General features: G+C 38.7%; 89 protein-coding genes and 1 pseudogene (2 of these 90 running past the window's edge). 52 read left to right on the forward strand and 38 right to left on the reverse strand.

Going from position 1 to position 115343, the window contains the following annotated elements; genetic code table 11:
* The 4 genes in view from hisB to hisG are tightly spaced (at most 16 nt apart) and all read right to left on the reverse strand, a layout consistent with a single transcriptional unit that may run on beyond the window.
* Positions 1 to 622, reverse strand: partial view of a bifunctional histidinol-phosphatase/imidazoleglycerol-phosphate dehydratase HisB gene (gene hisB / locus ACH784_RS19390; protein ID WP_404396821.1) — the 5' portion only. It extends 440 nt beyond the left edge of the window; the window shows 622 of its 1062 coding nt (coding positions 1-622); its start codon is at positions 620 to 622; its stop codon lies off the left edge, out of view.
* Between the two features lie 16 nt (positions 623 to 638).
* Positions 639 to 1694 (reverse strand): histidinol-phosphate transaminase, encoded by a 1056-nt coding sequence (hisC, locus tag ACH784_RS19395; protein WP_404396824.1) that lies wholly within the window; start codon positions 1692 to 1694, stop codon positions 639 to 641.
* Positions 1695 to 2984 (reverse strand): histidinol dehydrogenase, encoded by a 1290-nt coding sequence (gene hisD / locus ACH784_RS19400; protein ID WP_404396826.1) that lies wholly within the window; start codon positions 2982 to 2984, stop codon positions 1695 to 1697. It lies immediately after the preceding gene.
* A gap of 5 nt (positions 2985 to 2989) precedes the next feature.
* On the reverse strand, positions 2990 to 3889 hold the full coding sequence (hisG, locus tag ACH784_RS19405; RefSeq protein ID WP_058032502.1) for an ATP phosphoribosyltransferase: 900 nt from the start codon (positions 3887 to 3889) through the stop codon (positions 2990 to 2992).
* A 314-nt stretch (positions 3890 to 4203) separates the two neighbouring features.
* On the opposite strand from hisG, the gene ACH784_RS19410 reads away from it, so the two are divergent.
* The 3 genes from ACH784_RS19410 (at position 4204) to tsaB (ending at position 7120) form a co-directional block, all read left to right on the forward strand.
* A complete protein-coding gene (locus ACH784_RS19410) occupies positions 4204 to 4431 on the forward strand; it encodes a hypothetical protein (RefSeq protein WP_404396830.1) in 228 nt (75 codons plus the stop codon).
* 84 nt (positions 4432 to 4515) lie between these two features.
* Positions 4516 to 6426, forward strand: coding sequence for an ATP-dependent DNA helicase (locus ACH784_RS19415; RefSeq protein ID WP_404396833.1), 1911 nt, complete (start codon positions 4516 to 4518; stop codon positions 6424 to 6426).
* A 1-nt stretch (position 6427) separates the two neighbouring features.
* On the forward strand, positions 6428 to 7120 hold the full coding sequence (tsaB, locus tag ACH784_RS19420; RefSeq protein WP_404396836.1) for a tRNA (adenosine(37)-N6)-threonylcarbamoyltransferase complex dimerization subunit type 1 TsaB: 693 nt from the start codon (positions 6428 to 6430) through the stop codon (positions 7118 to 7120).
* Between the two features lie 92 nt (positions 7121 to 7212).
* Here the strand turns inward: tsaB and ACH784_RS19425 are convergent, their stop codons facing one another.
* Positions 7213 to 8511 (reverse strand): alkaline phosphatase, encoded by a 1299-nt coding sequence (locus ACH784_RS19425; RefSeq protein WP_404396838.1) that lies wholly within the window; start codon positions 8509 to 8511, stop codon positions 7213 to 7215.
* Between the two features lie 205 nt (positions 8512 to 8716).
* Between ACH784_RS19425 and ACH784_RS19430 the strand changes: the two genes are divergently transcribed.
* From ACH784_RS19430 to rnd, 3 genes are all read left to right on the forward strand, one after another.
* Positions 8717 to 9541 (forward strand): alpha/beta hydrolase, encoded by an 825-nt coding sequence (locus ACH784_RS19430; RefSeq protein WP_404396841.1) that lies wholly within the window; start codon positions 8717 to 8719, stop codon positions 9539 to 9541.
* A 118-nt stretch (positions 9542 to 9659) separates the two neighbouring features.
* Entirely contained in the window at positions 9660 to 11312 is a 1653-nt protein-coding gene (gene fadD, locus ACH784_RS19435; RefSeq protein ID WP_404396843.1) for a long-chain-fatty-acid--CoA ligase FadD, read from the forward strand.
* 53 nt (positions 11313 to 11365) lie between these two features.
* The gene (gene rnd, locus ACH784_RS19440; protein WP_404396846.1) at positions 11366 to 12493 is read left to right on the forward strand and encodes a ribonuclease D; all 1128 of its coding nucleotides are present in this window, start codon (positions 11366 to 11368) and stop codon (positions 12491 to 12493) included.
* A 56-nt stretch (positions 12494 to 12549) separates the two neighbouring features.
* On the opposite strand, the gene minE is transcribed toward rnd, so the two are convergent.
* Genes minE through minC form a run of 3 tightly spaced genes read right to left on the reverse strand, consistent with a single transcriptional unit; the run spans position 12550 to position 14325 of the window.
* The gene (gene minE, locus ACH784_RS19445; protein WP_058032510.1) at positions 12550 to 12813 is read right to left on the reverse strand and encodes a cell division topological specificity factor MinE; all 264 of its coding nucleotides are present in this window, start codon (positions 12811 to 12813) and stop codon (positions 12550 to 12552) included.
* Between the two features lies 1 nt (position 12814).
* Complete coding sequence (gene minD, locus ACH784_RS19450) at positions 12815 to 13624, reverse strand: septum site-determining protein MinD (RefSeq protein WP_404396849.1); 810 nt, start codon at positions 13622 to 13624, stop codon at positions 12815 to 12817.
* A gap of 5 nt (positions 13625 to 13629) precedes the next feature.
* Entirely contained in the window at positions 13630 to 14325 is a 696-nt protein-coding gene (minC, locus tag ACH784_RS19455; protein ID WP_404396850.1) for a septum site-determining protein MinC, read from the reverse strand.
* Between the two features lie 173 nt (positions 14326 to 14498).
* On the opposite strand from minC, the gene ACH784_RS19460 reads away from it, so the two are divergent.
* Both ACH784_RS19460 and ACH784_RS19465 read left to right on the forward strand, forming a co-directional pair.
* Positions 14499 to 14780 carry a YcgL domain-containing protein gene (locus tag ACH784_RS19460; RefSeq protein ID WP_404396853.1) on the forward strand — a complete coding sequence of 94 codons (282 nt, stop codon included), beginning with the start codon at positions 14499 to 14501 and terminating at the stop codon, positions 14778 to 14780.
* On the forward strand, positions 14773 to 15789 hold the full coding sequence (locus ACH784_RS19465) for a lytic transglycosylase domain-containing protein (RefSeq protein ID WP_404396856.1): 1017 nt from the start codon (positions 14773 to 14775) through the stop codon (positions 15787 to 15789). Before ACH784_RS19460 ends, ACH784_RS19465 begins: the two co-directional genes overlap by 8 nt.
* A gap of 70 nt (positions 15790 to 15859) precedes the next feature.
* Here ACH784_RS19465 and ACH784_RS19470 read toward each other — a convergent pair whose 3' ends face one another.
* Positions 15860 to 16402: a GbsR/MarR family transcriptional regulator gene (locus tag ACH784_RS19470; protein WP_404396859.1), complete on the reverse strand. Its 543-nt coding sequence runs from the start codon at positions 16400 to 16402 to the stop codon at positions 15860 to 15862.
* Between the two features lie 140 nt (positions 16403 to 16542).
* On the reverse strand, positions 16543 to 17682 hold the full coding sequence (locus ACH784_RS19475) for a Na/Pi symporter (RefSeq protein WP_404396861.1): 1140 nt from the start codon (positions 17680 to 17682) through the stop codon (positions 16543 to 16545).
* Positions 17683 to 17972: 290 nt separating this feature from the next.
* On the opposite strand from ACH784_RS19475, the gene ACH784_RS19480 reads away from it, so the two are divergent.
* The 3 genes from ACH784_RS19480 to ACH784_RS19490 all read left to right on the forward strand — a co-directional run bounded on the left by ACH784_RS19480 (position 17973) and on the right by ACH784_RS19490 (position 22411).
* Positions 17973 to 19922 (forward strand): 7TM diverse intracellular signaling domain-containing protein, encoded by a 1950-nt coding sequence (locus ACH784_RS19480; protein WP_404396864.1) that lies wholly within the window; start codon positions 17973 to 17975, stop codon positions 19920 to 19922.
* 81 nt (positions 19923 to 20003) lie between these two features.
* Positions 20004 to 21806 (forward strand): DUF885 domain-containing protein, encoded by a 1803-nt coding sequence (locus ACH784_RS19485; protein ID WP_404396866.1) that lies wholly within the window; start codon positions 20004 to 20006, stop codon positions 21804 to 21806.
* Positions 21807 to 21910: 104 nt separating this feature from the next.
* Positions 21911 to 22411, forward strand: coding sequence for a YcgN family cysteine cluster protein (locus ACH784_RS19490; RefSeq protein WP_404396869.1), 501 nt, complete (start codon positions 21911 to 21913; stop codon positions 22409 to 22411).
* Positions 22412 to 22465: 54 nt separating this feature from the next.
* On the opposite strand, the gene ACH784_RS19495 is transcribed toward ACH784_RS19490, so the two are convergent.
* Complete coding sequence (locus ACH784_RS19495) at positions 22466 to 24589, reverse strand: ATP-binding protein (RefSeq protein WP_404396872.1); 2124 nt, start codon at positions 24587 to 24589, stop codon at positions 22466 to 22468.
* A 227-nt stretch (positions 24590 to 24816) separates the two neighbouring features.
* Between ACH784_RS19495 and ACH784_RS19500 the strand changes: the two genes are divergently transcribed.
* From ACH784_RS19500 to asd, 10 genes are all read left to right on the forward strand, one after another.
* Complete coding sequence (locus ACH784_RS19500; protein ID WP_404396874.1) at positions 24817 to 26706, forward strand: methyl-accepting chemotaxis protein; 1890 nt, start codon at positions 24817 to 24819, stop codon at positions 26704 to 26706.
* A gap of 236 nt (positions 26707 to 26942) precedes the next feature.
* Positions 26943 to 27695 carry a DUF3450 domain-containing protein gene (locus ACH784_RS19505; RefSeq protein WP_404396876.1) on the forward strand — a complete coding sequence of 251 codons (753 nt, stop codon included), beginning with the start codon at positions 26943 to 26945 and terminating at the stop codon, positions 27693 to 27695.
* A gap of 11 nt (positions 27696 to 27706) precedes the next feature.
* On the forward strand, positions 27707 to 29071 hold the full coding sequence (locus tag ACH784_RS19510) for a MotA/TolQ/ExbB proton channel family protein (protein ID WP_404396879.1): 1365 nt from the start codon (positions 27707 to 27709) through the stop codon (positions 29069 to 29071).
* Positions 29072 to 29073: 2 nt separating this feature from the next.
* Positions 29074 to 29601, forward strand: a complete 528-nt coding sequence (locus ACH784_RS19515) for a MotA/TolQ/ExbB proton channel family protein (RefSeq protein WP_404396882.1) — start codon at positions 29074 to 29076, stop codon at positions 29599 to 29601.
* 18 nt (positions 29602 to 29619) lie between these two features.
* Positions 29620 to 30030, forward strand: a complete 411-nt coding sequence (locus ACH784_RS19520; protein WP_404396884.1) for an ExbD/TolR family protein — start codon at positions 29620 to 29622, stop codon at positions 30028 to 30030.
* A gap of 8 nt (positions 30031 to 30038) precedes the next feature.
* A complete protein-coding gene (locus tag ACH784_RS19525; RefSeq protein WP_404396886.1) occupies positions 30039 to 30644 on the forward strand; it encodes an energy transducer TonB in 606 nt (201 codons plus the stop codon).
* A gap of 28 nt (positions 30645 to 30672) precedes the next feature.
* Entirely contained in the window at positions 30673 to 31974 is a 1302-nt protein-coding gene (locus ACH784_RS19530) for a hypothetical protein (RefSeq protein ID WP_404396887.1), read from the forward strand.
* A 220-nt stretch (positions 31975 to 32194) separates the two neighbouring features.
* The gene (locus ACH784_RS19535) at positions 32195 to 33847 is read left to right on the forward strand and encodes a hypothetical protein (protein ID WP_404396889.1); all 1653 of its coding nucleotides are present in this window, start codon (positions 32195 to 32197) and stop codon (positions 33845 to 33847) included.
* Between the two features lie 75 nt (positions 33848 to 33922).
* Positions 33923 to 36637 carry a TonB-dependent receptor plug domain-containing protein gene (locus ACH784_RS19540; RefSeq protein ID WP_404396892.1) on the forward strand — a complete coding sequence of 905 codons (2715 nt, stop codon included), beginning with the start codon at positions 33923 to 33925 and terminating at the stop codon, positions 36635 to 36637.
* 215 nt (positions 36638 to 36852) lie between these two features.
* Entirely contained in the window at positions 36853 to 37962 is a 1110-nt protein-coding gene (gene asd / locus ACH784_RS19545) for an aspartate-semialdehyde dehydrogenase (RefSeq protein ID WP_404396894.1), read from the forward strand.
* On the opposite strand, the gene ACH784_RS19550 is transcribed toward asd, so the two are convergent.
* The gene (locus ACH784_RS19550) at positions 37959 to 38495 is read right to left on the reverse strand and encodes a DUF4240 domain-containing protein (protein ID WP_404396896.1); all 537 of its coding nucleotides are present in this window, start codon (positions 38493 to 38495) and stop codon (positions 37959 to 37961) included. The genes asd and ACH784_RS19550 overlap by 4 nt on opposite strands.
* Before the next feature lie 164 nt (positions 38496 to 38659).
* Between ACH784_RS19550 and ACH784_RS19555 the strand changes: the two genes are divergently transcribed.
* The gene (locus ACH784_RS19555) at positions 38660 to 39871 is read left to right on the forward strand and encodes a tyrosine-type recombinase/integrase (RefSeq protein ID WP_404396897.1); all 1212 of its coding nucleotides are present in this window, start codon (positions 38660 to 38662) and stop codon (positions 39869 to 39871) included.
* Between the two features lie 51 nt (positions 39872 to 39922).
* On the opposite strand, the gene ACH784_RS19560 is transcribed toward ACH784_RS19555, so the two are convergent.
* A complete protein-coding gene (locus ACH784_RS19560) occupies positions 39923 to 42958 on the reverse strand; it encodes an FAD-binding and (Fe-S)-binding domain-containing protein (RefSeq protein ID WP_404396899.1) in 3036 nt (1011 codons plus the stop codon).
* 135 nt (positions 42959 to 43093) lie between these two features.
* On the opposite strand from ACH784_RS19560, the gene ACH784_RS19565 reads away from it, so the two are divergent.
* Both ACH784_RS19565 and ACH784_RS19570 read left to right on the forward strand, forming a co-directional pair.
* The gene (locus ACH784_RS19565; protein ID WP_404396900.1) at positions 43094 to 43297 is read left to right on the forward strand and encodes a hypothetical protein; all 204 of its coding nucleotides are present in this window, start codon (positions 43094 to 43096) and stop codon (positions 43295 to 43297) included.
* Between the two features lie 110 nt (positions 43298 to 43407).
* Positions 43408 to 44739, forward strand: coding sequence for an IS4 family transposase (locus ACH784_RS19570; RefSeq protein ID WP_404396902.1), 1332 nt, complete (start codon positions 43408 to 43410; stop codon positions 44737 to 44739).
* A gap of 41 nt (positions 44740 to 44780) precedes the next feature.
* Here the strand turns inward: ACH784_RS19570 and ppsA are convergent, their stop codons facing one another.
* A complete protein-coding gene (gene ppsA / locus ACH784_RS19575) occupies positions 44781 to 47162 on the reverse strand; it encodes a phosphoenolpyruvate synthase (protein ID WP_404396904.1) in 2382 nt (793 codons plus the stop codon).
* 138 nt (positions 47163 to 47300) lie between these two features.
* On the opposite strand from ppsA, the gene ACH784_RS19580 reads away from it, so the two are divergent.
* Positions 47301 to 48110: a pyruvate, water dikinase regulatory protein gene (locus ACH784_RS19580; RefSeq protein ID WP_404396906.1), complete on the forward strand. Its 810-nt coding sequence runs from the start codon at positions 47301 to 47303 to the stop codon at positions 48108 to 48110.
* Positions 48111 to 48219: 109 nt separating this feature from the next.
* Here the strand turns inward: ACH784_RS19580 and ACH784_RS19585 are convergent, their stop codons facing one another.
* Positions 48220 to 49569 carry a class II 3-deoxy-7-phosphoheptulonate synthase gene (locus ACH784_RS19585; protein ID WP_404396909.1) on the reverse strand — a complete coding sequence of 450 codons (1350 nt, stop codon included), beginning with the start codon at positions 49567 to 49569 and terminating at the stop codon, positions 48220 to 48222.
* 825 nt (positions 49570 to 50394) lie between these two features.
* Positions 50395 to 50506: pseudogene (locus ACH784_RS19590) on the reverse strand (integrase core domain-containing protein); the annotation flags it as partial.
* A gap of 1711 nt (positions 50507 to 52217) precedes the next feature.
* On the opposite strand from ACH784_RS19590, the gene ACH784_RS19595 reads away from it, so the two are divergent.
* On the forward strand, positions 52218 to 53087 hold the full coding sequence (locus tag ACH784_RS19595; RefSeq protein ID WP_404396912.1) for a DNA replication terminus site-binding protein: 870 nt from the start codon (positions 52218 to 52220) through the stop codon (positions 53085 to 53087).
* A gap of 9 nt (positions 53088 to 53096) precedes the next feature.
* On the opposite strand, the gene ACH784_RS19600 is transcribed toward ACH784_RS19595, so the two are convergent.
* On the reverse strand, positions 53097 to 54311 hold the full coding sequence (locus ACH784_RS19600) for a replication protein A (RefSeq protein ID WP_130254783.1): 1215 nt from the start codon (positions 54309 to 54311) through the stop codon (positions 53097 to 53099).
* Between the two features lie 675 nt (positions 54312 to 54986).
* Between ACH784_RS19600 and ACH784_RS19605 the strand changes: the two genes are divergently transcribed.
* The 6 genes from ACH784_RS19605 (at position 54987) to rmuC (ending at position 63123) form a co-directional block, all read left to right on the forward strand.
* Complete coding sequence (locus ACH784_RS19605) at positions 54987 to 56225, forward strand: AAA family ATPase (protein WP_404396915.1); 1239 nt, start codon at positions 54987 to 54989, stop codon at positions 56223 to 56225.
* Between the two features lie 10 nt (positions 56226 to 56235).
* Positions 56236 to 57198 carry a transcriptional regulator gene (locus ACH784_RS19610; RefSeq protein WP_404396917.1) on the forward strand — a complete coding sequence of 321 codons (963 nt, stop codon included), beginning with the start codon at positions 56236 to 56238 and terminating at the stop codon, positions 57196 to 57198.
* Positions 57199 to 57355: 157 nt separating this feature from the next.
* On the forward strand, positions 57356 to 60460 hold the full coding sequence (locus tag ACH784_RS19615; RefSeq protein ID WP_404396918.1) for an SNF2-related protein: 3105 nt from the start codon (positions 57356 to 57358) through the stop codon (positions 60458 to 60460).
* A gap of 227 nt (positions 60461 to 60687) precedes the next feature.
* The gene (locus ACH784_RS19620) at positions 60688 to 60888 is read left to right on the forward strand and encodes a hypothetical protein (RefSeq protein WP_404396920.1); all 201 of its coding nucleotides are present in this window, start codon (positions 60688 to 60690) and stop codon (positions 60886 to 60888) included.
* Positions 60889 to 60910: 22 nt separating this feature from the next.
* Positions 60911 to 61594: a response regulator gene (locus tag ACH784_RS19625; RefSeq protein WP_404396922.1), complete on the forward strand. Its 684-nt coding sequence runs from the start codon at positions 60911 to 60913 to the stop codon at positions 61592 to 61594.
* A gap of 65 nt (positions 61595 to 61659) precedes the next feature.
* The gene (gene rmuC, locus ACH784_RS19630) at positions 61660 to 63123 is read left to right on the forward strand and encodes a DNA recombination protein RmuC (protein WP_404396924.1); all 1464 of its coding nucleotides are present in this window, start codon (positions 61660 to 61662) and stop codon (positions 63121 to 63123) included.
* Positions 63124 to 63176: 53 nt separating this feature from the next.
* Here the strand turns inward: rmuC and ACH784_RS19635 are convergent, their stop codons facing one another.
* From ACH784_RS19635 to ACH784_RS19645, 3 genes are all read right to left on the reverse strand, one after another.
* Positions 63177 to 63668 (reverse strand): hypothetical protein, encoded by a 492-nt coding sequence (locus ACH784_RS19635; RefSeq protein ID WP_404396926.1) that lies wholly within the window; start codon positions 63666 to 63668, stop codon positions 63177 to 63179.
* Between the two features lie 276 nt (positions 63669 to 63944).
* Entirely contained in the window at positions 63945 to 65978 is a 2034-nt protein-coding gene (locus tag ACH784_RS19640) for an ATP-binding protein (protein ID WP_404396928.1), read from the reverse strand.
* 158 nt (positions 65979 to 66136) lie between these two features.
* Complete coding sequence (locus tag ACH784_RS19645) at positions 66137 to 67741, reverse strand: isocitrate lyase (protein ID WP_404396929.1); 1605 nt, start codon at positions 67739 to 67741, stop codon at positions 66137 to 66139.
* A gap of 249 nt (positions 67742 to 67990) precedes the next feature.
* Here ACH784_RS19645 and ACH784_RS19650 point away from each other — a divergent pair, with 249 nt between their 5' ends.
* Positions 67991 to 70168, forward strand: a complete 2178-nt coding sequence (locus ACH784_RS19650; protein WP_404396931.1) for a malate synthase G — start codon at positions 67991 to 67993, stop codon at positions 70166 to 70168.
* A 402-nt stretch (positions 70169 to 70570) separates the two neighbouring features.
* On the opposite strand, the gene ACH784_RS19655 is transcribed toward ACH784_RS19650, so the two are convergent.
* Positions 70571 to 72637, reverse strand: a complete 2067-nt coding sequence (locus tag ACH784_RS19655) for a beta-propeller domain-containing protein (RefSeq protein WP_404396933.1) — start codon at positions 72635 to 72637, stop codon at positions 70571 to 70573.
* A 175-nt stretch (positions 72638 to 72812) separates the two neighbouring features.
* Here ACH784_RS19655 and ACH784_RS19660 point away from each other — a divergent pair, with 175 nt between their 5' ends.
* Genes ACH784_RS19660 through ACH784_RS19675 form a run of 4 tightly spaced genes read left to right on the forward strand, consistent with a single transcriptional unit; the run spans position 72813 to position 76067 of the window.
* Positions 72813 to 73751 (forward strand): MipA/OmpV family protein, encoded by a 939-nt coding sequence (locus ACH784_RS19660; RefSeq protein WP_404396935.1) that lies wholly within the window; start codon positions 72813 to 72815, stop codon positions 73749 to 73751.
* Positions 73741 to 74151 (forward strand): DUF3019 domain-containing protein, encoded by a 411-nt coding sequence (locus tag ACH784_RS19665; protein ID WP_404396937.1) that lies wholly within the window; start codon positions 73741 to 73743, stop codon positions 74149 to 74151. The genes ACH784_RS19660 and ACH784_RS19665 overlap by 11 nt, the downstream gene beginning before the upstream one ends.
* Positions 74151 to 74840: a response regulator gene (locus ACH784_RS19670; RefSeq protein WP_404396940.1), complete on the forward strand. Its 690-nt coding sequence runs from the start codon at positions 74151 to 74153 to the stop codon at positions 74838 to 74840. Before ACH784_RS19665 ends, ACH784_RS19670 begins: the two co-directional genes overlap by 1 nt.
* 33 nt (positions 74841 to 74873) lie before the next feature.
* On the forward strand, positions 74874 to 76067 hold the full coding sequence (locus ACH784_RS19675; protein WP_404396942.1) for an ATP-binding protein: 1194 nt from the start codon (positions 74874 to 74876) through the stop codon (positions 76065 to 76067).
* Between the two features lie 86 nt (positions 76068 to 76153).
* Here ACH784_RS19675 and ACH784_RS19680 read toward each other — a convergent pair whose 3' ends face one another.
* The 3 genes from ACH784_RS19680 to ACH784_RS19690 all read right to left on the reverse strand — a co-directional run bounded on the left by ACH784_RS19680 (position 76154) and on the right by ACH784_RS19690 (position 77835).
* Positions 76154 to 76693, reverse strand: a complete 540-nt coding sequence (locus ACH784_RS19680) for a hypothetical protein (protein ID WP_404396944.1) — start codon at positions 76691 to 76693, stop codon at positions 76154 to 76156.
* A gap of 287 nt (positions 76694 to 76980) precedes the next feature.
* Positions 76981 to 77394 carry an alternative ribosome rescue aminoacyl-tRNA hydrolase ArfB gene (arfB, locus tag ACH784_RS19685; protein ID WP_138479322.1) on the reverse strand — a complete coding sequence of 138 codons (414 nt, stop codon included), beginning with the start codon at positions 77392 to 77394 and terminating at the stop codon, positions 76981 to 76983.
* Between the two features lie 138 nt (positions 77395 to 77532).
* Positions 77533 to 77835 (reverse strand): hypothetical protein, encoded by a 303-nt coding sequence (locus ACH784_RS19690; protein ID WP_404396946.1) that lies wholly within the window; start codon positions 77833 to 77835, stop codon positions 77533 to 77535.
* A 123-nt stretch (positions 77836 to 77958) separates the two neighbouring features.
* Between ACH784_RS19690 and nhaR the strand changes: the two genes are divergently transcribed.
* The 4 genes from nhaR to ACH784_RS19710 all read left to right on the forward strand — a co-directional run bounded on the left by nhaR (position 77959) and on the right by ACH784_RS19710 (position 81308).
* Complete coding sequence (nhaR, locus tag ACH784_RS19695) at positions 77959 to 78852, forward strand: transcriptional activator NhaR (protein WP_404396948.1); 894 nt, start codon at positions 77959 to 77961, stop codon at positions 78850 to 78852.
* An 83-nt stretch (positions 78853 to 78935) separates the two neighbouring features.
* A complete protein-coding gene (locus ACH784_RS19700) occupies positions 78936 to 79883 on the forward strand; it encodes a class I SAM-dependent methyltransferase (protein WP_404396949.1) in 948 nt (315 codons plus the stop codon).
* Positions 79884 to 80351: 468 nt separating this feature from the next.
* The gene (locus tag ACH784_RS19705) at positions 80352 to 80816 is read left to right on the forward strand and encodes a GNAT family N-acetyltransferase (protein WP_404396951.1); all 465 of its coding nucleotides are present in this window, start codon (positions 80352 to 80354) and stop codon (positions 80814 to 80816) included.
* 123 nt (positions 80817 to 80939) lie between these two features.
* Complete coding sequence (locus ACH784_RS19710) at positions 80940 to 81308, forward strand: response regulator (RefSeq protein WP_404396953.1); 369 nt, start codon at positions 80940 to 80942, stop codon at positions 81306 to 81308.
* Between the two features lie 231 nt (positions 81309 to 81539).
* Here ACH784_RS19710 and ACH784_RS19715 read toward each other — a convergent pair whose 3' ends face one another.
* Together ACH784_RS19715 and ACH784_RS19720 are read right to left on the reverse strand one after the other, a co-directional pair.
* Positions 81540 to 83687: a prolyl oligopeptidase family protein gene (locus ACH784_RS19715; RefSeq protein WP_404396955.1), complete on the reverse strand. Its 2148-nt coding sequence runs from the start codon at positions 83685 to 83687 to the stop codon at positions 81540 to 81542.
* A gap of 307 nt (positions 83688 to 83994) precedes the next feature.
* Positions 83995 to 86271, reverse strand: a complete 2277-nt coding sequence (locus ACH784_RS19720; protein WP_404396957.1) for an aminotransferase class V-fold PLP-dependent enzyme — start codon at positions 86269 to 86271, stop codon at positions 83995 to 83997.
* A 382-nt stretch (positions 86272 to 86653) separates the two neighbouring features.
* Between ACH784_RS19720 and ACH784_RS19725 the strand changes: the two genes are divergently transcribed.
* Positions 86654 to 89008 carry a right-handed parallel beta-helix repeat-containing protein gene (locus tag ACH784_RS19725; RefSeq protein ID WP_404396959.1) on the forward strand — a complete coding sequence of 785 codons (2355 nt, stop codon included), beginning with the start codon at positions 86654 to 86656 and terminating at the stop codon, positions 89006 to 89008.
* 9 nt (positions 89009 to 89017) lie between these two features.
* A complete protein-coding gene (locus ACH784_RS19730) occupies positions 89018 to 90193 on the forward strand; it encodes a hypothetical protein (protein WP_404396961.1) in 1176 nt (391 codons plus the stop codon).
* Between the two features lie 243 nt (positions 90194 to 90436).
* On the opposite strand, the gene ACH784_RS19735 is transcribed toward ACH784_RS19730, so the two are convergent.
* The 10 genes from ACH784_RS19735 to ACH784_RS19780 form a co-directional block, all read right to left on the reverse strand.
* A complete protein-coding gene (locus ACH784_RS19735) occupies positions 90437 to 91207 on the reverse strand; it encodes a transporter substrate-binding domain-containing protein (RefSeq protein ID WP_404396962.1) in 771 nt (256 codons plus the stop codon).
* A gap of 138 nt (positions 91208 to 91345) precedes the next feature.
* Positions 91346 to 93604 (reverse strand): catalase/peroxidase HPI, encoded by a 2259-nt coding sequence (katG, locus tag ACH784_RS19740; RefSeq protein ID WP_404396994.1) that lies wholly within the window; start codon positions 93602 to 93604, stop codon positions 91346 to 91348.
* Between the two features lie 358 nt (positions 93605 to 93962).
* Positions 93963 to 95873: an EAL domain-containing protein gene (locus ACH784_RS19745; protein WP_404396965.1), complete on the reverse strand. Its 1911-nt coding sequence runs from the start codon at positions 95871 to 95873 to the stop codon at positions 93963 to 93965.
* On the reverse strand, positions 95866 to 97461 hold the full coding sequence (locus ACH784_RS19750; protein WP_404395324.1) for a diguanylate cyclase domain-containing protein: 1596 nt from the start codon (positions 97459 to 97461) through the stop codon (positions 95866 to 95868). Before ACH784_RS19750 ends, ACH784_RS19745 begins: the two co-directional genes overlap by 8 nt.
* Positions 97454 to 97897 carry a hypothetical protein gene (locus tag ACH784_RS19755; protein WP_404395326.1) on the reverse strand — a complete coding sequence of 148 codons (444 nt, stop codon included), beginning with the start codon at positions 97895 to 97897 and terminating at the stop codon, positions 97454 to 97456. The genes ACH784_RS19750 and ACH784_RS19755 overlap by 8 nt, the downstream gene beginning before the upstream one ends.
* 2 nt (positions 97898 to 97899) lie before the next feature.
* Positions 97900 to 99135 (reverse strand): hypothetical protein, encoded by a 1236-nt coding sequence (locus ACH784_RS19760; RefSeq protein WP_404395328.1) that lies wholly within the window; start codon positions 99133 to 99135, stop codon positions 97900 to 97902.
* 164 nt (positions 99136 to 99299) lie between these two features.
* Positions 99300 to 100025, reverse strand: a complete 726-nt coding sequence (locus tag ACH784_RS19765) for a YebC/PmpR family DNA-binding transcriptional regulator (protein ID WP_404395330.1) — start codon at positions 100023 to 100025, stop codon at positions 99300 to 99302.
* Between the two features lie 110 nt (positions 100026 to 100135).
* Positions 100136 to 100732 (reverse strand): HAD family hydrolase, encoded by a 597-nt coding sequence (locus ACH784_RS19770; protein ID WP_404395332.1) that lies wholly within the window; start codon positions 100730 to 100732, stop codon positions 100136 to 100138.
* Positions 100733 to 100914: 182 nt separating this feature from the next.
* On the reverse strand, positions 100915 to 101409 hold the full coding sequence (locus ACH784_RS19775; RefSeq protein ID WP_404395334.1) for a DUF6702 family protein: 495 nt from the start codon (positions 101407 to 101409) through the stop codon (positions 100915 to 100917).
* 3 nt (positions 101410 to 101412) lie between these two features.
* Positions 101413 to 103845 (reverse strand): M1 family metallopeptidase, encoded by a 2433-nt coding sequence (locus tag ACH784_RS19780; RefSeq protein ID WP_404395335.1) that lies wholly within the window; start codon positions 103843 to 103845, stop codon positions 101413 to 101415.
* A 454-nt stretch (positions 103846 to 104299) separates the two neighbouring features.
* Between ACH784_RS19780 and ACH784_RS19785 the strand changes: the two genes are divergently transcribed.
* From ACH784_RS19785 to ACH784_RS19800, 4 genes are read left to right on the forward strand one after another with little or no spacing between them, the layout of a single operon-like run.
* Positions 104300 to 104539 carry a hypothetical protein gene (locus ACH784_RS19785; RefSeq protein ID WP_404395337.1) on the forward strand — a complete coding sequence of 80 codons (240 nt, stop codon included), beginning with the start codon at positions 104300 to 104302 and terminating at the stop codon, positions 104537 to 104539.
* Between the two features lie 54 nt (positions 104540 to 104593).
* Positions 104594 to 105811 (forward strand): exonuclease subunit SbcD, encoded by a 1218-nt coding sequence (sbcD, locus tag ACH784_RS19790; RefSeq protein ID WP_404395339.1) that lies wholly within the window; start codon positions 104594 to 104596, stop codon positions 105809 to 105811.
* The gene (locus ACH784_RS19795; protein ID WP_404395341.1) at positions 105808 to 109464 is read left to right on the forward strand and encodes an AAA family ATPase; all 3657 of its coding nucleotides are present in this window, start codon (positions 105808 to 105810) and stop codon (positions 109462 to 109464) included. Before sbcD ends, ACH784_RS19795 begins: the two co-directional genes overlap by 4 nt.
* Position 109465: 1 nt before the next feature.
* Entirely contained in the window at positions 109466 to 110143 is a 678-nt protein-coding gene (locus ACH784_RS19800) for a class I SAM-dependent methyltransferase (RefSeq protein WP_404395342.1), read from the forward strand.
* Here the strand turns inward: ACH784_RS19800 and ACH784_RS19805 are convergent.
* Together ACH784_RS19805 and ACH784_RS19810 are read right to left on the reverse strand one after the other, a co-directional pair.
* Entirely contained in the window at positions 110135 to 110662 is a 528-nt protein-coding gene (locus ACH784_RS19805) for a DUF6942 family protein (protein WP_404395344.1), read from the reverse strand. The two genes, ACH784_RS19800 and ACH784_RS19805, sit on opposite strands and share 9 nt — an antisense overlap.
* On the reverse strand, positions 110659 to 111111 hold the full coding sequence (locus ACH784_RS19810) for a YaiI/YqxD family protein (RefSeq protein WP_404395346.1): 453 nt from the start codon (positions 111109 to 111111) through the stop codon (positions 110659 to 110661). Before ACH784_RS19810 ends, ACH784_RS19805 begins: the two co-directional genes overlap by 4 nt.
* A 601-nt stretch (positions 111112 to 111712) precedes the next feature.
* On the opposite strand from ACH784_RS19810, the gene ACH784_RS19815 reads away from it, so the two are divergent.
* The 5 genes from ACH784_RS19815 to ACH784_RS19835 all read left to right on the forward strand — a co-directional run.
* The gene (locus tag ACH784_RS19815; protein ID WP_404395347.1) at positions 111713 to 112288 is read left to right on the forward strand and encodes a uracil-DNA glycosylase family protein; all 576 of its coding nucleotides are present in this window, start codon (positions 111713 to 111715) and stop codon (positions 112286 to 112288) included.
* A gap of 106 nt (positions 112289 to 112394) precedes the next feature.
* Positions 112395 to 112748, forward strand: coding sequence for a hypothetical protein (locus ACH784_RS19820; protein WP_404395349.1), 354 nt, complete (start codon positions 112395 to 112397; stop codon positions 112746 to 112748).
* A gap of 136 nt (positions 112749 to 112884) precedes the next feature.
* Positions 112885 to 113457 (forward strand): elongation factor P-like protein YeiP, encoded by a 573-nt coding sequence (yeiP, locus tag ACH784_RS19825; RefSeq protein ID WP_404395350.1) that lies wholly within the window; start codon positions 112885 to 112887, stop codon positions 113455 to 113457.
* Between the two features lie 215 nt (positions 113458 to 113672).
* Positions 113673 to 114950 carry an efflux RND transporter periplasmic adaptor subunit gene (locus tag ACH784_RS19830; RefSeq protein ID WP_404395352.1) on the forward strand — a complete coding sequence of 426 codons (1278 nt, stop codon included), beginning with the start codon at positions 113673 to 113675 and terminating at the stop codon, positions 114948 to 114950.
* Between the two features lie 81 nt (positions 114951 to 115031).
* Positions 115032 to 115343, forward strand: partial view of an ABC transporter ATP-binding protein gene (locus tag ACH784_RS19835; RefSeq protein ID WP_404395354.1) — the beginning only. 381 nt of this gene lie beyond the right edge of the window; the window shows 312 of its 693 coding nt (coding positions 1-312); the start codon lies at positions 115032 to 115034; its stop codon lies off the right edge, out of view.

The raw sequence follows: 115343 nt of genomic DNA on the forward strand, positions 1-115343 counted from the left end.
GAGTTCTAATTTGATCCAACATGTGATCAAAGAAACCTAACCCTGTTGAGATTTCTCCGCTTACGCCTCGGTCAAGATTAACTGCAACATCAATTTGTGTTTCTTTGGTGTTGCGAGTCACAGACGCTTCACGATTCTGAGTGGTTAATTGAGTAACAATTTGTGGCCAATCACCTTCATAAAGAATACCTTGAATACATAAGTTATCAGCAAGGCCTAAATCAGTTTGACGGTCACCAATGACAAAAGACTTAGCAAGGTCGACTTTTCCTGAGCGCATTAATTCCGTAAGTAATCCCGTTTTAGGTTTTCGACAATTACAGTTATCTTCATCGAAGTGCGGGCAGATCAAAACGTCATCGAACTTGATCCCTTGTGATGAAAAAATTTCCATCATCTTGTCTTGTGCAATATCGAAGTCAGCGGTTGGGAAGCTATCAGTGCCTAAGCCATCTTGGTTAGATACCATGACTAAACGGTAACCTGCGGCTTGAAGTTGTAAAAGCGCAGGAATAACATTTGGCAGTAGTACCAGCTTTTCAAGGCTGTCTACTTGTTTATCCGTGATTGGTTCATCAATTAATGTGCCGTCTCGGTCGATAAATAGATATGGTTGACTCATTTTTATTCCTTACTACTTAGAGGCCATTAAGCCAGTCGGTGACTTGTTGTAATTCTTGCTCTGTGCCGATTGAAATTCTGATCCAATCATCTTGGTCGAATAATACAAATGGGCGCATGATCAAACCTGATTGCATGGCTACATCAATGACTGCTTTGTCTTTTAAACGGATAGTGACAAAGTTTGCATAGCTGTCTAAAACAGTGACTACTTGCTTGTTGTTTTTGAGTGCTAACGAAAGCTCAGCTTTCGCTGCATTTAAAATTTGCACTTGGCGTTTTACTTGAGTGATTGCATCTTTACTTAATGCTTGGGCAGCAATGGCAGCAACCACTGTCGAAACAGGATAAGGTGCGATGACCTTTCTGACTACGTTCAATAATTCGCTGTTCGAAAGCATGAAGCCCGTTCTTAAACCCGCTAAGGCAAACGCTTTAGAAAGAGTTCTCAAGACAACCACATTTTTGAAGTCCCGTAACAGACTGACAGAAGAATATGCTTCACAAAATTCAATATAGGCTTCATCTACAACAACAATGGCCTTACCAGACAATTCATCAGCGATTTCAGCAATTTTCTCTACAGGTAAAATTGCGCCAGTTGGATTATTTGGATTACAGATAAAGACCAGTTTTGATTGCGCACACGCTTCGCAAATTGCAGTTTTATCGTCGTTAATAAGTTGCTCTTGGCTCAATATATTTAGTGCAATATTGTGTGTATCAGCCGTAACTTTATACATGCCGTAAGTTGGTGCAAAAATGCTGATTGAATCTTTGCCCGGCTCGCAGAATGTTCTAACTAACAGCTCTATTCCTTCGTCAGCGCCGCGCGTCATTAATACGTTTTCTTCGCTTACGCCTGCATAATCAGCGTATGCATCAATCACTGCTTGTGGTTGTGGATCAGGATAACGATTCAAGTTATCTAGACTTACGTCAAAAGTTTTAGCATACGGGCTTTCATTGGCATTTAACCAAGTTGAACCTGATAGTTTCATACTTTTAGCTGAGCTATACGCTTTTAGCTCATTGATGTTCTTTGGTAACAGCGTGGTGATCACATCACTCATTTACAAATTCTCCAAACGCACTTTAACGGCATTAGCGTGTGCGTCTAATCCTTCTGCATCAGCAAGCGGTAAAATCGCTTTGCTTAAATTTTCTAAACCCGAAGGGGTAATACTTTGCACAGTATATGTTCTATAGAAGTCCATTAAATTAAGACTTGAGTAGACTTTACTGTATCCATAAGTTGGTAGTACGTGATTTGTGCCAGAGGCATAGTCCCCTGCAGATTCAGGCGTATAATCACCAACAAACACTGAGCCTGCATTTTTAACTAACCCGACATATTGGTCGGCTTGGTCAATTTGTAGAATAAGGTGCTCAGGACCATATTTGGCAGAAACGTCAAACGCTTGTGCCATGTCATCGACTAATATCAAGGCACTGTTATCTAGCGCTGCACGTGCGATATCAGCACGAGATAAGCTTTCTAGCTGTAGCTCAATTTGCTGCTGTGTTAGGGCAATGATTTCTTCACTATTACATACAAGCAGCACTTGAGAGTCTCGACCGTGCTCTGCTTGGGAGAGTAAATCAGCAGCGATAAAAGCCGGGTTTGCGCGCTCATCTGCAATGACCATAACCTCAGAAGGACCTGCTGGCATATCAATCGCAAACCCAGGAACAGACTGGCTAAGTAGTTGTTTTGCCATGGTCACATAACTATTACCAGGGCCGAATACTTTGTTTACCTGAGGGACTGACTCAGTGCCATAGGCCATAGCAGCGATAACACCCGCGCCACCACTTTCGATGATAGTGGTGATCCCGCAAAGTTTAGCTGCATATAAAATGGCAGGGTGGATGCGCTCATTACCATTTACTGGCGTTGCTAATACAACAGTTTTGGCACCCGATAGCTGTGCACACACGCCTTGCATTAAAACAGAGGAAGGTAGTGGCGCACTGCCACCTGGTACATAAAGACCAATTGCATCAATCGCTTCAAATTTTAATTCACACACCACGCCCGGTGCGGTTTCAATCTTTTTAGACACCGGTTGCTGCTGTTGGTGAAACGCTTTGATGTTGCTATAAGCTAAATCAATGGCTTGTTTTAAAGACGGTTCAAGCAAGCCTTCACTCTGCACTATTTCTTCGCTCGGCACACGTAAACGAGGCTGTTCACGTTTGTCGAACTTTTTAGCAAACTCAAGTAATGCGTTGTCACCGTTTGCAATGACATCATCAATAATCGCTTGTGTTTGCTTCTCAATCGACTCACTGGCTGTGACTGCAGGTCTTTCTAAAATTGCAGCCTGTGCTGATTGAGAACCCTCATTCCACTTAAACACAGTTGTTACTCCATCATTTTTTCAATTGGCATAACGAGGATAGAGTTTGCACCAAGTGCTTTTAGCTCTTCCATGGTTTCCCAGAATAGTGTTTCGCTGCTAACCATGTGTAGCGCCACATAATCGTCAGAGCCAGCAAGTGATAGCAGGGTAGGTTGACCAGTACCTGGCAGTAGTTCACACACTTCGGTTAATTTTGCTTTAGGAGCGTGTAGCATGATGTATTTACTTTCTTTGGCTTGCTTAACACCTTTTAAGCGCGGCATTAATTTATTGATTAGTGCCAGCTTATCTTCATCGTTTAGTTTTGGATTTTGAATAAGGCATGCATTTGACTCAAGAATAGTATCACCTTGCATTAAGCCATTTGCTTCAAGTGTTGCACCAGTTGAAACAAGGTCACAAATTGCATCGGCAAGGCCTGCACGAGGAGCGACTTCTACAGAGCCAGTTAGCATCACCGCACTTGCATTGATACCTTCACGCTTTAAGTAGCCTTTCAGGATTTCAGGGTAAGTTGTTGCAATACGCTTGCCTTCAAACCAAGACTTATCTTGTGGACCAAGTTCCTGTGGCCATGCCAGTGCAAGGCGGCAGTAACCAAAATCTAACTTAGACAGTTTTAGTACTTCAGAATATTGGTTTAGACTCTGACGTTCAGCTTGTGTTTCTTCAAGTACGTTTTCACCAACAATACCTAAGTCACATACGCCGTCCATAACAAGACCAGGAATATCATCATCGCGCACACGTAAAACGTCGATTGGCATGTTTGTTGAGTGTGCAATTAGGCGTTGTTCACGCAGGTTTAATTTAACACCTAATTGCTTGAGAAGTTCTTGGCAATCTTTTGAAAGTCTGCCTGATTTTTGAATTGCGATTCTTAAACGGTTGTTTGTACTCATTATTTATATCCTTTGTTCTAAAACGAAAAACCCCGAGGGAACCTCGGGGCGATATAAATTCTGAGTTGAGTCGCCGGGAGGTTCCTTTTAGGAATAACCCACCAGCGAAATACCTGACAGGCTATTCGGGTGTATGATGGTGATGATGAATAGTTGTCAGTGTAATAAACATGTAAATTCTCTTAATCAATTTTGATAACGTAATTAGAAGAACATATTTTACAGATTGAGTGCAACTAAAATTTTGAATTTTTTAAAGTATAAATTATAACTGTCGATAATAAGAAGTAGGTACAAGCTTGTAGGAGGATATAATGGATGTATTTAAGCCCTTGTTAACTAACATAATTAGGCTTGAAGTTTCGCATAAGCCGACTTTTTATGTGGCAGGTGTCATAGATAACAAAGTTGAAAAAGTAAAACTCGATAAGGCCAAAAAAGAAGACGCCAAAAGAAAACTCAGCGAGCAATCACCCAACAAAAAGCAAAAACAAACTGAAAACGACGAGGATGACGGTAAGCATTTAGATGTTTGGGCGTAACATATTAATCATGTTTTCAAACACTCGGTTGCTCATCTAAACACTAAACCGTACAATTGCAAAAAACACTGCTGTAGTCACTTCTTGCAAATTAAATCGCTTTTTTCAGAATCAGGTCCATTAGCTTTAAATATTCCTGGATATAAACCAAGACAGCCTCAAATTGATATGGCTGAGATGGTGCATGCTGCAATAGAAAATAAAACTCAGTGTGTAGTCGAGGCAGGCACTGGTACAGGTAAAACATTCGCGTATTTAATTCCTGTGTTACTCAGCGATAAAAAATCGATCATTACCACCGGCTCTAAAGCACTACAAGAACAGCTTTATCATCGAGACTTGCCACAACTTGCTAAAATATTGAATAAGGGTAGAAAAGTTGCTCTGTTAAAAGGGCGTGCAAATTACCTGTGTACCTATCGGCTTGAGCAGCATGTAGCCCATGTTCCTACCGACGACCCTGATGTGATGCACCAACTTGCCATGGTTGCAAAGTTTGCCTCTCAAACTAATACGGGTGATTTAGCAGATTGTGTTGGTATTGAAGAAGATGCCAAAGTATTACCTTATGTAAACTCAACGGCGGATAACTGTTTAGGCAAGGAGTGTCCTGATTACGCTGAATGCTATATAAGAAAAGCACGTATCAAAGCAATGGAAGCAGATATTGTGGTGATCAATCATCACTTATTCTTCGCTGATATGGCGGTGAAAGACTCTGGCTTTGCTGAACTTATGCCTGACGCTGATAATTATATTTTTGATGAAGCGCACCAAATTCCCGAAATTGCCAGTGATTACTTTGGTGACAGTATAAGTACCAAACAGCTGGTGGCTTTGATCAACGATCTGCGTTTAATCTACCGCTCTGATATTCCAGACATGTTGCAATTGGGTAATACACTCAATAAGTTAGAAACGGCAGTTGCCGATCTGCGACTCGCTTTTGCAGGTGAAAGTTCTCGGGGAGATTGGCGAGAATCTCTAACCAGCAAAACCATTTGTGATGCGTTGCACCGTGTTATTTCAGATTTAGATTTCTTGTATAAAGTCTTAAAGCTATGTCTTGATAGAAGCGACAAAATTGAGCACCCATTCGAAAAGGTATTGCAGTTTAAAAACCAATTAGAGCGCGCATTTGACACCACACAAACGGGTTACAGCTATTGGTATGAGACAACGCGACGTTTCTTAACAATCAATATCACACCTCTAAACGTCGCAAATAAATTCAAAGAAATTATAGAGCGTACCCAAGCCAGTTTTACTTTTGCATCTGCGACCTTATCAGTAAATGATTCGTTAGATCATTTTAATAAGAGCTTGGGCTTAAAACCTAAGCATCAATTATTGGTCGAAAGTCCGTTTGATTATGAAAATCAGGCGGTGTTATGTATGCCTAGGTATTTGCCGGAAACCAGTGACGATATGATGCCACATAGCCTGGTAAAACTCGCCAAAGAGCTTATAAAGGCAGCAAAAGGGCGGACATTTTTACTTTTCACAAGTTATCGAGTCATGCACTTAGTTTACGAGGGGTTAAGTACTGCTACTGAATATCCCGTGTTTATGCAGGGTCAATCGTCCAAGCGGATCATTTTAGAACAGTTTATTCGCCACGGAAACGCGGTATTAATGGGCACAGCTTCTTTTTGGGAAGGGGTTGATGTTCGTGGCGATGCGCTTAGTTGTGTGTTAATTGATAAATTGCCTTTTACATCACCTGACGATCCTTTATTACAAGCTAGAATGAAAGATTGCGAATTGACCGGTGGTGAGCCTTTTGAAGACATCCAATTACCTCAAGCAATCATTAACCTTAAGCAAGGTGTCGGTCGCTTAATACGAGATCACAGTGATAAAGGTGTACTTGTCATTTGCGATAACCGTCTAGTTACGCGAAAATATGGGCAGACATTTTTACAAAGCTTACCTAATATGCGCCGCACAAGAGATTTTCAAAGCGCATTACAGTTTTTAGAGAACATAGAATAATATGACTTATAACCTTTTAGCGTTAGATGCTTCAACTGAAGCGCTAAGCATTGCCATTCAATTTAATGGTCAAACAGTTAAACATTTTGAAGTTTGTCCTCAGCAACATAGCCAAAAAGTGTTGCCTTTAGTTTCTGAGTTATTAGACAAAGCAGGCTGTAAGTTACAAGATTTAGATGGCATTGTATTTGGTCGTGGACCGGGCAGTTTTACTGGTGTCCGTATTAGTGTTGCAATCGCGCAGGGGCTGGCTTACGGTGCAAACCTTCCGCTGGTGGGTGTTTCAACACTACAGGCAATGGCACAGCAAGCCATTGACGAAAAGCAGGTGGAGTCTGTTGTTACGGGTATCGATGCACGAATGGGTGAGATTTATTTCGCACATTATCGTAAATCTGAAAAAGGGCTCGCTGAATTAAGCATTGATGAAAATGAAGTGGTGTGTGCGCCAACTGATTTACCTGAGTCGATTAAAAGCTTAACTGCGGTAGGAAGCGCGTGGGAAACTTATGCTGAGCAAGCGGCCGATTTAAATTTAGATGTCATCTCTGAAATTACCTTACCTGATGCAGCATACATGCTAAAAATTGCAGAAGTTGAGTTTGAAAAAGGTAACACTGTACAAGCAGCCGATGCGCAGCCGCACTATGTTAGAGATACGGTAACTTGGAAAAAGCTGCCCGGTAGAGAGTAATACCCGCTATCACGCTTATATATTTAAAAAGCCAGAACAGTGTTCTGGCTTTTTACTGGTTATTATTGCTGTATAAGTTACTGCTCAATAAATTACTTTTCGATAAAGTGAATTAGTTTTTCTGCAATTTGGGTGTTGTTTTGTGACCCGATAAATTGCTCATAGCCTTTGCCATAAGCAAATACTTGTACATCAATTGCAGTATGACCACTTGTCGTCCAGCCAGTATAAGTTGCTGTATTAATGACTTTGTTGATGGCTTTGTAAAGCGCTTCATCACCGTCTTTTTTGGCTTTTGACAGAGAAGCTAAATCGTCTTTACTAAGCGCTAAACTTGTATGTTGAGACCAAGCTGTTTTTAAATCATCAGCTTCAAGTAGAGACTTGGTTATCGTCATAGCAGAAGAATTCACTTTCTTTACTTCATCAGGTAGCCAAGTGTATTTACCATTCGCACCTAGGGTTAAACCGCCAGTAGAATGGTCGGCGGTTACAACTAATAAAGTATCGGGGTTTTGGTCTACATACGCTTTGGCAAGTTCAATTGATTTGGCAAAGTCGTGCATTTCTTTCATGGCACATGCAATATCATTTGCGTGACCGCACCAATCAATTTGGCTACCTTCTAACATGATAAAGAAGCCTTTATCATTGTTTTTAGAAATTAAATCTAAAGACTTAAAAGTCATTTTTTCTAAGCGGTTTGGATTCTCATCTATTGCGTGAGGAAACGCTTTGTCAGCAAATAGCCCCAGCGCTGGTAATTGTTCAATTTGATTTAATTTGTTCCACTCAGAAGTATATTGATAGCCCGCTTTTTCAAACTCTTTAATTAAGTTTCTGTCGCTGCGCTTAAAATATTGCACGCCACCACCAAGCATTAAATCGACAGGTAGCTTTCCTGCAATTTTTACGTCGAAGTAATCATCAGCGATCTCATCATAGTTACGACGAGATTCATTATGCGCTGCAAAACTTGCAGGTGTTGCATGGTTTATTTGTGAAGTCGATACCAAACCAGTACGCATGCCTTTTTCTTTTGCCACTTGAAGCATGGTTTTCAAAGGTTTTTTATGCGTGTCGACTGCAATTGCACCATTATAAGTTTTTGTTGCAGTACTAAGGGCTGTCGCACCTGCTGCACTGTCAGTGACATAAGTGTCATCATCAGGGTAGGTGTGTGCCATACCAACAAGGATTTGGTCAAATATAGTGGGTTCTACTACTTTGGTGTTTGGGTTGTCAGAATAATAACGATATGCAGTGGTAAAAGCTGGGCCCATACCATCACCAATCATGTAAATAATATTCTTTGGTGCTTCGGTAGCAAATGCATGACTACCAAATGCCATTAAGCACGATGCTGTTAATGCGCTCATCGCGTATTTCATATGTGTTCCTTTAAATTCCCGTGTAAAACTTTTCTACAAATTTGATATTAAGAAATCTTTAAAAATAGAAATATCAGGATGTAGATGAATTCTTTTGCTTTTATTTTTAAGTGAAGAGAAGATATTACCAGTTCAAATACGATTAAATAATTAAAATATGACTAGTGACAAAAAAAATACGTTAGATGTGCTAAAAGAAATTGGCTTGTCAGGTCAAATTTATGGACAAGGTGAGCAGATTGTAATTTGTTTACACGGTTGGTTGGACAATAGTGATAGTTTCAAGCCTATGCTTGAATTTATTGATGAGGATAAAAACTTCACTTGGATTGCAATTGATTTACCAGGTCATGGACGTTCTCAATGGAGAAGCCATGATGCGCACTACTATTTTATTGATTACGTTTATGATCTGAAATTTTTATTAGAAAAATTGCGATGTGAGAAAGTTATGCTGGTCGGGCATTCCATGGGGGCAATGATCTGTAATTTATTTGCAGCTTGTTACCCAGGCAACGTTTTAGCAATGGCTTTAATAGATGGTATTGGTATTGTGACCACGAAACCAAGTGAGTCAAAACAGCAATTAATAAACGCTTTTCGACAAAGAAGCAAAGCTCAACAGCAAAGCAATACAAAATTATTTTCAAATTTTGAAGAAGTGGTTGCTGCAAGACTTAAAGTGTCTGATTTAGAGTATGAAAATGCTGCATTACTTATGCGTAGAAATGTTGAAATATTCCCAGAAGGTGTAAAACTTACAACGGACCCAAGACTTAAACAACATTCAGGGTTTAGATTTTCAGCAACACAGGCCTTGGCTTGTTTAGAAAATATCGAAGTGCCAACTCTATTTCTAAAAGCATCTAATGGGTATCCAATGATTGAGCAGCAGCTTAAGGTTTTTGAAAAGTGTTTTACTCAGTTAGAGGTAGTTTTGATCAGTGGTGGTCACCATTGCCATATGGAAAACGCCAGTGAAACTTTACAAAGCATTTCATTTCATTTCGACGCATATAATGAAACTTGATTGTACATTATCGAAAAATATGGGAATATCGATAAATTAGAGCTTTTGCTCAATTGTTAAAGTGCCTTAGATAGATTAAGGTTAAGATTAAAATAAGAACGATAAACGAGGAGTTACTGTGGATAAAATTTGGTTAAAGCGCTACCCAAAAGGTATGCCTGAAACAATTGATCCAGAGCATTACAACTCACTGCTTGAATTATTTGATGAAAGTTTTACTCAGTACGCTTCTTTACCTGCGTACAGCAATATGTCTAAAACTATGACATATCAACAGATTGATATTGCAACAAAAGCGGTTGCGAGTTATCTGCAAAATACTTTAGGTTTGGGCCGAGGTGATAAAGTTGCCGTAATGATGCCTAACTTATTACAAACTCCAATTAGCATTCTCGGTGTATTAAGAGCTGGTTGTACAGTTGTAAATGTAAACCCGCTTTATACTGCTCGAGAGCTTGAACATCAGCTAAATGATTCTGAAACCAAAGCGATTTTCATTTTGGCTAACTTTGCCCATACACTTGAAAGTGTGATTGGTAAAACAAACGTACAACATGTTGTTTTAACTCAAATTGGCGATATGTTAGGTGGAGTTAAAAAGCACTTAGTGAATTTTGTTGTGAAACGTGTAAAGAAAATGGTGCCACCTTTTTCATTACCAAATGCAATTGCATTCAATGATGTTGTAACAGCTGATCATAGAGCTTATAAAAAACCAGAAATTCACAGAGATGACCTTGCATTCTTGCAATACACTGGCGGTACAACAGGTGTATCGAAGGGGGCTATGCTTTCTCATGGAAATATGGTCGGTAACCTTGAGCAAGTGTCAGGTTGTCTAGATAATGTACTAGATAAAGGCAAAGAAGTTGTCATTACGGCACTTCCGCTTTACCACATTTTCGCATTAACGGCGAACTGCTTAACTTTCATGAAGTACGGTGGTCATAATATACTTATAACAAACCCGCGTGATATGCCCGGTTTTGTTAAAGAGCTTTCGAAATATCCTTTTACAGCAATTACTGGTGTAAACACTTTATTTAATGGTTTATTAAATACGCCTTGGTTTGCAGAGTTAGATTTCTCAAATCTTAAAATGTCATTAGGTGGTGGTATGGCGGTTCAGCGACCTGTGGCTGAAAAGTGGCAGGCAGTAACCAAGAGTAAGTTAATGGAAGGCTATGGTCTTACTGAGTGTGCACCGCTTGTAACAATTTGCCCTTACGATCTTGATGGCTACAATGGTTCTATTGGATTACCTGCGCCGAGTACTGAATTGAAAATCGTTCTTGAAAACGGTGAAGAAGCCCCTAAAGGTGAAGCTGGTGAGCTTTGCGTTAAAGGTCCTCAGGTAATGCAAGGTTATTATAACCGTCCTGAAGCAACGGCTGAATGTCTTAAAGATGGTTGGTTCGCAACAGGTGATATTGCAACTTACGATGATGAAGGTTTCTTCTATATCGTAGATCGCAAAAAAGACATGATTTTAGTTTCGGGCTTTAATGTTTTCCCTAATGAGATCGAAGAAATTGTTGCCATGCATGATGGTGTGCTAGAAGTAGCAGCAATTGGTGTTCCTCATGAAGTGAGTGGTGAACAAGTTAAAGTATTTATTGTTAAAAAAGACCCTTCTTTAACAGAAAAAGATATAATCTCGCATTGTCGAGATAATTTAACCAATTATAAAGTGCCTAAACTAGTCGAGTTCCGAGATGAGTTACCTAAAACTAACGTCGGAAAGATTTTGAGACGTGCTTTAAAAGATTGATAGAAACCGGCGAAAGCCGGTTTTTTTTAACCCATTTGTGCTTAGGAGTGAAAGTGCAGTACCAAGTCATTACAGAGCAACAACAATTAGATGAATTTGTAGCAGCAATCGCCGATGCAAAATTATTAGCGCTAGATACAGAGTTTATGCGCCGTCGCACTTTATATCCTGAAGTCGCACTTATCCAAGTTTATGATGGGCAAAGTCTTGCGTTGATCGACCCTCTTGTGGATTTAGATTTTTCATCATTTTGGCAAATTCTAAAATCTGACGATACTCTTAAAGTGTTACATTCGCCCTCGGAAGACATTGAAGTATTTAATAATTTTGCAGGGTTTGTACCAACACCAATGTTCGATACCCAGTTTGCTCTGCAGTTATTAGGTGAAGGAAACTGCGTCGGTTTCGCCAATATGGTTAAGCAAATCCTTGAAATAGACATTGATAAAAGTGAGTCTAGAACAAATTGGTTGCAACGCCCTTTAACTAGTAAGCAACTAGATTATGCTGCCAGTGATGTTTTTCATTTATTACCCTGTTTTCATGAGATTTATAAACAAATATCAGAGAAGAACTTAATCAATATTGTACTAGAAGAAAGTCAGTTAATTATTGAAAAGCGGTCTTACGAGTTACCAGATGAGTTACTTTATCAAGATATTAAAAACGCTTGGCAATTGAAGCCTCGAGATTTAGCGACATTGCAAGTATTAGCACCTTGGCGCCGAAGAAAAGCAAAAAATAAAAATTTGGCATTGAATTTTGTTTTAAAAGAACAAAATATGGTTGAGATTGCAAAACGTAGACCGACTAACTTATCTTCTTTACGGAATGTGCCTGGCGTTGAGCAAATGGAAGTGAACCGTTCAGGTAAAGAGATCCTAAACGCTATAGAGCAGGGGAAGTCTATAGATATTGAAAGCTGTCCTGAGAAGTTGTTGCGTTTAATAGACTATCCTCAATACAAGAAAGCAGCGAAAGAAATTTCAAACCAAATTAAAAAAGTAGCAATGGAAACTGATATTCCAGCAGATGTTTTTGCATCAAAAAAACAAATCAATCAATTGATAAGTTGGAAATGGAAGCACGATGATGAGACAAGAAAGTTATTGCTTAAACCTGACTTATTGAAATCGTGGCGCTGGGAGTATTTACAGGATGTGTTGTCTGAATGGCAGTAAAACTTAGATTCTGTCTACTGTAAAAAAGCCTAGGTTAGAACCTAGGCTTTCTTTATTTAAGATTTTTCGTCGTCTGGTAAAGTGACGTTAAGTTCTAATACAGCTAAATCGTCTTCGTTTTGTTCAAACTGAACATTTACTGCATCAGAATCTACTTTAACGTATTTACGGATCACATCGAGAATATCCTGTTTCAATTGCGGTAAGTAATCAGGTGTACCACGCTTAGAACGTTCATGAGCAACAATAATTTGAAGGCGCTCTTTAGCCAGCGACGCGCTCGATTTCTTTTCTGAGCGAAAATAATCTAAAAGTGACATGCTATCCTCCAAATATGCGCTTTAATAAGCCTTTCTTTTCAACTTCTAAGAATCTGAAATCAACAACTTCACCAAGTAAACGGTTAATTGCATCAGAATAAGCTTGGCCTGCATCTGATTCATTATCAAGGATCACAGGTTGGCCTGAGTTCGAAGCATTAAGTACTGCTTTTGACTCTGGAATTACACCTAATAAGTCAATTGCCAAAATATCTTGAACATCTTCTACAGATAGCATTTCTCCAGCGTTAACACGTTCAGGATTGTATCGTGTTAACAGTAAATGTTCTTTTACTGGCTCCAAACCTTGCTCGGCACGACGAGACTTGCTTTGAAGAATACCTAGGATACGATCTGAATCTCGAACTGAAGAAACTTCAGGGTTCGTTGTTACGATAGCTTCATCTGCAAAGTAAAGTGCCATCATTGCACCTGCTTCAATACCAGCAGGCGAATCGCAAACTATAAAGTCAAATTCTTCTTTTAATTCGTTTAAGACTTTTTCAACACCTTCACGAGTAAGTGCATCTTTATCTCGAGTTTGCGATGCAGGAAGAATATAAAGTTTCTCTACACGCTTATCTTTAATTAAAGCTTGATTTAAATTTGCTTCACCGTTGATCACGTTCACAAAGTCGTATACAACTCGACGTTCACAACCCATGATTAAATCAAGGTTTCTCAGGCCAATATCAAAGTCAATAATGGCTGTTTTGTATCCTTTAAGCGCAAGACCAGTACCAATTGCTGCGCTAGAGGTAGTTTTACCTACACCACCTTTACCTGAAGTTACGACAATAATTTTTGCCATCTGAATTATCCTTTGACCAAAGCTGTTATTTCTAATGATTCGTTGCGTTGTGTAATTTGTGCTGGCTGTTCCCAGAATTCACCTTGTAGTGATTCACTTAACCAATAACTTCCATTGATTGAAACTAACTCAGCTTTTAGTTGCTGACAATATATTGCAGCTTCTTGAGCACCCGAGGCACCAGCAATTGCTCTGCCTCTCAAAGTGCCATAAATGTGTATGTTGCCATCTGCGATGACTTCAGCACCGTGACTAACTGCACCCAGAACAATTAAATCTCTACCTTTTGCATAGATTTGTTGTCCAGAACGAACTGTCGACTGTATGACTTGAGGTGGTAAATAGACTTCTTTTTCAACTACCTCAGTTGATGCTGATTTAGGCTTTTGAACGTCTTGACTGTAATTTAAAACCGACAGTTTAGCTTCTTTCGCGTCTAATTGTTGTTGCTCTGAGCCATTACATATTCCAACAGGGTTTAGCTGAAGTGCACTAAGTGAATCTTTTAAAATCAAGAAATCAATTGACTCTTCTTGCACTTGAGCAAGATTAACGACGATAGGTGCGCCCTGAAAAAATTTAGGTGCTTGAGAGATTTTCTCGTCGAGCTCTTTGCGTAATTGAGCTAGGTCGACAGAAAATAGATGTAATACAGAGAGAGTGAAAAGGTTACCTTTTAACTCAAATGTTTGTTCAGACATATTACGCAGTTCTTATAATTATCCAATTTATAAAATTAGAAAGGCGATTGATAAAAAGCAAAGGGCCATTTAAAGACAAGCCAATGAGAGTCATTGCTCGCTAAACTTTCCAATTATATTTTTAGTCATGTTATAGTGCTGTCAAGATATAAGCAAGAATTTATAGGGTTATAATGCTTACTGCGGTCTACAAGAGCTCAAAAAGAGCCAATACTTATCTATACATTGAAAAACGTGACGATTTTAGCAAAATCCCTGACCCCTTAATGGACACATTCGGTACACCTTTGTACGTGATGATGTTTGATTTATCAAAAAGGGAAAAGCTAGGAATTGCCGATATTAAACTTGTTCAGTCTGAGTTAACTGAGAAAGGGTTTTATTTACAACTTCCACCAAAAGAAGAAAACCTTCTTGAAGAGTTAAAAAAACAAAACGGAGTTGATAGTGTCTAAATTCGTAGTTCCGATTTTAATTGCATCCAGTTTGTCTTTTTCTGTATTTGCAAATACCCAAGAGAAATTTGATCAATATGTAACTAAACTCAAATTAGAAGCATCTGAGAAAGGCTATGAAAAATCTTTAATAGATGAAGCTTTTGCAACAGTAAAATTTAAAAAGAAAGTGATCAAGGCGGATAAAAATCAACCTGAAGTGGTTGAAACGTTAGAAACTTACTTACCGAAGCGTGTACCACAATGGAAAGTTGACAGAGCAAGAGCACTTTATAAAAAGCATAAACCTATTCTAGAAAAAATTGCCAAAGAGTATGGTGTTCAAGCAAGGTTTATAGTCGCTTTATGGGGCTTAGAAAGTAATTTCGGACGAATTCAAGGTGGTTATCCAGTTATTAGCTCACTTGTCACCTTAGCTTTTGATGGACGACGTGAAGCACTTTACAAACGACAGTTATGGGCTGCTCTCGACATATTGAAAGATGGCCATATTAGTTTAGATAAGTTCAAGGGCTCTTGGGCTGGTGCGATGGGGCAGACGCAATTTATGCCTACATCATTCAATTCTTACGCTGTTGATTATAATGGTGATGGCAGAAAAGATATATGGACAACTGAAGTAGACGCTTTTGCTTCAATTGCCAATTATTTAAAGCAAGCTGGTTGGAATGATGATTTAACTTGGGGCCGTCAGATAAAGTTACCTGAGAACTTTGATCATAAATATGTACTTAAGCGTGGCACTAAGACAAGAAAACAGTGGTTAGAGTATTGGCAAGATTCGGAGCGAAGCTTAGCAGATTGGCAAGCCCTCGGTTTGCGTCGTGCTGATGGCAGTGACTTACCTAATGTTAATATTTCAGCCGCTTTAGTTATGCCTGATGATATTAATGGCAGAATGTATTTAGCTTATGATAACTACAAGGCTTTAATGCACTGGAATCGCTCTTACTATTTTGCGACAAGTGTTGGATATTTGTCGGATAGAATTGGATATCCAAAGATTTAAAATAAAAGATATAAAAAAGGCAGCTCATCGCTGCCTTTTTTGATTGGGCATAATGCCTGCAAGTGTGAAACTATTTCTTAAGAAGCTTATCTTTTAAGTCTATTACTTTACTAACCGAAGAGCCTAATTTCATGAGAGTTTGCAATTGCTCTGGTGAGAGTCTTTGTAATTCAGCTGACCATTTAGTCACAGTCTCTAGTAAGTCATGAATTGTCTGCATTTGAGATTGCGCATAGGCTTCTTCATTTGATTGAGCAGGTTCAATAATAGAGTCTCTTAACAAAGATAGTGTCGGGTCAATTTCTCTTTTTCTTCTTTCTTCGAATACTTTGTTTGCTAAATCCCAGATTGAGCCATTTGGTGCGTAGTACTCTTTACGATCGCCAGGCACATGAATGACTTTTACTAGCTGCCATGATTGTAATTCTTTGATCCCCATGCTGACATTACCGCGGCTAATTCTTAATGCTTCGGCGATTTCATTCGCACTTAAAGGTTGCTCACTGATAACCAACAGACCAACCATTTGACCGATCGTTCGGTTGAAACCCCAGCGGCTACCCATTTCTCCGCAATGCAGTACAAAGTTTTCTAGTTTCTGAGATAAAATCATTTTGAAAGTTTCAGTAAAATTTGAAAGTCAATTTAGACTTTGAAGATTTCAATTGCAAGGAAATTATTGAATAAATATGAAGGAGATCAATAAATGCAAAAAAGAGGAGCTGGGCTCCTCTTTTTTGCTACCAAACAGTTTTATCTAACTGCGAACATAATCAAGCCTGGTAGTACAAAGAATGAACCTAACACATACCCTAACGCGGCTGGTTTATTGTTTGCGCCAATTTTAGCAAGCTTATCAGCAAGTTGCAGAGGAATTTCTCTCAATGTTGGAATGCCGTAAATTAATGCAACTGCAAGTACATTAAACATCACATGAACTAAAGCGATAGTCAGTGCAACTTGTGCTGCAGGACCTGTGATTGACGTAGCGGCAAGTAAAGCTGTGATCGTTGTACCAATGTTTGCACCTAAAGTGAAAGGGTAAATTTGGCGAGTTGTAAATACACCACTTCCTGCAAGAGGGATCATTAAGCTAGTTGTTGTAGATGATGATTGAACCATGATAGTAACGGCTGCACCTGAAGTGATACCAGCAATTGGGCCACGACCGATAGCACCGTGAAGTAAATCTTTCGCTTTACCAACTAACGCTTGTTTTAATAGTTTTCCTAATGTTGTTACGGCAAATAAAATCATAAAGATACCGATTACAACCATTGCAATACCAACAGCCTTACCGTCTAAGAAACTAACAGCATCTTTAACTAAACCTACAGCAGGTTTTACAAGTGGTTTGATGAAGTTATAGCTTTTAAGTGATAAATCAGCATCACCAACAAATAAATGTGCAAGGCTTGATGCAATCTTTTCTAAGAAACCAAACATAATCTCTAATGGCAAGAAAATAAGCACTGCTAGCAAATTGAAGAAGTCGTGAACAGTAGATGCTGAGAAGGCTCTTTGGAACTCTTCTTTAGAGCGGATGTGACCGATAGAAACAAGCGTGTTGGTGATTGTAGTACCAATATTTGCTCCCATAACCATTGGAATTGCGATTCCAATTGGTAAACCACCAGCAACTAAACCAACAATAACAGAGGTAACTGTTGAAGATGACTGTACTAAAGCTGTTGCAAGGGCACCAAGTAATAAGGCAACAAATGGGTTGGTTGCGAATGAGAAAATCTCTTTAGCACCTTCACTACCGCCAGAAGCTAACTTAAAACCACCACTGACTGTACCAACGGCAACTAAAACTAAATAAACTAGGAATGCAATTGCTGCCCAGTTTAAGATTTTATTGAAAAGTGTTTGCTGATTAGAAGCACTCATAATGTTCTCGTTTTGTTCATGCCAAATATGGCACTTTCATGAAGTTTTTGTTTCGAGCGGCATTAAAACAAAGAAATATTACAGAAATATTTCACTCTGCTGTTCTATTAACCAAAAGAATGAGACATAGGTTTTAAATTCAAATTAGCCACGTTTTAACAATGAGTTAGCTTTTATCGCTTTTACATTTGTTTACAACAATACTAGTGTATAATTTTATACAATTCACATTTGCTCCATAGTTACCCCATAAATTGTAATGAATTATTATTTCTATTTAATTGGCTTTGATGCGTTTTAATTACTTCATCTTTTTTTGCATAGTGTTGTTTTTAGGATTTTCTGCATTTGCAGCGCCTACTCTTGTGCTTGAAAAGAACCAACCTGTGTATTCATTAAAAGAACATGGTTTGATTTTTTATAACACTGACAACGAATCAGTTTCTTTAGATGAAATAAATAAAGAGAGTATCTGGATAGAGGCAAGCGATATTAAACAAAAGCCAATGATTTCCACTTACAGTAAATGGTTAAAAGTTGAAATTAAGAACAGTTCAGAACGCGCAGACTGGTACCTTTCGTTTGGCTATGCTCGCTTACCCTCACTTAAGATATATGATGTTTCTGATGAACACTTAAAATTAGAGTTTGAACATTCAGCAATAAAATCATTCTACGACCGTCCTGTTTCCGATCCTATTCTATTTATACCCTTAACTTTTCAAAGTGGTAGTAGTAAAACCTTACTTATTGAGTATCAGACATTTGCTAATGCACCTGCTAATGTTCGTTTACATAACTATCAAGATTATTTGGCAACGTCACAACAAAGCACCTTAGTGAATGGTGCGATTGCGGGGGTTGTGATGGCGATACTATTGATTATTTGTGTCAATTTATTTTTTAATACTAACAAGACAAATATCTATTATGCGCTGTGGACCTTTACTTTCTTATTGATTGTAATGGATATGGCCGGATTCACCTCTAAATATATATGGCCAACTTCGATAGGAGAATCCAGTCAATTTTCTATATTATTGATGACGACAGTTCCGATTTTCCATCTTCTCTTTATTGATAGTTTCTTACAGCTACGCAAATTCAATGTCCTTGCCCATAGAATTTATAGTTTAGTGCTTTATATCTATGTGTTGCTTGTGCCTGTGGCCCTGTGGTTTGAAACTGTCTTCTTTAATTTAGTACTAAGTACACTCATAATTCCATTATTTTTATATACATCGTATTGGAGTTGGTTTCAAAAAGCCCCTGGGATCAGAGTATTTTCTTTAAGCTTGTTCAATCATGTACTTTTTCTGAATATTCTAACAATTGTTGGCGCGAGTTTTGGGAATGTTTTTCCTGTATTTGCATTGTCTGATTACATCAAAGTTGGCTATTTGATTGAGGTGAGTTTATTTACCGTGGCCTTAGCGGTTCAGAATAAATCTGTTCAGAATCAATTAGTTTCTTACCTCCAAGAGCAGGTTGATTCATTAAACGAAAACCTGAGTGCTGAAAAACAACTGCAAGCTACCAATATAAAAGCAGTACAGCAAAAAGAAGAAAAGCTATTTGCTGATTTATCTCACGAACTTAGAACACCTTTAACGGTAATGAAAATCCAAGTTGAGTCCTTACAGCATAATATTGTTGATAATGTGCATTCTAGTTATGGCAAGTTAATGAAGAAGATTAACGAGCTAAATGAATTTATAGATGATTTAACGCAAGTAACACCAAGCGGGCAAGTGTATAAAAATTCAAATATCAAGACTCAAAAAGTTAAAGACATTATTAATGCCACTTATGATATAGAAATCGATAAATCTCTTTTGAACATTGAACGTCCTGAATTACTTTCGTATTCGCCATCTAATTTACAAAGGCTAATCGATTATGATTCCGAAGGGTTCAAAATTGTACTTGAAGAATGTTGCCAAAATGCAATTAGTCATGGTGGTAATGATGTTCGTATTAGTGTTCATCTTGATAATGATGAAGACTCATTAATAGTCAGTATTGATAACTCAGGTGATAGCCTAAATGACGATGTGTTTGAGCAAATTTTTAACCCTTTAGTTCGTTTAGATGATGCTAGAAATAGTGAAGGTAATCATAAAGGGGTCGGTCTTAGTTTATGCAAGAGGATCATCGAATCATGTAATGGTGAGATTTTCGCCTCAAATAGTGAGCTAGGTGGCTTAGGGATCCATATTATTTTTCCTCTAAAAGTGTAACAAATAGTTTATTCTAAAACTTACATATGGTTTTTCTAGCAAGCTCTGGCAAACTAACGTAAACACACAAAAGGATAAATTATGCTTAAACACTCTCTCGTCGCTGCAGCAATTGCACTGTCGCTTGTTGGTTGTAATACAACCAACAATGAAAATACTTCAGTAAGTGAACAGCAAATTCAAATTAATCAAAACGAGCTTGTAAATCAAATCAGTGAAGATTTCTTCAATGCTATGGTTGAGTTGAGCCCAACATCAGGTACTTTTATTGGTAAGGAAGGCGTTAATGATAAGTTCGACACAGCGACAACAAAAGAAAGCTTAAAAACTTATAAATCTTTGTTATCACAATTTGAAAATAAACTATCTAAAATTGATAGTAGCCAACTTTCCGGCCAAGCTTTACTGAGCTTTGAAATATTGAAGCGCGACCTTGCTTTTTCAAAGCGCGGCTTTGAATTCCCAAGTTATATGATGCCGATAAACCAAATGTCTGGCTTGCATAATGTGTTTGCAGGGTTAGGTTCTGGTCAAAGTGCTCAGCCATTCAGAACTGTTGAAGACTATAATAACTTTATTGGCAGAGCAGATGGGTTCGTGAATTGGCTAAGTGGCATAGAAAATAACATGCGAGCAGGTATCCGTAATGGTGTAGTTTTACCTAAATCACTGACCACAAAGTTAATTCCACAATTTGAAGCACACATAGTTACTGATGAAACAAAATCTGTTTTTTGGGGGCCGATCAATAACTTTCCAGAGTCTTTTAGCAATGAAGAAAAGGCTGAGTTAACTGCAAAGTATAAGAATATGGTATTGAATACCTTAGTACCCGCTTATAAGAAAATGGCATCATTTCTAAATGAAGAATATTTACCAAATAGCCGTGACTCTGTTGGTTACAGTGCATTACCAAATGGTAAAGCTTGGTATGAGTATCAAATTGCAAACCACACAACTTTAGATATGAGTGCTGATGAGATACATCAAATCGGTTTAAGTGAAGTAGCGCGTATCAGAAAGGAAATGGAATGGGTCAAAGAACAGCTTAACTTCAAAGGGGACTTGCAAGCATTTTTCGAGTTTTTGAGAGAAGATGAACAGTTCTATTTCAAATCTGCAGAAGAATTAATCAATGCTTATGTAGAAGTAAAAAAGAAAATAGATGCACGTGTTCCTTTATTATTTGATATTGCACCAAAAGCAGATTATGAAGTTAAACTTGTTGAAGCATTTAGAGCACAGTCAGCTGCCGGCGCTTCATATGCATCGCCTGCACCTGATGGAAGTAGACCAGGTATTTTCTATATCAATGCGCATAACTTAAAAGCTCAGCCTAAATTCTTAGTTGAAACTTTATCTATTCATGAGGCAGCACCAGGTCACCATTTTCAAATTGCTTTACAGCAAGAAGTAACAGGCTTGCCAAGCTTTAGAAAGTTTGGTGGTTACACTGTTTTTGCTGAAGGCTGGGCACTTTACGCTGAAAGTTTAGGTAAAGACCTCGGTTTATTTACAGATCCATTAATGTGGTATGGTCGATTAGTTGATGAGCAATTAAGAGCCATGCGTTTAGTTGTCGATACTGGTTTGCATGCGAAAGGTTGGAGTCGCGAAAAAGCCATTACATTTATGTTAGATAACTCTTCAATGGCCGAATCTGATGTAACAGCTGAAGTTGAACGATATATTGGTTGGCCAGGCCAAGCAGTGTCATATAAAGTTGGGCAGTTTAAGATCCAAGAATTACGAGATTATTCTGAACAAAAATTAGGTGATAAATTTGATATCAAAGCATTTCATACACAAATTTTGATTGATGGTGCGTTACCGATGCCTATTTTAGAAAAGAAAATTAAAAGCTGGGTTAGTTCTCAGTTATAAAGACTTTCACCGTAAACGAATAAAAGGCCAGCGAATGCTGGCCTTTTGCTTGTTACACTTCCATCAAGTAAAATTAGCATTGTTAGTACTAATTCGAGACGATAATGACGATTGATAATTTTTGGCAAACTAAAACGTTAGCGCAAATGAATGAACAAGAATGGGAAAGTATTTGCGACGGCTGTGGTAAGTGTTGTTTGCACTCATTTATCGATAGTGATCAAGACGATGATGGCGAAGTAATTGCCCAACTGAGAGAGGGTGAATCTCTCATATTTTCGAGTATTGCCTGCCAATACATTGATGATGTGAGCTGTGGTTGTACTCGCTATGCTGAAAGACAAATATTGGTACCTTCTTGCGTTAAATTAACGAAGGAAAATTTGGAGCAGGCTTTCTTTATGCCCAATAGTTGTAGTTATAGACGTTTACACGAAGGTCGAGGTCTGGCAAGTTGGCACCCGCTGCTTAATGGTGGCAGCAAAGCACTGATGAATAAATTGGGGATCAGCATTCAAGGCCGAGTAACTCACGATAATCAAGTAAATGTTGAAGAACAGTTTGAAGATTTCATAGTTGAATGGCCAGACTTTGATTGTGACTAACAGGAAATCTTTATTGTCAAAAGCTAGGGTTAGCCTAGCTCTTGTTAAGATACATTATTTTATAGGTAATTCTACTTCTATCTTCAGCCCACCTAACTCACTCTGTGTCGCCTTAATGACTCCTCTATGTAATGTCACTATTTGCCTTACAATCGATAGACCAATACCGTGACCAGGTATCTCAGTGTTACTCATATTTGGAACACGATATAAGTGGTTAAAAATATTGTTTAGATATTCATTTGGTACTGTTGGTGGACTATCTTGTATTGTTATTTTGAAAGCACTTTCATCAGCAGCAAATTGTAAATCAATCTCTCCATTTGCATGAGTATACTTCTGCGAATTACAATACAAATTAGCGATAACCTGCTTAATTCTTATAGGGTCAAGATAGGCTGTATTCACCTTTAAGTCTTGCAGTGCCATAGTAATTTTCTGTTTAGAAGGCTGAGTTACAATTTCATCCTGTATGCCATCAATGAATTTCTTTAAATCAATTTGCTGAGTATTCAATGTAAAATTTGCTGTCTCTAACTTAGCTAACCCTGCCAAATCAGTTACAAGTTGCTTTAAGTCGGTAAGCTTTTCATTCACTTTGTTTAGGTTTTCGGGTTTACATTCAACGATTTGGTGTTGCATTGCCTCAATATGTAAACTTGCTACTGTAACTGGATTACTTAAATCATGTGCTATCTGTGAGAACAATTTATTTCGTTGTTCAAGTAGGGTATTTAGATGTTTTGTTTCTTGTTCAGATAGCCGCTTTTTTTGTCTAATATTTAAATAAATCAAAAAAATAAAAGTGACAAATACGATAAAGAGTAAGATAAAAACCATCTGTTGGGTTTGATGTTGTGCTAATGCGCTACTTATTTTGAGGTTTTCTTGCTCTTTTTTTGTGAGCATCTGCTCTTTCTCTTTTACTTCGATGGTGTTTTGAAGAAACGCGAGCCTTTGTGCGAAATTGTTATCATGAAAGTCCGTTTGTAATGCGACCATTTGCTTTTGATATTCATAGGCATTTTTATAGTCACTGAGTTGTTCGTACCCTTGATGGATTAATTTTAGACTGATTAACCGCCTATCTTTCAATGTATTGCTATCTCCGAAGTTTAAAGCTTCTTTCGCAAACTCAATTGCTTGCTTCGGTTTACCTAATTTAAATTGTAACTCGGCTAAGTGATTCCATACTGAAGTTTTAATATGGTAGTCACCACTGGTCTTCGCCAAGAAGGTTTTATTTTCTTTTTCAAGTTGCAATGCATGTTTGAGATTGCCTTTTGCTGCAAAGCTTAAAGACATATTATGCTTTGCCCATGCTTGATTACGCTTATGGTTAATAAGCTTGAAGGTATCTATTGCTTCCTTTGCATGTGCAATAGATAAATCGTACTGCTCTAATTTAAAGGCAACATAGGCAAGTTTAGTGAGACTGTGGCCTATGTCCTGTTTGTTGCCATATTTTTTATCAATCTCTAATGTTTGCTTAAATCGTTGATAAGATTCTTGGTTGCGACCTATTTTCTGTAGTGAATCTGCAATTCCATACAGTGTATTTGCTTGCTTTTTATCACTTACTCCAATTTTTTGCTCTATTTCCAGTGCTTTGATTTTATATTCCAGCGCAGTTTGAACATCATTTATATGGTCATACGCTCTGCCGTAAAAATAATAAATTGAAGACAAGTTTGTTTCAGTAAGTTTGCTCGCGTATTCACGCTCGAAAGCTTTAACTAAATTTAACCCTTTTACATAATTACTAGTTCGTAACTCTATGCTTCCTTGTCGAGTAATTGCGTGAGTAAGATATTCTATATTTTTTGCTTTTTTGTAATGCTCAATGGCAAAGCTAATGTTTCTTCGTGCTGAGTCATATTCATTATTATGGTACTGAATATCAGACAACGTTTTATAGAATCGAGCGATGTAACGGGCTGAGTATTTGTGCCGTGGTGCATTTAGTTGTTCTTCCAGTAGTTGCGTTGCGGCTCTGATATTCCCTTGATTGCTTAAAAGCTTACTGTACTCGACATAGTATTGATTTGCAGCAATTGGATCTGAAATAGACTCTGGTTTAATTTCCGAAAGTGCGATTATTTTCTGCTTTTCGTCTTCAATTTTTAAAATTTCATTTATGTCAAATAAAGACGTCGCGTAAGCAGATTTTATGCTCAAAATGCTAAATATTAGTATGATACAAGGTTTAAAGACCATTAAGAGCCTCGCAAAAATGCATAATCTTACCTACAGTAGTTAAATATGCAATTGCAAAAATTACATGTTCTTGCATGATTTTTCTCAAGAAAATGACGAATTTGTCGAATATATAAAGCGTAACACTAAAAAATTTGTTAAAAAAGAGTTGCAAAGGTTGCGTTCATATAAATATAAGTAGGATCCCCATGCTCCAATCATTACGTTTTTCTACCAAAGTTACTGCTGCGGCTTCTTTGGTTTTAGTGATCATACTCGGGCTATTTACCATCAATAACTTCATTGTTATGCGTGCCCAAACCCAAGAACAGTTAACAGCTGTTCTACACGAAATATCTAATTCAGTTTCCCAAAATATAGCTAACTGGTTAAATGACAGGTTGAAAATAGTCGAGTCTGTTGCCAAGGGGCATCAACAGACAGATCCTGAAGCTGTCATTCTAAGAAGGTTAAAAACTGCTGATATCGCAGGAGAATTCAAAAACACTTACATAGGTATGCCTGATGGTAAGTTTGTATTAGATGATCCGAGTATACAGCTTCCTCCAGATTACGATGCGACCTCTCGCCCTTGGTATAAATTAGCTGAGCAGAAAAGGTCGACGGCTTTCACAACGCCTTATATTGATGTGACAACCAATGAACTGACAATTTCAGCGGTAGTACCACTGTTTGAGAATGGTAGATTGAGTGCTGTTGCCGGAGGTGATATAGATATGGCCACGATCACCGACATCATTAACGAAATCGATTTCTTAGGCTTCGGTTATGGTTTCTTACTCGATAGTGAAGGACGTATTTTATCTCACCCAAATACGAATCTGAATGATAAGCCCATGTCCGAACTGTTTGGTAAAAGGCTCTCTTTGCAAAGTGATTTTATTGAACTGGAACTGGACGGTGTAGAAAAGCTTGTTTCATTCGTGCCAATGAAAGGTATTAACAATGTAAATTGGTACTTAGGGGTCGTTATTAATAAAGAGATAGCTTATTCCTCTGTCTCCTCATTTAGAAATATGGCTTTAATCTACCTTGTTATTGGCGTAATTGCGATTGTGGTGATGTTACAGTTGCTGCTTAAATACTTAATGAAGCCAGTCCGAGAATTAAATGATGCAATTAAAGATATCGCTCAAGGAGAGGGGGATTTAACGCAACGTTTAAGCTGTGAAAATGAAGACGAGTTTGGCGAGTTATCAACACAATTCAATATATTTATCGATAAAATTCATGATTCGATCAAACAGGTTAGGGAATCAACCTTAACGCTTCAGCAATCAATTACGAGTATGAATGAACAAGCTAATGATGCTTTGTCTTTATACAATGATCAGACTAAACGTACAGACAGTGTAGCAACTGCAATAAATGAACTGTCATCTAGTGCACAAGAGATTAGCAGTAACGCTCATAACGCTTCTGAGCTTGCATCAGAAGCGAATAAACTAAGTGCAGATAGCCAAGATGTGCTTAATTCTAACATTTCTGGTATTTCATCTTTGAGTGACAAAATGGCTCAAGCTCAGGACACAGTTACAAGTCTTGATCAGCATTCTGCTAGCATTGGCCAAGTGCTAGAAGTTATTAAGGGCGTTAGTGAGCAAACTAACTTACTCGCACTTAACGCCGCGATTGAAGCTGCGCGAGCAGGTGAAGCCGGTCGAGGCTTTGCTGTTGTTGCTGATGAAGTAAGACAACTTGCACAACGAACGCAAGAATCTACTCAAGAAATTGAAAACACCATTTCTGAACTTCAGCTTGGCTCTAGCACTGCAGTCGCAGTTATGGTTGAAGCATTGAAAGACTCATCTGAAAGTGCTGATAAAGCATCTGCAGCTGGGGATAAAATGCAGTCTGTAACTTCTGCGATTGACGCAATTGATGGTGTTAACCACGCTGTTGCAAGTGCGACGCAGCAACAAAATGATGTGATCCATAATCTTGACTCAGATATTCACCATATCAGTGATATCAGTAAGCAAGGAGTAGATAACCTACATCGTACTTTGGAAGAGTGTCGAACCTTACAGGCGCAATTTCGAAGCCTTGAAGATATGCTTCTAAAGTTTAAAGTCTAAATATTTAGAAAGACATATTGATAATAAAGCCCCTTATGGGGCTTTATTAATATGGGTTTTAAATTCCAATTAAAGTTAAAATAAATAAACAAATTTTATTTTAATCATAATTCTTCTCTTATTTTAAACTGAAATGTTACGCCTGTAATAAAATTGTATTTTTTGCGCAACACCACTGTCATTTTACCTCTTTAAACTGCACGCAATTTCATAACAATCAATCTAAGGTGTATGCGATGAAGTGCATTAACCCTCTGCTTCTTGCAGGTGTTTTAGCAACGGCAACTGGCGTTCAGGCCAATTCTTTAAATCCTGTTGTTGAAAAAAGTGCAGCGATTAATGACTCTGCTTTAAAAACTCAGGGAAAAATTGACTCAATTTCAGATTCAATGCAATCAAAATTACAACAATTCAAAACGTTAAATAAAGAAATTGACGGTTTGATGGTTTACAACGGTCAATTAGACAAACAAATCAAAAACCAATTAGCAGAAATGGCTGACATTAATGCATCAATGGACCAAGTATCAGTAATCGAGCGTCAAATAACACCTCTTATGTTACGTATGGTGACGGGTCTTGAGCAATTTGTAGCGTTAGATGTGCCATTTTTACTTGAAGAGCGTAAAGACCGTGTTGCTAAGCTTCGCGCTATGATGGAGCGCGCAGACGTAACTTCAAGCGAAAAGTTTCGTCGTGTTTTAGAGGCTTATCAGGTAGAGGTTGAATATGGCCGTACTATTGAAGCTTACCCTGCATTGTTGACTGTCGCGGGTCAGGAGCGAGAAGTTGACTTCTTACGTATCGGCCGTCTTGAGCTTATGTATGTGACTAAAGACGGAAAAATGGCTGGAATTTGGGAAAAAGAAACAAAGCAATTCACAGATTTACCAGACACAAATATCAGTCAAATTAATAAAGCTTTACGCATTGCACGTAAGCAACTTGCCCCAGATATGCTAACGCTACCAATCAACGCTGCGAAATAAGAGGTACAACAATGAAACTGTTAAAGAAATTTAGTCAAGCTGCGATTCTAGCAACGACATTTGGTTTATCTGGCACGGTGTTAGCTGATGAGCTTAATTTAGATGCGTTACTTAAAACTTTAGAACAAGGTCAGGTTGCACAAACTGCTGAAAATAAAGCGAGAGAGGCAGAGTTTGTTGCAAAACGCAATGAGCAAGATGCGGCACTTCGCAAGCTTACTTCTGACAGAAATGCGCAATTAGCTCGCTCAGAGCGTTTAGAAACTTCATTTGAAGAAAATGAAATCAAGCTTCAAAATTTGTCTGATACGTTAAGTAAACGTATGGGTACGCTTAAAGAGTTATTTGGTGTACTTCAGCAAGTTTCTGGCGATGCAAGCAACAAATTCCAGACATCTGTAGTGTCAGCTGAAATTACTGGGCGCAGTGCATTCATGGATGAAATGGCTGCAAAAATGGGTTCAAGTTCAAAACTTGCATCAATAGAAGATATTGAAAAAGTGTGGTTTGAACTACAGCGAGAAATGACCGAACAAGGTAAAGTTTCTCGTTATAACGCAGAAGTTATTGTTGCTGGTGGCGAAAAAGTTAATAAAGAAGTTTTACGTGTTGGTGCATTTAACTTAGTTGCTGATGGTAAATATTTATCTTTTAACCCTGTTACAAACACAATTTCTGAATTAACACGCCAGCCAGTAGCACGCTACCAATCATCTGCAGCAGAGCTACAAGCTGCAAATAGTGGCGTAGTAGATTTTGCTTTAGACCCAACTGGCGGTTCAATCTTAGGTTTGTTAGTACAAGCGCCTAATACTGAAGAGCAGGTTCATCAAGGTGGCTCTGTAGGCTATGTGATCTTAGCTACCGGTGTGATTGCTCTGCTTATCGCTTTAGAGCGTTTTATCAGCTTAATGCTAATGAGCGCTAAAATTCGCCGTCAACTTAAAGACACAACGCCACGTGAAGATAACCCTCTTGGTCGCGTTATGAAGGTTAAAGAGCAATATCCTGATGTTGCCTACGACACACTAGAGTTAAAACTGAGTGAAGCAATTTTACGTGAAATGCCGAAAATTACACGTAACCTAACATTGATTAAAATAATCTCAGTTGTTGCCCCATTACTAGGTCTACTTGGTACGGTTACGGGTATGATTAATACTTTCCAGGCAATTACTTTATTCGGTACTGGCGACCCTAAATTGATGGCTGGTGGTATTTCTCAGGCATTGGTGACAACCGTACTTGGTCTGGTAGTCGCTATTCCAACTGTATTCCTTTACACATTACTTAATACACGCTCACGTAACTTGTTGTTAATTCTTCAAGAGCAAAGTGCTGGCATCATCGCAGAGCGTAGCGAGAAAGGAGCGTAAACGTGGTTTTATTGCTAGACGCAATTAACGCATTACGCAGCTTTCTAGACACAGGTGGCCAGGTTCTACTGGTCATCGGTGTCCTAATCTTCGCCATGTGGTTATTGATTTTAGAACGCTTTATTTATGTATTTGGTTTATACAAAAAGCAGCGAAAAGATGTAATAACGAATTGGAAAGCGCGTTCAGAGCGTAATAGCTGGAATGCTGAACAAATTAAACAAGCTGAAATTTCACGTATAGGTATTAAGTTAAACAACAACTTGCCTTATATCGGAGTGATGGTTGCATTGTGTCCGCTACTTGGTCTGCTAGGTACAGTAACAGGCATGATTGAAGTATTTAACGTCATGGCAATTACAGGCACAGGGAGTGCTCGTTCAATGGCTGCAGGCGTTTCAAAAGCGACTATCCCAACTATGGCGGGTATGGTCGGTGCACTGTCAGGTGTTTTCGCAGTGACTTTTTTACAACGTAAAGCCAAACGTGAAGTTGAATTATTAGAAGATAAATTGTTGCTAGATCACTAGCCGCAAGAGGTAAAGATTATGAGAGCTCCATTAGCAAAAGTATTCCAAGAAGAAGAAGCTGAAGAGATTAATATGACACCGATGTTAGACGTTGTATTCATCATGCTTATCTTTTTCATCGTAACAGCATCTTTCGTTAAAGAAGCGGGTATTGACGTGAACCGTCCAGAAGCAGCAACAGCCGTTAAAAAGCAACGTGCAAACATATTAGTTGCGATTTCTGATAAAGGAGAGATTTGGATTAATAAACGTCAAATCGATATACGTGCAGTACAAGCAAATATTGAACGATTAAAAGCTGAAAACCCACAAGGTAGTGTGGTAATTCAGGCTGATAAAAAAGCAACCACAGACATTTTGATCAAAGTAATGGATGCTTCACGTGCCGCTGGTGCGTTTGATGTATCGATTGCTGCACAGGAATCATAGGAGTAGCAATGCGTTATTTAGCCGCTTTACTTATTGCAGCGACGATTACTTTTTTCTTGTTTCTTGGTATGCAGGCACTGATCCAAAGCGGGGAAGGTGCGATGACAGATCCTGCTAAAGGTCAGGTTCTAGATTTTGTCATGCTAAAGAAAGAAGAAACAGTTCAAAAGAAAGAGCGTAAACCTCAAAAGCCACCTACACCAAAAGAGCCGCCTCCACCAATGGAGGCACCACAAATGCAGGCTAACAACTTGGACGCAGCTGGCACTGATTTTGATTTTAGCGCAGATGTGCAAGCTGATGTCGAGTTAGGTGGTGGCTTAGCGCTTGAATCGAGTGATGGTGAGTATTTACCGATTGTTAAAGTAGCGCCAGTTTATCCACGTAGAGCGCTATCACGCGGTATCGAAGGATATGTAATTGTTGAATTTATCGTTACTAAGCAAGGTACCGTTCGTGAGCCTAAAGTGATCACGGCTGAACCTGAGAGTATCTTTGACAGAGCAGCGTTAGATGCAGCACTTAAATTCAAATATAAGCCAAGAGTTGTAAACGGCGAAGCGGTTGAAGTAGCTGGTGTTCAAAACAAAATCTCATTCCAAATAAATGGTTAGATTTTGATAGTGTTGCGAGGAATTTTAAATGAATATTAAAAAGTTAACTTTATCAATTAGCTTTGTAATTAGTGCTTCAGTGTTACCAAGTTTATTATCGGTTACGCCATTAACTGATATGAATACGGCGCACGCAGAAACAAAAACTAAGCGAGTACCTGCACTAAGGAATAAAGTGTATAGTCAATTAGCCAGGGCACAAAAGCTTGCTGACGATGGCCAGGTTAAAGAAGGCCTTGAGGCTTTGGACAATATCAAGGCCCGCTCAAGTAGTATGAATGCGTATGAAGTTGCAATGATGTACAACTTCTATGGGTTTATTTATTACAATGAAAATCAACTAGATAAAGCGATAGAATCTTTCGAAAAAGTAATTTCTGAAGAGCAAATCCCTGAGTCGCTTAAACAATCAACAACTTTCAGTCTTGCGCAATTGGCAATGGCAAATAATGACTATGAAAAAGTCATTATTTATTTAGACAAATGGAAGTCTGGTAATACTAAACCAATCACAAACAGCTACTATGTTTTAAGAGCAAATGCCCATTATCTACAAAAGCAGTACCGTGAAGCCATTGAAAGCATTAACGTTGCAATTAATTTAGCTGAAAGTAAAGGCGAGATCCCTAAGGAAAACTGGCTTGTTCTACAAAGGGCATTATATTACTCACTGAACCAGCCAGAGCAAGTTGTTGTTGTACTTGAAAAAATGGTTAAGTTATATAACAAGCCTGAATATTGGGTTCAATTAGGTGGTATGTACGGTGAAGTTGGCGATGCTAAAAAGCAACTTGCAATTTTAGAAGCTGCTAAGCAGCAAGGTTTCATAAAATCTAAAAATGAAATAATGCAACTGGCACAAGTTTATATGTATAACGGTCTAAACTTCAAAGCTGCGGAAGTACTCAAAGAAGGAATTTCAAATGGAAAAATTGAAAATAGTGCTAAAAATCAGGCTTTTATAGCTGAGGCTTTCGTACAAGCTAAAGAAGATGAAAAGTCGATACCGCACTTCAAGAGCGCCACGGAAAAAGTTGATCATGGCAATTATGCTCAGCGACTTGCGGAAGTTTACTTAAACCTTGAACGTTATGAAGATGCCGCAGACTTTGCGCGAGAAGCGTTAAATAAAGGTAATTTAACCTTCGAATCAAATGCATATGTGGCACTGGGTATGGCGCAATATAACTTAGAAAATTTTGATGCGTCCATATTGGCGTTTGAACAAGCTGAAAAGCACAAGAAATCTCAACGATTAGCGAAACAATGGATTAAATTTGTTGAAAAAGAAAAGCTACATTCAGAAAGTTTGAAAAAAGCACTTTTATAACAACAGTAAGAATCGCAACACCAAAGCCGTATCCAGTTTAAATGGAACGGCTTTTTCTTTTTATAATCTATTAAAGCTAAAACTATTCACCTTCATCAATCTGTATTATTACTGTCATTTAACTTTATATTAATTGTAACCCAACAGTAACAAACCTCCTTTAATTTATGCATCAAGCTTTTTGCGCTTATAACGACTTATTATATTTTTGGAGATTAAAATGAAACTTTCTGGGTTTTTTAAAGCTAGCCTAATTACTTCTGCTCTTGTTCTTGCTGGTTGTGGCGGCGGTGACATCAATGTAACACCAACAACAAATGATAACCGTGTTGATAATTCAACAAGTAATGTAACAAATAATACTGGCGGTACTACTAACCCAACTAACCCGACTAATCCAACTCCAGACACAACGGCACTAGAATGTGCATCTTATACAATGGATGGTGTTGAGTTTAAAGGTAAAGCAGATGACGAAAACAAAAACTGCGTATATAGCCAAATATTTGCTTCATACGCTAAAGACATCACATCTTCTTTCTTAATTCCTGCTTTACCAAATGGTGGTGCACATATTTTTGAAGGTGAATTATTCATCGGTAAAGATGTTGATACTTCAAAAGGTGGTGTAATCGATGTTAATGGTCCTACTTTAACAATCGAAGCAGGTGTAAACATCGCTTTTACAAAACCTGAGAGCTTTATTCGTATTGCCCGTGGTGCAAACATCGAAGCAATCGGCGAAATTGATAAACCAATTGTATTTACAAGTATTAGTGATATTGATGGCGATGACACAACTACGCCAGCAATTGGTGACTGGGGTGGTATCCAAATTAACGGTATGGGTCAATCAATCCGTTGTGCAAAAGCAGATGCAGAAGCAGGTCAGTGTAACCATAAAGCAGAAGGTATTGTTTCTTACTATGGTGGTAACGATGCAGCGGATGACAGCGGTACATTAAAGCATGTTGTTATCAAGTATGCAGGTTACGAAGTAACACCTGATAACGAACTAAATGGTCTGACGCTTAACGCAGTTGGTTCAGGTACAGAGATTGACTATATCCATGTACATAATGGTGCGGATGATGGTATTGAACTATTTGGTGGTTCTGTTGATATCAAGCACATTGTTATCACTGAATCAGTAGATGATGGCATTGACTGGGATGAGGGTTGGAAAGGTAACGGCCAATTCATTCTTGTGCACTCAAAAGAGCATGGTAACCACGGTTTCGAAACTGATGGTGCTAAGAAAGCGCCAAGTGCAGACTCAGATTTAGTGACTTCAGTTTCTTTCCCTACAATTGCTAACGCAACTGTAGTCACAAACGGTAAAGTAGATGCTGACACGCGTAAGAATACGGGCGCAGGCATGGAAATGAAAGAGTGGGGTAAAGCGAAACTAGCAAACATGTTATTCGTTAACTCTTCAACTCAATCTGGTGCTGGTTGTTTCGACCTATTCAATGATAAAGACCAATCACATGAAGCGGGTGTGCATGCAAACGCTAAAGCAGGTGATATTTCATTCACAAATTCTATTTTCGCATGTGGTCTTAACTTTGAAGAAATCAACACGCCATTGACAGGAGATTTAGCAGATTTCAACATTGAACAATGGTTCTTAGCTGGTGAAATGAACAAGTTAATTGGTTTTGCTGATTTCTCAAATGTTCTAGCAGAAGATGGCGTAACAACAAAAGGTTCAATTACTGATAAAGACGGCAATACAGTTGCAATTGAATCAGCTAAGTTAAGCTCTGAAAATTCTTTCTTCGAAGACGTTGCATTCATTGGTGCTATCGGTGAAGGTGCAAGCAACGAGTGGGTTGAGTTTGTAAAAGCGTCAATGGCACGTAAAAACTAATCTAAACCACAAAGCAATCTATTAGGGCGCATTTTTGCGCCCTTGTTGAATAAATTTGGTTTAGAGGAATTAAAAATGAAACCAATAAAGCAATTTAAGGCCAATCTTATTACCTTATCTTTACTTTCTTTATTGGCACCAGCATCACAGGTTTTGGCTGCGGAAGAAACTGCACAAGAAATTGAAGAAGTTGTTGCTGTTGGTAGTCGTCTTAAAGGAAGTGCAAGCGCAGTAATTGAAGAGCGTAAAAACCAAGCATTCGTTGCTGACATCATGGGTTCAGAGCAGATCTCAAGAACCGGTGACAGTGATGCCGCTTCAGCGTTACGCCGTGTAACAGGTTTAAGCCTAGTTAACGACAAATTCATCTATGTGCGTGGTCTTGGTGAACGTTATTCTAGCGTGCGTTTAAACGGTGCGATTGTACCGAGTCCAGATCTAACTCGAAACGTTATTCCACTTGATATATTCCCTTCAAGCATTATCGAGTCACTCGCTGTTCAAAAGGCATATTCTCCTGATATGCCAGCTGCTTTTGGTGGTGGTGATGTAAATATTCGCACCAAGAGTATTCCTTCAGATCGCGTATTCAAAATTGAAGTGGGCGGTGCTTACAAAGATACCAATGATAACGGGCTTGTTTATAATGGCAGTGATGATGACTGGCTAGGAAAAGACGACGGTTTGCGTCAGATGCCAGCACAAATCCAAATGGCATTGAATACGTATATTAATGGTCTTTCTGATTTATCTGTTCGAAATATTCGCCAAGTTGAATCAAAAACACAGGGCTCAGATATTGGCCAAGACGCTGCGATCGCAATCAATAAAGGGTTAATAAAAGCACTACCTCGTGATTTTGGTATGGTTGAGAAGAGCATTGATCCTGACTTTGGCGCAAAGGTTGTGTTTGGTGACCGATTTGATGATCTATTTGGTTTCGGTGGTCAATTAGGATTCTTAACATCCGTTTCTTATGATAATGAATGGTCTAATAGCACCGAATTTAATTCGGTTCTAGCCACAAAAGACACAGAAGAATTGGAATGTAGCAAAGCAACATTTACGTGTTATTCGGCTAAAGAAGAAAAGCAGACAACTAAAAATAACGTTAAGTTAAATGCATCACTTAACTTAGGTTATAAACTAGATGGTCATGATGTAAACGCAGGCTATATGATGCTTCGTGATACTGAAAACGAAGCATCATATACTATGTATCAGGAGCCATCAAAATCGCTTAGTATTGAAAGTGGTCAGGTTACTCGCAAAAACCTAACGTCTTTTGAGCAACGTGAATTAGAAATTCTGCAATTACGTGGAACTCACAACTTTACCTGGTCATTATTGGACGGTGTAGGGGTAGACTGGCACTTTACAGACTCTACAGCGACTACTGACATTCCAAGTGAACTCGAAGTTTCAGTTCGAGACCTTTATGTAGATGGCGTTTATTCAGAAACTGTTTATACCGGTAGCTCTGGCGGTAACCCGTATTTATACCGTTATGTAGCTATGGAAGATGAAGTTGAAAACTTTGGTTGGAATGCAAGTAAAGCATTTTACTTTGAAGGTTCTGAACTAGAAGTAAAAGGTGGCGGCTTCTTCGTTGATAAAACTCGTGACTACAGAACAGACTTCCTAAAGTATCGTTTTGGTCAAAATGAAAGTCTTTCATTAGCAGACACGCCGGCTCAAGCATTGGGCGTAGGTTCGTACTTTCGCGATGATGCAACAGTTGATATGACCGATGTTGAATTACTTTTCCAAGAACCTGCAGCAGATGATTATTTAGCAGCACAGAAAATTGATGCATATTTCGGAAGCTTTGATTATATGCTTGGTGAGAATTGGCGTTTTTCTGGTGGTGTTCGCTATGAAGATTTCCGCCAGGTTGCATTGGCTTATTCACGTTCAATTTTTGACCCAGCATTGCTTGCAGATAAATTGAGTGAAGAAGCAATTCAGCAAGCGAGTGTTATGGAAGATGATTATTTTGGTTCGTTTTCTGTTACATATAGTGACAAAGATTACCAATTAAGATTTGGCTATGGACAAACAATTGTTCGCCCGGATTTACGTGAGCTAACACCGGTACAGTATCAAGATCCACTTACAGACTATCGTACATTAGGTAACCCAACACTTGAATCAAGTTATTTGGATAACTTCGATTTCCGTGCTGAGTTTTACATGGAAAATGGTGATAACTACTCAATTGGTGCCTTTTATAAAGATATTGATAAGCCAATTGAAGCCTTATTAACAGAAGCTGATGGGCGTTTCACGCTTGAATTTGATAATGCTGATACTGCTTTTGTTTATGGTATTGAGGCTGAATGGTTATTAGAGTTGTCAGCTGACGCGCTTGGTGGTGCAATTTTCACTTCAGGTAATGTGACGTTAAGTGATTCTGAAGTTGAAATTCTTGAAGCTGATAAAGGTGATTTAACTAACCTTAAACGTCGAATGACTGGTCATTCTAAGTACGTTGCTAATTTCCAGCTAAACTATGATTCTCATAACGGAAATCATCAAGCTTCTGTAATTTACAATGTATTCGGAGATCGTATTCTAGCAGCCGGTGTAAATGATTTTGATGATGCATATGAACAACCAATTAACTCGCTTGATTTGGTTTATAGTTATTATCCAAATTTCAATACTACGGTGACCTTCAAAGTTAAAAACCTTTTAGGACAAAACTTTGAAGTGCAACAAAATAATGTACTTATCCGTGAAAAAGAAATGGCTCAACAAATTAGCTTAGATGTATCAATGGAATTCTAAAGTTTAATAACAGGTATGGCCCGAAGCCCACTAAATGGTAGTGGGCTTTATTATAACTTAATCACGAACACATCTTACTTTTGCTGCGATACTAGCTACGTTGAAAGATTCTAAATTTAACAAGATAAAACTAGTTAATTTTAGTCAAGTTTGATAGTTTTAGACGTCTAGACTCACGCAATGATTCTAAATAATTTGATACAAGGTAAATAACTATGAAGAAAGTAGGACTCGTTGGTTGGCGTGGTATGGTTGGCTCTGTGTTAATGGAGCGAATGCAGCAAGAGCATGATTTCGATAATATAGAAGCGTATTTTTTTACGACTTCGCAAACAGGTCAGTTAGGCCCCGATTTTGCTGGTACACCAAAACCATTGCTAGATGCAAATGATGTATCTGCTTTGTCTGAAATGGACATTATTATTTCTTGTCAAGGCGGAGACTATACAAAATCAGTTTATCCACATTTACGAGGTGCAGACTGGGGTGGTTATTGGATTGACGCCGCATCAGCACTTCGTATGCAAAGCGACAGCATAATTGTATTAGATCCTGTAAACAATGATGTCATTAAACAAGGTCTAGAGCAGGGGGTTAAGACATTTGTCGGCGGTAATTGTACTGTTTCTCTTATGCTATTGGCTTTGGGTGGCTTATTTGAGAGAGACTTAGTTGAATGGGTTTCGCCTATGACTTACCAAGCGGCTTCTGGAGCTGGCGCTCGTAATATGCGTGAACTCATTACTCAAATGGGTGAAATCAATACTGAGGTTAAATCTCTTCTTAATGATCCTAGTTCAGCAATCTTAGAAATTGATAAGCTTGTTGCAGAGAAGATTAAATCTGACTCTTTACCAAAAGATCAATTTGGTGTGCCCTTAGCTGGTAGTTTAATACCTTGGATTGATGTACCTATGGATTCAGGCCAATCTAAAGAAGAGTGGAAAGCGCAAGTTGAAGCCAACAAGATTTTAGGTTCTTCTCGTTCGCCAATTCCTATTGATGGTTTATGTGTGAGAATCGGTGCAATGCGATGCCATTCACAGGCAATGACAATCAAACTTAGAGAAGATCTGAGTGTTGAAGAAATTGAGAATATTCTTGCAGGTCATAATGAATGGGTTCGAGTTATTCCAAATGACCGAGAAATTACATCTGAAGAACTAACACCAGTTAAAGTCACAGGAACTTTAGATATACCTATTGGGCGGATTAGAAAATTAACTATGGGTCCAAAGTATATTAGTGCATTTACTGTTGGTGATCAGCTGCTTTGGGGCGCAGCTGAACCGTTAAGAAGAATGCTAAGAATTATTATAGATTAATTCTTATTCCAAAATTTATTAAATAAATTTGGATAAGATTCTTTAAGGGATTTAGGTTTATTTTTAAACCTTTTTCCCTTAGGTTGATAGTTAACTACTTGATGATAAGGTAGTTCTTGACCTGTAAGTTCTTCATAAAGTAAACCAGGCACTAAATCTAGTTCATCAACATATGGATATGGCAGATTATCTTTTAAAGGAAAGTTATAATCATAAAGTTCGTCTGGTTTATTATAAAGTCGATCATTATATTCTTCGCCTTGAAGTAAACACCAATTACAAAAATCTAAAAAATCATATTCAGTGTTACATCCACATATAATAAAAGCAACAGCCCAATTTTCCCATTGCCATAATAGCTTTAACTTCTCAGTATAAATTGTATCAAACTCTTTAATTTCATTATGACTTAATTTAGATAACAGAGCTTTAAGTGTTTCATTTGCATCTTGTTCTGAAATTTTAACGTTTCTTAAAATTTCCCAAAAGGTAGATTCGTTCATTGTGATATAAGGTGTTACTTTAGAAGGCATGAATAATAGCATCTTTAAAGGATAAACATAACTTCTTATAATTTGTATTATGTTAAATTAATTGTGATGTAATTAGAAGCATGTACTATTCTTTGAATTTTAGTTTTACAGTTTTTTGATAAAGATTTAAACTATGTCCAATACTAACCAATATCGGACTTTTTATGATTTTCCCATTAGTCGATACTGTTAAGCAATTAAGATATATGATTGCACATGTTGAAGATGCCACTCTTAAAAGTGAATACCCTGAATTAGACTCTCAACTTACAGCATTAAACTCTAAACATGACTTTATAAATTCGGATTATGAATTTCTTTTAAAGTTTTTATATGTTTACGGGAGAAAATCTGAAGCCACATTTAATCGTTTTCGAAATGAAATTGAACGCTTTTATCTTTGGTCTTGGCATTTCACAAAGTCTTCAGTTTTTAATCTGAAGCGCGAAGACATAGAAGCCTATGTTGATTTTATGGTTAAACCTGAAAAACCTTGGTCAACAAATTCTGTACAATGGCGTTTTAAAGATAAAGATGGAATCAAATACATAAATGATAAATGGCGACCTTTTATAGAAAAAGAAAACGGTGTCAGTCAACAAACGCTTGCAGCCATGTTCACTGCGCTTAATGTATTTTATAAATTTGCGCAATTGGAAGAAAAGTCAGCCTTTAACTATGTACCTGTGGTTAAGAAAAATTCTCCATACTTGGTGGTTCAATCTCAAATAAATATGCCTGACACACTAAGTGACCTGCAATGGGAATATGTATTTGGAGTAACAAAAGACAGATGTGAAAAAGAACCAAAATATGAAAGAAATTTATTCACATTAGCTTGCTTAAAAGGCTTATACCTTAGAATCTCAGAATTATCAGATAGACCACAATGGTCACCAGTTATGAGTCACTTTTGGCAAGATTCAGATAATTATTGGTTTTTACGTGTGATGGGTAAAGGTAATAAACTCAGAGATGTAACTTTGAGTGAAGATTTTTTAGAGTATTTGAAAAGATATCGAATTCATAGAGGTTTTGAACCATTACCCCGTGCTGATGATCCATCCCCTATCCTTCATAAACTTCGGGGCCAAGGAGGTATGAACGTTAGGCAGATCAGGAGAATTGTCCAAGAAAGTTTTGATCTTGCAATAGATAAATTGGAACAAGATGGTTTTGAAGATGAATCAGAACAACTTAAAGCAGCCACATCACATTGGCTTCGTCATACAGGTGCAACGCATGATGCAAAACATCGACCATTGAAACATCTATCTGAAGATCTTGGACATTCGAAAATTGCCACAACTGACCAGATTTATATTCAAACTAATGTTTCAGATCGAGCAAAATCTGGCTCTAAACGCACATTGTAATTATGTTAAATTATACGTGGTTGAGAATCTTCAACCACGTAGTTCATAAAATTAAAGATTTGATGCAATAAACTCTATTGGGTGCAGCGGTTTTTTCCCTTCAAATCGTTTAACTTGTGAACGACATGAAAAGCCAGTAGACAAAATAGTATCTAATTGCTCATTTTCTATCTTTTTCTTCCATGAAGATTCGTATAATAACTGTGATTTTTCAAAGTTTTGTTTCTCATGCCCATATGTTCCAGCCATACCACAACATCCAGTTGTAGGAGTTTTAAGTTCTAAACCTAATTGAGAAAAAATATTTTTCCATACTTTTGATGCTGAAGGCATCGCAGTAGTCTCAGTACAATGTGATAACAAAGTTAAACTAGAATTACAGTTAAGTTTGATTTTACTGAAATCAAAAGACTCAAATAATTCATGAGCAAGTTTTACTTCAAAGTCTCCTCTTTCCTCTGAGTTTAGAATTGTTCTATATTCATCTCTATACACCATGACCAATGATGCATCTAAACCAATCATAGGAATATTTAGCTTTGAAACTTCGTTTAAGAATTTACTTGCTGATTTAGCGGTAGATTTAAATTCCTTTAGAAAACCCTTAACGTGTTGAGGTTTACCATTTGGAATAAAAGGTAGCACGAAAACATTTTTTCCTAATGCTTCGATTACTTTAATTGTCGCTACAACAAGTTCAGCTTCATAATAACTAGTGAATGGATCTTGAACAATTAAAACTGAATTCTTTCTTTCTGATTCTGAAAGTGAATTTAGTATTTCTAAATCAAATTTATTTTCTGATTTTAAGCTTTTTGAAATAGAGGGGACACTCAAGTTAGGTGTGTCAACGTAGCCTATGACATTATTTATGAATTGTTTACCAGGAAAGTTATTCACAATAAAATTATTTAGTCTTGGAAATTTAGACATTAATGGCGCTGTTAATTCAACATTAGCAACCAGTAAATCTTTCGCTGGTCGTAAATAAATACTGTGATAGAAATTTAAAAAACGAGATCTGAATGTTGGTACATCAACCTTTATTGGACATGCTGAAGAACATGCTTTACATGCCAAGCATTCGTCCATCGCTTCTTTTACTTCGTGATTAAAATCGTAGTCATCTGAACCTGAATTTCGGTAGCGTTCCCACCAGGTTGTGTCGTTTTCTTTATTTATTAATTGTTTTTCAATTTCAAGAAGGTTTACGCCCTGCTCTTCTTGAAGTCTTAACCATTCTCTAAATAATGATGCTCTTCCTTTTGGTGAATGCCTTCTATCTTTTGTCACTTTATAAGAAGGACACATAGGTGTGTCATCATCATAATTAAAACATAGTCCATTACCATTACAGTTCATGGCATTTTCAAAACTGTCTTTAACAGAAACATTTATTTTTCTATCAAACCAACTTCTTTTTTGATCATCAACTGAAACTAGTGAGTCTTTACTTTCAATTGGTGTACATATCTTTCCAGGGTTCAACCTGTTATTTTTATCGAAGACAGACTTTATTTTCCTAAGTTCAGTAAATAGCGTTTCACCAAAAAAGTCAGGTCCATATTCACTTCGATAACCTTTACCATGCTCTCCCCACATTAAGCCGTTGTATTTTGCTGTTAATGAAACCACTTGATCCGAAATTTTTCTCAATAACTTTTCTTGTTCAGGATCGCACATATCGAGTGCTGGTCTAACATGTAATACCCCAGCATCGACATGGCCAAACATGCCATAATGTAAATTGTGACTATCGAGTAAAGTTCTAAATTCAGAAATAAAATCGGCTAAGTTTTCAGGTGGTACAGCTGTATCTTCTGCAAATGCGAGTGGCTTTTGTTTGCCCTTAGTATTGCCTAACAAGCCAACTGCTTTTTTACGCATTGCATAAATTTTAAGAATTTCAGCTTTATCATTCGTTAACTGATAGCCGATCACTCCTGCTTGTTTATTTTCAATAAGTTCGTCTAGTTTTTTACAAAGCTTATCAATTTTGTCATCCATTTCATTTTCAGTTTCCCCATTAAATTCAACCATGTTTAAACCCAACATTTCTTGGTTAGGTACATCTTGAATAAGGTCTGAAACTGAATGCCAAATAATATCTTCTTTAGCTAAATTAAGAACCTTACTGTCAACTGTTTCAACAGATGTGGCGTTTGCTTGAACTAAAAATGGAGAATTTCGAAGTGCTGAATCAAAGCTGTCATATTTTATATTGATCAGGGTTTTAAAAGGTGCGATTGGTGTAATGTTAAGCTTTGCTTCGGTTACAACTGCTAGTGAGCCCTCACTACCAGTAATAACTCTTGTTAAATCGAAAGTAGTGAGATCAATATTAAAAACATTTTCTAAATCGTAACCAGTTAAAAATCGATTTAGTCTCGGAAATTTCTGAAGGATTAATTCTCTTTTACTTTCACATGAAGTGAGTACTTGCTTATAAATATCAGAAGTCTGAGTTTTTTGTTCAGCGAGTAACTCAGCTTGCACTTTAGTTATTTTAGACGTGTTTAATTCGGTACCATCTACAAGATACGATTTGAGTCCTAATACATGATCGCTTGTTTTGCCATAAACTAAAGAACCTTGCCCTGAGGCATCAGTATTTATCATACCCCCAATAGTCGCTCGATTACTGGTAGAGAGATCGGGAGCAAAGAAAAAACCATAAGGTTTTAAAAAGTCATTGAGTTGATCTTTAATTACGCCAGCTTGAACTCTTACCCACTTTTCATCTAGATTTATTTCCAATATTTCTCGCATGTGTCGCGATAAATCCAGAATTATACCTGGAGTCAATGATTGCCCATTTGTTCCAGTGCCACCACCTCTTGGACCAAAAGTTAATGATAAAAAGGGATCTTGATTTGCAGTTTGTAATGCTAATTGAATATCTTTATTTGTTTTTGGGAAGATAACAGCTTGAGGAACTTCTTGATAAATACTGTTATCTGTTGAATTTACAATACGTGTTGCATAACTCGTATCTAAATCTCCGGAAAAGCCAATATTCTTCAATTGTTCTAGATAGTTATTAATTAATTGGTTTGCATTATCTTGTTGAGAAATTTGAGCAATCATGACGGTATTTTTTTATTACTTATGCCCCTATTGTACCATGGTAGCAAGTTAAGAAAATTGAGTTTTATATTCTTTGTTACAGTTAGAAACAGAAAAATATATTTATCTTGATTATATTTAAATAAGGAGGCTGATATGAAGAAATTATTGATACTAAGTTTAGGCGGCTTATTTGTACTACTAGCAATTATATTCTTTGTAGTGCCCGGTCCTTCAATTATTTTTGGCTTGGCTGCTTTAATGTGTTTCTCTATTTACTACCCTAAAGCGAGAGTCTATCTCAAGAAATTACAACGTCTATTTAGAGATGTTTGCTACAAGCTGGATAAAGTAAAATAAAAAGCCGGCAATTGCCCAATGCTGATCAGTTAAGAAGCAAAGAGATCAGTTGACCGATCTTTTAAAGAGTTCAGAATCCGATATTAGGAAACTAATATCGGATTTTTTTTATGCCTCTTTCTAATCACTGTGACGACCTAACTTCGTTTTTAGATGATGTACACACCCTGGATAAACTAAAGAATGTCCTTGATGCCGATATACTTGAACAGGCGTTCGAGTATGCTGGAGTTGCAACCGTGCGCCGAAGAAGGTTGCCGTTAGAAGCTATTATGTGGTCAGTCATTGGCATGAGCCTATTTCGTAACGAAACAGTATGGGATATCGCAAGCCGATTAGATATTACGCTGCCGGGGAAAAATAAACTGGTTGCGCCCAGCGCTTTGGTTCAAGGTCGTCAACGTTTAGGGGTTGATGCAGTGTATCACTCGTTTCGATTGTTGGCCCAAAGTGCATTTTACAAGCATGCCTTTGAGCAGTGGTGTGGACTGAATTTGTTAGCTGTTGATGGAGTGAGCTTTAGAACTCAAGATAACGAAGAAAATCGAAGTGCGTTTGGTAGTGACAGTAATCAATTTGGTGAAAGCAGTTATCCTCAAATCAGGATGTGTAGTTTGATGGAGGTATCAAGCCATCTATTACTGGATAGTAGCTTTGATGCACGCCATGTAGGGGAAATGACACTTGCCAAAAGACTTTTATCGTCTGTCCCAGATGACTCTTTAACGCTATTTGACCGTGGCTATTACTCTTTAGGCCTTTTATATCAGTGGCAAAGACAAGGTAAAAATACACATTGGATGTTACCAGCTCGCAAGGATTTACAATACCAAGTTGAACGTCATATCAGCGATGAAGATAAAATAATCACTTTACATACTAGCCCTCAAGCTAAAAGTAAATTTAAAGATTTACCAGAGCAAATAACCGCTCGACTCACTACGTATAAAGTTGATGGGAAAAGCTACCGTGTACTGAGTTCATTAATCGACCCCATGCGTTATCCATATGATGAATTAACAGAAGTCTATACTCAGCGTTGGGAAATAGAGTTGGGCTTTAGAGAAATGAAACAAGGGTTGCATCAGTCTAAACATGCATTACGAAGTAAAAAGCCTGATATGGTACGTCAAGAGTTATGGGGACTACTGTTAGCTTACAACTTAATCCGCATTGCAATGATTGATGCAACGAAAGCGGAAGAAATCCTGATACCCAGACAACTTAGTTTTAGTTTATGTATGCGCTATATCATCGCATTTTTTATGCTCACTCCTATCCACAGTGCGAGTAAGTTGCCAGTACACTATGAAGAGCTGCTGACAACACTAAGATTGTTTGTATTACCAGACCGGCTTCCTGATAGGAGGTACCCAAGAGAGGTTAGAAAGAAACCAAGGAAATATCCGTATAAAAGAAAATGCCAGTCAATTCTTAACTGACTGGCATTAGGCAATTGCCGGCTTCATTAAAAAACTAATAGTTAGTCCTTGGCTTTTAATTTATCAGCCAGATATAACCAAGTCTCTAATACTGTGTCTGGATTTAAAGATACAGAATCAATACCTTGCTCAACAAGCCAAGCGGCAAAATCTTCATGATCCGAAGGACCTTGACCGCAGATACCTACATATTTACCTTTCGCTTTAGCCGTTTGAATAGCCATAGATAAAAGCTTCTTAATTGCAGGGTTTCTTTCATCGAATAGGTGTGCGATTAAACCTGAATCACGGTCAAGGCCTAATGTTAACTGGGTTAAATCATTAGAGCCAATAGAGAAACCGTCGAAGTATTCTAGGAATTCTTCTGCTAGTAATGCATTTGATGGTAATTCACACATCATGATTACTTTTAAGCCATTTTCACCACGTTTTAAACCATGTTCTTCAAGTAATTCAATTACTTGTGCAGCTTCTTCCAAAGTTCTCACGAATGGGATCATGATTTCAACATTAGTTAAATCCATGCCATTTCTTACACGCTTGATTGCTTCACACTCTAGTGCAAAACACTCGCGGAAATCTTCAGAAATATAACGTGATGCGCCACGGAAACCAATCATTGGGTTTTCTTCTTCTGGCTCATATTGCTGACCGCCAACTAAGTTCGCATATTCATTCGACTTAAAGTCTGACATACGTACAATGACGCGCTCTGGTGCAAATGCTGAACCTAAAGTAGCAATACCTTCAACCAATTTTTCGATATAGAATTCAACTGGAGAAGCATAACCTGCAATCATTTCTTTGATTTCAGCTTGTAAATCAGCTGGTTGAGTATCAAAGTTGATTAAAGCTTTAGGGTGAATACCGATCATGCGGTTGATAATAAACTCTAAACGAGCAAGACCTATACCAGCATGTGGTAATTTAGCAAAGTCGAACGCACGATCAGGGTTACCAACATTCATCATGATTTTCATTGGTAAATCAGGCATAGAATCGATTTGAGAAGTAATTACTTCATAATCCAGTTTGCCTTCGTAAATATAGCCCGTATCACCTTCAGCACAAGAAACAGTTACTTCTTGGTTATTGGTGATTAAGTCTGTTGCGTTACCACAACCAACTACAGCTGGAATACCAAGTTCACGAGCAATGATTGCTGCGTGACATGTACGACCACCACGGTTTGTAACGATCGCAGCTGCACGTTTCATGATTGGTTCCCAATCTGGATCTGTCATATCAGTAACTAATACATCACCAACTTGTACTTTATCCATTTCGTCGATTGAGTTAAGTACTCGTACAACACCTGAACCAATTTTGTGACCAATAGCACGACCTTCCGCAATGACATTTGAGTGTGCTTTTAGCTGGAAGCGTTCCATCACATTCGCATCTTCATTAGAACGAACTGTTTCTGGACGAGCTTGAACAATATAAAGTTTTCCGTCGTTGCCATCTTTAGCCCATTCGATATCCATCGGACGGCCATAATGTTTTTCGATGATCACAGCTTGTTTAGCTAGTTCTTGTACTTCTTCGTCTGTGATTGAAAAACGGTTAGATAATTCAGGTTCCATATCAACAATTTCTACTTGTTTACCATGTGACTCGTCACTTGAATAAACCATTTGAATTGCTTTTGAACCTAAGTTTCTTCTAACTACTGAAGGTTTACCTTTAGCTAATGTTGGTTTATGAACATAAAACTCATCAGGGTTAACTGCACCCTGTACAACCATTTCACCAAGACCATAGCTTGATGTAACAAATACAACGTCTTCGAAACCTGACTCAGTATCGATACTGAACATTACACCTGAGGATGCTTTATCAGAACGTACCATACGTTGAATACCGGCTGAAAGTGCTACACCACGGTGGTCATAACCTTGGTGAACTCGATATGAAATGGCACGGTCATTAAATAATGAAGCAAATACATGTTTAATAGCTACCATTACGGCATCTATACCACGTACGTTTAAGAATGTTTCTTGTTGACCTGCGAATGATGCGTCAGGCATATCTTCTGCAGTTGCAGATGAACGAACTGCGAAAGAAACGTCTGCTGATGCATCACCATGGAGCGTGTTATATGCGTCGCGAATAGCTTTATCTAGTTCTGGTTGGAATGGTGTATCGATGATCCATTGACGAATGTCAGCACCTACTTTTGCGAGGGTGTTAACGTCATCAACGTCTAATGTGTCTAGGATTTTGTGAATTTTTTCGTTTAAGCCTGACTGCTCTAAAAATTCATTGAAGGCTTCGGCGGTTGTAGCGAATCCGCCTGGTACTTGTACACCAGCGTTTGCTAGGTTTGAAATCATTTCCCCAAGTGACGCATTTTTGCCACCCACTCGAGGTACATCTTGCATACCTAACTCTTGATACCAGAGAACGTAGTCTTGCACGGAACTGTCTCCATAAACAAATTGTAATAAATGTGAGAGATTGTTTGACCATTAGTATAGTCGAGTGCATTCTACACTGGCAAAGCTAGTCGCGTAAACCGCGATAAGGAAAATAAACAAATTTCATTAGGCTTATTTATGAGAACTGCTTTTTATATTTCGGATGGAACAGCCATTACCTCTGAAGTTTTTGGTCATGCGACTCTTTCACTTTTTCCTGTTGAATTTCAACATAAAACCATTCCTTTCGTAGAAACAGTGGAAAGAGCAAAAGAAATTAAAGAATTAATCAATAATACAGTTAGTGCTGATGGTGAAACCCCTTTAGTATTTTTCACCTTCGTTAATCCGGAATTGTCCGATATTATTTTATCTAGTAATGCTGTTTGTTATGACTTCTTAACATTAGCCAGCCATGTTCTTAAGAAAGAACTAAAAACAGAACCGGTCCCCCGTATACATAGAACTCACTCAATACATGAATCAAGTTATGACTTTAGGATTGACGCGGTTAATTACGCACTAGCAAACGATGACGGTGCAAACATAAAGAACTACGAAGAAGCAGATATCATTTTGGTTGGTGTGAGTCGTAGTGGTAAAACACCGACAAGTCTTTATTTGGCTTTGCAGTATGGTATTAAAGCTGCGAATTACCCGATGACGGAAGATGATCTAGAAAAAGGCAACTTTCCTAAATGTCTATTGCCATATAAAAATAAACTCTTTGGGTTAACAATCGATCCTGAGAGGCTTTCTTTAATTCGACAAGAACGTATGGCTAATTCAAAATATGCGTCAATACGCCAGTGTCGTATTGAAGTGAGAGAAGTTGAAATGCTCTTCAAAAAGCATAAAACCCCTTTTCTTAATTCAACAAAACATTCAGTAGAAGAAATTTCGGCAAAAATTATTTCTGAAGCTGGATTAGTGAGGCGCAAGTACTAGTCTTTTGTAAACTATTCTTTAACTGGTGCGATTGAGAATACACAAACAAACTAAACCCCACTTATTTCGTGGGGTTTAAAAATATGAATTGCTATATGCTTGGTTTTAGCTATTTTCTTGCATCTTTTAATAAATCTGCAACTAAGAAACCAAGCTCTAAAACTTGATCGGCATTAAGTCTTGGGTCACATTGTGTTCTATATCTTTGCGCTAAATCTTCATCAGATAAACCATAAGCACCACCAGTACATTCAGTTACGTGCTGGCCAGTCATTTCTAAATGTACACCGCCCGCATATGAACCTTCAGATTTATGTACAGCGAAAAATTGACTGATTTCACGTAAAATGTTGTTGAAGCTTCTAGTTTTATAACCCGTAGTCGCTTTTTCAGTATTGCCGTGCATTGGATCTGAAGACCAAATCACTTTACGACCTTCTTCTTGTACCTTTCTTACCAGTGCTGGAAGCTTCTCAGGAAGAATATCTGCGCCCATTCTTGTAATAAGTGTTAAACGACCTGGTATATTATCTGGATTTAATGCGTCTATTAACTCAATAAGCTCGTCTGGTTTCATACCTGGACCTACTTTAACGCCAATTGGGTTTTTAATACCTCTAAAAAACTCAATATGCGCATGGTCTAATTGTCGAGTACGCTCCCCAATCCATACAAAGTGCGATGAACAGTCATACCAGTCACCAGTGAGATGATCCCTTCTCGTAAGGGCTTCTTCATAACCTAATAACAATGCTTCATGTGAAGTATACAGTGATGTTTCTTTTAAACTTGGTGCAACAGTAGAATCAATCCCACACACTTCCATGAATTGAAGCGCGTCTTGTATTCTGTCGGCGAGCTGTTGGAATTTTTCTTTTAATGGATTTGCTGCAACGAAGCTCATATTCCAGCGGTTTACTTGGTGCAAATCTGCCAAACCACCTTGGGCAAAAGCTCGTAATAAATTTAATGTAGCTGCGCTGTGATGATATGCCGTCATAAGTCTGTTCGGGTCTGGAATACGCGCTGATTCAGTGAATTCGAAGCTATTAACTATATCTCCGCGGTATGAAGGTAACGACACACCATTAACTGTTTCATAATCAGACGATCTTGGTTTGGCATATTGACCTGCCATTCTAGCTATTTTTACAACAGGACACTTACCACCATATGTTAATACAACAGCCATTTGAAGTAGTGTTTTGAATGTATCTCGTATGTTCGCTGCACTAAAATCTGAAAATGACTCGGCACAATCACCACCTTGTAACAAGAAGGCTTTGCCTTCACAAACATCAGTTAGACTTTTGTATAAGCTTCTTGTTTCTTCAGCAAATACTAAAGGTGGCGCAGAATTTAGCTGCTTTTCTACTTGTTTTAATTGTGCCTGATCCGGATATTCAGGCTGCTGGACTATTGGGAAGTCTCTCCAGCTATTTGGGTTCCAGTTGTTCATTCCTCATTCCTATATTTTATTTAGAACAGAAACAACTTACCTGATCATGATTATGATCTCAACTAATAGCACACGTTAAAAGAACACAACATACTAAATCAGGTTGTATACGTAAAGCAAGTATTACAGTAGAAGCAGTCAGATTAACGAGCTAAAAAGTACACATCATAAGTTAATTACACACCAATTTAAGAACACATCATACAATAAAGTTTAAATAAGCATTTCAAAGGTATTAAGTATTAATCAAAGGAATAAAGTAGAGCTATTTTTTTGAATGTTATTTAAACTCTTCATCGATCAAGTTTATTTTTGTATGCTTAATTTTAACGATTGATTTTTATCGTTGCTTGCTCGTAATTTTTATATCATCGAAAAATAGTGTTATGAAAATCTCTCTATATTGGGTTTATATTTTGCCGTTGTTTACAAAGGCTATTTGCTACGATTATATAGATTTAGTGAATTACAAAATTTTGGTAATTGTAAGCCTCCTCACTCATTTCTTAATTTTTTCTAACATAAATTAAACTGTTTTTCTTTCCTATCTTCAGCAGAGGCACTTTTCATTAAGCTATATTGATCTCTTTTGTAAAATTCATTTTCTTCGTATTAAAATTTAATGTCTTTTAACTTTTGGTTTTTCAATATCATATATAACCCTTGTATCACACTTTCAGATTGTTAAAGTTTTAAAGCATCTCTTGTTCATTTACACTTTCATAGTTTATGAAAGCTGTAATTTCATTTTTTAAAATTGTAACTCCAGCCAATTTAGTACAGCTCTTTTGTAAAATTTTTTGCAGTCACAAGATAGCTAATTAGTGTGATTTCACGTACTTCTTGCAGTGATTCAAACAAGTATCACTTCTTCACGGTAACTTCGGTTAAATCTTTCAACAAAACCATTTTGATAAGGACTACCAGGCTTTAAAAACTAAAGCTTAATAATGTTGTTTACCATCGTTCATATTTCCAACATAGTCGAAGTAAGCTCAGGGCCATTATCTACTCTAATTTGCCTTGTTTTACCGCGGCAAGCAATGAGGTGTTAGCCGTTTAACATTTTGACCCTCCACCACTATATTTTGTTCGCTGCTTTTAAAAGTTACTTTGGCCAATACCATGTTTACGGCGTTCCTCAGGAACGGGAACACTAGACTTTGCTTCTTTGATCATTTAGACAATTTTACTTTCGGTAGATTTGCTTTTTCTCATCGTAAATTTTCCTTTTTTAGTTTATGGATAACTCTACTTATTAACTGTTTTATATTTGGGGGAGTTACAAAATTGTATGTAGATTTTTTTGTTAGTTATTTCTTTGTCAGTATCTAAACTCGCGGTCAACTAAACAATTTATTGTGGCTTTGAACTTGAAGCATTTTAATTTTTGATGGTTAATCTACAGATATGTATTTCTTATAGGTGTGTATTGTTAAAGTTGAGTTGTAACTAGTTGGATAATTTCACATTTAAATGCTTTTTTCATTGTTTATAGCCTTCTCAATTTTACTACCTTTGATTTTAAAAAAAAATCTTTGTCTAGCCACATGATTTTTTTCTGGCTATTTTGCAAAGTGGTTATAAAAGTTCAATGCTTACAAGTTAGAAATTTTCAAATTTTACGGCTAGGCTCATACTTAATACCTCTTGTTCCCTTCCCTTTTAGACCAAGAAATAGATTGTGTTCTGGGTTTAACCATTTAATTTCATTTTTAGCTTTATTAAATTATCAAATTTCTCTAACTGGCATTGTATTTAGATTTTTCAGAACTTAATGAACGTGCCTGCTGCTTTGAATAACTGTCTAGTAAACAAATTACATTATCAATTGAAGAGAATCCCTTACTATTAAATTCTTTAGTCAATTTAACATAACAATAAACGCACTAAAAATTTATATAGAGGAATAGACAATTAGTCACTTATCGTGCTATATAAAGAACACATCATACTTGATTGATTTAGAATAAAGCTTTAAACATAGCTTCATATGCTATCAGTAAATAGATCTAATTTTGCTGTAATCTGAAATCTTATTTCTCGGTAACTATATCTTCTCTTGATTTGGCTTAGTTTTATAAAACTTTTTAAATACATTTATTGCTCAGTTCCAATTATGTATATTTCTTTTAATTCATGTTTTCAAATGTTCACTATTTCATATACTTCTGCTTAATGCTACAGAGTAATTCCATTGCTTCTAGTCTCAAAAAGTTTTTAATCTTTAAGAACTTTTCTTAATTAAGCCAGCTTTAAATTTTTACACAATTTATTTTTTGAAATTTACACATACACAATGATTTTTATAACTCCTATATTTTACCTTCTTGGTTTATTTGTTAATCATTACATCACTATCTTTTCAATTCACAAGTTTTAGACTAGCACTATGCTTTGTATTGTTTAGCAAGATTAAGAATTTGAGTAGTTTTCCAGCTCTATAGTGGTTCTGATGGAGTTTCGTAATAACTAAATTTATAGTTGCTTTAACGGTACTTGAAGCAAATCATTTTGTAATTATCCAAGCTATATCTTCCTTTTCCATGAAATTCTAAACTCTAAAGCCACTTAAAATTTATTAAAAATTGATAGTATGCTATAATTAAAGAACACATCATACTAAATATATTTAGAATAGCTTTTCAATGAATATTAATTTTCTTATCAAAGCACAATTCGATTTATTACAAAATCATCTAGATCTCTTTTCTAAAGAACTCGAATCTGCAAATTTTATTTCGGCTAATTATTACTCGTTACCAGATTATAATAAAGAGCAAGAACATAACGCTCCTGAACAAATCACTGTAAATGAAATTTCTGGCGATGAGGCCCTAAAAAAAATCATATTTGCATTCAATGATTTATTTCTAGAGTCTGGTAAAAGTGGCAAAGTTTTAACTCGGCACCCAGGAATTGTTTTAGTTGAAGATAAATTTAAACATTTACAGAATAGAATTAATTCAATAAACATTGAAAAAGCAAAGTTTAAGGAGCTAGTTCTTAGCATACCCAATAATGATGCACGTTTTGAAGCCGTTCATTCAGCAATTCCAAATTTAATCACTTTAGCTGCATATCGAAAAATTCATTGTGAATCTGAGTCAGCTTATTCGGTACGGTTTTCCTGGATGAAGAAGCATGCAACGAAAACCTTAACTAAAGATGCAGCACTAGAAATGCTTGAACGCTCTTCTAAATATTCAAACCCAAGAGCAATAGATCAAGAGTCATGGTTAAAGGCGGTTGAAACTGAAAAAATTCGAGTTCTTAGTTTGGATGCTGATTCAAAATTAAGAATTCGAAGACCTACGAGAGTAACACCTGAAGTAAATATTCGATTTACTGCTACCAATAGATACCATGTAAGTGGTGCTTTACCGTTTATTATGTTAAATCCAAGCAAGAAACTAAAGGTTGGTAAGCTTCCTAACTATGATGCAAGTGTGAGCGATCCAAGAAAACGCGAGTATAATTTTTTAGTCGATAGAATTTATTTAGAAAAAAAAGAGTAAATTTATAATTTACTCTTTCACAATCTCTTCAAGTACATCTTCGTCTATTACTTCAACAGCTTCAACTAGACGTTTGCCACCCTGAATTTCGATTCTCTTGTTTTGTTTATTTAAAGTCAGAATTTCATCACAAAATTCTTCTGAAGGATGCATCTCATAAACATAATCGATGATTTTTCCAGTTTTATCATCTTTTACATTGGTTATATCATATTCAGAAATTGCACCTTTTTCGATCAAATCTTTCATTGTCGTTGTCATATCTCGGCGCAATGCTTTCAGTTTGTTTTCGGTTATTTCATCTGTTGAATAAATAGAACCGTATTTTTCCATGATAGAAAGCAGTCTAAAATGGTAGGTTTTTCCTGGTGCTGCATATCGCCATAAATGATACAAACGAAGCATCATCCAACGAGATAAACCGCGCTTTAATTCTTGTGCTCTGTTGAAATAGTAACCTTTATATTCCAGGTTATCGATCATGTTATGAACAAATGCGTTTAAACAAGCGACACATTTTACATTTCCACCCTGTCCTTTTTTGCCACTAAAGTGCAACGATGAAAGAAAATTCATATTAGATTCGTAGAAAGAATCATCAATATCTGTGTTTTTAGTGTCTGTAGCTGAATATTTAAACGATAATTTAGAACCTTGAAGTGCTTCAAGTGATTCTTTAATTTGTGGGTATGGCATAGATTGGCCAACAGCTTTCAATTCCTGCGCCAATTCGTTCATTGAAAATATAACAGCATATTGAATACCGGACTTAAAATTGATTTTTACAATTTTACCTTTAGAGGCAAGTCTAATTAATGCTCTTTCTACTTTTTCTTCACGATCTGATGGCCAAACCAAGCATTCAACTTCTTCGCCTTCAAGTTTAGTACTCACTACTGCAGGCGTAATTTTTATTTCGCCTTCGTAAAGAATTCCATCAACTTTTTCTGATATACGTCGAGTAATTATTGTTTTTTTCGGGGCTTCTTCTAGTGGTAATTTTTTATGACCGGAACGGACAAACCTACCCCAAAGATCATAATGGTTAAAAGTATTTGAATAGGCTCGTAGTTCATGTGCAGCACTATCAAGTGTAATACGAACATCTTTGTTGTCTGTAAATAGTGCTAAATTTTCATTATCGGTTGCACTCTCTACTCCATGAATTTGCCCACGTAATGAATCAGGTAGATTATCTACTGAGATGTTCACCTTTCGGCTCATTGTTTTACTTCCAAATTTCGACGACATGCTATAACAACATATTCCACAGCAAAAGTTAATAATTAAAGTTAGTAAAAAAGTGATCTGAAGCCTATTTTTATTCAGATCATTTTTTTACTAACTGCTTTCGCAAATCAAAATTTTACTAAGTCAAAGTCGTTTTGTCATATCTTTTGACGGTATTATCTGACATCAGGCCCGTTTTCTTTGTGTATAACTTAGTTTCAAATTAATAAAGATCTGATCTGTACCAAGAACAGATCAGATCTTTATTAACTTAAAGCAATTATTAGCTTAATGATCAGTGCATAACTCACTGATATAACTTAGTAAAAAAGTGATCTACAAGGCATTTCTGTACATAAGTTTGGTTATAAACTGTGAATAAGTATCCAGTTGAAAATTTAGTTAGTAAAATCAAGATCTATTAGTTAATAAAGATCAGATCTTTACTTCGTTATTAAGTGATCTGGTTTTTTTCTTATTATTACATAAAATCAATTAGTTAAGTGTTATTTTTGTAGTCTTAACCTTTATTACCTTATAATTTAACCATACTTAATCTTCTTTTTTATTCTTTATTTGTAAGTAAATAACAAATGTCTTCTTTTTTTGTTGTTTACTATTAAAGTTATGGACATTATAATCTTTAGCATAAAGTTAAGGATATTATGTATGTCAATTAATAATCGCGCACTATCAACCTATAAACTTCTGAAAGCTACAGCTGAAGTTGCAGAGCAATCTTTAGAAGGTAGAATCCAACATTATCGCGCCCATTTAAAAAGCGACGAAAAAGAGCTCCGTACATATACACAAAAAGCTGCTGCTGATTTATTGGGCTGTAATAACAGAACTTTAAAACGCAGACATGATCAAGGTGACTTCGATGAATTAAATATTCAAAAAGGTGCCAATGGTCATTATGCATATACACTTTCTAATATCTTCGCTATGGCTGAAATTATGGGGATCCCACATGATCAGCGTAAAGAGAACGATAAACTCCAAGTTATCGTTATCAACTCTTTAAAAGGTGGTTGTGGTAAAACAACGTCTTTAGTAAACATAGCTGCAGCTTTAGCAACAACTAATATCAAACGTTATCGCATTGGAATTATTGATCTTGATCCTCAGGGTTCTTCTTCAAGCTTTTTTCCTTCTCAAGATCCTGAGCCGATCACCGTAGGCGATCTTATGCGTGATTGTATTGAGCTTGATGAAGGCGAAGTTTGGTCTGATGTTGTTAGTGAAGCTTTTCAAGCGACTCATATTCCAAATATTAGACTTTTACCTTCAGGTATGGACGACTTTTATTTTGAGCATGAAACAGCAACAGAATTAAAAGAATCTTCTAGCTATCAGCAAACTCGCCACTATCATAAATTACTAGAAAAAGTTATTAAGCCTGTCGAAGATCAGTTCGATATAATTCTAATTGACACAGCCCCATCTTTAAACTTTATGTTTTACAATGCTTTGATGGCTTCTACAGCAATGCTTATTCCTGTACACCCTGAAGCTGTCGATTTTGATGCAAATAATAAATATCTAAAACGTCTTGGTGAGATTTATCACACAGTTGCCGCGCTTGGCCATGAAGGTTGGGACTTTATGCAGTTCTTAGTTACCAACTATGTTAAAGGTAACCATTCACAACGTGATATTGTTAAAGACGTTCGTAGTGCTTTTGGACGTCAGGTTATGAGCTACCCTATCAATCATAGCTCTGCTATTACAGCTAGCTCGTCTTCATTTAATACGATCTTTGATCAAAAAACATCTGATAGTCTTGCCAGCAGAGAGTCATTGATAAAATCACAAGAAAATATCAAAGATGTTGTTGATGAACTTGAAATGCTGATCCGATCAAACTGGGTTTCAACCCAATCTTCTTTAGAACAACAAAATTAATAGGTTTTACATGGCTAAAAAACGTAAAAATGACACTCGCTTAGACCCATTTGCTACGCCTGTAAGTACCAGCAGTTTAGATGAGTTATTAGAACAAGCATCAGTGGGAGAAGTACTCACAATGCCTGCACCCAGTGATCCAACTAGAATGATCACTATGACATGCCAAGTGATCTCACATCGAGATATCGAGTCGCAAACTCGAGTTTATGGCCAGAATCGTCGAGAACAAAGTTTACTGTCAGATAAGTCTGTTGCAGACATTTTGCCAGCAATTAAAAACGATAAAAGAAACCTTCATCCGGCACTTTGTTGGCTAAAAGATAATACACAATGGGTTTTATCTGGTTCTAGACGTCGAAAAGCCTGTTTATTAGCAGATGCGGATTATGTTGTACTCTCTTCGTCTGATTTTACTGATGCAGACGCAAAACTTTTAGCGGTATCTTCAGATCAATACATTGCACCTAGCTTGTGGGAGCTTGGACAGGCTTATGCTGATACCAAGCAAGATCTCATTGCTCAAGGCAAAAAAGGCTCTTACAGAGAAATAGCGGAGCTTGAAGGCGTATCTCACACTGCTATTGCTGACTCTTTAAAAGCATTCGAGCAAATTCCAATGCAAGTTTTGCAACATTACCCTACACCTAATCACTTAGGTCGTGAAGCGGCTAAGAAATTGATTGATGCGATTAAAAAAGATAAAGATACGTTTTTCTTATTACTTGAAGGTTTACCTAATCAAGCTTTCATGTCTGAAGAAATGAGTGATGAAAAACGCGCAATCAAAATAACACAATATCTTGTTAACTTTGAGCAACCTATTCGTCGTAACGAGTCTTTATTTAGCAATGAGTTCATTGATTTACAAAGAAGCAATAAGAGTGGTGATATAACCATTAAAATCAATAATCAAGTTATCACTGATAAGCGACTTGAGCAGCTACAAAAGTTGTTATCTTCTTACAATTAAGAAAGGGCCTAGGCCCTTTTTTTGTGCTGTAAATAAATTGATATTAATCTTGGCTGGTCTTACTAGTTATGTTTTTCCCAATATTACGACCATTGGGTTTATTCAGTAGTCATATTTCCATATACTGGGCGGATGATTTGATTTTTACGCGAATTAAATGTCAACGCAGTTATCTAAAGAACAGTTATTTGCTTTATTTGAAGAAATAAAACAAGAACAAGCCACTCAGTTCCCTCTCTCAGAGCGGTTTTTAAAACAGTATTTCAATAGCAGTTTGCTGACAAAAGCAAAAGAATATCTGCATAACTCGCAAATTAGTTTTTTAGAACACAGCGATGACTTTTCCAATATTGAAAGCCAAGTGATGGGTAATTTTGGTAATACTTTTTCTCAACATATAAAAATTACCAAAGTGAACAATAATCCCAGCTTAGATGCACAGTGTACCTGTTCTAATAATGCTAAGTGTCGTCACATTGCTGCGGTGTTACTTAAATTAAAAGTCGAACATTCAGGTGGTTTTGGTGAAGCATTCTTAGTGAACGATTGGTTTAATGAACTTTCGGCATTGCAACACGATGAACGTATAGATACTGATAACGTTCTGCTTTTTACTCTTGAGCCAATCGGGCAAGAGTTATTACTTTACCCTAAAATGTCACCTTATCGCCCTGACGGTCAATACCCGCTTGGTCGATTGTTGACAGAACCTCAATTAAATAGCCCTGTAGCACCTCCAGGCTTACTTGAATCTGACTTTAGACTCTTTAGCTGGGTTCGCTCTCAAAACTCTCCAGGGCATTATGAGCTTTCTGGTAAGTGGGGTTTTGAAGCTGTTCAACAACTTATACAAACAAAAAGATTATTCTTTCAAAACAATCGTGCGCCATTGAAACTCGGTCACCAAGCTAATCTGACATTAAATTGGCATCAGAAAAACGAAAAGTCGCAGTTAGTTGCTACGGTTGATGGTATTGAGAGTTGGCATCTCATAAAAACAGATCCTCCTTTATATTTAGATGCTGATAACAATACCATTGGGCGAATTAATAGTGCGCTCAGTGCATTTGAAATTGCGCATATTAATACAATGCCTGCAGTACCAAATGAACAGTTGACGCAAGTTGTAAAACGTTTTCAAGAAGTGTTTGCTGATAATTTAGTTACTATGCCCAATGGAGCTGAGGCTCAGCTAGAGTCAACTAATGTACCAATTACGCTGCAGTTAGTTGAGTCAAATACCAGCTTCGGTTTTAAAATGTCTTCCTCTTTGAAGTCTGATGCAACAAATACTGAAATGAGTAAGATTTTAAAGCGAACAGAGCAGTATCTACTTGGTTTGGGACTTCGTTTAGAAGATGGACTTTTTGTTTTACCGCAAAACGATGGCGCTTTTATTCATTGGTTTAATCATGAAGTAAGAAGTCACTTACAAAGCAAGGGGTGGATGGTTGATGAAATTACTCAATCAGATCAGGTGGTGGTAGCAAAAGTTTCGCTGCAGCTTAAGCGTGACAAACATCACCATATTACGGGTAAAGTGTTACTCGATTCTAACCCTGTATTACTCGATTGGGACAAACATGCAGAGCTTGAAGTAAATACATTAGCTAACCAGTACCGTTATGTTGACATTGCCAAGCAAACTTACGCAATTGAAAAGCATTGTTACGATAAATTGCTCTCTTTAAAAGAGAGATTTAGTTATTACGCATCGAGTGCACAGTTTAAATTCCCGCTTTCAGTAATAAAACAGCTTTTTGCAATTCAAGAATTGACTATTGATTGTAAGGATAAGAGGTTACTCGATTATTTAAGCGAGCTTGAAAACCCTGAACAAGTTCAACTCAAACCTAGTAATCATAAAAGTAATTTATTCACGCTTCGAGATTATCAAGAATTGGGTGTAAATTGGTTAAAATTTTTACATCGCCATCAGCTAGGTGGAATTTTGGCTGATGATATGGGCTTAGGTAAAACGTTACAGGTGATTGCTTATTTCATTAACCAGCATAACACTTTGGTGACTAGGCCAAGCCTAATTGTCTGTCCAACGAGTTTAGTCGGAAATTGGCAAAGTGAGTTTGCGCGTTTTGCGCCTAATTTACAGCTTACGACTGTACATGGTAGTCACAGAGAAAAGGTATTAACTAACCTTCATGGCGCACGTTTTATTTTAACAACATATCCACTTTTAAAACGCGATCTTGAGTATTACAAAGGGTTAGATTTTGATTCCATAGTGCTTGATGAAGCGCAATATATTAAAAACGAAGCTGCGCAAGTGTCTAAGTGTGTAAAGCAATTGTCTGCACAATTTAAGTTATGTTTGAGTGGTACTCCGGTAGAGAATAACCTATTAGAACTGAAGTCTTTACTCGATTTTGTTATGCCTGAAGTATTGGGGACTAAGCAGCAATTTAAAAGCTACTTTCAACAGCCCATTGAAAAAGAACAAGATCATAGCCGTGTCAGTGAGCTCAAAGAGCTTATTTCGCCATTTATTTTACGTCGTACCAAGCAGCAAGTGGCGACTGAGTTGCCAAGTAAAACCGAGTTGGTAAAAGAGCTACAATTTTCGCCAGTCCAATCACAACTCTATTCTGATATTCAAAAACAACTTGAGAATAAGCTTTTAGAGTTATTTAAAGAGCAAGGCGTTGAGCGCAGCAAATTGGCATTTTTAGATGCCTTGTTGAAGCTGCGACAAATATGCTGCCACCCTAAATTGGTTAATGCTGAAACCACTGAAGTAGGCGCTAAGCTTGCTTGGTTAGGTGAGCATTTGCCTGAAATATTGGCCCAAGGTCGAAAAGTGATCATCTTTAGTCAATTTACATCGGTATTAGACCTCGTTGCTCAGCATTGTGAGGAAATTGGGATCTCTTTTAGTATGCTTACGGGTCAAACACGTCACAGAGACAAGGTTATTGCTAGTTTTACTGAAGGCGAGAGCAATGTGTTCTTGATCAGCCTAAAAGCGGGTGGTACAGGGCTAAATCTAACGCAAGCTGATACGGTGATCCATTTTGATCCATGGTGGAACCCTGCTGTAGAAAATCAAGCCACAGATAGAGCTTACCGCATTGGTCAAGATAAGCCTGTTTTTGTTTATAAGTTGATTATGGCTGATTCTATTGAGCAAAAAGTGTTTACCATGCAACAACAAAAGCAAGCTTTAGTCGATGCGTTATTTGATGATAAACACATGACCTTTAATAGCTTTGATGAAGAGCAAATGCTAGCACTCTTACAAAGTTAAAAATTTTAAAATAATTTTGAACTAAATCAGATAAGGCCGGTCTATAAGTACAGTGATGCAGATTTACTGTTTTATTTCCCCCCTTAACTTACTTGTTTAATGGCCAACTTAAAGTTGGCCATTTTTTTTATTCTTTTTAGCCATTCCACATTTGATCCACATTGTGTTGCTTTAATTACCCTATCGCTTACTTACTTTAGTTAATTGCAGCCGATTTGGAGTCGATTATGCTTTGCCATCAACAATCTGAATTAAGTTTTATTGAACCACTTTCACCTTGTGATCAGGATTTGCTTTCAGAAGTTGCCAGCAGTGAAGATCTTTCAAGTATTTTAACTATGCTTTTATTCGATGAAACTTTATCGTACGAGCTGAAACAGAGTGTTAAAGCCCAGCTTAAACAACTAAAATGTCTAAAATCGCAATAAGTGAAGAAAGTAATTAAAAGCCATGCCACATATCCTGATAGTTGAAGATGAGTATGACATTGCCGAGCAGGTAATGTTGTTTTTTAAAGCTGCTCAATTTGAAATAACCCATATTGCCGATGGCGCAAAAGTTGTTGATTGGGTGGCTGAGCATAAACCCGATGCTATTTTAATGGATATTATGTTGCCCAACCAAGATGGGGTTGAGTGCATGAAGCAGATCAGGCAGTTTTCTATGGTGCCTATTGTCATGATGACCGCGAAAGTCGCTGAGGCTGACAGGCTCAGAGGGCTTGAATTTGGCGCTGATGACTATGTGTGTAAACCATTTAGTGCAGCGGAGCTTGTGATGCGAGTTAGGGCTATTCTTCGCCGTTGCGCACCTGTAGAAGTTAAGCAAGAAAAAATCGTAGTCGATGAAGAGCAACTACTTATAAAGCTAAAAGGGCAAACTTTACCGCTTACTAAAGTTGAATTCGATATTTTTGCTTTATTGTACAAAGCTCCTAGTCGAGTTTTTTCTCGCCAGCAGATCCTAGATTTTATCCAACCAGATAACTTTGATATTTCAGATCGTGTTATCGACAGCCATATTAAAAACATCCGCAAAAAAGTTAAGCTAGTTGGCGTTTCGTCAAAATTACTTGGATCAGTGTACGGTGCAGGATACCGTTTTGATGAGCAGCAAATAGACGCAGCAATTTAATGCAGTAGTGAACCCTAGCTTGGTCTAGGGTATTATCGGCTTAATAATAATATTCAGAGGCTGATATGTTAGAGTCACTTCTCTCGCAATTGAATTGGATACATGGTGCTGCAGCCATATTGGGGATGCTTACTTCCCTGCCTTTTTTTTGGCAACGTCTGTCACACAAACAAACTGTCGTAAATCAACTGCAATCACAACTTGATTTGCACACAGCTCAACTTGAACAGCTTCAACAATCTTATCAGTCGCAACATGAGCTCGTGTTGCAATTACAAAATGAAAAGTTGCAATTGCATGGACAAATGCAACAAGCTCAAGCCCGTTTAAGTGAAAAACAACAACAAGCTCAGCAATTTCATACGCTTTGGCAAAAAGGTGAGCAAAACTTACAAGCACAAAATCAAGAGAAGAGCTTACTTGCTGTTGAACTGGCCGAGTTAAAAGCGGCGTCAAAGCAAAAACAAGCTGCGCTTGAGGCGCAATTGAATCATCTTGAACAAACAAAAACCCAGTTAAAGCAAGAGTTTGAGAATCTTGCAAACCAGATTTTCGAAGAGAAATCACAACGGTTTAGCCAGCAGAGCCAAGAGCGAATTGGTCAGCTGCTGCAGCCTGTTCAAGGTGAATTAAAAGGCTTTCGTGACAAAATGGAAGCCATTCATAGTGAAGAGCTTAAGCAGCGTGCAGCTTTAAAAACAGAGTTGTTGCATCTTCAAGCCAATAATAAATCAATCACCGAGCAAGCTGATAAACTAACGACAGCACTGCAAGGGCAAAAGAAGACCCAAGGTAATTGGGGCGAGTTGATGCTTGAAAATGTGCTTGATAGCGCAGGTTTAAGAGCTGGGTATGATTACAAAAGAGAGGCGTCTTTTACTACTGAAGTCGGCAAGTTTAGACCCGATGTATTGGTTTACTTACCTCAACAACGGCATTTAATTATTGATGCGAAAACCTCATTGAATGCCTATACCCGTTTTGTAAATGCCGAATCAGACTCTGAAGCGCAAACCGCCTTAGCCCAGCATTATCAAGCTGTGGCAGATCGAATTAAGGAATTGGGCGATAAACGCTACGAAAAACTGCCTGGGATCAACTCCCCTGAAGTGGTGATCATGTTTATTCCTATTGAGTCGGCATTTGTTGCTGCTGTAAAGCACAACCCAGCACTGTATCAACATGCTCTTGAAAACAACGTATTGGTGGCAACTCCCACAACCTTATTAACTAGTTTGAATATAGTAAAACAACTTTGGCGTTTTGAAGAGCAATCAAAACACAGTAGAGAGTTGGCTTTACGTGCAGAGCGTTTTTACAATAAACTCAATGGTTTCTTACATAGTATGGAAGGGGTTGGTGCTCAGTTAGATAAAGCGAAAGAAAGCTACGAAAAGGCATTTTCTCAGCTTTATTCAGGTAAAGGTAATTTAATTAAGCAGGCATCAGAGTTTAAGGAGTTGGGCGTGTCGGTCACTAAAGAGCTACCAGAGTCCTTGCAAGAGAAAGCGCGATTAGAATTAGAATAAAGAGAATAAAAAAGGAGCCTTACGGCTCCTTATAGTACTCTCAGTTTAATGGGTTAACTGGTTTGTGGTGCATTGGGGTTGTCGCACTGCGCCTTTTGCCCTTTTCGCTGCAAAGACACAAATAAATTCATAGTGAGTGGATGGGTTTTTATGTCTCGCCAAATCACGCTGCTGGCAGGTGGACACAAAGAATGTCTCACATAGTTACTTAACACATCGCCTTCCATATTTAATTTTTTAGGTACGCGTATATGCGTTATTATTCCATATTCACTAAACTTCACTTCATCTAACTGCCACGTTCCCATCATAAATTGTTTAGAAAAATAGCGCGCTATTCTAGTCTGTGATTCTCCAGGTAATGGCGTTTGCGCTTGAGCTGAAGGTAAACTTGTCCAGTAAAAAACCACAAAAACCGTTAAAAATACAAGCCCAAGATATACAAACTTAAGCCAAGGTGTATGTGTTTTTTTATGACTGTTTTGCTTTTGGCGTGACTCAATGATTTTCGCCCAGTCACCGTGTTTCAAAGTTGGTTGAGACATATTCTTCTCCCGTATTAATGGCTGTATTTAAACAAACCAATGTGGAAGAAAAATGGAGTGAATGTGGAGTAAAACCAATCCTCAATAATACATAATCATTTTGAGGGACTAAAACTGACGCTAGCTGTGTTGAAAATTTCTTATTTAGAACAACCAAATCACAAAATTTTCGTCTTGCTATCGACAAGTTTTCTTTGCCTCAAAATTGCTTACTTTATCAAGAGGATTGGTTTAATTTGTAGGCTTAAACAAGCCTACAAATTGAGTTGTTAGGCTTTATGCATTGTTCTTAAGTGGCAAAGTGATCTGAACACACAACCCACCGGATTTACCATGCTTAGTAACTATATCGCCCTGTAATGCATGAACTAAACTTTGGCAAATCGACAGTCCTAAGCCTGAGCCACCCAGTGCTCGAGAACGTGATTTGTCGACTCGATATAAACGATCAAATAGCTTTGGTAAATCATCGTCACTGACCCCCGGGCTTGTATCGTCTAGCTGAATAAAGGCATGTGTGTCGTCGGCTCTTACTTTCAGTCTGACATGCCCTGGCGCATCGGTATATAAACAAGAATTTTTGGCAAGATTTAAGATCACTTGTTCAAGTTTTGATTGATCAGTGACTAACAGTGTGTTTGCTGCCAGATCGATATCACTGATAAACCTGAGCTGATATTGTTCTGTTAAAAGCTTAATATCGGACATAAACTTTTGTGAAAGTTGCTGCAAGTTTACTTCTTGATAATCTAGGTACATAGCCTGATTTTGCAATTGGGATAATTGGTATACATCAGAAATAAGATTATTTAGCTGAGCAATTTTGTCATTGATTTTTCCGTAGGCTAAAAACTTATCATCAATAAGATTATGCTCTAGCGCTTCAATATGAAGCTTTAATACGCTTAGAGGAGTGCGCAACTCATGGGAAATGTCAGCCAACATTTGCTCTTTTTGCGCTAAGTTATGTTGGTACACTTGTGCTTTATATTGACTATTCTTCTGCTTTATATAGTAGATATAAATCACGGCGGCACTGAGCACTGAAATTAATAAGCTAGCTAATAACCAAATGCGTTTTTGCAGTGTTTCGTTTTCAAGCTCGATAGTTGTTAACGCATGTTTCTTTTCTTCTTGCGCAAGCTTTAATGATTTAAGAAGGTTATCTAAGCGCTTTTTAATTGTGACTGCATCACGTTCTTCGATATTTTTAGCGACGGTTTTAAAGTCTGCGGTTGCATTGAGTAAATATGAATAGGCATCTTCATAGTTTGCTTGTTGCGCATAGGCTTTACTTGAATACAAATTAAATTGATGGGTAAAAAAGGCTGACTTAAATTGCACTGCAAGTGGTTTTGATAGCGCAAGATACTCTAGTGCGGTATCAGGTTGCTGCTGCTGAATATAAGCTTGCGCCAAATGAATATAAGACCAAAACTTACGAACTGTAGATTCAGTCTTTTCAGCATACGCGTTTTCTTTTTTAGCATGCCATAAACTTTCAGACAGCATATTTTGTTTTGCATAAATACTGAATAAGGTGCCATGCGCACTAGATAAGCTTTCATTGGCATTAAGCTGTTCTAATAACGAAATAGCTTCATTCAATTGAGGAATGGCGTTTTGATAGTCATCTTCCTTAGCCGATAGTTGTGCGAGCGTTAGGGCTGTCGAAGCTATATTGCGTTTATGGCCGGTTTTTTTATCATAAACAAGGGCTTGCTCAAGGAAAAAACGAGCTTGAGTCCCTTGGCGTAGTACATTGGATAAACCAAATAGATTGTAGTAATTGGCAGCTTTTAGTTCATTGTTATCTGAGCTTTCTAACGCTTTTTGTGCCTTGGTTTGTTGCTCCATCGCTTTATCAAATGCACCTTGAGCTTCATATAAAACCCCAAGGTTGATCATTGACTGTGCTTTAAGATCATTATCATTGAGAGAAAGCGCAACTTGCTTTGCAGCTAAATAATAATATTCCGCTTTATCGGTGTTCATGTTTCGACGGAAGTTAACACCTAACTCTTTATTCACCTCATATCTGAACTCTAAGCTTTGTTCAGGTAGTGTGAGCAGTGGTAATAAAAGCTCTATGGCTTGGTTATATTGCGCTTGCTCACGAGCAATTTTGGCTCTTTGCAAATTAACCTGAGGTTGAAAAATTAACTGTTTTTCTCGTTCGAGCGTTTTCAGTGCAACATCTAGTTTACCTTCCTTGGTGAGCTTTTTGGCTTCAGAAATAACTTCTGATGTTAACGGTGCGGCACTTAAACTAAAGGCCCAAGCCGCTAACAACAAGGTAAAACGTTTCATGTGGTTTTTTAAAAGGGAATTATTTATTTAATACTAAGCGTAAATTGTGATTGAAATGTGGAGTGTAAAGGCCCTTTACATGTTTTTAGAGGGTTACTTAAAACGATAAAAGGGCCCGATTGGGCCCTTTGCTGATAAGGAACTATATGACTCAAAAATTAGAATTGGTTCATGGTGTTGGCTTCACCACCTGCTTTTAGTGCATTGTCACCAGAGAAGTACTCTTTGTGCGTATCACCGATGTTTGAACCTGCTAGGTCTTGGTGTTTCACTGACGCTTGTTCACGGCGGATTTCTTGACGTTGAACATCACGTACATAAGCCAGCATACCTAGGTCACCAAAGTAACCTTCAGCAAGAATATCTGTGCTTAGTGCAGCCGTGTGATAAGTTGGTAGCGTGATTAGGTGGTGGAAAATACCCGCTTCACGAGCGCCATCTTTTTGGAAGTTCTGTACTAATACATCTGCCGCTGCTGCAAGTTCAGAGCTATCAAGTTCAGGTGCCATCAATGCTTTGATATCTTGAGACGGATCTGGGTAAGCAGATAGGTCTTTACCTTGTGCTTGCCATTCTGCGTATACTTGCTCGCGGAACTTAAGTGTCCAGTTGAATGACGGTGAGTTGTTGTATACTAACTTCGCATTTGGTACTTGCTCACGAACGCGATTAACAAGCTCAGCGATTTGTTTTACGTTTGGTTTTTCAGTTTCAATCCATAGTAAGTCAGCACCCGACTGTAGGCTAGTTACACAATCTAGTACTACGCGGTCTTTTTCTGTGCCTTCTTTGAATTGGTATAAACCATTGTCTAGGCGTACCGGTTTACACAGCTCACCGTTAAGTTTAATTGCCATCTCGCCTTCTTCTAGGTCTGCGCCACCTGTGATTGGCGTTGTGTCTAAGAATGCGGTGTACTGGCTAGCTAAGTCGCCCGGTGTTTTAGATACTGGCACTTTTTGTGTCAGGCTTGCACCGAGAGAATCTGTACGCGCTACAATCACACCATCTTCAACACCTAGTTCAAGGAATGCATAACGAACTGCGTTGATTTTTGCTAAGAAGTCTTCGTGAGGCACAGTTACTTTACCCGCTTGGTGACCACACTGTTTTGCATCAGAAACCTGGTTTTCAATTTGAATAGCACATGCGCCCGCTTCAATCATTTTCTTAGCAAGTAGATAAGTTGCTTCTTCGTTACCGAAGCCCGCGTCGATATCAGCAATAATTGGTACTACGTGAGTTTCGAAGTTGTCGATTTTACTCAGAACTGCTTCAACATCACAGCCATTTGCTTTTGCTTCATCTAACTCTTTATATAGGTGATCGAGTTCTCGTGCATCTGCTTGCTTCAAGAAAGTATAGATTTCTTCGATAAGCGCAGGTACTGAGGTTTTCTCATGCATACTTTGGTCAGGTAGTGGACCAAACTCTGAGCGAAGTGCCGCAACCATCCAGCCACTTAGGTAAACGTATGAGCGTTTAGTCGTTTTTTGATGGCGCTTAACAGCCATCATCATTTGCTGTGCCGTGAAGCCGTGCCAACACCCTAGAGACTGGGTGTATTGACTGCTATCTGCGTCATAAGCCGCCATGTCTTCACGCATCACTTTTGCTGTGTACTTTGCGATGTCTAAGCCTGTTTTAAAGCGGTTTTGCAAATTCATACGGCTTGCAAACTCTGGGCTGATTGATTGCCACGTGTTGCCCTGTGTTTGGCAAAGTGTGCTGAAGTGGTCAAGTTTTGATTGATAGCTAGTCATAATAAAAATCCTTCGAACGGGTTGCTGTATAACTTTTTATTCATGTTTATGAGAGTGACACCATAAAGCTGTTGGTTATTTGCTCTGCTTGGCGCTTAATTCAACACTAGGCCGATTTTTATAATTTTTTAAATTTATAGTTGTTATCTTGGGTATTCTTTTTGTGAATGGGTTTGGGGTTAGGTTTTCGCTGTTTTTAAGATATGGTTTGTCTAAACCCGTTCAAATTTTATGCTTAGGAAGATATTCATGAGTGCAACTGTTCAACAAGCTGGCTTAACCATAGATCAGCAACTTTATGACTTCGTTAATCAACAGGCTTTGCCCGGCACCGGTTTGCAAGCAGAGGCTTTTTGGCAAGGTTTTGCAGATTTGGTCAATGAACTTACACCAATCAATAAATCATTACTTACAAAGCGTGATACGCTGCAGTTGCAGATTGATGCTTTCCATAAGCAGCAAGGGCAATGGGATGCAGAGGCTTATAAATCATTTTTGACTGAAATAGGTTATCTAGTGCCTGAGCCTGAAGAAGCTACGATCACCACTGAACACGTTGAACCTGAGATTGCGCTCACAGCAGCCCCACAGCTGGTTGTGCCTGTAAGCAATGCGCGTTTTGCATTGAATGCGGCGAATGCAAGGTGGGGCTCGCTCTATGATGCGCTGTACGGCACGGATTTATTGCCAGAAAAAGATGGCGCTGAAAAACAAAAAGCATATAACCCGGTACGTGGCTTTAAAGTCATGGCTTACGCTAGACAGTTTTTAGATATTGCCCTGCCGCTGCAATCAGGCTCTCATATTGAGAGTACTAATTACTCAGTGCTAGATGAGCAACTAGTTGTCACTTTGAATGACAGCTCGCAAGTCTCGCTTTCGACACCTGCACAATTTGTGGGTTATCAAGGTCAGGCACAGAATCCAACGGCTTTATTGTTTAAGCATCATGATTTACACATCGAAATTCAAATTGACCCACATAACCCTATCGGACAAGCCGACAAAGCGGGGATCAAAGACGTCTTACTCGAAGCCGCGTTAACGACCATCATGGACTGTGAAGACTCTGTGGCCGCTGTTGACGCTGAAGACAAAGTCGGTGTTTACAGCAATTGGTTAGGCTTGATGAAAGGTACCCTGACGGATACGTTTATAAAAGATGGTCAAGAACTGACGCGAAGCCTAGCAACCGATCGTGAATATACCAGTAAGAGTGGTGAGCGTTTGAGCTTGAAAGGTCGAAGTATGATGTTTGTGCGTAATGTCGGACATTTAATGACAAACCCTGCGATCTTAGATCAAAATGGCGAAGAGATCTTTGAAGGGATCATGGATGCGGTGATCACGTCGCTGTGTGCAATGCATGACCTGCAAGGTAATAGCCCATTTAAAAACTCGACGGCGGCGAGCGTTAATATCGTTAAACCTAAGATGCATGGCCCTGAAGAAGTCGCCTTTACCAATACCCTATTCTCTCGTGTTGAAAGTTTACTCGGTTTGCCTGAAAACACTTTAAAAATGGGCATTATGGATGAAGAACGTCGCACTTCCGTGAATCTAATGGCATGTATTAACCAAGCTAAATCTCGCGTGGTATTTATTAACACTGGTTTCTTAGACAGAACCGGTGATGAAATTCACACTTCTATGGTAGCGGGTCCGGTATTGCCAAAAGGTCAGATCAAGGCACAACCTTGGATAGCAGCGTATGAAGATCAGAATGTGGATATTGGTCTAAAATGCGGTTTCAGTGGCAAGGCGCAGATCGGTAAAGGCATGTGGCCGATGCCAGATAAAATGGCAATGATGATGGAACAAAAGTTGGCTCACCCTAAATCGGGTGCCAATACTGCTTGGGTGCCATCACCTACAGCGGCAACTCTTCATGCGATGCATTACCATCAAGTGGATGTTTTTGCTATTCAGGCTGAGCTGAAAGCGCGTCAACAAGCGTCACTTGATGACTTATTAACACCACCTTTGCTGCTTGATGTAGAGCTAAGCAAAGAAGATGTTCAATCTGAACTTGAGAATAACGCACAGGGCATTTTAGGTTATGTGGTGCGTTGGATAGACCAAGGTGTTGGTTGTTCAAAAGTGCCTGATATTAATCATATTGGCTTAATGGAAGATCGAGCGACTTTACGTATTTCAAGTCAACATATCGCGAACTGGTTGAAACATGGCATTTGTACGCCAGAGCAAGTACAAGCGACATTTGCCAAAATGGCTGAAGTGGTCGACACACAAAACGCCCATGATAGCAACTACACACCTATGGCAAGTAGTAGTGAAAACTTACATAGCAACCTAGCTTATCAAGCGGCATTAGCCTTAGTATTCGAAGGTGAACAACAGCCTAATGGCTATACTGAACCGCTATTACACAGTTACCGCCTTAAATACAAAGCGGCAATTAGCTAAAGTGTTCGCATAACCAATTTCTTTCCTAGATTGATGCCAACGTAAAGTTGGCATTTTTGTTTGGAGTTATGATTATAAATTAGTAAAAACTTGAAATGTGATGTTGTAACAATTTTTATTTTGTTATATTGTAACAACTGTTTTAAGTGATGTACTTTCTTTTCCCTTGAGTAGAGATACAAGCATTTTTCGCCCGTAAATGAAGTTTGTAGCTCAAATCAATTAAGGAGTACGCTCTAGGTGGAGGGTTTTCTCAGTTTCCCTCCGCCTTTTTTATGTCTCAAAACCCTTTTCAAACATGTAAAGCCCCTTTACAAAATTGTGTATTTCATAACAAAAAAAAGCCGGCAGATGCCAGCTTTGGTAATACCCTGTTAGGGCATTATGCGTAAATTTTATTTTTTAGAGCGGGCCTTTATTATCACTTGGGGTTTGCCATAAGCTGTGCCAGATGTAATTACCATGAATGTAATACAAGTCATCACTATGTATTACGGCTCTGTCTAGTCCGCCCCACACGTATGGCACTGTTTCTGCGTTAATGTCTGAGTAATCAACTTGACTGCTACCAAGGTAATTAAGTGCAGGTGAACTTTGAGTTTCAATTTCGAAAGCTGCGAGCTCTGCAATTCGACGCCATTGATAAAGAGAATCTGTGTTTGTTTCGCTTTGCCATCTTTCTACAGGCATAGTGAATCTCAATTTACCTGATTGTGTTGCTAAAAAGCTCAGTGATTTGTAGTCCCATTCCGCTGCTGTATAGGCGTTGGCAAATACTTTCTCATTAACGACTTTAGGCTTGGTGATGTCTGCAATATCAAACAAGGTGACTTTAGCGCCATTTTCAACATCTTGTGCGCTTGGGTCTCGCCAATCTCGAATATTTTGTCCAATACCTAACAGTAAGTTTTCTCCAACAGGATGCAAATAGGCTGAGTAGCCAGGAATTTCTAATGCGCCAGCTATCTTAGGCTGGGTTTTATCTGTTAAGTCGATAACGTAGAGCGGGTCAACTTGTCTAAATGTAACAATAAATGCCTTGTCTTCAGAAAAGCGAACAGCATAAATATTTTCATCAACCAATCCTTGCTCGTTGGTTTTGCCTATAGGTGTGGGCTGAGCATCGTTGGGTAGTTTCGCAATTGGCGCTAATGAGTTTTCTTGCTGCTGTAAGACAAACAATTGATGCTTAAAAGGCGAAAAGCCAGCAGACTCGTTATAGGGTAAATTGGTTGTGGTTACAACGCGTAAATCGTTGTTAAATTCACTAAATCTTAAATTCTGTTGTCCGCCGCCTAAATGACCTTCAACAGCGCCCGTAGCTGCATAGTTTAGCGTATCACCAGTAAGCTCAAACTTATGAATAACGGTTTTGACTTCATCCTCTTGATATACGGTGCCGTGTGTATAGAGTGAATTCTCAGAAGCATAGACGCCATAAACATTGGTATTCACACAAAGAGATTCTCTTTGCTCTGGGTTACTTAAATTAATCTTAGTAATGGTAATAATACTGTCAAACCCATCTTTATCAGATGCATCAGATGAGATGTAGCAGTTATCAGGCGTGACTAATTCTTCACTACTTTCATTTGTGGTATTGGTAATGTTTGGAGTTAATGAGGCAATTTGCTCGTCATTGAGTTTTTGATAGTTAGCTAATACCGTTGCGTCATCACTATTACTCAGATCAAAACCTGTATAGTTTGGGTGGTAATTGCTGACTAAATACAGTGAGCCATCTATTACTCTGCTGTCGATTAACCCCCCTTCAATTTTATATTGATGCTTTATAGCGGCTTGGCTAGGTTGACTGACATCAACAAAACTTAATTCGAACTCGTTAGCGCCATAATAAAAATAGGGTTCTACGGTACTGGCGGTTTCACTGCTTGTGGAATCTATTGCTGCCATACCAAACGAGAAGTAACTAGGCGCATAATCTAAAACAGCAAGAGTATTGTTGTGTAAGTAAAGCTGTTGTTCACCCCATTGTGATTCTGAATAATTAAGGGTATGTACTTGGCTCATTTCGCCTTCAGCATTTCGTTGCATAATTCGAATATAATTTTGTCCTTGCGATGATGCATGATCTATGTCATTGAAAGAACTTGCAGCAATAAACAAATACTCACCGTTATATTTAATTCTGTCAGCCTCATCAACATTTTGTTCTTGTCGATTGGTTTGAGAAAAGTCACTTGGGGCTGTTGGGCTGGCAACTGCATCGTTTTCTGCTTGCTCGTTATTGGAGAGGCGATTCTGATAGCGTTTAAATACTCCATTTTTTAGATTTTGCGTAAATTGAAATTCAGAGGCTTTAATCAATGGCGCTGCTGAAACTGTTACGTCATTTAATTGTGGAATTTTTGTCTCGTCGATAGGTGGCTTTTCATTACTGCTTGAACTACCGCCACATCCTACTAATAGACTGAGTGTTATTGAACTGAGAATAAATTTACTCTTCACAGCTAGCTCCTTGAAAGTCGTTAATTAAAAAATATGATGTTTATTTTTTAATCTTAATCGGCCTAGTTGGAATATCTGTTATTTTAGCTAGGCGAATTGTTATTTAATGTAACCGAGCATAGAAAAATAACTTAGGAGTGGTAAATTATAGTCAGGGAAATAGAAGGGTTTGATTTTGAAAGCTTCTTTAAAGTATTTATTGTTTTTGGCTTTATTTGCAGCGCCACTTTTAAGCGTGGCAGCTGGCCCACCAACAGCAACTTGCTCACAAGCCAATGAGGAATGTATTGAAATTGGCCAGTGGCAGGTTTCTTTAGCTGTCGGAGGTGGTGTACTGACTAACCCTTTGCAAGGGGGTAAAAACATTCCCTTACTTTTGGTGCCTTATATCAGCTATTACAATGAGCAGTTCTTTCTTGAAAACACCACACTAGGATATACATTTCAAGAAACTGAGTACTTCGATATCAGTGCCATTATTGAACTGAATTCTGAACAAAAATATTTTAATCGCCTTCACACGGGTAATTTAATAGGGGTTGATGGGGCTTTAAGTGAAGGAGGTGATGTACAAACTCCTACAGAGCCTAGTAGTGGTGGAGAAGACATTTTTCCCGAAACAGATAAACCTGTTGAACCAAAACGCCTTCCCACTTTAGATGATATCGCCAAACGCGATTGGGCTATAGATGCCGGTGTGCTTGCCCATTGGTATCTAGGTAAACAACATAAAATAACGGCTCAGTGGTCACATGATGTCAGTGGCGTTTATAAAGGCCAGCATATTAAGGCAAGTTATAAATACCAGCTCCCCGTTTTTGATTGGCCTGCGAGATTACAGCTTTCAGCAGGATTTGACTGGCAAAGTGCTGAGCTTATTGACTATTACTATGGGCTAAACAGTAAAGATAACGTAGAGCAAGCTTATTTTTATCAGGGTGAGCAAGGTGTGTCGCCTTTTTTTGGCGCGGCATTTAACTATCGGATAAACAAGCAGTGGCAATTTAAATTCAGCGCCAAACGTACTTTCTTATCGAGTGCGATAACAGATAGCCCATTAGTGAATGATAAGCATCAAGATTACTTGTTCATCGGGGGGCTATATGAGTTTTAGTCGTCCGTGCATTGTGTTTGTTATTGGTTGTTTTTCTTTGTCTCATGTTTATGCGCAAACCTCTCCTCAGGATGACAAAAAGCAGTCCCCTTCCCTCGTTATAAAGCCGATTACCTGTGTTGTTAAAAGCTTAGGTGATGCATGTCAGATGAAGGCGAGTGTAATGTGGCAGTCACCAGAATTACAAGATGTGTGCCTATTTCAAGATAAGCAGCAACTGAAGTGTTGGGCTAAGCAAAATCAAGTATCTGAAATGGTTGATGTGACACTAGATAAAACCATGGTATTTAGTTTGCGTGATACTAAGCAACGTACATTGGTAGAACAAACCATAAAAGTCCATGCATTGAGCAGTCGAAAGTACCGCCGAAAGTTAAAGTCTGATTGGAGTTTATTTTAATGTCTAAAATTATTTTAGTTGAAGACGATGTTCGCTTAGCCACTTTGACTGCACAATTTTTAAAAGCAAATGGGTTTGAGGTCGAGATGATCCACGATGGGGCTGACGCTGCTGAGCAGATCATTGCCATGCAACCCGATATCGTGATTTTAGATATTATGTTACCCAATCAAGATGGATTTAGTATCTGTCGCGCCATCAGAAATGAATATTTAGGGCCGGTATTGTTTTTAAGTGCCAAAGACAGCGATTTCGATCAGGTAAAAGGGCTAGAGATTGGGGCAGACGATTATGTCATCAAGCCTGTTGAGCCTTTTGTGCTATTGGCGCGTTTGAATGCCCTACTCCGTCGTTGTCAGAATAAGCCAGTAAATCAAGATTCTCTAACCCTAGGTACATTACAAATCGATAAAGCAGATCGCCGAGTTTACCTTGATAGCAAAGAGGTCGAGCTAACCAGTTATGAGTTTGATCTATTATGGACGCTAGCAAGCAATGCCGGCGAAACTCAAAGCAGAGAGTTTATCTATAAACATGTGGTTGGCAGAGAATATGATGGACTTGATCGCAGTGTCGATGTGCGTATTTCTCGTCTTCGCAAGAAGTTAGGAGATAACTTAGAGCAACCATTTAGACTCATCACAGTATGGGGTAAAGGCTACTTATGCTCCAAGTCGGCTTGGGATTAATCAAGCGTGGTTCGTCTTCTTATTAGTCTCTACTTGGTAGTCATAACCAGCATTATTGTTATCAATCAAGCCAGTGACTATGTTTGGCAAAATTGGGTAACACAAGCCCCAGATGAACTTCGTCATGCCAAACAAGTTGCCAATGTCATGCAGGCACACATTACCTCGCCAGCACAGTTGCAAGCGAGTTATCAGGGGCTAGATATTGATAGTATCGCCTGGTTAGACGAGCAGCGCACTCAATTATTAAATGGTGAAGTACTGACAACCTATAATGCCCAAGGTCAGGCATTATTAAGCTTTTTATTAATCGACAACTTCACTTTAGTACAGCTCGGTCCTTTTTTACCCTCAGAACCGGCGTCGAATAAGCTATACCTTTTCAAATTCATCTCTTTTTTGGTATTAGGGTTATTGTTGATTGTTTGGTTAAGACCTTTATGGTCAGACTTGATGCAGTTTAAGCGAGTTACAGAACAATTAGCGCAAGGCAACTTAAATGTAGAGCGTAAAACTTCTCGCTTTTCTGCCATTTCTGATCTCACCGAGCAGTTTCATATTATGGCGCAAAAAGTCGCTAATTTGATGACGGATCAAAAGCAGCTCGTTAATGCGGTTTCTCATGAACTTCGCACTCCGCTTGCGAGATTAAAATTTGCGTTGGCTATGCTACAAAGTGCGCAGCCTGAGCAAGTTTCTGGTATGCAACAAGATGTTCAAGAGATGGAGTCATTAATCGATGAAATGCTCGGTTACGCGCGTTTAGAAATCGCGGGCGAGCAGTTAAGTTGTGAAGAGTTTGACCTATCAGAGTTAATGCAGGCGCAACTTGATAAGCTGCAAGGGCCTAGCAGTAAAGAAGTTACCGCATCTATTTCATCAGGTATTACAGTCAATGCCAATGCGCATTACCTTGCTCGTGTGATACAAAATTTACTGCAAAATGCCGATAAATATGGTGCTAGCCAAATTGAGGTGTCTCTAACTGAGGTTGAAAAGCAGGTTATTATTGTGGTTGAAGATGATGGGGAAGGGATCGCTGAAGACCAATACGAGAGCGTGTTTATGCCGTTTGTTCGATTAGAAAAGAGCCGCAACAAGCACCTTGGCGGTTATGGACTAGGTCTGGCCATAGTGAAAAAAATTGTGAGCTGGCATAAAGGGCAATGTGTTGTAGCAAAAAGTAAACTTGGCGGTGCGAGTTTTGTGATCACACTGCCAAAATGAGTTTTATCAAAGTCTGAAATAAAAGATTTAGAAACTGTTCCAAAAACAACAAAGGCCTTAATTAAGGCCTTTGTTGTTAGTACTAATTATTCAAACTCTAAGGTGATGTAATTTGAGACGAACGGGTCAATGGTAATCGTACCTGTTGCATAGGATTTTCTGTCAACACCTCTGGTTTGCGCTTTAATGTAATACTTACCAGCTGGCAGTGTAATATTCTCATTAAAGGTAGTATCAAGTTTGGTTCTTGTATTTATTAACCAGCCTTCTGGTGAGTACTCATATAAGTAAGCTTCGAATGCGACATTACCGATACGAGGGTGAAAAGAGCGCTCTATTTTTAGGATTGTTTTATCGTTTGGATTACGCTCGGCTTTAGTTATGGTTGTTTGCCCATAATCTCGCGACGTTTTTTCAGCTGTGATAATCGAAATATTTTCACTGCGAACCGAATAATTACCTGATTGATTGGGTGTGTTTGTTACGGGAGATGATGGGCTTGTAGAACCAAGGATACCGTTTATTGCACCGTTGACGCCGTCTTTAACTGTACGTTCAACGGTCGTTGTTGAACAGCCTGATAGTACTGTCATTGCGGTGAATAATAACGCGAGTTGAGTTTTCATATTTCTTCCTAGTCGTTTTGGCTTACCTTAAAGTTCAAAAGTACACACTTTTGAATGCATTATTATTAAACAATTTACCCGTTATCTGCAATAAATAATATCTAAAATAGGGGCAAGGAGTGTATTTATACCAATCCACTTAATTAAGTGAGCTATTTTGAGGGTAGGAAAGTTTGTCGATAACAAGGCAAAAATTTTGCTATTTAGTTGTTCTAAATGAGAAATTTTTAACGCTGTTAGCGGCAACTTTAGTCCCTAAAAATGATTAAGTATTATTGAGATTGGTATTAGTAATCAACGCGCTTGCGAAGTTGTTTTGTTTGGCCTTTTTTGACTTTGCTATCGACGCGTTTACGTTGTGAGCTACGTGTCGGTTTTGTATCTCTGCGTGCCTTTTGAACTTTGATCGCATCTAAAATAAGGGCTTTTAAGCGCTCTAATGATTCTTCTTTATTCATTTCTTGACTACGGTGAGACTGCGCTTTTATGACGATGACGCCCTCTTTGGTGATCCTAGAATCTTTTAGCGCAAGTAGCCTTTCTTTGTAAAATTGTGGCAGCGATGAACGCTTTATATCGAACTTTAAATGAATGGCAGTTGATACTTTATTGACGTTTTGCCCGCCAGCGCCTTGGGCGCGGATCGCACTGAATTCTAATTGCCAAGCTGGAATTTCAACATTGTTGGATAAAACTAACATGTCACATCTCTTGGTTTTTGCTTAATAGTGAGAGTTTAACATGTTGGCGGTAGATGTTTGCAGTTTTGAAGATATGTCGTGTCCAAGCAACTGTTCAAGAAAAATCACGGCATCCTTGCCATGGCAAGTGCTTGGGAATTAGTGGCCTAGTTGGTACTTATGTGCTAATCGTTGCTGTGAATACTGAAGTGCGCGTTTTGTTGCTTGTAATAAGTCTTTACCCTTGGCTTTTATCTGCATACTAGGCAAGCCTGGCAATAATAATTCAATGTTGCATTGCTTCATGCTGGTGGCTTGATCTTGAGATATGTCTTTTACATTGATAGTAATTTTACGAATGTTTTTACTGTACTTAGACAGTTTGCTATTCACCAGTCGTGAAATTTGCATTTTTGTCGCAGCATTTTGTAATTTGTCTTGTAGCGTCAAAATCAGTTTCATCGTGTAAATTCCAATCAGTTTATAAAGTTTTATCGCGATATATTGCAGCGATGGAATTAATCTACTAATGTAATAGAAAAGAAAAAAGCTGATTAAATCTTACTTAGGGTTCGGTGAAATCGAATGATTACCAACATAAATTACAACCACCTGTATTACTTTTGGCAGGTAAGCCGCCATGGCAGCATCGCGGCAGCCAGTAAAGTGTTACATCTGACACCTCAAACTGTCAGTGCACAAATCACCAGTCTTGAACATCGACTAGGCAAACCATTATTTTTACGTGAAGGCCGTGGTCTTCGACTAACTGAGTTTGGCCTAGTCACTAAACAGTATGCTGATGATATGTTTGCCATTGCTGAAGAGTGGCTCGAAACCACGCAGGGTGATATGAGTAATGTCTCTAAAACCCTTAAAGTCGGTATCTCTGATTCTTTGCCTAAATCTCTGGTGTCTAAGTGGTTAGCACCTTTGATTGAGAATGAGCGTATTTCAAATCTGCATTGTATTGATGGTCAGCAAGCTGAGTTATTGGCGCAAATGGCGACTCATAAACTTGATTTAGTGTTAGCTGATAAGCCTCTAGACAGTAGCTTACCGTTTAAAGCTTTTTGTCATGAGATTGGTAAAAGCCAGCTTGGCTTTTTTGGTAAAGCCAGTTTGCAAAGCAATGTACAGTCTTTATTTCCTAACTCATTAAGTGAGTTACCAGTGATATTGCCAGCTAAAGGCAGCCCTGTGACGAGCGCGATTAAGTTCTGGCTTGAAGATTTGGAGCTAGAAGTTTCAGTCGCCGGTCATGTAGATGACAGTGCTTTAATGAAGGCGCTAGGTGAGCAAGGGTTTGGTATTTTCCCTGCGCCATTATCTATTAAACAAGAAATTGAAAAGGCACACGACGTCACGTATTTAGGTGCCATCGAAAATGTCTACCAACATTATTATGCGTTTACACCTGATAGACTCATTAAAGATTCTATTTACTCAGAGTTTGTGAAAAACGCACAAAGTTGCTGATCTAGCCGACTTTAAGCAAAGAAATTAGGGGCTTTGTGCTTTTGTGAGTACAATATGCCCCTATTTAGTTTTTTGAGCCCATTATGCAGTCTTCAGCACTTTCATTTCTTGATTCCCATCTTGCGAATATAACGCCTTTACCAAATGAAATTAGACGATTATTTCATGGCCGAGGTCGTGCGTTTGAAGGGCTAGAACAACTCACAATTGATTGGCTTGATGGGCAAATATTAATTTCAATATTTAAAGAGGTTGATAACGCCTTTATTGCTGAACTTAAAATACATGTCACCGAGTGGTTAAAATTACAAGCTTGGCAATCGCAAGTTCGCAGTGTTTTATTGCAGCATAGATATCAATTAAATTCACCGATTGAAGTACTTTTTGGTGAACTAAAGCAACAACAAGAAGTAATAGAAAACACACTAAAATTTAGACTCGATTTAGGGCAAAAACAAAATAACGGCTTATTTTTAGATATGCGTTATGGTCGAAAGTGGGTGCTTGAAAATAGTCAAAATAAGCGTGTTTTAAACTTATTTGCTTATACCTGTGGTTTTTCAGTGGCTGCCATTGCGGGCGGAGCAAGCAGCGTTGTTAACTTAGATATGGCCAAAGCGGCACTTGCTAAGGGAAGAGTAAATCATCAGTTGAATGGGCACGATCTCAGTCAAGTCAGCTTTTTAGGGCATGACCTTTTCAAATCATGGGGAAAAGTCAAAAAATATGGTCCTTATGACTTAATTATCATCGACCCACCTAGCTTCCAAAAAGGTAGTTTTGCATTAACCAAAGATTATAAAAAGATCCTAAGACGTTTGCATGAATTGCTCAGTGATAATGGTCAAGTACTCGCCTGTGTGAATGACCCTGATTTAACATCGCAGTTTTTAATTGATGAAATGGCTGAACATGCACCGCAAATGATTTATCAAGAACGCCTCGAAAATCCCCCCGAGTTTGTTGATTCAAACCCTGAAGCTAGTCTTAAGAGTTTGTTATTTAGCATTGAAAATAAACCAAAAGGCTAAATAAGCGCTTAGTAATAATGCATATCAAACGCTGTTATGTATGGTTGTAAAGGGGCTTTACATAATAAATAAAACCAGCACGGATCATTATTTTTCTAACCGCTAACTCGGTACTTCAGTGCGGCTGACTTCGAATGCAAATTAAATAATTTAATCAATAAAGTTGCTGTCTCGGAGCAATAAATTTGTTTTTTATGAGATGTATTGAATTTTTTTACAGAGATAAGGGTCAAAGTCTGAAGATAAAACATGTTTTTACTAACTGAAATGTTGTGTTTATTTTCTTAGATCATAATTTTACTAACATTTCTTTATTTAATTTTGTACCTGTAATTGAGTTTAAATTCCTGATCTACATTAACTTTTAAGTTAAATAGTTGTTTATATCAGTTAAATTAACTTGTTCATTTAATTCTAGAAGGTATAGTTTATGGCTGTTTTTGGACATCAAATAGGATTTGGTAAAACATGCAATTAGTCGATTTAAACCCTGAAGATCCCAATGTAATTGAGCTATTTACTGAGATCGATCGGCTAATGAATACGCTTTATCCAATCGCCAGTGATCAATCTCTTGCTTTATCTGAATTACGTCAGCCTAATGTTCGTGCTATCGGCTTACAAAATGAAGATGGCATTGTGGCATGTGGGGCGATAGTTAAGCAGTTTGATAAAACTTTATACGGCGAGCTAAAACGTTTATACGTAAAACCGGCTTATCGTGGTAAAGGGTTATCAAAACGCATAATGCAAACCCTGCTGCATTATGCTGGTGAAGCACAAATACCAATGATGCGCTTAGAAACCGGTAGTAAGCAGGCTGAAGCAATTAGCCTCTATGAAAGTTTGGGATTTAAGCGTTGTGAGCGTTTTGGTTTATATCGTGATAACCCTCTGAGTGTATTTATGGAGCTTCCACTTAATAAGGCTTAGGCTTGATTGAGTGTTCTACTAGTCGTTGTAACCTTCTGTAATAGCATTATCTATTAATTTGCAGTAATTTCGCGTCTGTATTCTATTTTTTCTACTTTTATCTTTTAAATGGAGACTTTCTGAATGAGAGTACTCGTTGTTGACGATATGGCAGCTATGCGGCATGTGATGATCAATATGTTGAGGCATGTCGGTTTCGAGCATTTAGACGAAGCTGTCGATGGTTTCCAAGCGCTAGGGATGCTAAAAAATGCCTCTTACGATCTTGTGATCACAGATCTTAATATGCCCAAAATGGATGGTCAGCAATTACTTAAATCGATCCGCAAAGATCAAAAATTAAAAGATACACCTGTGATCATGGTGACTTGTGAAAACGACAAGAAAAAAGTACAGCAAGCTTTATTAGAAAAAGTCAGCGGTTTTATTTTGAAGCCGTTCAACCTACAGACTCTTGAAAAGCAGCTATCCAGATTAAGAGCTGCTGTTTAATACCAGTCCGCTTAACTAAGTGGTCTATTTTGAGGCAAGAAAAACTGGTTGATAGCGAGGCGAAAATTTTGCTATTTAGTTGCTCTAAATGAGAAATTTTTAACGAAGCTAGCGTCAGTTTTAATCCCTCAAAATGATTAAGTGTTATTGCGGATTGGTATAATTATATATTTGAGAAAATAAAAAAGAGCACCATTTGGTGCTCTCAATCTCTTCGTATTTAAGCAAGCATTACAGCTTAGTCACACCCATATTATGTAATGTGAATCCAAAAATATCTGCGTATTGGTCGATAATCTTGCTTGTCGGTGTACCGGCACCATGACCTGCGTTCGTTTCAATACGAATAAGCGTCGGGTTCGAGCCCGTTTGCTTGTCTTGCAGTTCAGCAACAAACTTGTAAGAGTGAGCTGGCACTACACGGTCATCATGATCGCCTGTCGTTACAAGTGTCGCTGGGTATTGTACACCCGCTTTCACATTATGAACTGGCGAGTAGTTTTTAAGATACTGGAACATTTCTTGGCTTTGATCTGCTGTGCCATAGTCATATGCCCAACCTGCACCAGCTGTGAAAGTATGGTATCTCAACATATCAAGTACACCAACAGCTGGCAGTGCAACTTTAAATAGCTCTGGACGCTGCGTCATTACAGCACCGACTAATAGGCCACCATTTGAACCGCCATTCAGAGCAAGCTTCTTACTTGACGTATAATCTTTGTCGATTAGGTATTCAGCTGCGGCAATAAAGTCATCAAATACATTTTGCTTCTGTAGCTGTGTACCTGCTTTGTGCCAGTTTTTACCATATTCACCACCACCACGAATATTTGCTACAGCGTAAACACCACCCATTTTCAACCATGCAGCACGAGAAGAGCTGAATGAAGGCGTAAGACTGACGTTAAAACCACCGTAACCATACAGAATCGTTGGGTTCGAACCATCAAGTTCTAAGCCCTTCTTGTAGGTGATGATCATAGGTACTTTAGTGCCGTCTTTTGAAGTGTAGAATACTTGTTTTGACTCGTAGTTATCAGGGTTAAAGTTAATCTCAGGCTTTTGATAAACTTCAGACTTACCAGATTTGATATCTAACTTATAAGACGTGGTTGGTGTTTTATAGTTACTGAAAGCATAATATAAAACTTCGTCATCTTTCTCACCACCAAAGCCGTAAGCTGTGCCTACACCAGGTAGTTCAATTGTTCGAACTAAATTACCTTTTTTATCAAACTGCTTTACTTTAGATACGGCATCAACCATGTATCTAGCAAAGATATAGCCACCACCCATACTCGGGCTGAGTACATTTTCAGTTTCTGGAATAAGGTCTTGCCAGTTAGCAGGTGCAGGATTGCTCGCATCAACAGTAACAATGCGCTTATTCGGTGCGTTAAGGTTAGTTACTAAGGTTAGTTTACTGCCTTCGCTATCCATCACATATGTGTCTGAATTGGTGTGATCAAGGATAGTAACTAGTTTACTGTTTGGCTTAGTTAAATCTTTGATGAATAGCTTGTTGCCAGAAGTCGAAACACTGGCAGAAATAATAAGATAATGTTTATCTTTGGTAACGCTCGCGCCAACATAACGATGTTTTTCGTTTGCTGTTGCACCATAAATTACTTTGTCTGCTGACTGAGGCGTGTTTAGTTGGTGGTAATATACTTTGTGTTGATCAGTTTTTGCTGATAACTCACTGCCTTTTGGTTTGTCGTAGCTTGAGTAATAAAAACCTTCATTACCGTACCAAGAAATGCCACTGAATTTCACATCAACTAAAGTTTCACCAATTTGTTTTTTGGTTTCAGTGTCTAATACAATGACCTTGCGCCAGTCACTACCGCCTTCAGAAATTTGGTAAGCAACCAGTGATCCGTCTTCTGTAAAGCTAATGCCCGCTAAAGACGTTGTACCATCTTCACTGAACGTATTCGGATCTAAAAATACTTCTGGCTCGCCGTCTTCAAGTTGGCGATAAAGTACATATTGATTTTGTAGGCCATCATTTTTGTAGAAATAAGTATATTTGCCTTTTTTAAATGGTGTGCCGATTTTTTCGAAATCCATTAACTCGGTTAAGGTTTCTTTGATTTGATCGCGGTAAGGGATATTAGCTAAATAATCAAACGTTGTGTTATTTTGCGCTTTTACCCACTCTGCCGTTTCTGCACTCATATCATCTTCTAACCAACGGTATGGATCAGCAACTTGTTGGCCGAAATAAGTATCTACCACGTTATCTTTACGTGTATCAGGGTAAGAAACTTGTGTTTTATTTTGAACTGCCACGTTTGAATCAACTTGTTCGTTTGAGCTATTACAGCCTGTCAGTGCGATTGCAACTGATAGAGCGAGTGCTTTTTTTAGCATAATTTATCTCTTGTTTGTTTTACAAATTATCAAGCTACTAGGATGAGTAAGATTGTTAAGAATTTAGATAAGACAGGCGTAAAGTATAAAAGTAGCGCCCTCTTCTCGCTTGATTGCTGCGATACTAGCATTAAGCTGGAATTGTAAGAAACAAGTTGAGATAAGATAAATACATATAAATCAATGTGTTGACTTTTTCATTCACATTGATTTACTAAGTAAAGTCAAACTGTAAAGGGGCATGACAAAACGGTGAGCTTTAATTGATTGCTCACCGCCCCTTCAAAACCAGTGTGATTGACACCAATTAGTTAGATAGCGCATATCCGCCCTTTAAATGAGCCACATGGTCAAAACCGAGTCTAGCTAAAGCCTGTGCTGCAACTGAAGAGCGGCTGCCACTTCGACAAACTAATACCAGAGGTTGAGACTTGTTTAAAAGTTGCGAGCCAATAAAATTAGCTAGTCTAGTGAGTGGTACATTGTTATCAAATTGCTGTGCATGGTTGAGTGCATATTCGTGCGGCTCACGAATATCAATCAAGAGCACATCTTCATTACTGTCTAAGTGATTTTGCAATGTATCTTTATTTAACTCGGTAAAGTGTTGCTTTTGTGAGCATGAGGTTAAAGCTCCACACATGATTTCTTGATTCGCCTGGTCGTGAATATGACTATCTAGCTCTGACTTTTGCTGTACAAAAGCATCCGCAGTTAAGCGTTTACTTAACACATCAGCAAGCAGTTTATTTCGAGTGATTTCTGCGCTCAGAGTAGTCACAAATTCATTATTATAATCGTGACTTGGGCACAGTAAGCTGTCTTGCTCAAGAAGACCTTGCAATAGTTGAAGCGAATGGTACATCTGAGTGGCATCACTGGTTTCGAAATTAGTTCTACCAATCGTACCCATTAAAATTAAATCACCACAAAATGTATAGAGACTGTTGAATTTACCTGCTTGTAATTCAGTTTTGTGGCAAAGCGCTAAAGAAATACTGTCTGCAGTATGTCCTGGTGTTGCAATTCTAACTAACGCAAATCGCCCTACATCTATAAAAGGTAAAGTGTGGTTATCGACAATAACTGTTCCGCAGTGAGTAGGCCAACCTAAGTGGTCTGTTGTTTGAGCCTGTAAATCTGCACTTAATAAGTGTGCTCTGGACGAGGCATGATCTGCGTGACCATGAGTGTCAACAACCGCTTTTAATGTTAAGCCTTGGCATTCTATGACAGTGAGCAAGCGCTCAGTAAGTTCGGCAAGAGGTTCAATAATCACAGCCTCACGGCTTTGCCCATCAACGAATAGCCAACAACAACTACCACCGACTTTGAATTGCACTAGCCCATCAAGCTTTGACTTATTGTCTAAATCATTCATGTTAACTAGGCAGCTATGGCCAAGCGCTTTCGCACAGTACGCGATACGCTCGCATGCTTCATTTATTTCGGTTTGCGTTGCTGCAGGACCAAAAGATAAGCGTATTGCTGCTTCACTTTGTGCTCTAGGTAAGCCCATGGCATCAAGTACAAAGCTGCCAGTAACCTTGGAGCTACACGCAGAACCCGAGCTGACACGGATGTTTGCGGCATCAAATAAATCTAAGATCTCCTTGGCACTAAAACCAGGAATCGCAAAGTTAAGTGTAGTAGGTACGCTGCAGGAAAAATTATTGTTAAATACGATAGTTGGAAATGCATTTTTTAATGCAGCTGCAAGTTGGTCTCGGTAGTCGCATAATGTTTCTTTGGTTGCGAATACTCCCCTGCCCTGTCCAAGTAATTCATCAAAAATAACATTAAGAGAAGCTAAGCCTGGTAAGTTTTCAGTACCAGAGCGAAGACCACTTTCTTGGCCTCCACCTGCAATAAACGGCGTAAAAGGTGCTTGTTCACGAATATAGACAAAGCCAATTCCTTTCATCGCATAGAGTTTATGACCGCTAAATGGTGCGTAGTCGATGCTGGTATTGGCTATATCAAGTTCAACTTTGCCTAATGCCTGAACGCAGTCAACCATCCAGAAAGTATTTGGGTTGTTGCTGCGGATCACCTGTTCTAGTTTAGCTAAGTCTTGTTCTGCGCCAGTTTCGTTGTTAACGGCCATGGTGCAGATCATCAATGCGTTAGGTGCTTCTTTTGCAATAAAGTCCATATCTAGCATGCCATCTTTATCGACTGGGATGGCTTTAATTTCAGCATGAATGTCTAAGATATGATTCCAGTGCTTCAGAGACTCTGGTACAGCTTTATGTTCAGTTGCGCCATATAAAATACAAGGCTTATTTTCAGAATTGTAATTCTGTTTAGCTTGATAAAGAGCAGACAATATCGCCGTTTGAATACCTTCTGTTGCGCCACTGGTAAAAATAACCTGCCCACTTGTTGCACCAATTACCGCACGGGCTTTACTTCGTGTTTGTTCCATAATTTGCTTTGCTTGCAAGCCCGTAATATGGCTACTACTTGGGTTACCAAATTGAGTTTGCATGGTTGCGAGCGCAGCTTGCGCGGCGGCGGGTAATACAGGGGTGGTTGCGTTGGCATCAAGATAAATTTGACTCAATTGCTGCTGTTCAGTCATGACATAGCCTTTATTTATATAAAAATGCGCCTATATTGCATTTTGTTATATCTAATTACTTAAAGGAATATTAAGGGGTTTTTGGTGCTTATTCAACCATAAAGTTTGTAGGGGATATGCTTAAATGAGGTCGTTTTAAATAATGGTTTTTATTATTAAATTTTTGTTTTAAAAGATATTAACTATTGGTTTTGTATTTTTGTTGCACGTTATTATCTACAAAAAGGCAATAATTCTATGTAATTTATGGCAAGTTCAATGTCATTTCCTATACTCCTCTATTGCAGAATGTGGTTCAGCTTTGGGAGTTTGTTTAGCTTGTGTTTCTGCAAAATGGATGGAGGGCAGGTAAGTCCTTCAAAGATCATTAGAGGAAGACATTATGAAAACACCCATCATTGGGCTGCTAGTGCTATTTCCACAACTCGCACTTTCAGCTGTACCAAACAAGTTCACGCCAAATACTCCAGCTAAAGCAACCGAAGTTAATGCAAACTTTGAGCACCTAGACAATAAAACGGAAGAGAATAAGACTACGATATCGGCAAACACTGCTAAAACGAATACAAATGCAAATACTATTTCAGAGAACACCACTAAAATAACGACTAACTCCACATCTATTTCAGCTAATACTCAGCGTATACAGGACAACGAAACAGCTATTGCTAGTAGCTCTGAGGGGATTTCGGCAAACACTGCAGGTGTATCTGCAAACTCAGCATTAATTACTTCAAATGCGCAGCGCATTGAAGGCAATGAAACTAAGATTACGAATCACGCTGAAACCATCGCGACTAATTCAACAGCTATATCTACGAATATGTCTAGCATCACAGCAAATGAAACAGCAATAAACTCCCTTTCTACAGCAATCAGTAATGCTCCCACACAGGCCGAAATAGATAGTGCGCTTGCAGAAATAGATAACAGGTTATCTGCATTAGAGTCGGCAGATGGTACGTCTCTTGTAAACGGTAAGTTGGCCATTGATGTAGATTGTACAAATGACCCAGCAGCTTTACAGGCTGCGTTTGCAGATACCATTAATGTCTCGAATGTAGATTTCTTTATCACCGGCAATTGTTATGGAGATATCAATGTAGTGCGCGGAACAGAGGGGCAAGAATTTTTATTTATTGCTGGTCGCGCCATTTCAATTTCAGCCAAAGATCCAGAGGCTAGAGCTGGATTGATCCCTAATGATGAAACTGGCCGGGTCGGTGTTAATTCAGGGCTCAGTGGTGGCTTATATTTAACAAACATAGATATTCAGGCTGGTGAAGGTGATTTCAATCCTGTTGCGTATTACCGAAATGGCCATGGTAGTGTAAATAATGTCACGATAAGCGGTAGTAATTGGACAGGAATATTAGTACAAGAAGGTGCGCAAGTTTATTTCTCTGGGATCACAGTTACAGAGTCATCAACAGGTATCTTTGCCAGAAGCAATGCGGTGCTTCGTTTCTTTAATGACAATACGATAAATGTAAATAACTTCGGAATTGAGCTTTTTACTGCAAGTAGCCTTAATCAGCAAGGCAATATTAATGTGACTGTCAATGAAGGTCATGCAATCAAACTTGAATCAAGTTCAACATGGCAAATGCATGGTAACAGAACACTTTCTTCTGGTGGGAGTGTATATATCAACTCAGGCAGCAGTATGGTTGTCAATGACATGACCTTACCATCGGGTAACCTAGATATTCATCAAGGTGTGATGCAGTCGCATTCTAGTTTAATGATTGAAAATGGTGATTTGTCAGTGTCTATGAATGGCAGCTTGTCATTTAATAGTCTGACTACTAACCACATGCATGCAGATAGTAGTAGCTCAATAAGGGGCTCTGATCTTACTGCCAATGCAAATGTAATGATCAAAGATGGTAGCGCTGCAAATGTAAATAATTTTACTGTAAGTGGTGTATTTGACCTCGCGCAAAGTGCTAATGCAGAAATACAAAACCTGACAGTCGTTGAGGATATCAATGTATCTGGTTCAAGTTCACTCATTGTTCCCGGCTTGCTCCGCGCTCAGAAAAACCTAAACGTGGTCGTAGATGCTTATGTTGAGGCAAATCGGTTCGAGTCTGATGGTTCACTTTATGCAGATCGCGGTACCTTTATGTTTTATGAATATGGGGTAATGGAAACTTTAGATATGAAAATGTCCAAAGGAGAAATTAGAAACCCTTCTTTGAATACTGAACAGTGGTCAGGTGTGAGTGAGGGGAGTTCTTTAAGAGTTTACCCAAGCGAAGTTGATGCTAGCGTGGATGTTGTTTTTGGCAATATAAGGTTGGGTCAAGGTTCTGATTTATTTGCAAATGACCTAATGATGGTTGAGCTTTCAATTGACGATACCTCTCATGCGCGGCTCGAAAGAATGACTCTCAGCAGCGTGAATATGATTGGCGCATCAAGTGCAAGAATTATGGAAAGTGACGTAACCAATCAAATGAATGTTCAAGAGGGATCTAGTGTCGTGATTGAAAACTCTACATTATCTGTTCCAAATGGCATTCATATAAGTGACTCGAAAGCCCATGTCTGGGGTGAGAATAATGGTACTCAAGCCTCTCAGTTTAATTGTAACGGTGTTTCGGTATTACATCTTGAAGGCTGGAATAAGTTAGATCATGAAAATAGAACTATCGACAATTCAACAAATTGTGTTGATGCAGACACTTGGAACAATGTGCTGAATAACTTCCTTGGCAGCTTTGGTCAGTAAGGAACTGATATGAAAAAGTTAATCTTTACTTTCTTAATATCAGTCTTCTTGTCGGGCTGTTTTGATGACAATGATTCTGATAATAAAAATAAAGCCGAATTATCAGGTACAGTGGCTGTAGGTGTTGCCGTAGCAGGGGCATCTATTGAAGTGACAGATGCCAGTGGTAATACATTAGATGCAACCGCGCAAACGGATGCCAGTGGCAATTATACGATTACATTCAGCGACGAGGTTATTCCTGCCCCGATCCTCATTAAAGTCGCTACTGACAATGGTGAAGAGCTCAGTGCAATTGTAGACGACCCTACGACCAATGTGGCTAACGTTAACCCAATTACCAGTTATGTGGCTGATAAAGTCCTTGCAGACACCGAACTTGCTGATATTGCTCAAGGAGGCGTAAAAGAAGTGGGGCAAGCAGTGGTAACCTCAGTATTTGGTGAAGGGGCGCAATATAATGCCTTCGCCAATACCGCTTTTATCGCTAAAACTTCTGCGGGTGATACACAAACCGAAGCGTCAACGGCTGATGTGTTACTTGATACGTTAAGTGATATAGCTGGCTCACAAAGTGTGACTGATTTATTGAGTGCTACAGATAGCTCCGAAGCAACTTTAATTGAATCTAAAGCGTTCGTCGTTTCATTTGCTACTAATTTGGCCGAGACGGATGGTGAGGCAGCTGATGTGAGTGAGGTATTTGATACAACACTGGTCTCTAGCACGGTTTCTGCTCAGTTGAGTGTTGTACAAGCGGTGCAAAGTGTGGCTGAAGAGGTATTGAGTACGGTAAAAGCGAACACTAGCTTATCTGAATCTCAGCAAAACGCGGCGGTAAAAGGTTTGATGAATGTTGTCGCAAATATAGCCTCAACAGATGATGCAATTGACACAACTAGTCTGAGTGACGTTGCTAGCAATGTAATTACAAACCTAGCAGACGATATTGTTAATGTTGTCACTTCAGAAGCTGCAGCTGACTTTTCTGAAACAGAACTCCTTGAAGTCGCAGAAAATGCAGCGAATGACATTGTTGAGGTGATCGAAGAAAAAGGGGTTGATCTTACTCAGTCTGATGCTGATTTAACTGAGGTTGAAGAAGATCTCGGTTCAATTACTGTGAAACTTGATTCGCAAATCAACTGGGATGATGCGAATTGGGATGAGTTAACTTGGCAATAGCTATAACCCTTGGTTTGACAAAATAAGGGCTCTGATTTTAGAGCCCTTACCTTATGATTTGTATTAAGATAATTTTTAACATTTTGACTCGTCAGTCTTACATGTTCGCGATGATGACAAAGCTAAGTAAAAATAGGCCCTTAATGGTTTTATTTATTGTGGCTTATGAAGGGCGTGTTGGTGCGATTATTAGCTAGGTTTTTGAATTAGTTTTTTAAATATAAAACTAAATTGAGCCTTTCATTATTCAGGTTTTTCGTATTTCTTTTTTAATTTCTTTCTAGCTGTGTTTAATTTTGACCAAAAATTGTCTACAAGTTTTTGGTTTTTTTGGTAGAAGCTTCTATTAAATGGCAAATACCAAATTGTGTCTAAAAGGTTTTCTTCGCTATGTACAAGGTGATCTGAAAGCTGACTTTCATGCAATAAATGTAGCCCTATAAGTCTCTCAACCACATACCCATCAAGCTTGCCATTCGCAACCATTTTTAAACCTTGCTCTGGAGTATATTGGTATGGGGTTAGCCACCCTCTTTCTTTTAGTTTTTGCCATACTACATACCCAAGCGGAGCGCCTAGACCTTTATCAGGGGTGTAATTATTTAATGAAAAAGGGGCTTTTTTACTGGTAAATATCGGGTATTTTGCGGTCCAAAGGTGGTTATTCTCATCAAGCGGAAAAGCATATTCATTCGCTCTTTTTGGTGTTTTGATCATCGCAAATAAAGCATGACTCCTACCCGTTTTTACATCTTTTTGACAGCGATTCCAAGGCTTAGCATCAAACTCGATTTGTATGTTTAACGCTTCAGCAGCACCAAGTATAATGTCTACTAACAGCCCTTGAGCTTGGTTGTCTTGTTGATAAATATATGGCGGGTAATTGCTGGCCTCATGACAAATTTTAAGTTTGTCGGCAGCATAACTTGGCGTGAGAAACACAAATAACCCAATCAAAAATGAATAGGTATAAATGCGATGATTGTTTGGCGCTAGCAAACTGAATTGGCTCATTTATGCTTAAAATTAATTTTGCTCTAAAAATGAATATAGCGAATTTTGAGTGTTAACTCTAGCCAGCAGTTTTGCATAAAAAAGAGAAATAGAGCGTCACTCTATTTCTCTTCTGTTTATTTCCTAAGAGAATTGCTATTAAAGTTGATGTTTTAAATCAAAGCGATCTAGTTGCATTACTTTTAGCCAAGCTTTTGCAAAGTCTTCAGCAAACTTTTGCTTTGCATTGTCATAAGCGTACACTTCAGCAATTGCTCTTAACTCTGAATTTGAACCAAATATTAAGTCTACCGAAGTAGCCGTATATTGCTTTTGTCCACTCTTACGATCAAAGCCTTCATATAAGCCTTCTTGAGATGATTTTTTCCAAACCGTAGACATATCTAACAAATTAACAAAGAAGTCGTTGCTCAATGTGCCGACTTGATCTGTAAATACACCATGAGAGCTGTTATTTGTATTGGCACCTAATACGCGTAGGCCACCAATTAAAGCTGTCATTTCTGGCACCGTTAGATTTAACTGATCAGCTTTATCAACTAACATTTCGGCAGGAGAGCGATAACTAGCTTGCTTGTTGAAGTAGTTTCTAAATGCATCTGCTTTTGGCTCGAGTAAAGAGAACGAAGTTATGTCCGTTTGCGCTTGTGTTGCGTCAGTTCTTCCTGGTGTAAAGGGGATTGACACTTTTACGCCGGCATCACTGGCTGCTTTCTCTACTGCAGCAGCACCTGCTAGAACTATCATATCAGCCATTGATACTTTTTTGCCATTGCGAGCTTTGCGATTAAAGTTTGTTTGAACCGCTTGTAATTTACTGAGGACGCTTTGCAGCTCATCTGGGTTATTTACTGCCCAATCTTTTTGCGGTGCTAGCATAATACGTGCCCCATTCGCACCACCACGCATATCAGAGGCTCTAAAGCTTGCAGCGGATGCCCATGCAGTTCTGATAAGTTCAGGAACAGTTAAGCCTGAACTTAAAATGTCACGCTTTAGGTTTTTGATGTCGCCAGAATCAATGAGTGCATGATCAACTGCAGGCACTGGATCTTGCCAGATTAGCTCTTCGTTAGGCACATTATCACCAAGGTAACGAGTTCTTGGTCCCATATCTCGGTGCGTCAATTTGTACCAAGCTTTTGCAAAAGCGAGACGATACTCTTCAGGATCAGCTAAGAAGCGTTCAGCTATTTTTCGATACTCAGGATCGTATTTTAGAGCTAAGTCAGCAGTAGTCATCACAGGAGAGTTGAACTTACCTTTGACATGGGCATCAGGCACCGAAGTATGAAGGGACTCGTCGGTTGGGATCCATTGAATAGCACCTGCAGGGCTGCGCGTTTGCTGCCATTCAAAATTTAAAAGGTTTTGTAGATATAATGTAGTCCAGCGAGTAGGAGCTTGTGTCCACGCCCCTTCTAGGCCACTAGTTACTGTGTCTTCAGAATGGCCTTTGCCGCATTTATTTTTCCAGCCTAATCCCTGCTCTTCAATAGCAGCAGCGCCTGGTTCTTTACCCACACATTGACCAGCTTTGTGGGCTCCGTGCATTTTTCCGAAGGTGTGACCACCTGCGATCAGAGCAACTGTTTCTTCATCGCTCATTGCCATACGGCCGAAGGCGATGCGAATATTTTTAGCCGAACCAAGGGGATCCGGTTTGCCTTTCGGGCCTTCAGGGTTTACATAAATTAGACCCATATGCGTTGCCCCAAGAGGACGTTGTAATTTACCGTCTCGCTCTTCACGGTCACTGGCAAGCATCTCTACTTCTGGACCCCAATAAACCAGATCTGGCTCCCAGTCGTCAGTACGACCGCCGGCAAACCCAAAGGTTTTAAAGCCCATATTTTCAAGGCCGACAGTACCTGCAAGTATCATTAAGTCACCCCAAGAGATACTTTCTCCGTACTTTTGTTTTAATGGCCAAAGTAATCTTTTGGCTTTATCTAGATTACCGTTATCAGGCCAGCTATTAAGTGGGTCAAAACGCATTTGACCGCCATCACCGCCACCACGGCCGTCTAATGTGCGGTATGTACCAGCGCTATGCCAAGCTAAGCGGATGAATAAAGGACCATAGTTGCCCCAGTCTGCAGGCCACCAATCTTGAGATGTGGTGAGCAGCTCATTCATGTCTTTTTTGAGTGCAGCCATGTCTAGTTTGTTGAATGCGTCTGCATAGTTAAAATCGGCGCCATGCGGGTTAGAGCGGCTGTCGTGATCTCTAAGTGGTGATAAGTCTAGCTGCTCGGGCCACCAAAATTGATTAGATTTTGGCGCGCCAACAGCAACATTGCCAGTGCCTACGGCGCCTTTGGGTTTGCTCATTTGTTGTGAGCTAGCACATGCGCCCAAGCTAATAATGCCAAGGCCGACAAAGGTAGCCAGCATAGATTTGCGGAACTGAGTATGGATCTTCATTTTGATCATCCTATGAATTAATTTACGTTCAACTTGAGCTGAAAAAATCAATTCGCGGATGAAAGAATGTTCGTTATTAATTTCAGTTTGTAATTGAACAAGCTAATAATAAGGGCATTCTAAACGTGCATTAAAGTGAATTAATGCGAGATTTAGGTTGTCCCTTTCCTATCTCACGAGTCAATTTAGTCAGACGAGTTGACTTACTTGTTTACAACGAAAATTAGTATAGGTGCTGTTTTGTAATATTATAAATTGATTAATTAGATTCATACGTTCTGAAAAATAGATAGAAAATTTAGTCCATCTTGTATTTTTAACTATTTGATTATGCAGTTAATTGATTGCGTTTTGGCCAGCTTTGTAAAAATTCACAAAACTGTGTTTGAGAGATTGGTTCTGACCAATAGTAGCCTTGACCGTAACGACAACCTAATTTCATGAGGATATTTGCAGTGCTTTTATCTTCAATTCCTTCGGCAATATTTTCAATCCCTATGGCGTGACTCATTTTTAAAATGGCATCAACCAGATGGTACTGATTGCGTTCGTGCATCATATTTTTGATAAATGATTGGTCTATTTTTAACGTGGATGCGTTGAATTTAGTTAGGTAGTTCAGGTTTGAATAGCCAGTTCCGAAATCATCAATCGAGATCGAAATACCTTGAGAGACCATTTGGTGAATTTGTGCCTGAATGTTCTTTTCATCTTCAATAAATAAAGACTCAGTAATTTCAATATCGAGATAAGATGGGTCGAGTTTCTGTTGCTTTAAGGTTTTTAAAACGAGACTTCCAAAATTGCCTTTTTTGAACTGCTCAGGAGATGCATTAATCGACACGCCAAGTTGATTAAACCCGAGTTTGTGCCAAGTTAAACAATCTAAAGCGGCTTGTTTAACGACCCAAATACCTATCTCATTAATTAACCCTGAAGCTTCGGCGATTGGTATAAAAGCAGATGAAGGAATAAGAGTATCATCAGCTTTCCTCCAGCGAATAAGTGCCTCAACACCTGCGATTGTATTCGTTCTTAATTCTATTTTCGGTTGATAAAAAAGTTCAAATTCTTGCTGTTCTAGCGCGCGTTTGATACCTGCAAGCATTGTTAACCTTGCCTTGCTTTGTTGCTCCATTTCTAAGTCAAAGAAAGCAAATTGATTGTGACCCAGTTGCACGGCTGACGTCAGTGCAGTGTGGGCTCTTCTTATCAGCGCATCATAACTATTACCATCGTGAGGCGCGATTGCAATGCCAATGCATGCCGATACTTCAACTTCATACTGTTCAACGTAATTACTGAAAAAGGTTGTTTGCAATGCTTGGTGAGCAAAAGCCTCAATATCGTGATAGTCAGTGTCATCAAGAAAAATTAGAAACTGGTTATTTGAGCTGTGAAAAACTTTGGCATTGTTATCATTTAGTTGGCTGAGACGTAGCGCAATCATTTTGATGAGTTTATCGCCTACATCAAAGCCTAAAGAGGCATTTATTGAGTTGAGGTTATTCAATGTAAGTACTAGTAATGCGCTGAGTTGCTCTGCTTGGTGGTGACGAAAGATTTTCCCTTGAACATATTGAGAGCAAGCTATTTCGTTAGGTAAAAGCGTGAGTCTATTGGTGAGTGCTTTCTTTTGCGTCCGCTTTTTCGTTCTTAGTGTGTTTACGTGCGTTTTAATGAGCTTTTCGAGTAACCGATCAATGTCTTTCGTCAGTAAGTAAACCACAGACGCGAATACGATAATAACCAGTGCCATATTGTGGGCTTTGCGCCAATCGGCAAACTCCGCCAAGGGAGAAGCAAGTAAGCCGGTATATTCTGCATATGCCAAGCAATATATACTGAACACCATGAAAAGTGCCGTGGATACAATCAGTAATCGACTACCAAGCATGGCACAGAAAATTAATATACACGGATAGCCGAGCAAGCTTGTATCGTATAACCCCTCAATATTCCAAGCAAAAAAGAACGCCAATAAAGTCAGAGTCCAAATGAAGATCCCTGATACGATCGGTAAAGTATCTTCACAAAGAAACCAGTACAGAAATGAAAAAATGCCCAATGCGACCATTAGGGTCAACGCATAGTCTTGCTGATAAATAAAAATGTTTAAAATAAAAAATAATGTTAGAGCTAGGCTGATGAGGCGTAACAAGGTTTTTAGTCTGCTGACTTTGTCAGTCGCGATTTGAGCAAGAATCGTCGCGTATTCTATATGTTCCAGCTTACTCATATTTACGCTCTAAACTGTCTGTTGATTGCGAGAATGCGAGGTTCTTCCCCCCCTTTTTCTTAGACTCAGCTTTAATCCCATACATTGCCTTATCAGCTAAGTGGATAAGTTCAGGCTTATGACTTGAATCGTAAGGGTAAAAAGCAGCCCCCATACAAAGCCCTACTTGTACATTGGCCTGGTGAGATATCAAAGTGTAGGGTTTACAAATTCGCATGGTTATTTGCTCTGCGAGAGCTTCAAGATCTGATTGATTATAGTTTTTAAGCACCAACACAAACTCATCCCCACCCCATCGGCATGCAATACTGTCGCTCGGAGTGAGTTGTTTAAGTTGGTTTGCCACGAAGATCAGTACTTCGTCACCAGCATCATGGCCATAAATATCATTAACTTGCTTAAAGCCATTGAGGTCCATGAGCACAAAAATAAAAGGCGTTTGATTTTTTATCAGTTGATCAATTTGCTTCTCTGCAGCGTGGCGATTTGTCATATTGGTGAGTGCATCGTAATCGGCTCGACGACTCAATTCATCTAATTCATCTCGTTTCTTTGATACATCGTTTAAGGTTACTTGGTAATACGACTTTAAGTCATCGGTCACTATGCTAGATACCACGACTTGCAACCAGATGGTTTTATCTTGCTCTTTGAATTTAAGGCGGTGCTCGCCAATTGCTATTTCATCATTTAAAAAAGCACTATTTACAGAACGTGAAAGTAGCTCTGGGGTTTCAAATAATTCACTAAGGATTGGTCCATAATTTTTCTTAATAGGCTGTTCAATGCGCTCTAGCAGTGTTTTAAAAGCGTTATTAGTTAGAAGTATGTTGCCTCTTGGCTCCATTAAAATGATAGGAGCAACAGAGTTTTCAAACAGTAGCCTAAATCGCTTTTCTAGTACTTCAATTTCTGAGCGTAATAAACGTTCTTGGGAGATTTGGTCTTCTGCTTTTTCAAGCAATAAATTGATGTCTTCAACTAAATTTCCCAACTCACTTTTATCGTGAAATATTGGTTTCTTAAGCCTTCTTGCGGTCCCTGGGTTTAAAGAATGCAGGCTTTTAGCAATAATTAAAATAGGTTTGGTAATAAAGTAAAAAGCGATAAAAATTGCAATGGAGGTGACAACCAGTGCTTGTATCAACAAAGAGTTAGATAAAAAGCTCGCGGCTTCTTTTGAGTCTTGCTCAATATAAGCCAGATTATGTTGCACTATGACTTTTCCCAGCTTTTCAGAAGGGGTGAAAGGAGAGGTAACGATAAACTCGGTCTGCTTCTGATGATTGGCTTGATATGTATCGCTATGAATAGAAAATAGTTCAGATTCAAACGCGGCGGCGATGATCTCTTGGCTGTTGTCTAAGCCATTGATAACCTCTTTTGCGAGTTCTTGATCGCCTAAATAAGCTGCAATATTAGCTGTTGGTGCAACCACATCATAAAGCTGCTCAATGTTTGCTTGGGTTTTATCTTGATTATGTTGATAGGCGAGTTTGAAAAAAATTTGTGATGAGATAAAGCCAACGAACACTGCCGCAAAGCCGATTGATATTGCTAGCCTAAGTAGTAAGCCACTTTTATTCATACAGCTCCATAATAATTTTGATCCCCTGCTTGTTTTGTTGTGTCAAAGACTCGCTAAATACATAACCAATGGCACTCGGGTTATTTGCCACAGACTCTAATACAGCTTGCTCACTTTGCTGTATCTCGGGGGGGGTTGCTCGACCTGTAAACCGGACTCTCGACCAATACGCATTTACTCTTGAAAGCGGCATATTAACTAATCGTTTGTAAAATAAAGTCCTTAAATTTTCAGGTGTAAATGTATCCAATGGCTGTGCGTCTTGTTTGTCGGAAAATGCCACGTAGCGACCCATATATAAATCAATTAACTGTTTTTTTGTTAAGGTTTCAGTTGGATTTTCGGCATGAACAATCACAGCGATAGATTTCGCGAATGCACTATTCGCAAAACTGCAAATGCTTAGTAGGATGAAGAGAAAAATTAACTTTTTCATGACTAGAAAGTAAAGCTCACGCTAAAAAACAAGGTTGTGAATGACTCTTTGGGTGCCAAGGTATTCATACCCTGATAAGACCATAAAGCCCCTCCTTGTGCGTCAATGTTGCTTTGATCGACTTGTAGTTTTATCGCAATGTTGTCTTTAAAGTCGTACCTAACCCCGAGAGAATGTGTTTGTTGATTTGGACTAAATACGCGGAATGATTCGTTAACAGCAAGTATTATTTCCTCCACTTGATTTGGCAAAAAACGCTGAATATTGACGGCATCATTGAATTTACTTGGATCAGACTTGGCTTTTGCGAAAGTATAAAAAAATTGTCCTTTATCAAAATTATAGGTCGCGCTTACATAGCCGCTTTTAACGGCAGAAACAACCGAAGAGCGACTTCTTAGCCGAGCAAATTCGCTAAGCAAAGTTATATTGCCAAAGTCATATTTGAGACCCACAGAGCTAAAATGGGCCTTTTTATTGACCAGTGAAAAGTCGTCAATGAATGTAGCTTTGTCTGGCCATATCACGTCAGGAATTAATTGTAAGCCCGCGACAATATCAGCCATCGTTGAAATATTATTTTGCGTACGCACTTGGGTATGCTTGAGTGAAAATGTCCAGTCAAATTGGCTGAGCTCAAATGATATCCCGAGTACGTCATCTATGGCTAATTCGACATTTTCATCATCAAGCGCAATGGTACTACTCGACTCACCAGCAAAGATTTTAAAGCGATAATCAAGTCCGCTGTTGGAGAGAAAGTAAGTAAAATCTGCCCCATCAAGAGAGCGATAAGGTAATAGGCCGTAAACTTCAGTCGGTACTTTAGCCCATGGGTAAGCAAAGCCAATATCTCTGTATTCGGTCAAAAGGTATAAGTCGAGCTGAGTTCTACCTGCTCTTAGTTCCCAATTGGGAGCTGGTTTATATCTTAAAAAACCTAGACTTAATGTGTTATCTAGAGTTATCTTTTTTTGGCCACGGTAGATGAACTGAGTAACGAAATCAAAATCGTCGTGCAGAGAAATATCAGCTTGAATACCCAGTGAGCTAATTGCATTGAGATCTAGGCTGTCTTCAAAATTATCGTTATCGCGGGAGATATCACTTCTAAACCTGTAAATATCAGAATTAGAATAAACAATCCCAAAATTGCCAAAGCCACTTAAAGATATGCGCTCAGCACTAAAGCTCATAAAGCTGGGGAGTAACAATAAAGCGCACATTAATCTGAACATCTGATTTTTCACCCGATAATTTATGAAAACGCAGTAAATAAATTATAGCGGATGTTCAGCGTTTAGAAATGAAAAGGAAAAGTTTTCATACCCTTGTAGGATTTAAATCAAAAAACAAAAAAAGGAGCCGTCGCTCCTTTTTCAAAACCAGTTAAAATGGTTGTTTATTTGTTCACAATTGCGTTGTGGTAGATGTTTTGTACGTCATCACAATCTTCTAGCATAGTCATGAACTTTTCAAAGTTTGCAAGATCGTCTTCGTCTGTGATCTCTACATGTGTTTGAGGTACGAAAGTAATTTCATCAACTTCGAAATTAATGCCTTCGAATGCTTCTGTTAATGCCGTTTTTGCTTTGAAGTATTCAGTGTGTGGTGCGAATACAGATACTTTACCGTCTTCAACTTCAACATCTGTCACATCAACGTCAGCCATCATTAATGCTTCTAGTACAACTTCATCGTCGTCGCCGTCAAAACCTAGAATAGCAAAGTGATCGAACATATGAGCCACACAACCTGGGCTACCAATTTTCGAATCAGTTTTAGTGAATGGAAGACGAACGTCTTTAATAGTACGGTTAGGATTGTCAGTTAAACAGTCAACAATCACCATACAGTTACCCGGGCCGTAACCTTCGTAACGCGCCGGAGAATAGTCTTCACCCGCACCACCTGCTGCTTTTTCAATTGCTTTATCGATTACGTGTGCAGGTACTTGGTCTTTTTTAGCTTTGTCGATTAGACGACGTAAAGATAGGTTGGTTTCAGGATCTGCACCGCCGTTTTTAGCTACAACGTAGATTTCCTTACCATATTTTGAGTTAACTTTGGTTTTTACCGCCGCAGTTTTTGCCATAGCGTTTTTGCGGACTTCAAATGCTCTTCCCATCTTAATTCTCGTTTTTATCAAATTAAATAAAATTGCCCAGATTCTAACAAGACTCTGGGTTTTGAGCTAGTGGGCAGCGATATTAGCTGTATTTTTTTGAAAACCTAACTTTACGGGAGCACTAATTTAGTCAACTGAGAAAAGTGCTCTATGCTATGAGTTGCTGAGTCTGCGTAGTCAGGGCGTGCATCGATAATATATAAACAGCTGTCCATATTAGCATTTTGAGCAGCTTGAATGTCGAAAAAGAAGTCTCCGACATAAATGCAGTCCTTCGGCATTAATTGCCACTGTTTCACAACTTGAAGCAAGGCTGTAGGGTCTGGTTTAGCTGGTGCGTCATCGCGAGTAAGTACAAGATCGAAATTGAGCGCTGTTTTTGCCAGCTTTAACTGTGCAGCATGTTGGCAATTGCGCGTAACAACGGCCATTTTGATGTTTTGCTTTGAGAATTCAGCCAAGCAGGCTTGTACACCTGGCATGAGCATCGCCGATTCGGCATCTTGATATTCATGATTTAACACAATATCCATCGCTTCTTTGGCTTGTTGCTCAGGGAGTTGCTCGATGTAGGAGAGTAAATCATCGTGTTCAGTGCAACCTATTTCGGCACGGATCTGTTTAAAATTCAAAGAAGAGCTGACTAGAGTGTTATCTAAATCAAATATAACACCTTGATAGCGTGCATGCGCATTGTGGTTTGGCATAGAGAGTATTTAGCTCGGATACAAATTTGCAGTGTATACGAAATAGAAGAATTTTTGGATTATCTTTGTGCCTATGTATTGAAGTCAAACTGACCCAAATACATGATATAAAAAAGCAGCGTAACTTATTAAGCTGCGCTGCTTTCAATTTTTACCATGGTAGGTATTAAAAACAAGGGGGGTTAGTTATCAAAATGAACGGTTAGCCAGTCGTCATCACCATTAAAGTGAAGCGTTTTGACCTTGCCCTTACCTTCAAAATTCACCATGTTAACTTGCTCAGACCACACATCTCTAAGCGCACCTTGTTGCATTCTTAAGGCGCTGAATTTGGCAGGAATTTTGGTTTCTTGATAAACCCAAAAAAACTTACCATCAATTTCTTGACCGACCAAAGAGAGCTTGAGAGGCGTTTTATCCGCTAACTGTAAAGCCACTTTACGGTTTACGTATTTGGCAAAATTCTCTCTGTCTTTTGCACTTTTGAACAGGTCTGCATGACCGCCTAATAGACTTTCAACGGCATGCTCAGTGTCGTGCAGATAAAAGCGATGCATGAGCTCTAGATTGCCCGAGCGCTCATTGATGAGCACAGTGGTCATTGCTGCTTTTAACTGGTGAGCAGCCGCATGGCCACTCAACAGTAAAAGCAAGCTGGCGGTTAGCCAAGCTTTCATTGCTTAGTCCTTGTTTTCTTTTTTGTCTTCTTCATCTTTTTTCAGCTCAGTTTTGATGTCATGCATAATGTCACGACGCACTTTTGCTGAACTCTTCTTGCGTTTATACACTTCTAAACGTGAAGGGATGATCTGACGAGGGTAATGGTTGTTTTCAATATCGACATCGGCCGTCTCCCAACGCGGATCAACCACAATAGACTTTAATGGCTTGTCTTTGTCAGTAATGATCAACTTACTCACTTTATTTGGACTGCGACGCCAAATCTCAGCAGGAAGCACACGCTCTTCTGTCGTTCCATCTTGGTATGTCAGTTCAAGTAGAATAGGCATAACTAAACCACCTAAGTTACTGAACTCCATTACGTAGTAGTTTTTGTCTTCTTCTACGGCTCTATCTAGGGCTTTACGTTCCCAAGGTTTGAGCTTTTTCAAGAAGCTTTGGTAAGCGTTACGTTCTTTGTTGGTTACCGTAAAGCGGTCATTGTCATCGTAAAAGTCAGACACGTCTTTGTTTTTATCAACCCAAAGCTCGCGGCCTTCTTCTTGGTTGCGCTTGTTGAACAATGACATAGGCTTGCTTTGTTCAAATTCACGTAAACGCGCATAGTCGATGTCTGGGTTCTTAGTATCGATTCTTAATTGATAGACTTTGTCTAGCGAGATATCAACATGATCTGTGGTGTAGAACCAACCACGCCAGAACCAGTCTAGATCAACACCTGACGCTTCTTCCATAGTGCGGAAGAAATCAGCTGGTGTCGGACGCTTGTATTTCCAGCGCTGTGCGTATTCTTTAAAAGCGAAATCAAACAATTCACGACCTAAAATGACTTCACGAAGAATATTCAGTGCTGCAGCCGGTTTAGTATAGGCATTCGGACCAAGATTCAATACGCTGTCAGACTGCGTCATGATAGGCACTTGGTTTTCTGATTTCATATAAGATACGATATCGCGCGGCTCGACACCCCAAGGAATAGTTGGATCCCATTCACGGCCAGCTACACCATCTAAGAAGCTGTTTAAACCTTCATCCATCCACGTCCATTGACGTTCGTCAGAGTTAACGATCATTGGGAAGTAGATATGTCCAACTTCATGAATAACCACGCCGATCAAAAAGCGCTTCTCAGCTTGTGAGTAAGTGCGAGAACCATCATCACGTAACTCTGTACGTGGGCCATTAAAGGTGATCATCGGGTATTCCATACCGCCTACAGGGCCGTTTACCGACTGGGCGACTGGGTACGGGTAATCAAATGAGAAGCGAGAGTACACTTCCATGGTGTGGATCACAGACTCTGTAGAGTATTTTTTCCAAAGGTCGCCGCCCTCTTTCGGGAAGAAAGACATCGCCATTACTAGTGGTTGCTCTTTACCGCCTTGCTGATAGCCTTTCGCATCCCACATAAATTTACGAGACGATGCCCAAGCGAAATCTCTGACATTTTCAGCTTCAAAGCGCCACGTTTTAGTCTTATCTGTGCCCGCTTTTTCGTTTTCAATCGCTTCTTCTTCAGTCACAACAAACACAGGTCGTTTTGCTGTCTCTGCTTCTTTTAGGCGTTTTTGCTGAGTTTTTGTTAGTACTTTGCTGGCATTTTTAAGCTCACCGGTTGCAGAAACAATGTGATCTGCAGGAACGGTTATCTCAACATCGTAATCACCAAATTCAAGGGTAAATTCACCACGGCCTAAGAACGCTTTGTTAGTCCAAGCTTCATAGTCAGTGAAAGCCGTTAAGCGAGGGAACCACTGAGCAAGTAAAAAGATATCATTGCCATCTTTTTCAAAGTGTTCGTAACCTGAGCGGGCGCCAACCGCATCTTCTTCCACAATGTTGAAAGCAAAATCAAGACTAAATTCGGTCGCTTTACCTGGCTTTAGAGGTTCGTTTAAGTCGATGCGCATCATAGTGTCAACAATGGTGACTTTTAGTGGCTTACCGTCTTCGTCTTTAACATCACTGATCACAAAACCAAGTTCCGTGTCGTCCATAAATTGTTGGCGACGTAATTGGTTTAAGCTGATTTTTGCAGGTTTTGCCGCAGGGTTACTCTGTAACTCGTTTTTGAAAGTGGCACTACGCTCAGCAAGCGAGTCTTGCTTAAAAATATTCTGGTCCAGTTGTAACCAAAGGTATTTTAGGGTGTAAGGTGAGTTATTTTTGTATTCAATCGTTTGTTCGGCTGACAAACGACGTTGCTTTTCATCAAGCACAACATCGATATCATAGTCGACTTTTTGTTGCCAGTATCGCTCGCCAGGTTCACCTGCGGCACTGCGATAGACGTTTGGAGTTGGTAACACTTCATCTAACTGACGAAATTTATCAACAAAATTGCCTTTAGTTTGTTCAACTGCACTGGCAACAGCAAGGCTTGACGCCATAAGCGGTATACACAGTGACAGCACACTGGTTATTTTTTTCATAATGTTTTCCTGCACTACCCAAAATGTGATTGTTCAGTACTTATCTTTGTAAGTTTATGAACCAAGTAATTATATCTGAATGAATATCAAATAAGCAGTTTGAGCGTCGCAAAACCGTCAATAAAAAGCAATGTAAATGAGATAAAGTAACGCTTAAGCTGATAAGTAACTTTATTCAGGATTTTTACCACTAAAGTACAAGTTCTAAATTAATGAAGATCGCTGAAAATATAATGATAAAACAGCCACTGATAATTCATCGTGCGTTTATTTTGGTGGTTTATGCTGGGTATTAACAAATTTGATCAAAAAACCTTTGTTTTACTGTTGATATTTACCGCGAATTATTTTTAAATTCGCGCTCTTTAATTTTGAGCAGATAGATACGTTAAAAAGTTGGCGTTAGTTTTGCTCTAGATAGTGTACCCGTTTAAAACAAAATGTGGTGAGCAATATGGATTTCTACATCCTGAAAAAGCAAGACAAGCTGGTTGCGATTCCGGCTGATGAACAAAACTGCAAACAGTATTTAGAAGATGGCTACTTTTACGTAGATAAAGTCGCCGCTTGTAATGAAAAATCTGCACTAGAAGTATTGCAAAACAAGCAAACTAAAGTGTTTAAAACACCGGTTTTATTATTTTTACTGGCCTTACCTGTTATTGCATTTATTTGGTGGCAAATTACACGTTAAACAAATACTTAAAGCAATGATATAGTAGCGCTTCAATGCGAAAGGGAGCGCTACATGAAAGTATTACACACCTCAGATTGGCACTTAGGCCAACAGTTTTATGAACATGATCGTGTTCAAGAACATCAATATTTCCTCGACTGGTTGGTCGAAACCCTTTGTTCCGAGCGAATCGATTTATTGCTTGTGGCAGGTGATATTTATCATACAGCAACGCCTCCCTCTTCTGCTGAACAGCAACTTTATCAATTTATTAAGCAAGCTAAGCAGGCATGTCCTGAGTTACATATTGTTATTATCGCGGGTAACCACGACTCGGCAAATCGCATTGAAACGGCCAAACCGCTTTTAAAACAATTTGATACCCATGTAATTGGTCGATATGACAAAGCGTTCCCAGAGTCTTGTTTGATAAACGTAGAAACTGCAAACGGTAAAGCGCAAGTGGTTGCCATGCCGTTTTTACGCCCTGCAGATGTGACGTTAGATACGCAAAACGACAAGGCTTATCAACAAGGTGTGGCGCAAGCTTATCAGTCAGTCGTTGCACTATGTGCAGACAAAGCCGCGCCAATTATTGTAATGGGACATTTGCATGCCAAAGGTGGCACTATCAGCGAAGACTCAGAACGGAATATCAGTATTGGTGGCTTCGATGCGGTCACTGCCGAAGTGTTTACTGATAAGGCCGATTATGTCGCGCTTGGACATCTGCATAAAGCGCAAGTAGTAGCAAAATGCGACGCAAAGCGATATTGCGGTACGCCAATGCCGATGTCATTTTCAGAGAAAAATTATCAGCACCAAGTGTTGGTGTGCGAATTTAATGGCAAAACATGTGAAAGCGTAAACCCCCTTTACACACCAAGGTTGAGAGAGCTCATCGTACTACCAGAAAAAGGGGGGGCAGACATAGAGTCGCTATGCGCTGCAATTGAAGAGCTTGATTTAGCTGACTATCAAGCCTGTCCTTATTTACGACTGAGACTGAATGCCAGCGAAACAGATAGCCAGTTTCGAGAAAAAATATCAGCAAGCCTAAAAAATAAAGATATCCTGTTTTGTGGTGTTGAACGTGTGCAAGATACCCAAGTGCAAGATGATGAAGTGATTTTCCAAGATTTAGGGCAAGTTGAAAAACTAAATCCACTTGATTTACTTGAATTAGTTTACAAGCAGCAAGTCGACACGGAACAGGCCTTACCCGCAAATTTAGCTGACTGTTTAGCGGAAGTGCTAAATGACATGGAAGAAGAGGAACAACGCGCGTGAAGTTAATCAAAATTTCAATAACAAATTTAGCTTCAATTACTCATGCTGAGATTGATTTTGAAAAAGCCCCGTTAGAACAAGCTGGCTTATTTGCAATTACTGGCGACACAGGCGCAGGTAAAAGTACTTTATTAGATGCTATTTGTTTGGCGCTCTATGCCAAAACAGCGCGATTAAAAAATGATTTAAAGAACACGGTTTCGTTTAATGGTGATGAGATTAAGTTAAACGATCCGAGGAACTTGCTTCGTCGAGGGTGTGCTGAAGGTGCAGCAGAAGTGGTGTTTTTGGGGCAAGATGGTGAGCGATATTTAGCAAAGTGGTCTGTTGCTCGAGCTCGAAAAAAAGTGACTGGAAAGCTTAAAACATTTGAGCATGAAATAATCCGTTTAAGGGACGAAACATTATTAGCGCACAAGAGTGCTGCGGTTAAAACGGTCGAACAACTAATCGGTTTGAGCTTTGAGCAGTTTACCCGTACCGTTTTATTGGCTCAGCATGAGTTTGCTGCATTTTTGAAAGCCAGCAGTGATGAACGCGCACAGCTTTTAGAGTGTCTAACGGCGACCGATAAATTTAGTCGTATTGGTCAGCTTATTTTTGAAAAGCATAAAGAGAAAAAAGCTGAACTAGAAAGATTAAAGGACAGCTTAAGCGCCTATACATTACTGACTGACGAACAGTTACAGCAATTGACTGAGGATGCTCAGACATATAAACAGCAGCTAGATGAAACCAGAGCACAACAGTCACAGCAAAAAGCGGCGTTGCAATGGCTCACTGAATCCGCTCAATTGCGCACACAGCTAACTCACACTGAGCAGGAAATAGAAAAAACGCATCAATCGCTCATGCAAAGAGCAGCAGAATTTGATGAAGCTGAGCAAGCACAAGCCGCATTCGAAATAGCTGATAACCGGCAGCAATTATTGGCTACTCAGAATAATTTAAGTAATTTAGAAGCAAAACAAACTCACCTTAAAGCGCAAGACTTCTCGGCTCAAATTGCACAGGCTGAGGGCGCATTTGCTAAAGCCGCCGACGATTTAAAAGCAACTGAAGCTTATGAGGCTGAGCAACAAAAGATGCTCACGCAAGTTCGACAGCTAGATACACAAATAGCCAATGCTAACTCAGTGTTTCAACAAGTCATCAAACAACGAAGTGAGCTAGAGCAGCAACAAACGCAATTAGTGTCAGAACAGAAGAACTCAAAGGCTCAATTACAACAAATCAAACAACAGAGCGTAGAGCTTGAGACTGTGCTATCGGCACAGCACAGTTTACAGAGCGCACTTGAAAACTGGTCTCACTTAAAAGGTTTGCTCGATTCTATTGTAGAAAAACAAGCACAAGCCCAAAACATTCGCGAAGCGCTAGAAAATGCGCAGGCTCAAAAGCAAAATAACACGATACAATCAGAGCCGTTAAAACAGGCGCTTGGAGAACTTCAATCACAAGTAGCGGTACAACAATCATTAATTGAGGCATTACAGAGTCAAGCTAGTCAGTTAGATATTGAGCAATTGCAAACGGCATCACAACGTTTACAACAAGTGCTAAATTTGATGCAGCAGCTCAATGAAGCCAGCTCTGAGCAATTACAATATCAGTCAGCACTTGCAAGTAATTTGCAAAAGAAGCAAGCCATAGAAGTGCAAATGGCTGACACCGAAAAGCAAAAAGAATTCAGTAAACAACGAGAGCAAGTAACGCGAGATAGCCTTACACAAGTGCAACTGCGTGCCAGTGAAAGTATCAGTGCATTACGTGCTGAGTTGAAGCCTGGCCATGAATGTATGGTTTGTGGTGCAAAAGAGCATCCTTATGCAGTTGATCATATTGATAGTCACTGGGCAAACTTACTCAATGATTTCTCTGTTCAGCATCAACAAGCTGAGCAAGCTTATGAGCAAGTGATGCAACGCAGCCGCGCGCATTTAGCTGAATTTGAAAAAGTTAATGCGAGATATCAAGAAAATAAGCTTCAGAATCAGCGTTTGATAAACAGAGTGAATGAATTGCAAAGCCAGCTAGCCCAATTCGAAGAATATCAAGATTGGTCACAGCAGCAGTGTTTGCAACATCAACAAACCCTTACTGAGCAACAACAGCATTACTCGGCTATACAGACTCAGTTACAAAAAGCATGGCAAATACAGCAACAAGCGCAACAACAACTCGAACAAAAACAAGCGCAATTAAATAGCTTGTCACAGCAAGAGGCTGAGCTCTCTAATCAAATTGAGCAAATGCAACATACACTAACGACTTCCTCGCAAGACATGTTACGCGCGCAGCAACAAGCAACAGACTACTACAGTGAAAAAGACTGGTGGGCTGAATTTGAGTTGTCACCACAAGCAGCATTAATGTCTCTTGCAAACTCGGTAACAGTATTTAAGGGGAATAAAGAGCGCTTAGCTCAATTGCAGCAGTCTCAACAATCATTAGCATTACAACTGACTCATTTTGAGCAGTCACAGAAGAATCTCGAAGCACAGCTTAAAAATGTGCAACAAGCCGCTGAAAGTGCGCAATCAGAGCAGTGTGATTTAGAGCAAGCAAGACAAAAATACTTACCAAAAGACGTGTCTGCTGATGACTGGCAGGCTCAATGTCAGGCTAAGCTAAAAGACAGTCAGATTGTTTTACAAAACTGTACTGAGCAGTTAAAACAGATAAAGCAGTCTGAAAAAGACAAAGAAAAAGATTTGGCTTATTTGGGTGAGCAGATCGATATTTTACTAACTCAGAAAGCATCATTAGCTGCTCGCTTTGAACAATGGCTGGCAGAAAAGTCTGAGCATTACCCTCAATTGAACGAAGAAAAAGTCGCTCAATTACTGACGCTGTCAAAACCAGATGTTTTAAACAGCTTGTCACAGTTTAAACAGCTCTCAAATAGTAAAACCGAGCTTTCGGGCAAGCTCAGCCATTTAAAAGAGACTTTACAAACACATTTAGATAAAGCGCTTACCGATTTATCAGAGCAACAACTTAATGAGCAGTTAGTAATTTTAGAGTCTCAATACCAGCAGCTTCAACAGCAATGGTTAAACGTTAATACGCAACTTGAACAGCACCATAAAAATGTTGAAAAGCTGGCCGCCGAACAGCAAAAACTCAATGCATTGCAAGGCAAATACGAACATTGGCATTTGCTCGATAAGCTACTGGGTGATGCTACGGGTAAGAAGTTACGTAATATTGCACAAACTCAGACGTTAAAAATCTTATTACAATACGCCAATCAGCACTTATCAAGCTTATCTAAACGGTATCGTCTAACTGTCATCGGCCACTCTTTAAATATCGCCATTATTGATAAAGACATGGCTGATGAGCAGCGTTCGGTAAATACCTTGTCTGGCGGTGAATCTTTCTTAGTCTCTCTTGCGCTTGCCTTGGGATTAGCATCATTGTCATCAAATAAAGTAAACATAGGCTCACTATTCATTGATGAAGGTTTTGGTACCTTAGATCCCGAGACTTTGAGTGTGGCACTAGATGCACTCGATGCGCTGCAAGCTCAAGGGCGAAAAGTCGGTGTTATTTCGCATGTGAGTGAAATGTCAGAGCGTGTAGCAACCCAAGTTCAGGTGAAAAAGCAACCCGGTGGTTATTCTCATGTGTTGGTAAAAGGAGCCTAATATGCCTGATTTTAAAGGTGAGCAAGCAACGTATTACGATGAAAGGATCACCCGATTAGTACCTGGTTACGAATTACTGCATGGTTTGGCCGGAGCACAACTGCAAGTGTTATTTCCTGATGAAGCGAGCATCTTGGTCGTTGGTGCAGGTACGGGTAAAGAAATAATTGAGTTGGCGAGACTTAATCCGAACTGGTCTTTTATCGCGCAAGATATCTCTGAAGACATGTTAGCGATTGCAGATCAAAATTTTACTAACTTGGGCCTTAAAGACCGAGTGCAAATACATTGTGGTGAATTAAGTTCACTGACAACTTCTGTGGATTGTGCATTATGCCTTTTAGTACTGCACTTTTTAGAAGATAACGGCGATAAAAAAATACTGTTAAATCAGGTAAATCGAGTTTTAAAACTTCAGGCACCTCTTCTCATTGCTGACTTGATGAAGCCTGAAACGCAATTCGAACGAGAAGCGCAGTTGGTATTTTGTCGTACTCTGGGTTTGACTGAAGTTGGTCAAACTCGGATGCGCCATAACTTAGCGCACGAATTTTTCCCACTAGATCGCATGCGCTTTAGCGAGCTACTCGATGAATGTGGATTCACCACCCCTCACCTTTTCTTTAAGGCACTTGGTTTTACTGGGGTAAGTTGTAATAAGAGCGCTCTTTTACTCTAACTCGGTTAACAGCTCAACTAGCCGAGTTATCTTAATGTTGCTTAACTGTCGGTAGTCTAGATATGGACAGATCACTAAATTACTAACTTTATCTATAGCGAACTCCTCATCTAACCACACTAAAGTGTTAGTAAAAATGTGATCTCTGAGTAGTTTTTTTGCATATGTTCTGCCTGCAATTACATGAAATTTATAATTTTTCTCTGAAAAATTCGGTGGGCTAAATAGTAGGGCTTCTTGGCTATGCCCTTGCAGCAGCGCCTTGTCTCGATAGTCCTGCCAGCGTGTAAACTTAGTAAAATCGTGATCTCTATGCTGCCATTCAGCCAGTATCTTCGCATATACATTAAATACTTTACGCCAGCCATTACCGCATGCTTGGTTTATTACTTCGATTTCTCCTGAGTTAAGTTGCTGTACTCTATCAAGAAATTGATATTCTGACATGCTAGGAGGGTTTTCTACGTAAATGGCGATTAACCCCTGCTCTACTCCAAACCCCTGAGTTGGTAAATTCATGATCTGTGTTGTGCCAGTAAGCTATCTAGGGCATTCGCGAATGTTTGCTTGTCGGTGCTGTTTAATTTTGCAGGACCCCCTGACATTTCAACACCACTGCTGCGCATGGTATCCATAAAGTCTCGCATGTTCAGAATTTGCTTAATGTTATTCTCTGTGAACTTTTCGCCTCTTGGGCTAAGTGCGAAAGCGCCCTCTTCAATAACTTCTGCTGCCAGAGGAATATCGGAGGTGATCACTAAGTCATTTTCTTTAACCCTTTTTACAATCTCGTTATCAGCAATATCAAAGCCTTTACTGACTTGTAGTAAGTTTACAAATTGGGTAACAGGCACTCTCATGCTGTGATTAGCGACCAATGTGGTGTGTGTCTTTGTGCGTTCTGCTGCACGGAAAATGATTTCTTTAATAACAGCCGGACAAGCGTCCGCATCTACCCAAATATGCATATAGTGACTCTGAGTTAGTAAAATTTTGGTGTGAAGCGGATCATACCGATAAAACTCAAATCAGCAAGTGTAAACCCCCTTTACAGTTAGTTTTGAAACCGTTTTGGACATGCCTGTAAATTTTTGTTCATTTTAGTTTTCTTTGAGAATGTAAGAACTGTGCATAAGTAGATCAAATTTTTACTAAGCTAACGCTTAATTTTTCTTGCCCCTAAGTATTTAGATCAAGCTTTTACTAACTTGGTATTTCATAGATCACATTTTTACCTACTCAAAGTAAAACTCTATTTATTAGATCATGTTTTTACTAAGTGAATTTAAATTAGCGTGTGACATATTAGGTATAGATCAGCTTTTTACTAACTAGATTTGTTGGATTATTTGTATAGATCAGAATTTTACTAGCTTAACCTAGTAAAATTCTGATCTCTGAGTGTTACTCCTATCTGCTTGCTCTTAAAAAGCGCTACAAGAATATATTTATCTGCAAAGAGAAGGTTAAATATCAGCCTTGTATGGTTTTGTTAGTAAAATCTTGATCTTAAAGTTTGTTGATTAATTTAAAGTGTTAGTAAAATAGCGATCTGAATGCAATCAAACCATGGATAAGATGAACTTAATCAATCAAATAAAAGCATGCAATCTATGTGATGAAAGCTTACCCTTGGGCGCTCGACCAACTATTCAGGCCTCTGGGGTTGCTAAAATCTTGATCTCAGGTCAAGCCCCAAGTTTGAGAGTTCATCAAACGGGTAAGCTGTTTAATGATCAAAGTGGTGATGCACTTAGAGCTTGGCTAGGAGTAACCGAAGCACAATTTTATAATCCCAGCTTATTTGCCATTGTGCCTATGGCGTTTTGTTACCCAGGTAGGGGCAAAAGTGGTGATCTACCACCTCCTAAAATTTGTGCTAAAACTTGGCAGCCAGCTCTGAGTTCATATTTCAACAATGTAAGCTTGCATATTCTTGTAGGGCAGTACGCTCAACGTTACTTTTGTAAAGGGTTTAAGTCAGTAACACAGCAGGTCAAATTATGGGATGAGATGTTACCAAACCGTGTTGCTTTACCGCACCCGAGCCCCCGAAATCAGCCTTGGCAGGCTAAGAATCCCTGGTTTAAAGCTGAGCTATTACCTGAATTAAAAGTGCAGATTAAAACGTTAATCGATAGTTAAAGTTATTTTAACGAGAAAGTATTGTATTTTTTCATTAGTCAATCCATACTTCGTTGGCATTACACGTGATTACAATTTTTAACAAGTACATTCTCAAGGATAGAATATGCTCAACAAGGTTACTGGCTGGTGTGCTGTTTTACTTTCACTTATGGCCTTTTATCCAAGTAATATGACCGGTGGTTTGTCATGCATTGGCTTTTATATAAGCTTGTTCGCAATGTTTATTGGTGCCTATGCAAGTAGTTTTGGCAGATATGTTTATTTTTATTTGGTTTTTCTTTTCTCACTGATCAATATTTTCGTTATCAATGATGGAACGAATGTATTTTTATTCTCACAGCAAAATGACTGGGTTTATGTATTATCAATGTATGGCATTTTTGCAGTCGTGAGTGTGGTTTGCTTTGGTTTACTAAGAAAAGAAACACTGTTAGCGCAATTAGACGCTGTTAATTAACCATTTTAATAAGTTGGCTATTAAATTAGTCAACTTACTTACCTACCCTTTTATACCTCTCTTTCCTTCTCTGCTTGGCGTTTTTGCGACTTCATGGTAGTTTTTGGCAAATTTATTTTTCAAAGAGATAAAAGTCATGCCTAAGGCAAGTGAAATAAAAAAACATAATGCCATTGATTACAATGGTCGAGTAATGATTGTTCGCGATATTGAGCGCTCAGTACCTCAGGGTCGTGCAGGTGGTAGCTTATACCGTATGCGTATGTACGATGTTGTAACAGGCGGCAAAGTTGACGAAACGTTCAAAGCTGATGAAATGTTAAACCTTGCTGATCTAGTACGTCGCCCGGTTATGCTGTCTTATATCGACGGTGAAGAGCATGTATTTATGGACGAAGAAGATTACACGCCATATAACATCAATAGTGCTTCTATTGCCGAACAAGTTCTGTTTATTAATGAAGAAACAAAAGGTCTGCAAGCTGTTTTAGTTGAAGGCTCGCCAGTTTCTATTGACTTACCATCAAGCGTAGAGCTAGTTATTGAGGACACATCACCTTCAATTAAAGGTGCTTCAGCAAGTGCCCGCACAAAGCCTGCAACGCTAACAACAGGTTTAATTGTTCAAGTACCTGAACATATCTCTACTGGTGATAAAATCAAAATTAACACTGATGAGAAAAAATTCATGGGTCGTGCTGACAGCTAACCCCTCTCATTGCTGCGGTTTTATGTTTTAACCGCAGCAATGCATCATTATTATCCCTTCCCTCTCTTCTATTTATTTTAATTAACAAAACTTTTACCTTTGTTTTTTTACTGATAAACTATGTCCCGATTTCACTAATCACCATACTTTTTTGTCAGAATGCTTTGATATCACTTCAACATTCACTTATTGCTACGGATTAGCTAGGATTTTTAATGAGTTATATTCCTGATACCAGTGCACAGGATTCACTGGTCGTTGTACCAAAAAATAATAAAAAATGGTTTATTCGCGCGCTAATCGGTGTGTTTATCATCTTTCTTTGTTACTTTTTTGTATCTCCTGCACTTGTTGGATGGTCAGGCGGACAGTCTGCTATTTCCATAGATAAGTTACGCATAGCTAAGGTCATGAAAGGTGATTTTATTCGTGATCTAGCGATACAAGGCAAAGTGATAGCTGCACGTCGTCCTGTTTTGTACAGCCCTGCCCAAGGTTCAGTTACTTACTTAGTTGATGCGGGTGACAGCGTGCAGCTTAACCAAGTCGTTGCGCGTATTGAGAGTCCCGAGCTGCAAAGTTTATTTGAGCAAGAAACGACTAAATTGTCGCGCTTGAAAACGCAGCTATCCCGAGAAAAAATTCAAGCCAAGCAAATTCAATTGCAGCAAGAAAATCGCATTGGCCAAGCTCATGTTGCCTTAAATGCAGCAAAGCGAGAGATGCGTCGTTCTGATGAGGCGATCAAAAATCAAGTTATTAGTGATATTGACTATCAAAAAGCCAAAGATGATTTAGAAAACGCAGAACGTGAATACAATCATGTAAATAAAGAAGTTGCGTTATTAAAAGAAAGCCAAGCGTTTGAAATTCAGACCTACGAACTAGAGTTTAATGCACAGAAGGTCAAAGTCACTGAGTTGCAAAGACAAGTTACGGGTTTAGAGATCCGCTCTCCGGTTGTTGGCGTTGTTGGTAATTTAAATTTTGAACAAAAAAATACAGTTAGCAAAAACCAGCCACTTATGAGTGTGGTTGACCTCAGCGAATATGAACTAGAGGTACAAATTCCAGAAACGTATGCTGATGATCTAGCCATCGGCTTACAAGCCGAAATTACCTTTAATGACAATGCTTTTTTAGGTGAGTTGGTGGCAATTTCCCCTGAGATCAGTCAAGGACGCGTGCAGGGTAAAGTTCGTTTTATAGATCACTCTCCAGCTAACCTTAGGCAAAATCAGCGTTTAACAACACGCATTATTTTAGAGCAAAAGCAGAACGTCGCTTATCTACCTCGGGGTCAATATTTACAAAAGAATGGCCAGTACCTTTATGTTTTACGTGACGGAGAAGCCATAAAAACCCCAGTAAAGCTTGGCTCAATTGGTCTTACAAAAGTCGAAATAATGTCGGGTCTTGCTGTAAATGATCAAGTGGTTGTCTCTAATATGAATGTCTTCAAAGAAGCACAGAGCGTGCGGGTAATACAGTAGTTCAAATCTTAAAAAGTGGCTTCGTCAACGCGTTAGCCACTCATTTCGTATTGATGTTTGGAATAATAATAAGGAAAGAAAATGTTAAAAATGACAGGGTTAGCAAAAGTCTATTTAACCTCTGATGTGAAAACACAAGCGCTTCAGCCTTTTGACCTCTCTATTGAGCAAGGAGAATTTGTCGCAGTGATCGGCCCTTCAGGTTCGGGTAAAACCACCTTTTTGAACATCGCAGGCCTGCTCGAAAATCACAGTGAAGGTGTCTATGAGTTAGATGGCAAAGATGTATCTACGCTCTCAGATAAGCATAAGTCAGCCTACCGAAATGAAAAAATAGGGTTTGTGTTTCAGAGCTTCAACCTTATTCCTGAGCTTAATCTTTATGACAATATT

Source organism: Pseudoalteromonas phenolica (assembly GCF_044788725.1).
GTDB classification, from domain to species: domain Bacteria; phylum Pseudomonadota; class Gammaproteobacteria; order Enterobacterales; family Alteromonadaceae; genus Pseudoalteromonas; species Pseudoalteromonas phenolica_C.

Bases quoted from the DNA above. Each gene is read 5' to 3' on its own strand.
- ACH784_RS19570 (WP_404396902.1), top strand. From the start codon at position 43,408: ATGCCTCTTTCTAATCACTGTGACGACCTAACTTCGTTTTTAGATGAT.
- ACH784_RS19750 (WP_404395324.1), bottom strand. From the start codon at position 97,461: ATGAATAAAAGTGGCTTACTACTTAGGCTAGCAATATCAATCGGCTTT.
- minE (WP_058032510.1), bottom strand. From the start codon at position 12,813: ATGTCACTTTTAGATTATTTTCGCTCAGAAAAGAAATCGAGCGCGTCG.
- ACH784_RS19625 (WP_404396922.1), top strand. From the start codon at position 60,911: ATGCCACATATCCTGATAGTTGAAGATGAGTATGACATTGCCGAGCAG.
- ACH784_RS19725 (WP_404396959.1), top strand. From the start codon at position 86,654: ATGAAAACACCCATCATTGGGCTGCTAGTGCTATTTCCACAACTCGCA.
- ACH784_RS19635 (WP_404396926.1), bottom strand. From the start codon at position 63,668: ATGTCTCAACCAACTTTGAAACACGGTGACTGGGCGAAAATCATTGAG.
- ACH784_RS19645 (WP_404396929.1), bottom strand. From the start codon at position 67,741: ATGACTAGCTATCAATCAAAACTTGACCACTTCAGCACACTTTGCCAA.
- ACH784_RS19780 (WP_404395335.1), bottom strand. From the start codon at position 103,845: ATGAAAAAAATAACCAGTGTGCTGTCACTGTGTATACCGCTTATGGCG.
- asd (WP_404396894.1), top strand. From the start codon at position 36,853: ATGAAGAAAGTAGGACTCGTTGGTTGGCGTGGTATGGTTGGCTCTGTG.
- ACH784_RS19580 (WP_404396906.1), top strand. From the start codon at position 47,301: ATGAGAACTGCTTTTTATATTTCGGATGGAACAGCCATTACCTCTGAA.
- ACH784_RS19640 (WP_404396928.1), bottom strand. From the start codon at position 65,978: ATGAAACGTTTTACCTTGTTGTTAGCGGCTTGGGCCTTTAGTTTAAGT.
- ACH784_RS19745 (WP_404396965.1), bottom strand. From the start codon at position 95,873: ATGAGTAAGCTGGAACATATAGAATACGCGACGATTCTTGCTCAAATC.
- ACH784_RS19595 (WP_404396912.1), top strand. From the start codon at position 52,218: ATGAATATTAATTTTCTTATCAAAGCACAATTCGATTTATTACAAAAT.
- ACH784_RS19560 (WP_404396899.1), bottom strand. From the start codon at position 42,958: ATGATTGCTCAAATTTCTCAACAAGATAATGCAAACCAATTAATTAAT.
- ACH784_RS19410 (WP_404396830.1), top strand. From the start codon at position 4,204: ATGGATGTATTTAAGCCCTTGTTAACTAACATAATTAGGCTTGAAGTT.
- ACH784_RS19805 (WP_404395344.1), bottom strand. From the start codon at position 110,662: ATGAATTTACCAACTCAGGGGTTTGGAGTAGAGCAGGGGTTAATCGCC.
- hisC (WP_404396824.1), bottom strand. From the start codon at position 1,694: ATGAGTGATGTGATCACCACGCTGTTACCAAAGAACATCAATGAGCTA.
- sbcD (WP_404395339.1), top strand. From the start codon at position 104,594: ATGAAAGTATTACACACCTCAGATTGGCACTTAGGCCAACAGTTTTAT.
- ACH784_RS19525 (WP_404396886.1), top strand. From the start codon at position 30,039: ATGCGTTATTTAGCCGCTTTACTTATTGCAGCGACGATTACTTTTTTC.
- ACH784_RS19470 (WP_404396859.1), bottom strand. From the start codon at position 16,402: ATGATTTTATCTCAGAAACTAGAAAACTTTGTACTGCATTGCGGAGAA.
- arfB (WP_138479322.1), bottom strand. From the start codon at position 77,394: ATGTTAGTTTTATCCAACAATGTTGAAATTCCAGCTTGGCAATTAGAA.
- hisG (WP_058032502.1), bottom strand. From the start codon at position 3,889: ATGAGTACAAACAACCGTTTAAGAATCGCAATTCAAAAATCAGGCAGA.
- ACH784_RS19510 (WP_404396879.1), top strand. From the start codon at position 27,707: ATGAAACTGTTAAAGAAATTTAGTCAAGCTGCGATTCTAGCAACGACA.
- ACH784_RS19770 (WP_404395332.1), bottom strand. From the start codon at position 100,732: ATGCCAAACCACAATGCGCATGCACGCTATCAAGGTGTTATATTTGAT.
- ACH784_RS19500 (WP_404396874.1), top strand. From the start codon at position 24,817: ATGCTCCAATCATTACGTTTTTCTACCAAAGTTACTGCTGCGGCTTCT.
- ACH784_RS19600 (WP_130254783.1), bottom strand. From the start codon at position 54,311: ATGAGCCGAAAGGTGAACATCTCAGTAGATAATCTACCTGATTCATTA.
- ACH784_RS19735 (WP_404396962.1), bottom strand. From the start codon at position 91,207: ATGAGCCAATTCAGTTTGCTAGCGCCAAACAATCATCGCATTTATACC.
- ACH784_RS19605 (WP_404396915.1), top strand. From the start codon at position 54,987: ATGTCAATTAATAATCGCGCACTATCAACCTATAAACTTCTGAAAGCT.
- ACH784_RS19690 (WP_404396946.1), bottom strand. From the start codon at position 77,835: ATGAAACTGATTTTGACGCTACAAGACAAATTACAAAATGCTGCGACA.
- ACH784_RS19475 (WP_404396861.1), bottom strand. From the start codon at position 17,682: ATGAGTGCTTCTAATCAGCAAACACTTTTCAATAAAATCTTAAACTGG.
- ACH784_RS19820 (WP_404395349.1), top strand. From the start codon at position 112,395: ATGCTCAACAAGGTTACTGGCTGGTGTGCTGTTTTACTTTCACTTATG.
- ACH784_RS19800 (WP_404395342.1), top strand. From the start codon at position 109,466: ATGCCTGATTTTAAAGGTGAGCAAGCAACGTATTACGATGAAAGGATC.
- ACH784_RS19520 (WP_404396884.1), top strand. From the start codon at position 29,620: ATGAGAGCTCCATTAGCAAAAGTATTCCAAGAAGAAGAAGCTGAAGAG.
- yeiP (WP_404395350.1), top strand. From the start codon at position 112,885: ATGCCTAAGGCAAGTGAAATAAAAAAACATAATGCCATTGATTACAAT.
- ACH784_RS19720 (WP_404396957.1), bottom strand. From the start codon at position 86,271: ATGACTGAACAGCAGCAATTGAGTCAAATTTATCTTGATGCCAACGCA.
- ACH784_RS19755 (WP_404395326.1), bottom strand. From the start codon at position 97,897: ATGAAAAAGTTAATTTTTCTCTTCATCCTACTAAGCATTTGCAGTTTT.
- minC (WP_404396850.1), bottom strand. From the start codon at position 14,325: ATGTCTGAACAAACATTTGAGTTAAAAGGTAACCTTTTCACTCTCTCT.
- ACH784_RS19540 (WP_404396892.1), top strand. From the start codon at position 33,923: ATGAAACCAATAAAGCAATTTAAGGCCAATCTTATTACCTTATCTTTA.
- ACH784_RS19565 (WP_404396900.1), top strand. From the start codon at position 43,094: ATGAAGAAATTATTGATACTAAGTTTAGGCGGCTTATTTGTACTACTA.
- ACH784_RS19650 (WP_404396931.1), top strand. From the start codon at position 67,991: ATGAGTGCAACTGTTCAACAAGCTGGCTTAACCATAGATCAGCAACTT.
- ACH784_RS19670 (WP_404396940.1), top strand. From the start codon at position 74,151: ATGTCTAAAATTATTTTAGTTGAAGACGATGTTCGCTTAGCCACTTTG.
- ACH784_RS19530 (WP_404396887.1), top strand. From the start codon at position 30,673: ATGAATATTAAAAAGTTAACTTTATCAATTAGCTTTGTAATTAGTGCT.
- ACH784_RS19490 (WP_404396869.1), top strand. From the start codon at position 21,911: ATGACGATTGATAATTTTTGGCAAACTAAAACGTTAGCGCAAATGAAT.
- ACH784_RS19705 (WP_404396951.1), top strand. From the start codon at position 80,352: ATGCAATTAGTCGATTTAAACCCTGAAGATCCCAATGTAATTGAGCTA.
- ACH784_RS19765 (WP_404395330.1), bottom strand. From the start codon at position 100,025: ATGGGAAGAGCATTTGAAGTCCGCAAAAACGCTATGGCAAAAACTGCG.
- nhaR (WP_404396948.1), top strand. From the start codon at position 77,959: ATGATTACCAACATAAATTACAACCACCTGTATTACTTTTGGCAGGTA.
- tsaB (WP_404396836.1), top strand. From the start codon at position 6,428: ATGACTTATAACCTTTTAGCGTTAGATGCTTCAACTGAAGCGCTAAGC.
- ACH784_RS19425 (WP_404396838.1), bottom strand. From the start codon at position 8,511: ATGAAATACGCGATGAGCGCATTAACAGCATCGTGCTTAATGGCATTT.
- ACH784_RS19785 (WP_404395337.1), top strand. From the start codon at position 104,300: ATGGATTTCTACATCCTGAAAAAGCAAGACAAGCTGGTTGCGATTCCG.
- ACH784_RS19715 (WP_404396955.1), bottom strand. From the start codon at position 83,687: ATGCTAAAAAAAGCACTCGCTCTATCAGTTGCAATCGCACTGACAGGC.
- ACH784_RS19555 (WP_404396897.1), top strand. From the start codon at position 38,660: ATGATTTTCCCATTAGTCGATACTGTTAAGCAATTAAGATATATGATT.
- ACH784_RS19620 (WP_404396920.1), top strand. From the start codon at position 60,688: ATGCTTTGCCATCAACAATCTGAATTAAGTTTTATTGAACCACTTTCA.
- ACH784_RS19830 (WP_404395352.1), top strand. From the start codon at position 113,673: ATGAGTTATATTCCTGATACCAGTGCACAGGATTCACTGGTCGTTGTA.
- ACH784_RS19535 (WP_404396889.1), top strand. From the start codon at position 32,195: ATGAAACTTTCTGGGTTTTTTAAAGCTAGCCTAATTACTTCTGCTCTT.
- ACH784_RS19480 (WP_404396864.1), top strand. From the start codon at position 17,973: ATGCGTTTTAATTACTTCATCTTTTTTTGCATAGTGTTGTTTTTAGGA.
- ACH784_RS19700 (WP_404396949.1), top strand. From the start codon at position 78,936: ATGCAGTCTTCAGCACTTTCATTTCTTGATTCCCATCTTGCGAATATA.
- ACH784_RS19680 (WP_404396944.1), bottom strand. From the start codon at position 76,693: ATGAAAACTCAACTCGCGTTATTATTCACCGCAATGACAGTACTATCA.
- ACH784_RS19710 (WP_404396953.1), top strand. From the start codon at position 80,940: ATGAGAGTACTCGTTGTTGACGATATGGCAGCTATGCGGCATGTGATG.
- ACH784_RS19485 (WP_404396866.1), top strand. From the start codon at position 20,004: ATGCTTAAACACTCTCTCGTCGCTGCAGCAATTGCACTGTCGCTTGTT.
- rmuC (WP_404396924.1), top strand. From the start codon at position 61,660: ATGTTAGAGTCACTTCTCTCGCAATTGAATTGGATACATGGTGCTGCA.
- ACH784_RS19610 (WP_404396917.1), top strand. From the start codon at position 56,236: ATGGCTAAAAAACGTAAAAATGACACTCGCTTAGACCCATTTGCTACG.
- ACH784_RS19460 (WP_404396853.1), top strand. From the start codon at position 14,499: ATGCTTACTGCGGTCTACAAGAGCTCAAAAAGAGCCAATACTTATCTA.
- ACH784_RS19810 (WP_404395346.1), bottom strand. From the start codon at position 111,111: ATGCATATTTGGGTAGATGCGGACGCTTGTCCGGCTGTTATTAAAGAA.
- ACH784_RS19505 (WP_404396876.1), top strand. From the start codon at position 26,943: ATGAAGTGCATTAACCCTCTGCTTCTTGCAGGTGTTTTAGCAACGGCA.
- minD (WP_404396849.1), bottom strand. From the start codon at position 13,624: ATGGCAAAAATTATTGTCGTAACTTCAGGTAAAGGTGGTGTAGGTAAA.
- ACH784_RS19730 (WP_404396961.1), top strand. From the start codon at position 89,018: ATGAAAAAGTTAATCTTTACTTTCTTAATATCAGTCTTCTTGTCGGGC.
- ACH784_RS19815 (WP_404395347.1), top strand. From the start codon at position 111,713: ATGGATAAGATGAACTTAATCAATCAAATAAAAGCATGCAATCTATGT.
- katG (WP_404396994.1), bottom strand. From the start codon at position 93,604: ATGCTGGCTACCTTTGTCGGCCTTGGCATTATTAGCTTGGGCGCATGT.
- ACH784_RS19775 (WP_404395334.1), bottom strand. From the start codon at position 101,409: ATGAAAGCTTGGCTAACCGCCAGCTTGCTTTTACTGTTGAGTGGCCAT.
- ACH784_RS19550 (WP_404396896.1), bottom strand. From the start codon at position 38,495: ATGCCTTCTAAAGTAACACCTTATATCACAATGAACGAATCTACCTTT.
- ACH784_RS19665 (WP_404396937.1), top strand. From the start codon at position 73,741: ATGAGTTTTAGTCGTCCGTGCATTGTGTTTGTTATTGGTTGTTTTTCT.
- ACH784_RS19585 (WP_404396909.1), bottom strand. From the start codon at position 49,569: ATGAACAACTGGAACCCAAATAGCTGGAGAGACTTCCCAATAGTCCAG.
- ACH784_RS19615 (WP_404396918.1), top strand. From the start codon at position 57,356: ATGTCAACGCAGTTATCTAAAGAACAGTTATTTGCTTTATTTGAAGAA.
- ACH784_RS19760 (WP_404395328.1), bottom strand. From the start codon at position 99,135: ATGTTCAGATTAATGTGCGCTTTATTGTTACTCCCCAGCTTTATGAGC.